The sequence below is a fragment of the Prevotella falsenii DSM 22864 = JCM 15124 genome (assembly GCF_000613945.1).
Lineage (GTDB): Bacteria > Bacteroidota > Bacteroidia > Bacteroidales > Bacteroidaceae > Prevotella > Prevotella falsenii.
Genome location: NZ_BAJY01000003.1, coordinates 1 through 115,343 on the forward strand (window position 1 = coordinate 1; position 115,343 = coordinate 115,343).

General features: G+C 45.0%; 80 protein-coding genes, 1 tRNA gene and 8 pseudogenes (1 of these 89 running past the window's edge). 32 read left to right on the top strand and 57 right to left on the bottom strand.

Going from position 1 to position 115,343, the window contains the following annotated elements:
- Nucleotides 1-73 precede the first annotated feature (73 nt).
- Complete coding sequence (locus JCM15124_RS01815) at nt 74-2,395, top strand: outer membrane beta-barrel family protein (RefSeq protein WP_024998045.1); 2,322 nt, start codon at nt 74-76, stop codon at nt 2,393-2,395.
- 326 nt (nt 2,396-2,721) lie between these two features.
- Here JCM15124_RS01815 and JCM15124_RS01820 read toward each other — a convergent pair whose 3' ends face one another.
- Both JCM15124_RS01820 and hemW read right to left on the bottom strand, forming a co-directional pair.
- Complete coding sequence (locus tag JCM15124_RS01820; protein WP_024998046.1) at nt 2,722-3,045, bottom strand: positive regulator of sigma(E), RseC/MucC domain protein; 324 nt, start codon at nt 3,043-3,045, stop codon at nt 2,722-2,724.
- 61 nt (nt 3,046-3,106) lie between these two features.
- Complete coding sequence (gene hemW, locus JCM15124_RS01825) at nt 3,107-4,285, bottom strand: radical SAM family heme chaperone HemW (protein ID WP_024998047.1); 1,179 nt, start codon at nt 4,283-4,285, stop codon at nt 3,107-3,109.
- A gap of 277 nt (nt 4,286-4,562) precedes the next feature.
- Here hemW and fusA2 point away from each other — a divergent pair, with 277 nt between their 5' ends.
- The 3 genes from fusA2 (at nt 4,563) to JCM15124_RS01840 (ending at nt 9,350) form a co-directional block, all read left to right on the top strand.
- Nucleotides 4,563-6,725 carry an elongation factor G2 gene (gene fusA2, locus JCM15124_RS01830; protein ID WP_024998048.1) on the top strand — a complete coding sequence of 721 codons (2,163 nt, stop codon included), beginning with the start codon at nt 4,563-4,565 and terminating at the stop codon, nt 6,723-6,725.
- 475 nt (nt 6,726-7,200) lie between these two features.
- A complete protein-coding gene (locus tag JCM15124_RS01835) occupies nt 7,201-7,947 on the top strand; it encodes a polyprenol monophosphomannose synthase (protein ID WP_024998049.1) in 747 nt (248 codons plus the stop codon).
- A gap of 83 nt (nt 7,948-8,030) precedes the next feature.
- Nucleotides 8,031-9,350, top strand: a complete 1,320-nt coding sequence (locus tag JCM15124_RS01840) for a suppressor of fused domain protein (protein WP_024998050.1) — start codon at nt 8,031-8,033, stop codon at nt 9,348-9,350.
- A 446-nt stretch (nt 9,351-9,796) separates the two neighbouring features.
- On the opposite strand, the gene JCM15124_RS01845 is transcribed toward JCM15124_RS01840, so the two are convergent.
- From JCM15124_RS01845 to JCM15124_RS01855, 3 genes are all read right to left on the bottom strand, one after another.
- The gene (locus JCM15124_RS01845; protein ID WP_024998051.1) at nt 9,797-11,011 is read right to left on the bottom strand and encodes a uracil-xanthine permease family protein; all 1,215 of its coding nucleotides are present in this window, start codon (nt 11,009-11,011) and stop codon (nt 9,797-9,799) included.
- A gap of 111 nt (nt 11,012-11,122) precedes the next feature.
- The gene (locus tag JCM15124_RS01850; RefSeq protein ID WP_024998052.1) at nt 11,123-12,136 is read right to left on the bottom strand and encodes an iron chelate uptake ABC transporter family permease subunit; all 1,014 of its coding nucleotides are present in this window, start codon (nt 12,134-12,136) and stop codon (nt 11,123-11,125) included.
- A gap of 23 nt (nt 12,137-12,159) precedes the next feature.
- On the bottom strand, nt 12,160-13,206 hold the full coding sequence (locus JCM15124_RS01855; protein WP_036884889.1) for an ABC transporter substrate-binding protein: 1,047 nt from the start codon (nt 13,204-13,206) through the stop codon (nt 12,160-12,162).
- Between the two features lie 203 nt (nt 13,207-13,409).
- Between JCM15124_RS01855 and JCM15124_RS01860 the strand changes: the two genes are divergently transcribed.
- Nucleotides 13,410-14,876, top strand: a complete 1,467-nt coding sequence (locus JCM15124_RS01860) for an SLC13 family permease (protein ID WP_024998054.1) — start codon at nt 13,410-13,412, stop codon at nt 14,874-14,876.
- A gap of 309 nt (nt 14,877-15,185) precedes the next feature.
- On the opposite strand, the gene JCM15124_RS01865 is transcribed toward JCM15124_RS01860, so the two are convergent.
- From JCM15124_RS01865 to JCM15124_RS01885, 5 genes are read right to left on the bottom strand one after another with little or no spacing between them, the layout of a single operon-like run.
- Nucleotides 15,186-16,487: an NCS2 family permease gene (locus JCM15124_RS01865; RefSeq protein ID WP_024998055.1), complete on the bottom strand. Its 1,302-nt coding sequence runs from the start codon at nt 16,485-16,487 to the stop codon at nt 15,186-15,188.
- 26 nt (nt 16,488-16,513) lie between these two features.
- Nucleotides 16,514-17,296, bottom strand: coding sequence for an NAD(+) diphosphatase (gene nudC / locus JCM15124_RS01870; RefSeq protein ID WP_024998056.1), 783 nt, complete (start codon nt 17,294-17,296; stop codon nt 16,514-16,516).
- A gap of 36 nt (nt 17,297-17,332) precedes the next feature.
- Complete coding sequence (locus JCM15124_RS01875) at nt 17,333-19,090, bottom strand: bifunctional metallophosphatase/5'-nucleotidase (protein WP_024998057.1); 1,758 nt, start codon at nt 19,088-19,090, stop codon at nt 17,333-17,335.
- 54 nt (nt 19,091-19,144) lie between these two features.
- Nucleotides 19,145-20,401 carry a type IX secretion system plug protein gene (locus JCM15124_RS01880; RefSeq protein ID WP_024998058.1) on the bottom strand — a complete coding sequence of 419 codons (1,257 nt, stop codon included), beginning with the start codon at nt 20,399-20,401 and terminating at the stop codon, nt 19,145-19,147.
- 18 nt (nt 20,402-20,419) lie between these two features.
- On the bottom strand, nt 20,420-20,848 hold the full coding sequence (locus JCM15124_RS01885) for a hypothetical protein (protein WP_024998059.1): 429 nt from the start codon (nt 20,846-20,848) through the stop codon (nt 20,420-20,422).
- A gap of 224 nt (nt 20,849-21,072) precedes the next feature.
- Here JCM15124_RS01885 and galE point away from each other — a divergent pair, with 224 nt between their 5' ends.
- Nucleotides 21,073-22,110 (top strand): UDP-glucose 4-epimerase GalE, encoded by a 1,038-nt coding sequence (gene galE, locus JCM15124_RS01890; RefSeq protein WP_024998060.1) that lies wholly within the window; start codon nt 21,073-21,075, stop codon nt 22,108-22,110.
- A gap of 300 nt (nt 22,111-22,410) precedes the next feature.
- On the opposite strand, the gene JCM15124_RS01895 is transcribed toward galE, so the two are convergent.
- Entirely contained in the window at nt 22,411-23,223 is an 813-nt protein-coding gene (locus JCM15124_RS01895) for a class I SAM-dependent methyltransferase (protein ID WP_024998061.1), read from the bottom strand.
- A 162-nt stretch (nt 23,224-23,385) separates the two neighbouring features.
- Here JCM15124_RS01895 and JCM15124_RS01900 point away from each other — a divergent pair, with 162 nt between their 5' ends.
- From JCM15124_RS01900 to JCM15124_RS01930, 7 genes are all read left to right on the top strand, one after another.
- A complete protein-coding gene (locus JCM15124_RS01900; RefSeq protein WP_024998062.1) occupies nt 23,386-23,895 on the top strand; it encodes a hypothetical protein in 510 nt (169 codons plus the stop codon).
- A 127-nt stretch (nt 23,896-24,022) separates the two neighbouring features.
- The gene (gene rlmN / locus JCM15124_RS01905) at nt 24,023-25,063 is read left to right on the top strand and encodes a dual-specificity RNA methyltransferase RlmN (protein WP_024998063.1); all 1,041 of its coding nucleotides are present in this window, start codon (nt 24,023-24,025) and stop codon (nt 25,061-25,063) included.
- Nucleotides 25,050-25,970, top strand: coding sequence for a DUF4837 family protein (locus JCM15124_RS01910; protein WP_024998064.1), 921 nt, complete (start codon nt 25,050-25,052; stop codon nt 25,968-25,970). Before rlmN ends, JCM15124_RS01910 begins: the two co-directional genes overlap by 14 nt.
- 31 nt (nt 25,971-26,001) lie before the next feature.
- Nucleotides 26,002-27,093, top strand: coding sequence for a PdxA family dehydrogenase (locus tag JCM15124_RS01915; protein WP_024998065.1), 1,092 nt, complete (start codon nt 26,002-26,004; stop codon nt 27,091-27,093).
- Between the two features lie 101 nt (nt 27,094-27,194).
- Nucleotides 27,195-28,187, top strand: coding sequence for a lysylphosphatidylglycerol synthase transmembrane domain-containing protein (locus tag JCM15124_RS01920; RefSeq protein WP_024998066.1), 993 nt, complete (start codon nt 27,195-27,197; stop codon nt 28,185-28,187).
- Nucleotides 28,188-28,251: 64 nt separating this feature from the next.
- A complete protein-coding gene (locus JCM15124_RS01925; protein ID WP_024998067.1) occupies nt 28,252-29,934 on the top strand; it encodes a right-handed parallel beta-helix repeat-containing protein in 1,683 nt (560 codons plus the stop codon).
- Nucleotides 29,935-30,505: 571 nt separating this feature from the next.
- Nucleotides 30,506-31,132, top strand: a complete 627-nt coding sequence (locus tag JCM15124_RS01930; protein WP_232220051.1) for a DUF4890 domain-containing protein — start codon at nt 30,506-30,508, stop codon at nt 31,130-31,132.
- A 140-nt stretch (nt 31,133-31,272) separates the two neighbouring features.
- Here the strand turns inward: JCM15124_RS01930 and JCM15124_RS01940 are convergent, their stop codons facing one another.
- The 13 genes and pseudogenes from JCM15124_RS01940 to JCM15124_RS02000 all read right to left on the bottom strand — a co-directional run bounded on the left by JCM15124_RS01940 (nt 31,273) and on the right by JCM15124_RS02000 (nt 46,907).
- Nucleotides 31,273-31,665 (bottom strand): PqqD family protein, encoded by a 393-nt coding sequence (locus JCM15124_RS01940; RefSeq protein WP_024998069.1) that lies wholly within the window; start codon nt 31,663-31,665, stop codon nt 31,273-31,275.
- Nucleotides 31,666-31,694: 29 nt separating this feature from the next.
- On the bottom strand, nt 31,695-32,180 hold the full coding sequence (locus JCM15124_RS01945) for a peptidase S41 (RefSeq protein WP_024998070.1): 486 nt from the start codon (nt 32,178-32,180) through the stop codon (nt 31,695-31,697).
- Nucleotides 32,180-33,070 carry a hypothetical protein gene (locus tag JCM15124_RS01950; RefSeq protein ID WP_024998071.1) on the bottom strand — a complete coding sequence of 297 codons (891 nt, stop codon included), beginning with the start codon at nt 33,068-33,070 and terminating at the stop codon, nt 32,180-32,182. The genes JCM15124_RS01945 and JCM15124_RS01950 overlap by 1 nt, the downstream gene beginning before the upstream one ends.
- A 15-nt stretch (nt 33,071-33,085) precedes the next feature.
- A complete protein-coding gene (locus tag JCM15124_RS01955; protein ID WP_024998072.1) occupies nt 33,086-33,553 on the bottom strand; it encodes a hypothetical protein in 468 nt (155 codons plus the stop codon).
- A 56-nt stretch (nt 33,554-33,609) separates the two neighbouring features.
- Nucleotides 33,610-34,473 carry a sigma-70 family RNA polymerase sigma factor gene (locus JCM15124_RS01960; RefSeq protein WP_024998073.1) on the bottom strand — a complete coding sequence of 288 codons (864 nt, stop codon included), beginning with the start codon at nt 34,471-34,473 and terminating at the stop codon, nt 33,610-33,612.
- Between the two features lie 170 nt (nt 34,474-34,643).
- A pseudogene (locus JCM15124_RS12880) lies at nt 34,644-35,142 on the bottom strand (gliding motility lipoprotein GldH).
- A complete protein-coding gene (locus JCM15124_RS01970; RefSeq protein ID WP_024998074.1) occupies nt 35,135-36,409 on the bottom strand; it encodes a PSP1 domain-containing protein in 1,275 nt (424 codons plus the stop codon). The pseudogene JCM15124_RS12880 and the gene JCM15124_RS01970 overlap by 8 nt, the downstream one beginning before the upstream one ends.
- An 85-nt stretch (nt 36,410-36,494) precedes the next feature.
- Complete coding sequence (locus JCM15124_RS01975; RefSeq protein ID WP_024998075.1) at nt 36,495-37,616, bottom strand: DNA polymerase III subunit; 1,122 nt, start codon at nt 37,614-37,616, stop codon at nt 36,495-36,497.
- Nucleotides 37,617-38,153: 537 nt separating this feature from the next.
- Nucleotides 38,154-40,963 (bottom strand): annotated as a pseudogene (locus tag JCM15124_RS12885) (M16 family metallopeptidase).
- A 66-nt stretch (nt 40,964-41,029) separates the two neighbouring features.
- Complete coding sequence (locus tag JCM15124_RS01985) at nt 41,030-42,253, bottom strand: DUF4876 domain-containing protein (protein WP_024998076.1); 1,224 nt, start codon at nt 42,251-42,253, stop codon at nt 41,030-41,032.
- Between the two features lie 35 nt (nt 42,254-42,288).
- Nucleotides 42,289-43,797 (bottom strand): DUF6850 family outer membrane beta-barrel protein, encoded by a 1,509-nt coding sequence (locus JCM15124_RS01990; protein ID WP_024998077.1) that lies wholly within the window; start codon nt 43,795-43,797, stop codon nt 42,289-42,291.
- On the bottom strand, nt 43,798-44,181 hold the full coding sequence (locus JCM15124_RS01995; protein WP_024998078.1) for a hypothetical protein: 384 nt from the start codon (nt 44,179-44,181) through the stop codon (nt 43,798-43,800). It lies immediately after the preceding gene.
- Complete coding sequence (locus tag JCM15124_RS02000) at nt 44,178-46,907, bottom strand: TonB-dependent receptor (protein ID WP_024998079.1); 2,730 nt, start codon at nt 46,905-46,907, stop codon at nt 44,178-44,180. Before JCM15124_RS02000 ends, JCM15124_RS01995 begins: the two co-directional genes overlap by 4 nt.
- 540 nt (nt 46,908-47,447) lie before the next feature.
- Here JCM15124_RS02000 and JCM15124_RS14510 point away from each other — a divergent pair.
- Together JCM15124_RS14510 and JCM15124_RS12895 are read left to right on the top strand one after the other, a co-directional pair.
- Nucleotides 47,448-49,862, top strand: coding sequence for a ribosomal protein bL12 (locus JCM15124_RS14510; protein WP_232220052.1), 2,415 nt, complete (start codon nt 47,448-47,450; stop codon nt 49,860-49,862).
- A gap of 224 nt (nt 49,863-50,086) precedes the next feature.
- Nucleotides 50,087-54,630, top strand: a pseudogene (locus tag JCM15124_RS12895) (choice-of-anchor J domain-containing protein).
- Between the two features lie 418 nt (nt 54,631-55,048).
- Here the strand turns inward: JCM15124_RS12895 and JCM15124_RS02015 are convergent.
- Entirely contained in the window at nt 55,049-56,950 is a 1,902-nt protein-coding gene (locus JCM15124_RS02015) for a DEAD/DEAH box helicase (RefSeq protein WP_024998081.1), read from the bottom strand.
- Between the two features lie 311 nt (nt 56,951-57,261).
- On the opposite strand from JCM15124_RS02015, the gene JCM15124_RS02020 reads away from it, so the two are divergent.
- From JCM15124_RS02020 to JCM15124_RS02035, 4 genes are all read left to right on the top strand, one after another.
- Nucleotides 57,262-58,221 (top strand): type I phosphomannose isomerase catalytic subunit, encoded by a 960-nt coding sequence (locus tag JCM15124_RS02020; protein ID WP_024998082.1) that lies wholly within the window; start codon nt 57,262-57,264, stop codon nt 58,219-58,221.
- A gap of 60 nt (nt 58,222-58,281) precedes the next feature.
- The gene (locus tag JCM15124_RS02025; RefSeq protein ID WP_024998083.1) at nt 58,282-58,890 is read left to right on the top strand and encodes a thymidine kinase; all 609 of its coding nucleotides are present in this window, start codon (nt 58,282-58,284) and stop codon (nt 58,888-58,890) included.
- A gap of 37 nt (nt 58,891-58,927) precedes the next feature.
- Nucleotides 58,928-60,034: an AI-2E family transporter gene (locus JCM15124_RS02030; protein WP_024998084.1), complete on the top strand. Its 1,107-nt coding sequence runs from the start codon at nt 58,928-58,930 to the stop codon at nt 60,032-60,034.
- A 189-nt stretch (nt 60,035-60,223) separates the two neighbouring features.
- A tRNA-Lys gene (locus JCM15124_RS02035) sits at nt 60,224-60,296 on the top strand.
- Between the two features lie 253 nt (nt 60,297-60,549).
- On the opposite strand, the gene JCM15124_RS02040 is transcribed toward JCM15124_RS02035, so the two are convergent.
- The 24 genes and pseudogenes from JCM15124_RS02040 to JCM15124_RS02155 form a co-directional block, all read right to left on the bottom strand.
- Nucleotides 60,550-60,846 carry a hypothetical protein gene (locus tag JCM15124_RS02040; RefSeq protein WP_024998085.1) on the bottom strand — a complete coding sequence of 99 codons (297 nt, stop codon included), beginning with the start codon at nt 60,844-60,846 and terminating at the stop codon, nt 60,550-60,552.
- Nucleotides 60,847-60,934: 88 nt separating this feature from the next.
- Nucleotides 60,935-61,948: a hypothetical protein gene (locus JCM15124_RS02045; RefSeq protein ID WP_024998086.1), complete on the bottom strand. Its 1,014-nt coding sequence runs from the start codon at nt 61,946-61,948 to the stop codon at nt 60,935-60,937.
- Between the two features lie 14 nt (nt 61,949-61,962).
- A complete protein-coding gene (locus JCM15124_RS02050) occupies nt 61,963-63,078 on the bottom strand; it encodes a YncE family protein (RefSeq protein WP_024998087.1) in 1,116 nt (371 codons plus the stop codon).
- An 18-nt stretch (nt 63,079-63,096) separates the two neighbouring features.
- The gene (locus JCM15124_RS02055) at nt 63,097-65,130 is read right to left on the bottom strand and encodes a TonB-dependent receptor plug domain-containing protein (RefSeq protein ID WP_024998088.1); all 2,034 of its coding nucleotides are present in this window, start codon (nt 65,128-65,130) and stop codon (nt 63,097-63,099) included.
- Between the two features lie 123 nt (nt 65,131-65,253).
- Nucleotides 65,254-65,826, bottom strand: a complete 573-nt coding sequence (locus tag JCM15124_RS02060; RefSeq protein ID WP_024998089.1) for a GNAT family N-acetyltransferase — start codon at nt 65,824-65,826, stop codon at nt 65,254-65,256.
- 8 nt (nt 65,827-65,834) lie between these two features.
- Nucleotides 65,835-67,319, bottom strand: a complete 1,485-nt coding sequence (locus tag JCM15124_RS02065) for a phosphohexomutase domain-containing protein (RefSeq protein WP_024998090.1) — start codon at nt 67,317-67,319, stop codon at nt 65,835-65,837.
- Between the two features lie 386 nt (nt 67,320-67,705).
- A complete protein-coding gene (locus tag JCM15124_RS02070) occupies nt 67,706-68,296 on the bottom strand; it encodes an IMPACT family protein (RefSeq protein ID WP_024998091.1) in 591 nt (196 codons plus the stop codon).
- 20 nt (nt 68,297-68,316) lie between these two features.
- On the bottom strand, nt 68,317-69,564 hold the full coding sequence (locus JCM15124_RS02075) for a DUF1015 domain-containing protein (protein WP_024998092.1): 1,248 nt from the start codon (nt 69,562-69,564) through the stop codon (nt 68,317-68,319).
- Between the two features lie 93 nt (nt 69,565-69,657).
- Nucleotides 69,658-70,575, bottom strand: a complete 918-nt coding sequence (locus tag JCM15124_RS02080) for an NAD(P)-dependent oxidoreductase (RefSeq protein ID WP_024998093.1) — start codon at nt 70,573-70,575, stop codon at nt 69,658-69,660.
- Nucleotides 70,576-70,657: 82 nt separating this feature from the next.
- Complete coding sequence (serC, locus tag JCM15124_RS02085; RefSeq protein ID WP_024998094.1) at nt 70,658-71,728, bottom strand: 3-phosphoserine/phosphohydroxythreonine transaminase; 1,071 nt, start codon at nt 71,726-71,728, stop codon at nt 70,658-70,660.
- 207 nt (nt 71,729-71,935) lie between these two features.
- Nucleotides 71,936-73,250: pseudogene (locus JCM15124_RS12900) on the bottom strand (DEAD/DEAH box helicase).
- On the bottom strand, nt 73,237-74,406 hold the full coding sequence (locus JCM15124_RS02095) for a tetratricopeptide repeat protein (RefSeq protein WP_198019112.1): 1,170 nt from the start codon (nt 74,404-74,406) through the stop codon (nt 73,237-73,239). The pseudogene JCM15124_RS12900 and the gene JCM15124_RS02095 overlap by 14 nt, the downstream one beginning before the upstream one ends.
- A gap of 38 nt (nt 74,407-74,444) precedes the next feature.
- Nucleotides 74,445-75,557, bottom strand: coding sequence for a tetratricopeptide repeat protein (locus tag JCM15124_RS02100; protein WP_024998096.1), 1,113 nt, complete (start codon nt 75,555-75,557; stop codon nt 74,445-74,447).
- 154 nt (nt 75,558-75,711) lie between these two features.
- Nucleotides 75,712-76,965: a tetratricopeptide repeat protein gene (locus JCM15124_RS02105; RefSeq protein ID WP_024998097.1), complete on the bottom strand. Its 1,254-nt coding sequence runs from the start codon at nt 76,963-76,965 to the stop codon at nt 75,712-75,714.
- A gap of 83 nt (nt 76,966-77,048) precedes the next feature.
- Nucleotides 77,049-79,668 (bottom strand): annotated as a pseudogene (gene gyrA, locus JCM15124_RS12905) (DNA gyrase subunit A).
- 739 nt (nt 79,669-80,407) lie between these two features.
- Nucleotides 80,408-81,658: a nucleotide sugar dehydrogenase gene (locus tag JCM15124_RS02115; protein ID WP_024998098.1), complete on the bottom strand. Its 1,251-nt coding sequence runs from the start codon at nt 81,656-81,658 to the stop codon at nt 80,408-80,410.
- 107 nt (nt 81,659-81,765) lie between these two features.
- Nucleotides 81,766-83,043 (bottom strand): MFS transporter, encoded by a 1,278-nt coding sequence (locus tag JCM15124_RS02120; RefSeq protein ID WP_024998099.1) that lies wholly within the window; start codon nt 83,041-83,043, stop codon nt 81,766-81,768.
- Between the two features lie 41 nt (nt 83,044-83,084).
- Nucleotides 83,085-84,418, bottom strand: a pseudogene (locus tag JCM15124_RS17065) (SpoIID/LytB domain-containing protein).
- 13 nt (nt 84,419-84,431) lie between these two features.
- Complete coding sequence (locus JCM15124_RS17070) at nt 84,432-85,286, bottom strand: DUF4922 domain-containing protein (protein WP_306303124.1); 855 nt, start codon at nt 85,284-85,286, stop codon at nt 84,432-84,434.
- Between the two features lie 41 nt (nt 85,287-85,327).
- The gene (locus tag JCM15124_RS17075) at nt 85,328-86,860 is read right to left on the bottom strand and encodes a glycosyltransferase family 2 protein (protein ID WP_024998101.1); all 1,533 of its coding nucleotides are present in this window, start codon (nt 86,858-86,860) and stop codon (nt 85,328-85,330) included.
- Nucleotides 86,861-87,415: 555 nt separating this feature from the next.
- The gene (locus JCM15124_RS12915) at nt 87,416-87,961 is read right to left on the bottom strand and encodes a DNA-3-methyladenine glycosylase I (RefSeq protein ID WP_051527346.1); all 546 of its coding nucleotides are present in this window, start codon (nt 87,959-87,961) and stop codon (nt 87,416-87,418) included.
- 23 nt (nt 87,962-87,984) lie between these two features.
- Nucleotides 87,985-89,564: pseudogene (locus JCM15124_RS12920) on the bottom strand (NAD(P)/FAD-dependent oxidoreductase).
- A gap of 51 nt (nt 89,565-89,615) precedes the next feature.
- Complete coding sequence (locus JCM15124_RS02150) at nt 89,616-90,287, bottom strand: YggS family pyridoxal phosphate-dependent enzyme (protein ID WP_024998102.1); 672 nt, start codon at nt 90,285-90,287, stop codon at nt 89,616-89,618.
- A 35-nt stretch (nt 90,288-90,322) separates the two neighbouring features.
- Entirely contained in the window at nt 90,323-90,805 is a 483-nt protein-coding gene (locus JCM15124_RS02155; RefSeq protein WP_024998103.1) for a DUF4494 domain-containing protein, read from the bottom strand.
- A 690-nt stretch (nt 90,806-91,495) separates the two neighbouring features.
- Here JCM15124_RS02155 and JCM15124_RS02165 point away from each other — a divergent pair.
- The 5 genes from JCM15124_RS02165 to JCM15124_RS02185 all read left to right on the top strand — a co-directional run bounded on the left by JCM15124_RS02165 (nt 91,496) and on the right by JCM15124_RS02185 (nt 99,053).
- The gene (locus tag JCM15124_RS02165) at nt 91,496-94,816 is read left to right on the top strand and encodes a leucine-rich repeat domain-containing protein (RefSeq protein WP_024998105.1); all 3,321 of its coding nucleotides are present in this window, start codon (nt 91,496-91,498) and stop codon (nt 94,814-94,816) included.
- A 13-nt stretch (nt 94,817-94,829) separates the two neighbouring features.
- Complete coding sequence (locus JCM15124_RS02170; protein ID WP_024998106.1) at nt 94,830-95,021, top strand: hypothetical protein; 192 nt, start codon at nt 94,830-94,832, stop codon at nt 95,019-95,021.
- Between the two features lie 249 nt (nt 95,022-95,270).
- Nucleotides 95,271-95,735 carry an HU family DNA-binding protein gene (locus JCM15124_RS02175; protein WP_024998107.1) on the top strand — a complete coding sequence of 155 codons (465 nt, stop codon included), beginning with the start codon at nt 95,271-95,273 and terminating at the stop codon, nt 95,733-95,735.
- Between the two features lie 284 nt (nt 95,736-96,019).
- Nucleotides 96,020-97,267: an ABC transporter permease gene (locus JCM15124_RS02180; protein ID WP_024998108.1), complete on the top strand. Its 1,248-nt coding sequence runs from the start codon at nt 96,020-96,022 to the stop codon at nt 97,265-97,267.
- A gap of 124 nt (nt 97,268-97,391) precedes the next feature.
- Nucleotides 97,392-99,053 carry an AMP-binding protein gene (locus tag JCM15124_RS02185; RefSeq protein ID WP_024998109.1) on the top strand — a complete coding sequence of 554 codons (1,662 nt, stop codon included), beginning with the start codon at nt 97,392-97,394 and terminating at the stop codon, nt 99,051-99,053.
- A gap of 111 nt (nt 99,054-99,164) precedes the next feature.
- On the opposite strand, the pseudogene JCM15124_RS16380 reads toward JCM15124_RS02185, so the two are convergent.
- Nucleotides 99,165-99,360, bottom strand: a pseudogene (locus JCM15124_RS16380) (hypothetical protein).
- A 191-nt stretch (nt 99,361-99,551) separates the two neighbouring features.
- Between JCM15124_RS16380 and JCM15124_RS02190 the strand changes: the two are divergent.
- The 8 genes from JCM15124_RS02190 (at nt 99,552) to JCM15124_RS02225 (ending at nt 107,255) form a co-directional block, all read left to right on the top strand.
- The gene (locus JCM15124_RS02190) at nt 99,552-101,105 is read left to right on the top strand and encodes a ComEC/Rec2 family competence protein (protein ID WP_024998110.1); all 1,554 of its coding nucleotides are present in this window, start codon (nt 99,552-99,554) and stop codon (nt 101,103-101,105) included.
- A 24-nt stretch (nt 101,106-101,129) separates the two neighbouring features.
- Nucleotides 101,130-101,903, top strand: a complete 774-nt coding sequence (gene truA, locus JCM15124_RS02195; protein ID WP_024998111.1) for a tRNA pseudouridine(38-40) synthase TruA — start codon at nt 101,130-101,132, stop codon at nt 101,901-101,903.
- A 356-nt stretch (nt 101,904-102,259) separates the two neighbouring features.
- Nucleotides 102,260-103,147 (top strand): ACP S-malonyltransferase, encoded by an 888-nt coding sequence (gene fabD / locus JCM15124_RS02200; protein WP_024998112.1) that lies wholly within the window; start codon nt 102,260-102,262, stop codon nt 103,145-103,147.
- A gap of 184 nt (nt 103,148-103,331) precedes the next feature.
- Nucleotides 103,332-105,026 carry an alpha-amylase family protein gene (locus JCM15124_RS02205; RefSeq protein WP_024998113.1) on the top strand — a complete coding sequence of 565 codons (1,695 nt, stop codon included), beginning with the start codon at nt 103,332-103,334 and terminating at the stop codon, nt 105,024-105,026.
- A 3-nt stretch (nt 105,027-105,029) separates the two neighbouring features.
- Nucleotides 105,030-105,503 (top strand): alanyl-tRNA editing protein, encoded by a 474-nt coding sequence (locus JCM15124_RS02210; protein ID WP_024998114.1) that lies wholly within the window; start codon nt 105,030-105,032, stop codon nt 105,501-105,503.
- Between the two features lie 22 nt (nt 105,504-105,525).
- Complete coding sequence (locus JCM15124_RS02215) at nt 105,526-105,771, top strand: hypothetical protein (RefSeq protein ID WP_024998115.1); 246 nt, start codon at nt 105,526-105,528, stop codon at nt 105,769-105,771.
- A 2-nt stretch (nt 105,772-105,773) separates the two neighbouring features.
- Nucleotides 105,774-105,911, top strand: a complete 138-nt coding sequence (locus JCM15124_RS16135) for a hypothetical protein (protein ID WP_198019109.1) — start codon at nt 105,774-105,776, stop codon at nt 105,909-105,911.
- A 6-nt stretch (nt 105,912-105,917) separates the two neighbouring features.
- Nucleotides 105,918-107,255, top strand: a complete 1,338-nt coding sequence (locus tag JCM15124_RS02225; protein WP_024998116.1) for an MATE family efflux transporter — start codon at nt 105,918-105,920, stop codon at nt 107,253-107,255.
- Between the two features lie 628 nt (nt 107,256-107,883).
- On the opposite strand, the gene JCM15124_RS02230 is transcribed toward JCM15124_RS02225, so the two are convergent.
- The 7 genes from JCM15124_RS02230 to JCM15124_RS02260 all read right to left on the bottom strand — a co-directional run.
- Nucleotides 107,884-108,066 carry a hypothetical protein gene (locus JCM15124_RS02230; RefSeq protein WP_156930604.1) on the bottom strand — a complete coding sequence of 61 codons (183 nt, stop codon included), beginning with the start codon at nt 108,064-108,066 and terminating at the stop codon, nt 107,884-107,886.
- A gap of 33 nt (nt 108,067-108,099) precedes the next feature.
- A complete protein-coding gene (locus JCM15124_RS02235; RefSeq protein ID WP_156930606.1) occupies nt 108,100-109,722 on the bottom strand; it encodes a leucine-rich repeat domain-containing protein in 1,623 nt (540 codons plus the stop codon).
- A gap of 341 nt (nt 109,723-110,063) precedes the next feature.
- Nucleotides 110,064-111,632: a helix-turn-helix domain-containing protein gene (locus tag JCM15124_RS02240; protein WP_198019110.1), complete on the bottom strand. Its 1,569-nt coding sequence runs from the start codon at nt 111,630-111,632 to the stop codon at nt 110,064-110,066.
- 520 nt (nt 111,633-112,152) lie between these two features.
- Entirely contained in the window at nt 112,153-112,932 is a 780-nt protein-coding gene (locus tag JCM15124_RS02245; protein ID WP_024998120.1) for a ZIP family metal transporter, read from the bottom strand.
- Between the two features lie 14 nt (nt 112,933-112,946).
- Nucleotides 112,947-113,930 carry a patatin-like phospholipase family protein gene (locus tag JCM15124_RS02250; protein WP_306303125.1) on the bottom strand — a complete coding sequence of 328 codons (984 nt, stop codon included), beginning with the start codon at nt 113,928-113,930 and terminating at the stop codon, nt 112,947-112,949.
- Nucleotides 113,897-114,535 carry a cation diffusion facilitator family transporter gene (locus tag JCM15124_RS02255; RefSeq protein WP_024998122.1) on the bottom strand — a complete coding sequence of 213 codons (639 nt, stop codon included), beginning with the start codon at nt 114,533-114,535 and terminating at the stop codon, nt 113,897-113,899. Before JCM15124_RS02255 ends, JCM15124_RS02250 begins: the two co-directional genes overlap by 34 nt.
- Nucleotides 114,536-114,624: 89 nt before the next feature.
- Nucleotides 114,625-115,343: the 3' portion of a Cof-type HAD-IIB family hydrolase gene (locus JCM15124_RS02260; protein ID WP_024998123.1), read on the bottom strand. 76 nt of this gene lie beyond the right edge of the window; 719 of the gene's 795 nt are visible here — the last part of the coding sequence; its start codon lies off the right edge, out of view; the stop codon is at nt 114,625-114,627.

Sequence of the window (115,343 nt, forward strand, 5' to 3'; positions counted from 1 at the left end):
GTAAATAATTGTTCTTTTCTTACCTTTGCAAGCAATAACAACGAAATATCTAAACAACAACATTATGTTATCAATGAAGAAAGTGTATGCCATTGTTACAGCCTTGGCACTGTTTTCTACCGCTGCAAAGGCGCAGCAAGCCATTCGCGGTTGGGTAGCCGACGAGCAACGTTCGCCCATCGAGTATGCGAACATTATAGCCCTTTCCGTGCGCGATTCATCGCTCGTTACAGGGGCAGTAACCGATAATGGGGGCAAGTTCCTGCTTACTTTGCCTGCCAACAGCACCCAAGTCTTCTTGCGTGTTTCGGGCGTTGGTTACGAACAGCGTAATGTTTCGCTGCCCCTTGTCGGCGATACCCTGTTGTTAAAGTCGGAAGCCAAGACGATGGAAGGCGTAACCGTAACGGCTCAACGCCCCAAGATGGCAATACGAAACGATGCCCTTGTTACCACAATTGTCGGTTCGTCGCTGGCAAAAGCTGGCTCGGGCAATGATGTTCTCAAGCATATTCCGTTGCTGACGGGCAAAGAAGGCAGCTATTCGGTAATCGGACGCGGTGCAGCAGTTATATACATAAACAATAGAAAGATAACCGACGCCACCGAAATAGAGCGTCTTAACTCGTCGGACATTAAGGACGTCGAGGTCGTAACCAATCCCGGTGCCCGCTACGATGCGACGGTGAGTGCCGTTATCCGCATTCACACGGTGCGCAGGGTGGGCGACGGCTTTGGTTTCGATGCACGCACGTCGGCTTATTATTGGGAAAACTGGGACACTTACAATCAGCTCAATATGTATTATCGCCGCAACGGCTTGGAGCTGACGGCCGGTTCGGCTTACAATTTTAGCAATAACTTAAACAATCAGACCACTACCAACGAGGTACAGGCAGCTGATTTGTGGACAAACAAATGGACAGGCGAGAGCCGTTTTCGCAATACGAACAACAACTACACACTTTCGGCAGCCTACGAGTTCAATGCCAACCATGCCGTTGGCGCACGTTTCTTCACCAATTTGCTTGTCGGTGCAAACTACGGACACTCCGATTTCTCTACCGATGTACTGAAAAACAATGCGTTCTACGACCATATAGAGTCGCAAATACCGAACAGAAGCACTGCCATTCCCAACAAAAGCCTCTCGGCTTACTACGTTGGAAAGGTGGGAAAGCTGAACATCGACTTCAATACTGATTATTATTACGGCGAAGAAACCGAACTTCACACAACGAAAGAGCAAAGTGCCAACTACGATAATCGCACGGTAACATCTGCGGGAACGCACCTGAACAAGTTCTTTGCAACCAAGCTGGTGCTTTCTCACCCGCTGTTTGGCGGCAGCTTATCGGTCGGAAACGAGAACGCTTTCACCAATCACGAGCAGAGTTACACTAACCAAGAAGGCATTGTAGCCAATGCAGTATCGACCATTAAGGAGCGCAACAACGCTTTCTTCTTCGAGTACAGCCGCCCCACACCTATCGGTCAGCTTATGGCAGGACTGCGTTACGAGCACGTAAATTCCGACTATTACGACCAAGGAGTGTACAGCCCGGAGCATAGCCGCACTTACAATCAGTGGTTCCCGTCGCTCACTTTCGCAACACAAATAAAGAAAGTAGGCTTGCAACTCTCTTATTCGGCAAAGACATCGCGCCCTTCTTACAACCAGTTAGGTACGAATGTAGTTTATATGAACCGCTTTACGCGCCAGAGCGGCAACCCTACGCTGAAGCCGGCAACGCTGCACAACATCTCGTTTGTGAGTAATTGGAAACTGCTCACCTTTGTTGCCAACTACACACAGACGCATAACAAGATTATGTATTGGAACGAAAAGGAAGGCACTGATGAGAATATCACAACGCTACGCTACCGCAATTTCGACAACTTCCCGGCCCTGACACTGAGCCTTACCGCAGCACCGACAATCGGCGTATGGGCTCCGCAGCTCACATTGTTCTGCCAAAAGCAGTGGTTCGACATAGAACGCTTGGGCAGCAAGTTCGATTTAAGCAAACCGATATGGGGCTTACAGTGGGACAATTCGTTTGAATTCAACCACAATTGGACGGCAGAAGCATTCTTGCAAGTTACTTCTAAGGGTATGACAGAGAACACTGAGCTTACCAGAACCACCTGCGCATTCAACTTTTCGGTAAGAAAAACATTCCTGAACGACCGCCTTTCCGTTACCGTAGGCGTAGACGACCTTTTCAAACGCACCGCTAATCAAGTCATACTCTACACGAATAACCTTAAAACAAATGTATTTCAAGACTTCGATAGCCGTGAAGTCTACGTTACGTTGCGCTACAAATTCAACACAGCACGCAGCAAATACAAAGGTACGGGCGCAGGAGCAAACGAGCGCAGCCGTTTCTAAGCCACGACGAGGGTGCGGAAAATGCGTTTTCCATGCACCGTTTTCCGCGTTTTTCGGGGCTGAAAATGCGCTTTTGTAATTATCTGATAATCAACTCTTTGCAAACCGTCGAAATTGTCTTATAAGAGAATTAAAATTGTCTTATAAGAGAATTTAAAATGTCTTATAAGACAATTTTGAGTGTTTGCGCAGAGAGATAAAGCGTTGATAGATTATCTATTGGTTTATACACATGTATGAAAACGAAATTAAGGCAGTTTCTAAAAACCGGCTTTATTGGATTTTTAGAAACTGCCTTAAACCTGTTTTAATATGTTATGGGGATATTAATGCAAGGTAGATTTGTATTGTTCTTTTATTCGTTGTTCCACTTCTTCAAGTGTTTTGCTGCTGCTTAGTCTGCTTTTTATGAGACGGAAGCCGTACCAGACGATGACCATTCCGAGTGCTGCAAGGAGGAATGTCCATACGTTGCCAAGGTTAAAGCCCTGTATAAACTTTTCGCAGATAACGAACCCGCCAATAGACACAAGGTAATCGAGCCAACTCGACGATGTGTAGCTTTTGCTTATGCGTTGGTATTCTTCGTCGTTTGCGAGCAGTTGTTGGCGGTTGGCTTGCCAAAGCTGTTCAAATTGCTGTTCTGTCATAAATGTAAGTTTCTGTTAATTCTGCGTGCAAAGATAATGAAAAAAACGGTTTGATGCGGTTTTAAACGTACATTAATTCGCTCATAACGAAATCGCTGACGTAAATTCCATTGCGCGTAAGGTGCAGATGGTTGCGGGTTATGGCAAGCAAACCCTGCGAAATGAGTGGGGCAGAGGCTTTCGTAATGTGCTCTTTGTAAGGCGAAGGCAATGCGGCGAGGTCGATGCCGCTTTGCGTGCGCAGGGCTGTTGTTACCATATCGTTGTAGTGCGTGTCGGCATCGATGGTTTCCACTTCGCAGACAGGGCGGTTGTTCGCAATTCCATCGATATATTCTTGCAGGTTGTCTACGTTCCAACGGCGTGTGAAAAGGTTGTAGCTGTGTGCCGATGCGCCTATGCCGAGATAGGGTTTGTCCGCCCAATAGGCACTGTTGTGGCGCGAACGGAAAGGCGAAACGGCAGTATGGGCGAGTTTGGCAAAGTTGCTGATTTCGTATTGCTCGTAGTTGGCAAGGGCAAGGCGGTCGATAAGCGTGTCGTACATGGTGCGATAAAGTTCTTCGTCCATATCTTTCACTTTGCCTTTTTGCAGAAGTTGGAAAAGCGGCGTGCCCTCTTCGTACATCAGGCTGTAAGCCGAAATATGCTCAATGTCCAAGGCAATGGCTTTGTCGATGTCGGTTTGCCATTCTTGCAATGTTTCGTCGGGGAAACCGAACATAAGGTCGATGGAAATGTTTTCTATGCCTGCACGGCGCAGACGGTCGATGGCAGTCTGCACATCGGCGGTTTTGTGGCGGCGGCGCAGAAACTTCAGACGCTCGTCCGAGAAAGTCTGTGCACCCATCGATATGCGATTGATGGGCAGATGCTTTAGGTTTTCGGCAAATTCGGGCGTTATATCGTCGGGGTTACACTCAAGGGTTATTTCCATGTCGTCGCGGTTGGGCATTCTGTCGGAATGGTTTTCGGCAATGCAGCGGAATATTTTCTCGATGTGGCAGGCACGCAGTTGCGACGGTGTACCTCCTCCGAAGTAGATGGTTTCGAGGCGTTCGGCAGGGTCGGACTTCTCTCCGAAGATGTAATGCCTTTGTGTTGCCATTTCTTTGCATAGTGCGTCCACATATAAATCGACTAATGCCGACTTTTCTGCATGGGGCGTTACGGTGGAATAAAAGCCACAGTAAACGCACCGGCTCGCACAAAAAGGAATATGGATATAGAGTCCTGCCATCTTATTATATAATATAATGTATTATGCCTAAACAATAATTACTTGTTTGCAAAAGTAGCAATATCTTTTAATACTTTGCTAAAATGTTGTAAATAGTTTTGGCGGTATGAAAGAAAATGCCTAACTTAGACGGCGGTAGCGGTAAGTATTGCTTATCGCTCGACACAGAACATAATACTAACAACCTAAAGGTGGGCTTCTAAAACCAAATCTATCATAGATTGCTGCCTGCGTGTAGACCTTTTAGAAACAACCTTTTTTTTAATCTATCGTGGTTATGAGAGTATATCAGACAAACGAAATCAAGAACATTGCATTGCTTGGCAGTGCGGGTAGCGGCAAGACTACTCTTGCCGAAAGTATGTTATTTGGTGCCGGTATTATCAAACGCCGTGGCACAGTGGAAGCCAAAAACACAGTTTGCGACTATTTCCCAGTAGAACAGGAATACGGCTACTCGGTATTCTCTACTGTTTTTCATGTTGAGTGGAACAATAAGAAATTAAACATAATTGATTGTCCGGGAAGCGACGACTTCGTAGGAGGAGCGATAACAGCACTGAACGTTACCGACCAAGCCGTGATACTTATAAACGGACAATACGGACCCGAAGTAGGAACACAAAACAACTTCCGCTACACAGAGAAGCTGAAGAAACCTGTAATCTTCTTAGTCAATCAATTAGATTCCGATAAGTGCGACTTCGACAACGTGATGAACAGCATGAAGGAAATCTATGGTTCAAAGTGTGTGCAGATACAATACCCAACCCAAACGGGTGCCGGCTTCAACAGCATCATTGATGTTTTGCTGATGAAGAAATACAGTTGGAAACCCGAAGGCGGTGCTCCTATCATCGAAGACATACCTGCCGAAGAGATGGATAAGGCGATGGAGCTGCACAAAGCGTTGGTCGAGGCTGCTGCAGAGAACGACGAAACACTGATGGAGAAGTTCTTTGAGACCGAAACACTTACCGAAGACGAAATGCGCGAGGGCATTCGCAAGGGTCTTGTGGCACGTAACATCTTCCCGGTGTTCTGCGTTTGTGCCGGAAAAGATATGGGTGTGCGCCGCTTAATGGAATTTCTGGGCAACGTAGTGCCTTTCGTCAGCGAAATGGACAAGGTACACAATACACGCGGCGAGGAGGTTACACCCGACTCAAACGGCGCGGAATCAATCTATTTCTTTAAAACTGCCGTTGAACCGCATATCGGCGAGGTGAGCTACTTTAAGGTTATGAGCGGCTCTATTAAGGTTGGAGACGATTTAACCAACGCAGACAGAGGGTCAAAAGAGCGCATTGCACAGATATTTGCTTGTGCGGGGGCAAACAGAATCCCTGTCGAGCAACTTAATGCAGGCGACATTGGTTGCACCGTGAAGCTGAAAGACGTTAAAACGGGTAACACGTTGAACGGTAAGGGTGTGGAACAGCACTTCGATTTCATTAAGTATCCTAATCCCAAATATACCCGTGCCATCGAGGCGGTAAACTCTCAAGACACCGAAAAGCTTATGGCTGCCTTGCTGAAGATGCGCCAAGAAGACCCAACATGGATTATCGAGCAAAGCAAAGAGCTGCGCCAGACCATCGTGAAGGGACAAGGCGAGTTCCACTTGCGCACTTTGAAGTGGCGTTTGGAGAACAACGAGAAGCTCCAGACCGTATTCAAGGAAGCACGCATACCTTATCGTGAAACCATTACCAAGCAGGCGAAGGCGGAATATCGCCACAAAAAGCAGAGCGGTGGCGCAGGACAATTCGGCGAAGTGCACCTCATTGTAGAACCATACGCAGAAGGAATGCCCGACCCGACAATGTATAAGTTCAACGGACAAGAGTTTAAGATGAACATCAAAGGCAAGGAAGAGAAAGCCTTACCTTGGGGCGGCAAGCTCGTATTCATCAATTCTGTTGTCGGCGGAGCCATCGACACACGCTTTATGCCGGCCATCTTGAAAGGTATTATGGACTGTATGGAGCGCGGACCATTAACCGGAAGTTATGCCCGCGACGTACGTGTCGTTGTTTACGATGGTAAGATGCACCCCGTAGACTCTAACGAGCTTTCGTTTACGCTTGCTGCACGCCACGCATTCTCTGATGCCTTCAAGATTGCGGGACCGAAAATTCTCGAGCCAATCTACGATTTGGAAGTGTATGTGCCGAGCGATTACATGGGCGATGTAATGAGCGACCTGCAAGGACGCCGTGCCATGATAATGGGAATGGACAGCGAAGCCGGATACCAGAAGCTGCAAGCCAAAATTCCTTTGAAAGAATTGTCAAGCTACAGCATCTCCTTGAGTTCGCTGACAGGCGGTCGTGCAAGTTTCACAACCAAGTTCTCAAGCTACGAACTCGTGCCTAACGAACTCCAGCAGACCCTCATTGCCGAGCACGAAGCAGAGGTTAAGGACGAAGAAGAATAAACCGAAAGAACATTTTGCATTTGCAAAATACATAAAAACAGCAAGAGCCGACATGCCGTACAGCGTGTCGGCTCTTACTTTTTAAGGACAATTGCACCCCAATTCCAACGCCGTCGCAGGGCGATATTTCGTGTAGAAAAAGCACGTCCGTAATCTACAGTGTTTCAATATGATATGATGGGGTGAAAAATATGACGTCATATTTCACCAAATATGACGTCATATTTGCTCGGAAATGACGTCATATTTGTCCGAATATGACGTCATATTTTCTGAAGATGACATCATATCCGTTTAAACATGACATCACACCTATCCGGACATCTGAAAAACAGAGCCGGAAAACCCCATCGCACCTTCCCCGTACAACAGGTTTCTGCATTCTCTTTTAACAACCTTTTAGGCGCAAACCGTTTGTAACATTTGGGATATTCGGATATTTGTTTTACTTTTGCAACAAAGAATATATTTGCGTATGACAAGCGACAGCATAGTAATAATACCTACATACAACGAAAAAGAGAATATGGAGAAGATTATCCGAGCCGTTTTCGGTTTGGAAAAATGCTTCCATATCTTGGTTATCGACGACGGAAGTCCCGACGGAACAGCACAGATAGTTCACCGATTAATCGAAGAAGAGTTTGCCGACCGTTTGTTTATCATCGAGCGTTCGGGCAAGTTAGGACTTGGCACAGCTTATATACGTGGTTTCCGTTGGGCGTTGGAGCACGGCTACGACTACATCTTCGAGATGGACGCCGACTTCAGCCACGACCCCAACGACCTGCCCCGATTGTATGCAGCTACGCACGACGAAGGCTTCGATGTGGCAGTCGGCTCACGCTATGTCAGCGGCGTAAACGTTGTAAACTGGCCCATCGGACGTGTCCTGATGAGCTATTTTGCCAGCAAATATGTACGTTTCGTAACCGGATTTCACGTCCACGACACCACGGCAGGCTTTGTTTGCTATCGCCGTAAGGTGCTGGAAACCATTCCGCTCGACGAAGTTCGCTTCAAAGGCTATGCCTTCCAGATAGAAATGAAGTACACGGCGCACAAGATAGGGTTTAAGATAAAGGAAGTGCCCGTTATCTTTGTAAACCGCCGCGAAGGCACAAGCAAGATGAGCGGAGGCATTTTCTCGGAAGCCTTTTTTGGCGTTATGCGTTTAAGAATAGACGGCTGGTTCAGGAAATATCCCCCCATTAGGAATTAAATAACAGCATAATAAAGAACGCTTTCATCTCGGAGGCGTTCTTTTTATACGTTTAATAACAACCCTATTTTGTTGTTTTCACGATGAAACACATAACAAGAAACGAAGCCTTGAGACTGTTGGTGCGCGATACTCCCGAGCCTGTTGCGAGCTATTGCGACAAGTCGGTGTGGTGGTTCGTGCCTCGTGCCGTTGGCGCACTATGGGTTCAGCACCCTTTGAAGATGTTTGTCTCGTGGCTTTTTCTGCTTATGTTGCCTTTGATTTATGTGCAGAAAAACATCGAATTTGCCACAATAGGCATACCCATTGTCTTGTTTTGTATTCTTGCCTACTATGTTTATATATACGGAAAGCTCCACAAAGCATTAAAACTCAATACTTATCGCATCGACGAAGAAGGCATATCGGTGTCGATAACCACAGACGATGGCATTCAGGCACGCTATCTCACCACGCCGTTCTCGCTGATTAAGGATATATGGCTGGCGCGGAAATACATTTATATTGAGACAGCAGACAAAACAGATATAGGCGTTGTCTACCTTTTTTCCGACGAACCCGAGCGCATTTTGGGCAATATCGTATCGTATATGCAGTTGGAAAAGAAAAACAACGAGGACAAGCCCTTACCTTATTATAGTGCAGAGGAACGTAAAGACCTACGGAAATTCGTGGAAGAACGCTTCGGAAAGATTGACGCAGTGTTGCACGATACCGACGGCGAAGGCTTTCCCATCGACATTGTCAGCATTCCGCCCACCAAGCAACACAACTACCGGACGCTCTGCACTATCGGCGCAGGTGCCATTCGTGTGCCCAACGAGGAGTATTACGAGCGGTCAGACAATGGCGAAATCATTTTCGACGGAACCAAATATACTGATGGCTTTGTGGTGGAACACTTTGAATACGTTATGTATCTGCCGCCCGATTGGAACGTAACCGATGCCGATTTAAGCAAAGGCAGCAACTATTGGTATCTCCGCTTGCTGCGCGATGTCGTGCAATATACCTATTACAACTTCCAATTTCAGTTGGGCGACACGCTAAGCTACAATGACAGCGACAGCGAAAAACTGTCGTTCGATGCTTCCACCGACTTCTTTGCCATGCTGATGCTGTGTCCGCTGCCCGATGTACCCAACGAAGTGTTTGCCAATATAGGCGGGCGCACCATTCAGTTCCACCAAGTTGTGCCCATCACCGTCGAAGAATGCAACTATATAAGTCAGCATTCTGCTGCCGACTTTATGAAGAAATATATGAGCATAGACGCTGTTCGGTTGGACGGCGAACCTATGGACGTGAAGCACAAACAATATTCAGAAGCACTTATCTCGCACTTCGAACGCCATATAAAGGGGGCAAATGTCGTAACGATGTACCCACAACAAAAGTAAGTAATTACCGTTTGCCAAAACCGAAAACACAACAATATTTCCTTTTTGGTAAGCAGAAAGAAGACGAAAAAAGTGTAAATGTTTTTCACAAGCGTATCTGTCGTGTAACTTGTTTGTTGTCAATGCGTTGCAAAACCTATTGTTTTGCGTTCCAAAAGCGGCTGTTTTGCACGGTAAAACCGTAGGTTTTGCATCGCAAAACAGCCGCTTTCGCAACGTCAAATCAAAATTATCGTTTTTCTTCAGAATTATATTTACAAAACAAGAGCGATTTCCTATCTGTTTGTCCAAAATTTCTATGGCTTCTAAAAATACTATAATTTCTAAACGAGCTTGCGGTTTACACTCGTCAATATGCCCAACAAAAAGCGGGGACAAAAGCATAAAAGCATTGTTGTTCCCGCGGTTTTATGTTGAGTTATAGTAAGTTTCGCGTTACAAAAGCATTATTCCGTCGTGTCTTCTTCTTTTGGGTGTGGCAGCACAAGATTAAGTAAGACACCTACAATAGCCGACAACCCGATGCCGCTCATGGCGAAATTGCCATAAGTAAGGATAGCTCCGCCAATACCAATGGTAAGCGTTACCGAAATGATGATGGTGTTTCGGGTGTGGTTTAAGTTCACTTTGTGCTGTATAAGGTTCTGTATGCCCACCGAAGCGATAGTACCGAAGAGCAGCAACATAATACCACCAAGCACGGCAGCAGGTATGCTTTGCAACAGCGCACTGAGCTTTCCGATTACCGAAAAGACAATGGCTGTGGCTGCCGAAATGCGAATAACCTGTGGTTGAGTGATTTTTGTGATGCTCATAGCACCTGTAACTTCGCTGTAAGTAGTAACAGGAGGACCGCCAAAGAAACTTGCTGCAAGGCAAGCCAACCCGTCGCCGAGCATTGTCCGGTGCAGTCCCGGGTCTTTCACGAAGTCTTTCTGTGCCACGGCTCCTACCACATAAACGTCGCCAATATGCTCGATAACGGGTGCAATGGCAACCGGAATCATGAAAAGGAAGGGTTCCCAAGCAAATTGCGGTAAGTGGAAGTCGGCTAATGCGGGCGGTAATGCAAACCAAGGTGCAGCTGCTACGTTCGAGAAGTCTACTTCGCCCATGCAAATGGCTGCAATATAACCTGCCACAATGCCGCAAACCACGGGCACGAGCTTTATTAGTCCTTTGCCCAAAGTAAGCACCAAGATAGCCACCGTGAGCGAAATGCCGGCCAGAAGCCAGTTGTTTTTAGCCATATCCACTGCTGAACTCGAGAGCGAAAGTCCAATCAAGATGATGACAGGACCTATCACGACAGGTGGAAAAAGTCTGTTTAGCAGTTTCCTGCCTTGCCATTTAATGAGTGCCGACATAAGGAAATAAACCAGCGAAACGCCGATAATGCCTGCCAATGTGCCGGGCATTCCCCATTGTTTCGATGCCGAAATAATGGGCGCAATGAAAGCAAACGACGACCCGAGAAATATGGGCACCTTGCCTTTTGTGGTTAAATGGAAAATGAAAGTTCCGATACCTGCCGTAAAAAGGGCAGTGGCGGGGTCGAGCCCGACGAGCAACGGAACGAGAACAGTTGCGCCAAAAGCCACGAAAAGGAATTGTACGCCTACTACCGTTCGTCTGAATGGTGATAAATTAGTTGTGTTCATTCTTATTAAATTAGATTAACCGCGTAGCTCGCACTACGGATTTTGTTTGCAAAACTACAAAAAATAATCCAACTGCTAAAAGCTAATTGGATATTTTTCTGTCGGTTTTTGCTAACCTTTCGATTTCATAAGTACATAAATTACTACGGGTGCACCGATTAAAGGCGTTACGGCATTGAGCGGAATAATGCCGCCTTCGCCCGGTAAATAGCAAATAAGGTTGCAGAAAAGAGCTGTCAGCGCACCGCTAAGAATGGTAGACGGCAACAGCAAACGGTGATTTTCGGTGGTCAGCAAGAGCCGGGCGATGTGGGGAACAGCCAAGCCTATGAAACCTATCGGACCGCAGAAAGCAGTGGTTATGGCTGATAACAGACCTGTAACAACCAGCAAATAGTTGCGTGTCCGGCGTGTGTTGATGCCCAGACTCTCGGCATATTGCGTTCCGAGCAGTAAGGCGTTGAGCGGTTTCATAAGCAGTAGGGAGCAGAAAATGCCTATGCTGACAATTGCCATAAATACGGGAATGTGTTCCATGGATACGCCTCCGAAGTTGCCCATGCCCCATATCATATAGCTTTTTACGCCTTCTTCGGTGGCAAAGAAATTAAGCAACGACACTACGGACGACGACATATAGCCTACCATAATGCCGATAATGAGCAGCAAGACGCTGTTTCTGACGATGAGCGAGAAGAAGAATATCAATGCCGTTACAGCCATCGCGCCTGCAAAAGCTGCCACCAACACAGCCATGAAACCCGATACCGAGAACAGAACAGTAGACACATTGCCACCTAAAAGCAACATTACGAGTGCCACACCCAAGCCTGCTCCCGCATTGATACCGAACACGTCGGGCCCTGCCAATGGGTTTCGGAAGGCGGTTTGCAGCATCAAACCGCTTACTGCAAGTGCACCACCGCAGAACATTGCCGTAATTGCTTGCGGCAAACGGTTCTCTAAAACGATAAAACGCCAACTCTCCTTGCCTTCAAATCGACCTAAGAAAATATCCGCAATGTCGTTGAATGGAATGCGTACCGACCCGATATAAAGGTTCAGTAAGAACAGAATAACGATGCCAAGTGGCAGCAGAACAAATGCCCAAGTATTCTTTTTCATTGTCTGAAAGGTTTCTGCCGACTTTATAAACGGTGGTAATAACGCATCGAACCGGACCGCAAATCGGGGTGGAAGAGTTGGATAAGGTCAGCCAAAAGCCGGTCCGGACGCCAGCTAACCTCCTCGAAATAGGGCGTTTTGTCTACTTGACAACCGTAAATTTCGCCTGTTTGGAAGGGTTTTAATGCTGTGTAGCCTTGGTATTCGGCTAAGAGTTGCTGCTTGTTGAAGTTGCCGTAGTAGCTGAAAATCCAAAAATCAGCCTGCCCGGCTTTGTCCAATACCGTTTCAAAAGGCAGTGCAAGACTCCCGCTCTTGTTGTTGTCGGCAAACGCATACTTACCGTTGGCATCTTTATAGAGCAAGCCCACGCTGCTCTCGCCGCCCGGCATATACCACACACTGCCTGTTTTGCGGTCGGGTAGTACCGAAAGCGTTTGCTTGGAAGTCTTTGCTTTGGCTTTCAAAGTAAGGTAGTTGCTTTCCACTACCTTGAATAATGAGTCGGCAGCGTGCTGACAACCGAACAGAATACCATAGAACTTAATCCATTCGGCGCGTCCTAATGCAGAGGTTTCCATGTATTCCGCACATTCGATAATAGGGATTTTAATCTCGTCTAACTTGCCGTAGCCACCGCTGTTCTCGAACGGAGAGAGCAACAAACCGTCGGGCTTAATGTCGATAATCTTCTCTATGTCGGGCTTCATACCGTCGCCACAATCGGCAATGGATTTTGTTTGAAGCCGTTTTTGTACGTCGGGTATCAGCATATACTTCGCATCGGCAACACCCACAATGGCATCTTGTGCGCCCAACATTTCCATTAGGTTGGCGTGTGCTGTTGTAAAGAACACCCCGCGCTTCATCGGCACTTGCACAAGCGTGCCGTCTGCAGGCTTTTCTGCCTTGTCTGCATCTTCCACCAAATAGTAGGTGTGCAGTGTCTTGCCCTTTTTCCAAGGGTTGGAAAGGGTAACCTTGATGCCGTCGGAAGTACGTTCCATTTTTATATTCTCGGCATATTTAAATACCAATGTGCTGTCTGTCGGAGCATCGGTATTCGCCATTTTGGCTTTGTTGTTGCTACAACCGAAACACAGGCTTAATAATAAGAGGTGTAGAAGCAATGATTTTCGCATAATGAAAGAATATTTTCGACAAAAGTACAAAAAATGTTTCGATTTTTGTAAGAATGCAAACTTTTTCGTAATTTAGTACCCAATTTAAGTAACTATATAAACAATCATTTTTAATTAATTACATTTTTACCATGTCAGAGAATAATTTAAACACGCTGTCTACGCACATTGAAATGAAGAAAGTATGGCAGCTTTTAGGAATTGTGCTGATAACAGCCATTGTTTGGAACCTTCCCATCTCAGTGTTCGATATTGATGGACTAACCGTTGTGCAGCAACGCATCATTGCCATCTTTGTTTTTGCAACGCTTTCTTGGCTGACCGAGTGTATTCCGGCTTGGGCAACGTCGTTGGCAATTATGACTATAATGTGTGTAACCGTGTCGGAAAACTCGTTTCAATTCTTCAAAGGCGATGGAATAGGAGAGCTATTGAAGTCTAAAGAAATTATGGCGTCGTTTGCCGACCCTATTATTATGTTGTTCTTGGCTGGTTTTATTCTTGCCATTGCTGCGTCAAAGTCGGGTCTCGACACGCTGTTGGCTAAGAATATGATACGTCCTTTCGGAAACAAGAGCGAGAATGTGCTGCTCGGTTTCCTATTCATAACAGGTATTTTCTCGATGTTTATTTCGAATACAGCTACTGCTGCCCTTATGCTAACGTTCTTGACACCCGTCTTTGCATCGTTGCCGGCAAACGGAAAAGGGCGTATCGCACTCACGATGTCTATTCCGTTGGCTGCCAACTTGGGTGGTATAGGCACGCCTATCGGTACTCCTCCGAATATGATTGCGATGAAATTCCTGAACGACCCTGACGGTTTGAACTTGGGAATCAGTTTCGGTCAGTGGATGCTCATCATGACTCCGCTTGTCATTATCCTGCTACTTATTTGCTGGCGCGTAATTCTTCACTTCTTCCCGTTCAGCAAGAAAACCATCGAATTGGAGATTAAGGGCGAAGTACACCGCGGTTGGCGTATGTACGTAGTAATTGCTACCTTCATTATAACGATTTTGCTTTGGATTATTCCGAAAGAAATTACAGGCATCAACACAAACACTGTGTCGATGATACCGATGGGAATTTTCGCCATAACAGGCGTTATTACGGCAAAAGACTTGCAGCAAATCGACTGGAGTGTTATCTGGATGGTAGCCGGAGGTTTTGCGCTCGGTCTTGGTATGAACGGTTCCGGGTTGGCTGATGTTGCCATCGAAAGCATTCCGTTCGGCAGTTGGAGTCCTATCGTTATTCTCATCGTTTCCGGTCTTATCTGTTACTTCTTGTCGAACTTCATTTCCAACACTGCTACGGCAGCCCTTCTGATGCCTATTTTGGCTGTAGTTTGCCGTGCAATGGGCGACAAGCTCGATTTTATCGGTGGCACCAGCACTGTTCTTCTCGGTGTGGCGATAGCCGCTTCTACTGCGATGTGCCTGCCTATCTCTACTCCTCCGAATGCCATTGCTTACTCAACGGGTTTAATAGAGCAGAAAGACATGTTGAAAACAGGTCTTACCTGTGGTATCATTTCCCTTGTATTGGGTTACGGTCTCTTGTTCATTGTGGGCGAGTTGCACCTCTTAGGCTAATCAGAACATATACAGAAAATAAAAGGGTCGCAACCTTTCGGGGCTGCGACCCTTTTGTTTTGTTTTTTGAATAATACGACTTGGTATTGTAAAGATTATTCTGACGGAAAACGATAGTTTCGATTTTGCGTTGCGAAAGCGGCTCTTTTGCGATGCAAAACCTACGCTTTTACCGTGCAAAACAGCCGCTTTGAGAATGCAAAACAATAGGTTTTGCAACGTTTTGATAGCGAATGAGTTAGGTGAAACGCATTCTTATGAAAAATGTTTGCGCTTTTATCGCTCGCTTTCTGCTTATAAATATCGCTTTTATCCTAACACAAAGTTGAGGACGAAGAGGACGGACAGAATGCAGAGCGTCCAGTTCAGGTCTTGCCAACGGCGTGTGCAGAGCTTCATAATAACGAACGAGAGTATTCCCAGACAAATGCCATCGGCGATAGAATAGCAAAGTACCATCGTTATCATCGTTATGAAGGCAGGGAAGGCTTCGGTCATGTCTTGAAGGTTTATCTTCTTTACAGAGTCGAGCATAAGCACGCCTACCATAATGAGAGCTCCGCTTGTGGCTGCACTCGGAATAAGCAGGAACACCGGAGAAAGGAATAGGGCAACGATGAACATGCAGCCTACAATGAACGACGTTACGCCCGAACGACCGCCTTCGGCTATTCCGCTGGCACTTTCTATATAGGTAGAGATGGTTGAACTGCCGAGCATGGCACCGCAAGTAGTACCAATGGCATCGCTCATCATCGCTTCGCTGACGCGCGGAATGGTTCCGTCTTTGCGCACGATGCCCGTTTTCTCAGCCAAGCCCATAAGGGTTCCGATGGTATCGAAGATGTTGATAATGAGCAAAGAGAAAACTACAAGACCGGTTTTGAGGCTCAATAAGCCTGAAAAATCGAATTGGCAGAAGATGGGCGAAATATCTTGTGGAGCGGAAACCGGCAACCAATGTTCCGGAATATTGGTTACACCCATCGGTATTCCGATTAAGGTTGCAGCAATGATGCTCCAAAACAATGCACCTTTAATGTTGCGTGCCATCAGTACACCGCTAAGCAGGGTGGCAAAAATACCCAGCAGACAGGGAGCGGTAAAAGCACCCAAGCCCACGAAAGTGCCTTCTTTCGATACGATAATCTCTGCATTTTTAAGACCGATGAAGGCAATGAACATACCGATACCTGCGGAAATGGCATAGCGTAGATTGTTCGGAATGGCGTTGAATATCATTTCACGCACGTTGAAGAATGTTATCAAGATGAACACAATGCCCTCGATGAGCAGAATGGCAAGCGAGTTTTGCCACGAATAGCCCATTGCTTGGCAAAGCGTATAGGCAAAGAATGCGTTGAGACCCATTGATGGTGCTTGCGCAAAAGGCAACTTTGCCATAAACGCCAATAAGAATGTGGCAATCGCCGAAGCCAATGCCGTGGCAGTAAAGAGTGCGCCTTGGTCCATGCCGGTAGACATAAGGATAGACGGGTTCACTGCCAGAATGTAACTCATAGTGAGGAATGTTGTTACACCTGCTATCAGTTCGGTGCGCAACTTCATTGTTTTAGGGTCGAAGCCCAATGTTTTTTCTAAAAAGTTCATACGATTTTTAGTTTGTATTTGGATTATTATTTGTTGTTTTTCGTGTTTTCAAGCCAGTCGTCTATCAACATTCGGGCGATTGATAACTTTTCCGGCAGGTTGGGCAGGTTGTCTTTTCCGAACCAACTTCCCTTGCAAAGCTCGTTCCATTGCAAATGTATTTCGCCCCCAACGTAGTCGGCATTGTAGCCCACCATTATGCCGCAAGGGTACGGCCACGGCTGCGAACCGAAGTAGCGGAGGTTGTTTATCTGTATTCCGGTTTCTTCCAAAACCTCTCTGTGTACGGCTTCTTCGAAGGTTTCGCCCGTTTCCACGAAGCCTGCCACTAAGCCGTAGTGGTTGTCTTTAAAGTTTTTCGCTCGCACCAAAAGCACTTCTTCGCCGCGATGCACCAATACAATGACGGCTGTTGAAACCTGTGGCCACACCTCTTTGCCGCAGTTTGTGCAGCGTTTGGATATTTCGCTGTTCAGTTTCATCGGTGCTCCGCAAACGCCACAGAACCGTGTGTTTTGGTTCCAATATAGCAGTTCGTAGCATTTTCCGGCTTTCAGATAAAACGTTTGTGCGAGTTTGTAATAGCTGTTGCGCAGTCCGCACATTTCGAACGCCGGGTTGTCGGTCAGCGGCATATCTATGCTTACGGCTTTAACATGTGTTCCGTCGGGCATCGGGTCTATATCCAATACCTGCGACCACGCTTTCAGTGGGGTAGGACAGCTTTCCGATAAGGGGATTGTATAGCCGTCGGCGGTCTTTTCCAACACGATGTCGGTTTTGCAAAATACAAACCAATAGCACTTCATTTCTCTATCCTTTCCTCTTTTCTGAATACTTTTGGGCTATTCGCCGAACAGTATTTTGCGGTCGCGGGCGGCAGCCTTGTCGGTCCATTCCGTAGGTACGAACTTCCAGTTGTTGTTGGGTTGCGGGTTCAACGTACCTGCTTTCTTAATCTCTTCCATAAGATAATGGCGTTGGTCGCGCTCGCTTCGCCATACAATACGACTTTTCAGCCGGTCTTGCGGAATGCCTGCGCCCTTGGTAAGAAGCTCTCCTCCGCCGTTGCCACGATAGCTGTTTATTGCCACTGTATAGTATTTTGTTTCGTCGAAAGGCTGTCCGTTGCTCATTCTTAGTATGTTTACTTTCTGTCCGTAAGGCTTTGTTACATCCACTTCATAGTCAATTCCTGCGGCAGAGTCGAAGTTGAACGAGAGGTTTTTAAAGCCTAAGCGTTGCGAATCGTCCCTTGTATCTTCCGAAAGCAACAGCAAATGGTCGTCGGGAGACTTCATTGTGTTCACCCAAAGGTTGTAGCTCATCTCCAGATAGTCCTTTATTTCCTTGCCCGTCAGGCGCATGGTGTAGAGCTGGTTCTCGTATTTGTAAAGACTGAACATATCGCCTACGGTTATCGCACCTGCTTTAATGGTCGATTTAAAGCCCAAAGGCGCATTGAAAGCAATATCTGCTTTCGTGATTTGAAGCTCTAAATTAAGGATTAAATCGTTGAAGGCAGAGTTGCCAAAGAAGCAGTCTTTCGTGCTGATGGTGTTTTCAAAACGTCCGATTTCGGTGTTTGCCCAATTCTTTACCTCGTTTATTTCGTTCTCGAAATGTGCCATGAACGACTTGTCTACGGCAAGATTAGCCACATTTACCAACTCTCCCGACTTCTTAATGATGTTGAAACGTTTGCCATTCTTCGCTTTTTCTTTTGCCGGCGATAAGGTTATGGTTGCCACGGCAACCTTTTGCGCATTGTTGGCAGGGTCGAGACACAACACTTCTTTGCCGTTTTTGTTGGTTACGGTTATATTGCGTGGCTTGTGGTCGTGCCCGAAAAACACCACATCGAAGCCGTCTACTTCTTCCGCAACCTGCTTTGAAGCGTCCTCAATATAGTCGGGTGTCGTTATACCACCGTCCCAACCGGAGTGGAAAAGTCCTACGATAACATCGGGTTGCTCGTTTTCCTGCAATGCCGCAACAGTCTTTTTTGCCGACGAAACCATTTCGTCGAAGCGCAAACCCTTCCACAAACCCTCTTCCAACCAATTGGGAATGGCAGGTGTAAGCATACCTACGACAGCCACTTTCACGCCGTTTTCCTTCTTGATAATGGTGTAAGGCAACACGTATGGCTTTTGTTTCTGCGTGTCGATGATGTTTGCTCCCACCACAGGACAGTTCAGTTCGCGTATCCATTTATCGTAAACGGCGTGCCCGGTTTCTATATCGTGGTTGCCAATACTCGACGCATCGTACTTCATAAAGTTTATGACGCCGGCAGCAATGTTTTCCTTTTGTGTCTGAATGTAGTTGTAGTAATAACTTATCGGTTGCCCTTGCAGAATGTCGCCATTATCTAAAAGGTACACATTCTCTGCGCCTTGCTTCTGCCTTAAATCCTTAACAAAGGTTGCAACCCTTGCCATCGACCCTGCTATCGGCTTGCGCGTGATGAAGTCGTATGGGAAGAACGAACCGTGAACGTCCGATGTTTCTACCAATGTTATTGTTATATCTTTGTTCTGAGCCATTACTCCGGAACTGCTTAATGCTAATGCCATAAATGCAAGTAAAACTCTTTTCATATATATTTGTTGTTAAAATGTGCTGCGAAAAAGTGCCGATAGCGATGTTACTGCCTATTTTGCTTTAAACTTAAACGACGTGTAGCCCACCAATTTATCGGTTCTTCCGCCTTGCTCACGGTAGTAAACCAATGCCTGATAAGTGTTTTCGGTTTGATAGAAGCTGCCTTCCGTAGGCATAATTTCGGTTCTGCCGTTTTCGTTCAGTACAATGTATTGATAGCTGTAATAGCCCAATTTCAGTGGGATTACAGCCTGATAGCTTTTCGATTCATCATCGTATGCCAATTTATATTGCGGTAGAAACCTGTCGTAAGTCCAATCGCCATTTACGTAAACATCGCCTTTGACAGGCTGCGAGCAGTTTAGCCGGAAGTGAACCAGCATATAGTCGCTTTCCGTATTTATGTGATAGTTGTCCGAATTGCGTATCAAGAACGCTCCGTTCGCATCTTCGTCGTACAGATAGTTTTGCCTTGGCAATGCAATAAAGGGGTAAGCGTGGAAGTTTGCACCGTCCCAGCGTATGCGTTCGATACCCGTTGAGGCTACATCGGTAGATAAAATCTCGAACTTTCTGTATTCGTTGCCTGCCCAAAATATATAGTTGGCATTGTGGCTCCAACGCAAACCGTCGCTCATAACGTATTGCGGCTTTGCGTTCCACCGCGCATTGTCCCACCGTTTGTTTTGCAGTAACACCGTTTTTATTTGTGTTTGTGGGTTCGTTACGTTGTAACTGTTGTACTTCAGCTCCATTTCCACCTGCTGGTGTGCCGTGTTTATGGTGGCATCGGTATTGGTTACGACGTTCAAACCTATGCCCATCGACTGCGTAAAAGGTTCTTTCACCATGAAACAAACCTTTATGGCATCGTTGCCTTCGTCATCGTAAATCGTAAGCAAGTAATTTCCTGAAATCTTCGGACGGCATACTTCGTTCGGAATGCTGAGATGATAGTGCGTGTAAATGGTATTTGTAAGCAGCGATTGCTCTACGTTGTCTATCGTGTTTCCGCTTGCAAAGCCTTCCACATAGTCGCTGTCGAAAAGCGAAGTCGTTGGTTTCCAATCGGCTTCGCAATGTTCCAGTTTGTAGGAATAGCGATGATATTCGTGTGTAAGGTCGTCGAAATCGATGTCTAACACGCCGTTTCCCAATTCCATGATGGGCATGGCGAGCCAGTCTTTGTTCGCTACAACCTGCAACGAACGTATGTTTTCGTTCAGAATTTCGTGGCGTTGCGCTACGGCAGCTGTCGAAAACAGCAACGACAACAGAAGCAAGACAGTGTTTCTGCCCTTTCTCATACGTATATATCCTTTCTTTTAAGGTAACAGTTTCTTCAAAAACTCATCGAGGTCTTCCTCTAAACCCGGCAGCAACTCGTCGCCTGCGATAATCGTATCGTCGTCGGCAACATAGAGTTCGGCTATGTCTTCTCCCTCTTCGTCTTCCAAAACCAAGCTGTAAGGCTTCATGATGCCAAAGCCGTCTATGATGTCTTTCAGGTTCAATGCTTCTGCGCGGAGCAGCGCAGTAACGTTTTCGTTGAAGTTGTTGTCGTTGTTTTCTATCCATTCTTCAACAACACAGCGTGTTATTTCTTCTCCTTCGTCGTTGAAAGCCATAAGGTCGCCACTGAATTGCGACACCCTTAAATGAATGTCGGTTATGGTTGTAGGTGCTTCCGTTGTAGGAAATTTCTGCGCAATCTTCTTCAGAAAACGCTCAATCTGTTGCTTGGTCTGTTCCATAATAAAAACATTTAAGAACTTTTGAATGCTGTTTAAACTATGGCAAAGTTAGTAAAACTTTTTATTTATAGGGGTACAATCGCACCTTTTTTAATAAATTATGCCACTTTTGTGGTCTTAACTGCCGATTTCTAAGTACCTTTGCAAGTATAAAAACAGAAGACTCTCTCGTTCTTGCTGTAAGAAACGAGAACAAGTTACTTGCAAAATATTTATAAAAAGGTATGAAACAAACAATTTTAGTTACAGGTGGTACAGGCTTTATAGGTTCGCATACAACCGTAGAACTGCAAGAAGCAGGCTACGATGTAGTAATAGTAGACAATCTTTCGAACTCTAAAATAGAAGTGCTCGACGGCATTGAGCAGATTACAGGCATACGTCCTGCCTTCGAAGAGGTGAACCTTGAAGACAAGGAAGCTACCGAACGTGTATTCCAAAAATATCCCAATATAGAGGGCATCATTCATTTTGCTGCATCGAAAGCAGTGGGCGAAAGTGTTGAAAAGCCATTGATGTACTATCGTAACAATGTTGTTTCGCTCATCAACTTGTTGGAAATGATGCCTAAATACAACGTCAAGGGCATTATCTTCTCAAGTTCCTGCACGGTCTACGGGCAGCCAAACCAAGAAAATCTGCCCGTTACCGAAGACGCTCCGCACCAGAAAGCCACATCGCCATACGGCAATACGAAGGAGATAAACGAGCAAATCATTTACGATTACATACACAGCGGGGCTGCCATAAAGAGTATTGTGCTTCGCTATTTCAACCCGATTGGTGCACACCCGACAGCCTATATCGGCGAATTGCCTAACGGTGTGCCAAACAATCTTATCCCTTACGTTACGCAAACGGCGATGGGAATACGCGAGCAACTTACCATTTTCGGCAACGATTACGACACCGAAGACGGCACATGCATACGCGACTACATCTACGTGGTAGACCTTGCAAAAGCCCATGTAGCTGCCATGACACGTGTATTGGACAAGGAAACCGACAAGATAGAATATTTCAACATTGGCACAGGTAGCGGAAATTCCACCCTTGAGATAGTAACCACCTTTGAAAAGGCTACGGGTGTAAAGGTGAATTGGAAGTTCGGACCTCGTCGAGAAGGCGATATTGAAAAGATTTGGGGCGATTGCACCAAAGCCAACACGGTGTTGGGCTGGAAAGCCGATACGCCGCTGGAGGACGTGCTCGCCTCGGCATGGAAGTGGCAACAGAAACTTCGCGAAGACGGCGTAATGTAAATGCCGCTCTAAACCCTTTCTGAAGACTTGCTGCCGATGCAGCAACATAATACAAGAGCGTATGTTTTGTTGTCCAAAACATACGCTCTTTCATTGTAATACCTGCGCTTTGGGTGTGCAAAAATTCTTGTCGCTCAAATTATTTACATGTAAATAATAATTTCTCTACGTGTAAATAAATATTTCTCTACACGTAAGTAAATGTTTCTTTACGTGTAAATAATTTGCCTGATAGCGGAGATGAATGCCCTAACGAATATATTAAACACATTCTTTGCAGTCGTGTCGGATTGACAGATATTATTTTATGTCTATCCGTACAATGCGCTGATTGAAACGTTTGTAGAAGTAAGGCAACTTGTAAAGCAAGCGCAAGATGAGCGGGAAGCGTCCTTGCTCGTAGTCGCTCATATAGTATTCGTGGGCAATGTGCAGTTTGTTGTGCCACGTTTCCATTGTTTTTGTGTTCAGCTCCGACCATAAAAACTGTGCATTGCCGTTTATTTTGCTCACCGTGTCGTGCTGCTTGCTGTGTTTAAGTGCAAAAAAGGCAAGCATATCGAATAAGACGGTTGCCTCGCCAAGCTGTTCGCAAATTGTTTGGAAGAAGCTTTTAACCTGTTCCGGCTTAAAATACATCAGCACACCTTCTATTATTATCAATACCGGTCTGTGGTAAGCCTTCACCTTCTCTATCCATTCAGTGTCGAACATCGACATTTTCAAGTATCTGTTCTTCTCGGTTTCAGGCATAAAATGCTCTCTTATGTTGATGGCTTCTTCAAGGTCGAGGTCGAACCACTGCGTAACTTGCGGGCAACCCATACGCTGGTAGCGTGCGTCGAGACCTGCACCAAGCTGTATCACCACTGCGTCGGGGTGTTTGTCGAGGAAGTTTTTCGCTTCTTCGTCTATAAGATTGGCACGAATGCAGCAACCTATTTGCGAGAGTTTGCCATGTTTGAATTTCGTGAAATCGTAGTCGATATTGCCGATTATCTTCTTTGCCATCTCGTCGTGGAGAAGAGCGTCGTGTTTATCTGTTTCGGTTGCCTTTGCCCAAAGCGTTATCAGCATCGTTTCAGGTATGCTCGAAAGTTGTTTTGTTTCCATTGTTTTGTATCTTTTTGGTTTATTATAAGCATGGCAAAAGTAGACAGAATGCAGCATTTGGACAATACCTAAAAGTATGTATTTTTATTGTTCGGACTTCGCAATAAAGCGTTAATGCTTTCGTTTATATGCTATATAAGAACGACAAAAACAATCTTAACAATGAAAAAAATACTGTTTGTATTTACAGCCTGTTGTGCTATGGCAATGTTACTGACATCGTGCCACAAGGACGCAGAGCTGACCCCTGAGCAAGAAAAGACCATTGCCGTGCGCAAACTCTACTATGAAAGAGTGTTAGGACAATGGTATTACGAAGAGCAAGACGAACTTAGCTATCGTTATGTATCCTATAATTTCAAAGAAAAAGGTAAGTTGGAAACCCACGAAAAAACGGCTTCTCGCAAGCGTATAAAAGATGGTGAGAAGGTAAATTATAGCGATTGGGAAGTAAAAACGGACACCATAACCAAAGGAAGCTGGAGTTTGGGTTGGAAAGAAGAATATGGAGAGATGTATCTTAGCACATCAAAAGAAGATGGCTATGGGCATAGTGTAGTGGAATATCACGGTTTGGGATATGTAAGCAAGAACGAATTGGTGTTGAAATATTTCGGTACAGGCACTTATACGATGCTTTTCAAGCGTGTTGCTCCTATACCTTCAATTTAGGAAAACATTGCTTTCGCTAAGGAATAACCACGTTTTCTTGTCGGTAATTCGTCTATTATTCGACAGAAAAACGTGGTTATTCCTTATTTTTCGTTATCTTTGCACCATTATATATAGAGAACAAGATATGGAAGTCGCAAAGAAACCACTTATGGGAATGACCCTTTTGGAACTGAAAACAGTTGCAAAAGAACTCGGTATGCCTGCCTTTACGGGCGGACAGATGGCAAAGTGGCTTTATACGCAGCATATAACGTCGATTGACGAAATGACAAACCTGTCGAAAGCCAATCGCGAAAAGCTGAAAGCGGCTTACACCATAGGTTGCAAAAAACACATCGACGCACAGTATTCGAAGGACGGAACCATCAAGTATCTGTTTCCAACGGACGACGGAAAGTTTGTAGAGTCGGTGTATATTCCCGACGACGACCGTGCCACACTCTGCGTTTCGTCGCAAGTGGGCTGCAAAATGAACTGTCTTTTCTGCCAAACGGGCAAGCAAGGCTTCGAGGGTAACCTCTCTGCCACCGACATATTGAACCAGATATACTCGCTGCCCGAGCGCGAAAAGCTAACCAACATCGTGTTCATGGGGCAAGGCGAACCGATGGACAACTACGACAATGTGTTGCGAACAACCCGGATAATGACTGCCGACTATGCCTATGCGTGGTCGCCAAAGCGCATAACGGTGAGTTCCATAGGCGTGAAAAACAAGCTGAAACGGTTTCTTGAAGAAAGCGATTGCCACGTTGCAATAAGCATGCACTCGCCCATTCCTGCCGAGCGGGCGGAGATTATGCCTGCCGAGCGTGGCATGTCGATTGCCGACATCGTAGAGTTGCTGCGTAATTACGACTTCTCGCACCAACGCCGCCTGTCGTTCGAGTACATTGTTTTCAAAGGTGTGAACGACTCGGAACACCACGCAAAGGAAATAATAAAGTTGCTGAAAGGCTTGGATTGCAGAATTAATCTGATTCGTTTCCACACCATTCCCAACGTGCCGCTGCACGGTGTAGACGACAAGAAGATGGAGGAGTTTCGCAATTACCTCACTCAACACGGCGTGTTTACAACCATACGTGCCAGTCGCGGACAAGATATTTTTGCGGCTTGCGGCTTGCTTTCCACGGCAAAGAAGATAGCTGATGAACGTGCATAGGCAACTTTCGCTCGTTGCACTCGTGGCAATGATGTTGCTGACGGGCTGCAAGAACACCCTGTTTCGTCCGGCAAGCTACGGCAAAGCCTACGAGGTGGTGGTGGTGAACGATGAAGACAGTCTGCTGTACAATGTGTTTTCAGCACCAATAGTGGGACTACCGCAGGCAGAACCGTCGTTCGACGTGGTAGAAATTGCGGCTGAAAACTTGCAGGGCGATAGCAAAATGGTGCGCAACATAGTTGTGCTGACCATCAATCAGCGCGAAAAAGGCGTGAGTATAAGCAGTAAACAGAATGTGTATGCACAACCGCAGGTTATCGTAACCGTTGCTGCTCCATCGTTGCCGAAGCTGAAAGCGTTTTTGAAAACGCAGGGACACACGTTGCGTAACTATCTGACGAAAGTAGAATTGCACCGCACGCAGGCGGACATGGCGAAGCAACCGAATGCAAAGGCAGAAGAAACGATACGCAAAATGTTCGGCATCACGATGCAAGTACCTGCCGATTTAACGGCAAGCAGAGTGAGGAAGGACTTCCTTTGGCTGTCGAACAATGCACCGTCAGGTATGGTTAATATCTGTCTGTACACCATTCGCAAGGGCGATTTCCGCCAACAGCGCGACAGTGTGATGCGAAGAAACATTCCCGGAGAGCAAAAAGGAATGTATATGCGAACCGCTTCCATCGCTTCGATAACACGTGGACGGGGCAATTCCGTAACGGTACGGGGACTTTGGGATATGAAGAACGACGCCATGGGCGGTGCCTTCGTAGCTTATTGGCAGCCGAAAGGTAATCGCATAGTTGTGTCGGAAGCCTTTGTCTATGCGCCCGAAACCAAGAAACGCAACCTTATGCGCCGATTGGAAGCAGTCCTTTACACAAGAAACAAGCAAGAATAGAAACAGAAAAATATAATAGACAGAATAAGATATGAACAACAATAGAAAAGTCCGAGTAGCCATTACGCACGGCGATACAAACGGAATAGGATACGAACTGATATTCAAAGCCTTCGAAGAACCAACGATGTTGGAACTTTGCACGCCCGTTATATACGGTTCTCCGAAGGTTGCTGCTTATCATAGAAATGCGTTGGAGATGGAAGCAACCTTTACTATCATCAACGATATAAGCGAAGTTCAAGACAATAGAATAAACTTTATACCTGTTTTCGACGAAGAAATAAAGGTTGAATTCGGTGTGCCTACCGAAGAATCGGGCAATGCCGGCTTGCTTGCAATCGACCGTGCATTGGACGATTACCGTGCGGGAGGCTTCGATGTCATGGTTACAGCTCCCATAGAAAACAGCGAGCAGTTCCACTTCAGTGGGCAAAGCCGATACATTGAAGACCATTTACCGGCTGAAGAGCCAACGCTCTCGATGCTTGTAAGTGAGAAGTTGCGCATTGCTTTGGCTACTCGCAACTTGCCGTTGAAGCAAGTTGCAGAGTCTATATCGATAGAAGGACTTACCGAAAACGGGCGTTTGCTGCACCATAGCATACACCGCGACTTCCGCATTTCTAATCCGCGCATCGCTGTTTTGGCACTTAATCCGAAGGCAGGCGACAATGGTTTGCTCGGTTCGGAGGAGCAAGAGGTGATAGAACCTGCCATCGCTGCACTCGAAAAAGAAGGCATTCAGGCTTTCGGTCCGTATGCTGCAGATAAGTTTTTCGGCGGTAGCGATTGGGAACAGTTCGACGGTGTGCTTGCCATGTACTACGAACAGGGACTTACTCCTTTCCGTTCGCTCACGGTAGAAGGGGGCGTAAGCTACCTTGCAGGGCTTCCGTTGGTGCGTACTGCACCCGAGATTACAGCCAATTTGAGTATTGCAGGCAAGGGTGTTGCCGATGCTATGCCTATGCGCCATGCTATTTTCCTTGCCATAGACATATTCCGTCATCGCAAGGAATACGACGAACCAATGGGCAATCCGTTGTCAAAACTCTACAAAGAACGTCGTGATGATAGCGAGAAGGTGCGTTTTGCCGTATCGAAACGAAAGGAAGAATAATTGAAATGATAGACAGTTGAATGAGTAACTCGGAGTATTAATGGTTTCTTTGTACGAGCGGAGTTGCCTCGTTCCCTATTTCCAATAAAAGAAAAAAGCCTATGAAAAAGAAATATCAAAACGGTTTTTTCCTCTTCGGTATTGTGGTCTTGGTGATAATGGTTACACAATTGGACTTTGCCGAAGTATGGCACGGATTGCAGCACGCAGGCTATTGGTTCTTTGCAGTAGTGGTATTGTGGGCTTTTCTTTATATTTTCAATACTTCTTCTTGGTATATTATCATCAAAAGTCAAACCAAAGGCGACGACAAACGCATGGTTCCGTTTTGGTATCTCTATAAACTCAGTGTGTCGGGGTTTGCCTTGAACTATGCCACTCCGGGGGGATTGATGGGTGGTGAGCCTTATCGGATTATGGAATTGTCGCCCCGTATCGGCGTAGAACGTGCGACCTCTTCGGTGCTCTTGTTTGTTATGACGCACATTTTCAGTCATTTTTGGTTCTGGTTGCTCTCCATTCCGCTCTTCATTCTTACGCAACAAGTTAGTTTTTTTATGGCGATTATGCTTTCTGTGTGCTGTGTTTTCTGCCTTACGGCTATCTGGTTCTTCTTCTCGGGCTATAAGAAAGGACTTGCTGTTCGCGTTATGAAGTTCCTGCGGTATATTCCTTTCGTCAAGAAATGGGCGTGTAGGTACGTGGAAGAGAACCGGGAACGATTGGAAAACATCGACCATCAGATAGCAGCGTTGCACAATCAAGACCCAAAAACATTCTTCTCGGTGGTGTTTATCGAATTTTTGTGTCGTGTTTGCAGTGCCCTTGAAGTGTTTTTCATATTGCTTGTGTTGTTTCCAAGTGTGAATTATCTGAACTGTATTCTCATTATTTCCTTTACAACGCTGTTTGCCAATATGTTGTTTTTTATGCCGTTGCAACTTGGCGGACGCGAAGGCGGCTTCTTAATGTCGGTTTCCGGTTTAGGACTTACTGCCAATGCAGGCATCTTTGTAGCCCTTATCGTGCGCCTTCGAGAACTTATCTGGACAGCCATAGGGCTGCTGCTTATTAAAGTTTCTAAAGGTAAATAAGAGCATTTGCACTGAAATGAAATAATATTTGTTCCGATTTACATTAACCAAAACATATTGAGATATGAAGCATTCTTATTTTTTTGCGGTTGGAATCGGCTTGTTTCTTGCCGCTACACAGTTACAAGCGAAAGTATATCACGTTACTACGAAGGGTACGGGCGACGGCTCTTCGTGGGAAAAAGCCATGGGAAGTTTAGACGATGCTTTGGCAAAAGCAACTTCGGGCGACGAAATTTGGATTGCAGCTGGCACCTATAAGCCTACGCAACTTATTAAATCGTCGAAGAAAAACTCACGCCACTTTCCGTTAAAAGATGGTGTTTCGCTCTATGGCGGCTTTGCCGGTACAGAGAAAAGCAAGGACAAACGTACCAAAGTAGATGACGATAGTCCTTACAAATATGCCAATGAGACAATACTGAGTGCCGACGATGATGTACCCGACAAATGGGTAAGAGATTCCGACCCCGCTAATCCGTTTGTGTATGGGTGGAAAGTTGAAGACAACATTATACCGGGAACAGAAAACAATGCCAACCACATATTATATAAAAAGGAAGAGCTGACCGCCCCAATTACGATTGACGGACTTACCCTGAAAGGCGCAAACGCCATGGTGTATAACGTGCAATGTTCGGGTGGTGCAATCTATGCAGTGGGCGATGTTACCATTACCACCTGCCAATTCATAGAAAACTCTTGCTATTTCACGGCTGAAGGCAACAGAAATGCCAATGGTGCAGCCGTCTATTTAGTAGGTAAAGGCAATGCAAAGATTGCCGACTGCTACTTTGAACGCACCTATGGGCACTCTCCCAATACTCAAGCACAAGGTGGTGCAGTATATGCCGAGAACACTGAAATAAGCGATTGTATTTTCGTAGATTGTGTTGCATTAGACGCGGGAGGTGCTGTTTATAATGCGAAAGGGACAGTTACCGATTGCAAATTCAAAGGTTGCTACGCTCGCGAAGGCGGTGCGGTCTACTCAACAGGTATGTTGAGCGACAACGAAGTGATTAGCAGCCGTGCACTTCTTGGCGGTGGAATATACAATTCAGGCACTGCCATCAACAATATTGTTGCCAATTGCTTTGCCGATTACACTTTGTTGGGCGATGAAAAAGGCGGTGCCGGCGGTGGTGTGTATAACAAAGGCATGTTCGTTGGGGGCATTGTCTACAACTGTACATCGTTTCACGGTGGCGGTATCTTTGCCGATGGCGGCAAGATTATAAACTGTACGGTGCAAAACAATAAGTCGAGAAAGGCTACTACCGGTGCCAATATCGACTATTCTTCTTACTCTGAGGAGGAAAAAGATGTAGTAAACACCATTAATGGCACTGCTGTGGACAGAGCAAACTTCGTAAATCCGACAACTTTTGAGGGCAGTACAACCGACGATAAGGCATTGCAAGACATTCTTTTAGCTAACTGGGGACTGACAATAGGCAGCGAGTTTATAGATAAAGGTGTAACCATAGAAGTTGAAGACTACACAGAAGACATTTATGGCAACGACCGTGTAATGGGCAAGAGCATCGATATAGGTGCTTGTGAGTTCGACCCTGCAACCGCCATAGCCCCTGTTCTGCCCAACAATGGAACACTCCAATATAGCTATTACACCATCGGTGGGCAATATATTGGCACTGTTTGCCCAACCCTTTCAGGCATTTACATTGTGAAAGCAACTGATGGAAACAAGACCGTAAGCACAAAGAAAGTGCTCGTAAAGTAAACTTATCGCACAGTTTTAAAGTTCTTACACATTATTAATATATATAAGTTGTGTATCAATAAAAGTATGAACTACGCCCTAAAAGTTAGACACAAAACTTTTGGGGTGTAGTTCAGATGACTTATAAAGCCTCTTGTTTACTTGTTCAATTCGTATTTTTACGCTAAATATTTTATACAGTTTTTAAGATGAAAAGGCGTAGATTGATAGACTGTATTTGTGTGCAAGTACAAGCAGACTTGCATCAAATTCACGTTCAAGAGGGTTTTTAATAGCTCTCGTTCAGTAATCATGCACATCTAACACAACGGAACAGCCAGCTGAAGAATAGTTTTTAATGGCTGTCGTTCACTAATCAAACGCACCTTAACGCCTTGTTATGCCTTGCTTTGATCTCTGTTCTGCCTTAAATTGTGAATAAAAAATAAATGTTGAACTTATTACAAACAATATTGAAATAGAAAGTGTATCTTTGCAATCGGATAAAATATCGGTGCAAAAAAGTGCTGATAGGAAACAGGAAAGAATTTAGATTGTATTAATAAATTAAAATAATAAACATTCAACAAATATGAAAAAGTTAATTTTAGGCTTATTTGCAATGGGTATGTTCGCCATTGCACCTGCAACTTCGGTAGCATCTAACAGCAACATGGTAGCAGCAAACTGTCCTGAAGGAGTTAAGAAGGCAGACCCAAAGGCATTTACCGATAAACTTGTAAAGGACTTGAAGCTCGATAAGAAACAAGCTAAGGCACTCTTGAAACTTAATACGGAGTATGCGGAAGTTCTTGTATGCCCACATGCTAAAGGTAAGGCAAAGTCTGATTGCAAAGAGGGTATGAGCCATAAAATGGGTGATAGCCGGAAGGCTGCCGGCTGTTGTAAGGAATCTAACGGTAATTGCAAGAAGGGCACTGATAGTTGTAAAAAGCTGCCGGCGATTGCAAGAAGGGCGAAGGCAACCATTGCGACAAGCAAGGTAAATCTGAATGCAAAGGCGAAGGTGGTCAATGCGATAAGCAGAAGAAGTCAGAATGCAAAGGCGAAGGTAACCATTGCGATAAGCAGAAGAAGTCCGAATGCAAGGGCGAAGGCAACCATTGCGATAAGCAAAATAAGTCTGAATGCAAGGGAGAAGGTGGCCAATGCGATAAGCAGAAGAAGTCTGAGTGCATGCAACGTGCAAATGATATGAAAGCAAAGCGCACCGCTTATCTTGCTGAGTTGAAGAAGATTTTAAACGATAAGCAATATCAGCAGTATCTTAAAATGTAAGTTTTCACCCTCCTGATAAAATAAAAAACTCCTAACTACCATCAGTTAGGAGTTTTTTATTTATCCAAATAGTTTTTTAAAGAACCCTTTCTTTTCTTTTTTTTCTGCTTCTTCGGCAGGCGTAGAGGGCGTAGCAGAAAGTTTCTCGGTAGCTTCTTGTGTTGGAAGAACGGGTATATCGTCTCCTTCCAGAATGCCCGATGCTCCCCATTGAGCCGTCAGTTTCGTAACGTCTTCGGTAGCAGTGGCTTCGTCCACCTCGTATTCGTCAGTGAGAATGCGCACCAAGTCGGCTATGGTAAAGCTTTCCAATTGCTGCGCTTCTTTCCAAAGAAAAGCCGAACTCTCGTTCATCGAGATGATATTACTGAAATCTATGTTCTCTTCGCCTTCGGCTACTATAATGTTTTCGCCACATACTTGGCGCAGATTGAAACCTATTTTTGTTTTCATTTATTGTCGTTTTTATTGAATTATTCTATTTAAATGACTCCGAAAAGTGGAATCCATATCTTGCGATAAATACCCAACAGATAGCGTCGTATGGGGCGCAAGCGTGTCCATACATAGCTGTAACAACGCCATTTCCGGCCATCGGTGCGGTCTAAAGTGGTTCGTCCTTTTCTGTAAAAGCCGATTACAGCCCCCACAATGTCTTTCTTTTGGCAATGTTCCGTTAATAGATTGCCGTCGCCCAACAACGTAACGGATTCGCCATTGATGGCTACAATGCGATGCAACACAAAGTGTTTTGGGGTTATTTCTGCTAAAACCGGGTCGCCAATGGCTATTGTAGAGGGTTTTACCAATAGAGCTTTGTCGCGGCAATTCTCTAAAAACGGCCTCATGGAGTAGCCTCGCAACGTGAGCGTAACGGTATGCCCTTCGTTCAGTATCTTCACTATTTCGGGTAGGAAGACAGCATTCTCAAACTGAATTTTAGTTGGTTTTATGCTATTTGTTGGCATTATGGTGTCTTGCTTATTGCGTTGTAACACACTTCAGCCGCCTCTTTGTCGGGCAAGCAGTGCAGCGTGTAGATGCCGGTTGTTTCCACTATCTTTGTTATTGTATCGCAAATGGCATTGTAAATATCAGTATCCCACTTCATACTTGAGCACGATGGAAGCAACGAAGCAAATGCCTGAATAGGCGAAAGTTTGTCTATGGAGTTGGCTGTAGCGCGGTCGATGCGCGTAATGGCACCGAGTCGGGCTTTTACATTCCTATAACACGGTGTCTTTCCGCTCCACGGACTGCCGAAAATCCAAAACTCGTTGTCGATGCATCGAATAATGGGATTGTCGTCGTTCATAAGGTCCGACCCTGCTATATGCCTTAGCCACATACTTACTTGTGTGGATTTGCCCGTGCCACTCTTTGCAATGAACGCATAGCCGAAATTGTTGTTGCGCACCAACGATGCGTGTATCAGCAGCGTTTGCTTATGTGCACCGGCGAAAGCAAATATCAACATAAGGGCATTATTCAGTCCGAAGCTGCGCATATTGTAGTTTCCATTGAGTGCGCAACGGCAGTCGGAGAAGTCCTTGTTGGTTATCAGAAGGCAGCAATCAATGCCTTTTATATCTTTTATAATGTATTGATAGCCTCCGTCTTCTAATTTATCGACTATTGTATCGCCGTTTCCTGTGTCGAAATTGCGTATGTGTTTTCGTCTTTCCTTGGGTACCGGACGTAGCCGGTCGTCTACGGTGAGTTGGAAAAACAGGTTTTCCTTGAATGTTTCCGTGCTGAATGGAGCAAACGACGGCAGAAGTTTTATGCTGTTTTTCTCGCTGTCGGCAAAGGCAATGCGAACATTTAGCTCTGCTATTTTAAAGTTGTGTGCTTGCATTGTTAGTGGTTTCCTTTACTCTTCTTTGCGATTTGCAGCATTCTCTTGAATCATTTGCTGTTGCAATTCGTCCGGCAACACCGTTTTAAAGCTGAACTTCGATGTAGGAATGGCATTGACAATATACTTTACTTTTGCTTTCTTGGTGTACTTCTCTTGCATTTTCAAGTACTTCTTCATAGCGTCCTTTTCGGTCAGGGCATACACAACAAGGGTGGTAGGATAGCTGTCCGGCTGTATGCTTTCCATGTAATAACGCAGCTGATATGAATATTCGTCGCGGTTTACCAAGAAGTGTGTGTGGTTGTTTTCAACGTAAGCGTCTACTGCCTGTATATCGGTGAAGTTCACAGTAGAGTCGTTGAACGATGCCGAAAAGCCGAACATGTAAACCTTTACGGCTTTGTAAGCGTCTTTTGCAGTTGTGGTGGTCGTCAGACCGAATAGCATTACTGCTATTAAAACAAATTTGTAGTATCTCATATTTTTATTCTTATTTCCTAAATATTCTTTTTAAGAGTCGTTTTTTGTCTTTATTCTTATTCTCCCAAGTATCCTTTTAACGAATCGTTTTTTACGTTGTGGCGCAGGCGTTTTATGGCTTTTTCCTTGAGTTGTCTGACGCGTTCGCGTGTCAGTCCTGTCTGTTCGCCTATTTCTTCGAGCGACATTTCTCGCTGATTGATGCCAAAATATCCTCTTAAGATGATTTGTTCGCGTTCTGAAAGTGTTACCAATGCTCGCTCAATCTCTTTCTTCAGTCCCTCTTCCAGCAGCTGTTCGTCGGCAGAAGGGGAGTTCTTGTTGGGCAAAACGTCGAGTAAACTGCCGTCATCACTACTTGAAATAGGTGCGTCCATCGATACTTTCTTTGTAATCATAGACATTACTTCCGCTATTTTGTCTTTCGGTAAGTCTACTTCTTCCATTATCTCGTCGATGCCGGGCAGGCGTTGGTGTTCTTGTTCGAACTGATGGATAACCTTGCGCACCTTGTTTATCGAGCCCATTTGGTTCATTGGCACACGCACGAGCCTGCTTTGTTCCGAAATGGCTTGCATTATGCTTTGTCTAATCCACCATACAGCATACGAAATAAACTTAAATCCCCGTGTTTCGTCGTATTTCTTAGCTGCTTTTATCAGTCCCAAATTGCCTTCGTTGATAAGGTCCGGGAGCGATAAACCTTGATTTTGATATTGTTTTGCCACAGAGACGACAAATCGCAGATTGGCTTTGGTAAGCCTTTCGAGGGCTTTTGCATCGCCTTGCTTTATCTTTTGCGCTAACTCAATCTCTTCATCTAAGCTTACGAGGTCTTCGCGGCTTATGTCTTGAAGGTATTTTTCGAGTGCTGTGCTTTCTCGATTTGTAATCGACTGGGTGATTTTCAGTTGTCTCATCTGTATCGTGGATTGATATTAAGTTGGACAAATGTACACAAAAACAGTGAGTTGAGCAAGGAAATACAGAATAATGTTTGTTTTTTTACGCCTTTTTAGAAGAGTTTTGCCGGCTGTTCCGCTATTTGCGAAGAAAGTATCGGGCGTTCAGATGTCCTGTTCCTTTTTGTTTATCTACGTTTTACAATTCGTATTCCCACATCGCTAATACCCTGAAGCAGTTCCTTGCTCATGATGTGGCGCACGGAAATGCGAAGCGAATCGTTGCGTTGTAACGGAAATATGGCAATGCGTTGTTGTATCTCGCTTGTTGTTATTCCGCGCTTTCCTGCCAATCTTCCGTCATCGTTTATAATGTTGCAAGTTACGGGTGTCTTGGTAGTTGCGGCTTGTTTGCTTCTTTCCCTTGCGGTGTATTACGCTACGTTCCACGATGAACGTGATTTTCTTGTACGGATAACTTTGCGATGCCCTTACGCCTAAGTCCATGCTGTACATTCCTTCCCATTGTCGCGGAATGTAGAAGACAGCCGTATCGTTGCGCTCCCACCCATCGATTGGCAAGGCTTTATAGCTGTCGTAGGTGCGGGCATCTTTGCATGCAATCGCTGTTATGGCAACGATTGCAAGTGCTATGATGTGCGAAAAGGAATGTCCTTTCCTATTCATTATCGTTGTTGTTTGGTGTTCTCGGCTGCCGGTTGCCTTGCTGCGTCGGTCGCCTGTTGGGCTTTCCGTTTCGGCGTTGGTGCGGTTGTCCGTTCTGTTCCTGCGGGTTTGCCCTTTGCTGACCGTGCTCTTGGCTTCGTGGCTGACCGTTCTTTTTGTTGTTTCGTCGATTGTTCTTTCTGCCTGTCTTGTCTTTGTCGAATCGGCTGAGGTCGGCTTCTGCCAACAAGTCGATAGGCTTTTTCGCCGGTTTGGCTTGTCCGTTGTTCAGCAGCGAAAGCGGTTTTTCGCCCTGACGGTTCATTTCTATGATTTCTTTTGCGCGTTCAGCAGAAATCGTTTCAAGATTTACGGCTAAGTTCTTATCGGTAGAATACGTGCAGAGACCGTTCAAAATGTCTGTTTTAAACAAGAAGTACTCGGCGTCCATCGTATGCAAATGAATTTCTTTTCCGGGCAGTTTCCGGCTTGCTTCCATATATTCGTCTACCTCGTAGTTTAGGCAGCACTTCAGTTTGGCGCACATACCTGCCAGTTTCGTTGGGTTCAACGAAATGTCCTGACAGCGTGCTGCATTTGTCGAAACACTCGAAAAGTTTTTCATCCACGTAGCACAGCAAAGCTCTCTGCCGCACGGACCTGTTCCGCCAATGCGTCCCGCCTCTTGCCGGGCACCTATCTGCTTCATCTCGATGCGCACGTGGAAGGCTGCAGCAAGGTCTTTTATGAGCTGTCGGAAGTCTACACGCTCATCGGCAATATAGTAGAATATGGCTTTGTTGCCGTCGCCCTGATATTCCACATCGCCAATCTTCATTTGCAGGTTCAACGCTTTTGCTATCTGCCTGCTCTCTATCATCGTGTTGTGTTCCCTTGCTTTGGCTTCCCTGTACTTCTCCATGTCCACCTCTCTTGCAATTCTGTACACGCGCTTAATATCATCAGGCGACTTCATACAGTTGGCTTTTTTTAGTTGTAGCTTCACCAATCTGCCCGTAAGTGTAACTACGCCAATGTCGTGCCCGGGGTTTGCCTCCACTGCAACAATGTCTCCCTTGTGCAAATCAAGGTTGTTCACGTTGTGATAATATCCCTTGCGTGTGTTTTTGAATTGCACTTCCACGAGGTCGGTTGTATCTGTATTGCCCGGAACATCTTCCAACCAGTCGTAAGTATTCAGCTGTTTGTCGGAGCGTCCGCACGCTTGATGGCACAGACCGCGGTCGCAGCCTGTCCACATCTTGAATTTCATATCTTTATAATCCATTGTTTAACTTTGAGACCTTGCTTTTCGGAACGCTTTTTTCTATTGTTTCCGCAAGGGTATATATATAGTTTGAAATGTGCAAATATTACTTTCTTAGAAGCAGAACTATCATCTTCAACGCCATATCGTAGAATACAATTTTGCCATTGGCATTTTGCCCGATGTCTCTGTGGCATTTTCCAAACAGTTCGTTTATTTCTATAATGTTCTTTTCGTTTATGAAGCGTGCGAAGTTCTTGGCAAACTCCTCCTCTTCCAACGACATATACACAAGTTCGGGATTGCGGAAGTTGAACATAAAGTTTTCTCTTACCTGCTGTTGGAAGTAAACCAGCATACGCCTTTCTTTCTCTCTGCCAAATGCTGCCGCTGCTTCGCTCCAGCGTTTCAATGCCTTTATATCCCGCATATAGCACGAACGCATAAGTTGCTGAAACAGTGCGAGAAATTCTTTCGACTCATTGTCGCTGCTCAGTTCTTCTATCGCATTCAGCCAGCTGCCCCTTGCCCTTCTTGCTATGCGGTGAGCTATGTCGGCGTCCAAACCGCGTTGTGCAATCAATGCTTTCTCTATATCGGTGTCGTCTATGCGCTTTACATCAATGCGCTGTGTGCGGCTGACAATCGTTTCCAGCAGTTTTTCCGGCTCTTCGCTCACCATTAGGAACACCGTTCCTTCGGTTGGCTCTTCCAAGAGTTTCAAAATCTTGTTTGCCGACGTCTGGTTCATTCGTTCGGGCAGCCATATTATGGAAACTTTATAGCCTCCCTGACTCGATTGCAGGGCAAGTTTTCTTGAAATGTTATCGCTTTCCGCACCTGTAATAATGGCTTGTTGGGTTGTTGCCCCCATTTCGTTCATCCATTCGCGAATGTTGAAATAGGCTCCTTCCATTATCATTTTATGCCATTCTTTCGCAAAATCGCTGCTTGTAGGCTGGTATTCCGAACTCGTGTTCGGTAGCTTTATGGTAGGGTAGGTGAAGTGTAAGTCGGGGTGTTCCCATTTCTTCAGCATAGCCTTTGTGTTTTCGGGCGATGCCGATGAAGTTTCGAGCAGGTAGCTTGCAAATGCCATTGCCAGAGCCATCTTGCCCGAACCGTAAGGACCGCAAAAGAGCAAGGCATGCGGAACGTGCTTGTCCGCTGCCATTTTCAGCAGTCGTTGCTTTGTCTCTTCTTGTCCTATAACCTCCGAAAAGTCCATTTCTTCCTCTTGTTGCTTAAATCTTTGAAAGTCTTCTGATATTTCTCGTTCTTCCTACGAAAGCCTTTAGACCGCAAAGTTAATAAATAAAAACGAATAATATGCCGAAAAACAGAACTATTCGGCGAATGTTTCTGTTCCGGCATAGTTGCTGTACGAAAAAGCGAGTATGCCAAAACAGACTTTCGGCATACTCGCTTTTTGTTTTCAATATGTTGGTTCAATATACGCTTTCCTGCTATTTTCTTCTTGCCGATGCTAAGAATTTGTATTGTTTTTGCCGTGTAGGAACGCGATGAATTGCGCACTTACAGCTTGCCTAAACTAAGAGTTTCTCCTGTTTTTGCATCACCTCGGCAAATTACTTACACGTAAATAATTCTTTTTCTACGTGTAAGTAAATATTTATTTACACGTAAATAAATATTTCTTTACGTGTAAATAAATTGAAAGAGTAACGTTTTTGCAGCGTAAATCGCTGTAAACGAAAATAATAGGGCTGCTTTTCAAGAAATTGAAAAATAGCCCCATTCGGTCTTATTCCGGCATCATTGTTATTTCGATGCGGCGGTTCGATTTCAGCATATCTTTTGCAATCTGCCGTATATCTTGTGCAGTAAGTCCGTTCAGAAGGTCTTCGTACCCTGTGTGGAAGTCTACGCCGTGTCGCAGATAGTTGTAAATAACATAGTCCCAATAATTGTTTGTGATGGCATTCTGTTGGTATGCTTTCAGCAAATACGTCTTTACTTTCGCCATACTCTCTGCCAACGGCCCGTTGTTGGCAATGTTCTCTATCTGTCTGTAAACGATGGGCATCAGCATTTCGTACTTTGCAGGGTCGGTGCGGAAGCCTATCTTTATTAAAGTAGTAGCTTTGAGCTCCTGTCGAGCCGGCTTTGTACGCTTACGCCATACGTTCCGCCTTTCTCTTCGCGTATGGAATCGGTGTAGGCAATTGTCAGTACACGTTTGAAAACATCGAGTGCGAGGTCTGCTTTTGCCGTATAAGGTTCGTCGAAAGTATAGAAAACGCTCACTAAGGTAGAAGGTGTGTTCATCTTCTTCCTGAAAGTATGCGTTTCGTTTACGTTGCGCACTGCGGGGTAAGTGTCCTTCACAGTGTCGCGTTTCCCCTTTGCCGGCAGCGTTGCAACATACCGGCAGAGCAGCGGTCGCAGCTTTTCCATGTCGATATTGCCTACCAAAACCATTTTAAAACCTGACGCATCGCTGAAGCGTTCGTTGTATATTTGCCAAATGCGGTTGTACGACACACGGTCTATATTGCTTGTTGTAATGTTTTGCAGGCGTGGGTGGTTGCCGTAAAGGATAGCCGAAACCGAATCGTTGTAAGCCACTTGCGGGTTGGCTTCGCGGTTTTTAAGAAACGAACGCATGGTGGCAATGCTGCCTTTGAACTTTTCTGCATCTTTGCGCGGTGCGGTAAAGTAAAGGTAAGTCAGCTCCAACAGTGTCTGCAAGTCCTTTACCGATGAACTGCCGTTGATGGCTTGCGTTTCGTAGCCGATACTCGGACTCACGCGAACCGATTTTCCGCTGAGTATTCGGCTGAGTTGAATGTTGTCGAACTTGCCCACTCCTGCATCGGTTATGGCACTTGTAAGCATGTGGAAGTTCAGTGCATCGGCATCAGGATAGAGCGATGTGCCGCCTTCGCCGAAGAAACGCATACTGATTTGGTCTTTTGCATACTCCGTAGGTTTCACATAGACCTCCACGCCGTTGCTTAATACAAGTTTTTTCACGCCGAATTTGCCCCAATTCTGCTCGCTCTTTATCTTGCCTTTCTTCGGCAGTTTGTCTATGAGTTCTTTTCCCGCAGACGCCTCTTTGTAAGGTTCGTACTTCTTGGCTTGCGCGTCGAGCACATATTTCTCGAAGGTTTGCGCATCGGCAATGGGGAAGTCGGGTTTGTCGGGAGCATATACCGTAAGCACTTGGTTCTTGTTTGAAACAAGTTCGGCAACTTCCTTGTTCACGTCGGTCAGTGCAACTTCTTTATCGAACTGCTGCATCAGCTTGTAATCGTATTCGGCTGTGGTAATCGGTTCGCTTGCCAAGAAGTTTTGCAGTGCTGCTCTTACAAAGTAGCGGTTGCGACGGTCGTTGCGCTCGGTGTATCTGCGTTCGGCAGCTTTCAGTAGTCCTGCTTTTGCACGCTGCAATTCGCTTACCGTGAAACCGTGTTGTCGGGCACGTTCTATTTCGGCAATGGCAGCTTGGAACGAACCCTTCACGTTCTCTTGCAAGCAACCGAACGAAAGCGAAAAGGCATCTTTTGTCTTTGAAATAAGGAATTGTCCTGCACCCACCGATGCACTGTGGAAAGGTGGCGTAGCTTGCCTCTTGATGTCGGCAAGGCGACTGTTTATCATAAAGGTAACAAGTTCTGTTACATAACTCTTACGAGCAGTTGCCACAAGGTTCTTTTCGCTGTCGGGAGTGGCATCTTGTTTCATGTAGAGATTTACGAGCATGATGGGCTGCTCTGTATCTTTGTCGATGGCAACTATCATTTTATCGTTGTCGGCAACGGGATAATAAACTCTTTCGGCAGGGGTTGTAGGCTTGGGAACATCAGCAAATGTACGGCGAATTTTCCGTTCCATCTTGTCCACATCGATGTCGCCCACCACAATAATGGCTTGCAAGTCGGGGCGATACCATTTCTGATAGTAGTCGCGCAAGTCTTTATAAGGGAAGTTGTCTACAATATCCATCGAGCCGATAGGCAGGCAATCTTCGTATTTTGTGCCTTTATAAACCACAGGAAGCACACGTTCCATCATGCGTTGTACAGCCATTCCGGCACGGCGCGTGCGCCATTCCTCGTGGATAACCCCGCGTTCTTTGTCTATTTCATCGTCGTTGAGCAACAGGAAGTGGCTCCAATCGTGCAGAATAAGCAAAGTAGAATCTACAATTCCTTCGCGTTTTACAGGCACGGCAGATACGTTGTAGACCGTTTGTTCTACGCTGGTGTAGGCATTCAGGTTTGTTCCGAACTTTACACCGATGCTTTCGCACCACGGCACAACGCCCAATGAGCTGCCTTTTCCTTGAAAGTTCTTTGTACCGTTGAACGCCATGTGCTCCAAGAAATGTGCCAAACCACGTTGGCGAGGCTCTTCAAGAATAGACCCAACACGCTGTGCAATGTAGAAATCAGCTAAGCCCGGCTCTTTTGAATTGTGTCGAATGTAATAGGTAAGTCCGTTTTCCAACTTACCTGTTCTGTACGATTTGTCCGTCTCTAACGTCTGTGCCGATAGCGAAAGCGGCAGGAAGAGTGCAACAAGTAGATGCGAAAAAAGTCTGTTCATAATGTTTTTATAATAAAAAAAAGCTGTTAGAGTGCGCTTTTTGCGTCTCTAACAGCTTTAAATACCTTACTTAACGGTTGGTGTAGCCTTTGGTGTGAAGTCTTCAGTTGAGTTGTTGGTATCTGCATATTTACCATTCACCATCTTGCGTACTACAGCTGTCCCAATACCGCTCTTGTCGTTTTTATTGTCTGAACAATAAGTATAGCCCTTGTCAAGTATAATAGACATTACGCGCCATTGGTGGTCGTTGTCCTTATAAGAAAGGTTTACGGCATCAATAATCCACGCATTTGGTACGAAATAAGCGTTGGTTGTCATCAATTTACCATTAACTGCGTAGTATTGGGCATCGTATGCGTTGTTCTTCAGGAAGTCGTCTTTCGTGCCACGAATCTTAGCAATCGCATAGGCATTGTTGCCGTGCATATTGAGAATAAAGAAAGATTGAGTATAGCAATACCACTTGTCGAGGTTCTTGACAGATGGGTTGTCCTCGTCCTTTATAGTTACCTTAGACTCATCGTAAAACTCAAAGTCAGCCTTGCTGAGGTCGTAAGACGAGCCGCTTACTGTTTTATGGTCTTTTGCATTCAGTGCAATTAAAAGACTTTCGCCCGGCTTTACAGGAACGTCTTTTCCACTTCCGGGTATCATATAAATGGCTTCTGCAGCAAAACCTTCGTCGCGTAAGTCCTTCAGATACTTCTGTGGGTTGTCGTTTCTGAAAGCTGACTCCATGATAACAATACTGTCGGCATATAAAAGCTCGTTGCTGTTATTGGTAATTTTAAAGTATTGGTCTCTGTTGTAGGGACTACCGCCGTCTCTTGGTGAACCACGGAAGAATATTTCAGATATAACAAAACCCTCTTTACCTGTGAAAACATCAAACAAGAGCTTAACGGTGTTGCCTGTTTGGCTTTCGGCAATCTCCACATTCTCGTTGGTAGCCTTTACGTTAGCTACGGTTTGTTTGCCGTCGGCTGTAAAGTGGGCTGTTCCAACCGCAAATACAGAGTATGAACCGACGGGTATATTCTCTATTTTTGCGGTGTACCCGTTGGCTGTTTTTTCAATCTGCTGTGTTGTATAGGGCTGTGCAGACTTCTTATTGATAAATACAATCTGTGCATCGGTGAGTGTTCCGTCTTGAATTGTCATTGGCATTTCAAGATTGATAACCACCGAAGAGGTTGCTGTTGGTTGGTCCTTGTCGTCCGAACAAGAAACAAAACTAAAACACATTACTAAGAGCAGCAGTGTGCTCATTAAAATTTTCTTTGTCATTTTCTTTCTATTTAATGGATTATTGAATAATTTATTTAGAACGTAAGCCCCATTGTAAGGCTCATCGTTATTTGTTTTTTATGTTCCGTCGTGAAGGTTGTTGCGCCTTGTAGTTCGGCAAACATACCATAACGTGGGTTGTTGATTTTGTAGTCGGTGCGAAAACGGGCGTTGATATGCCCATGACCGGCACGCTGCTGTATATAGTTGTAATTTACCATCTGCGTAAAGAAGGGTTCCATATCGGCGTATGGCATGTCAATGGTTGCATTTGCTTTTGCAAAATAAGCTGCCGTCAGTTGGCAATCAATAAGCCATCGTTTACCAATGGGCGACAACAGTTGCGTAGTAGCTTCGGTGAAGATGTGCGAAAAGTTTATTTTCCTGCTTGGATAAACATACTTTGAGCGGTTGGAAACGTAGCCCAACTTTGCTCCGATGGTCCATTGGCTCTTTGAAAGAGCAGTAAACATACCCCCTGCGTATGCCGTAGTGCGGTAATGTTTGTACATTGTGAGGTCTGCCAATACAGGGTAAACACCTGCAACGGCATCGCCTGCAACGTGTTCGTCGCCGTGCCGGCAGTCGAAAGCGTAGTGTGCGAATGTTGCCCATTGGTTTCCGGCAGCCTTGTTTCTAAAGCCTGCAGTTACAGCAACATTGTTGTTGTATAATGTTGTGAGTGGTAACGAGTTGTATTCGTTGCTGATACGTTTGTATCGGCTGCTTTCTAATGTTATGTCGCCATAGAAACCACGTTGCGTAAGCGGTTGTGCCGAAAGCAGAAGCGTACTTCCGCTACCCGTATAGTTTACATCGGAAGCAAAGCCGGAAAAGCGTTTGTAGTGCGTTCCTAATCCCGTCATCACGTATTGGGCTGCTCCGCCCTGTTCGTTGTATAGGTCTACATCGTTCGACTGTTTGTATATATTGCCCGAAAGACTTGCTCCAAGTTGATAGTTGCCTGTTGTCTGATAGGCTGCACCTACTTTCACTGTAAGGTCGGAAACAATGCCACGCATACGCGGGTCGTAGTTTCTCCATTCTTGTTCGGCACGGAACAACATCTCGGCACCTACGTTCCATTTGCCAATGGCAGTGGCGTAGCCTCCCGAAAATGTGTATCGCTCGCCCTGTGTATCGCCTCCTACGGTATCGGCAAGTATGTAAGGGGCAAGCAAATCGTAGTCGGAGGTGGAGTTCCACCGTATGTTGGACGTCTTTTGGGTTGTATATGCCGCTTTCCCCCATACTGTTGTATGATTGGAAAGGCGAATATAGGCTGTGGTTTTGGCTTCTGCTGCCGAATGTCTGTCGCCTTTTTCAAGCAACAAAGGGGCTGAAGCGTGTGAATAGCGGGCTGTCAGCATAAGTTCGTTTTGTGTAAACCGAAAGGCAGTACCGTAGATGGCAGGGTTCTGCCACGCTGTTTGATAAGGCAAGTTGGTAATGCTTGCCCGCTCATAGCGTGCCGAATCTTGCGCAAAGGCGATATGAGCAGATGCTACACCTATTATAATATATAGCAGTCGGAGTCTTTTCATTTAATCTGTAAATATGGGTTTCATTTCAAGAATGTAGTCGTCGCTGTCGGCAAAGGCAATAAAGTCGGTCTGACTGCGAAACGAGCGTATGCGGGTTTGCTGCTTTGGGTTGGTGTATCGTATGCTGCCGTCTACGCTGATTTGATAAGCACCACGCAGCAGTTGCTGTTTAAGAATGTTTCCATTGAAATTCGTGGAAGTAATAACTTGCTTTGTGTTCAGATTTCTTATCGTGGCAGTTGCCTGAACACGGTCTATTTGCAAACTGTCGCCACCACTGACAACGATGGTTACCGACGCCATATAGTCGTCGGTGCTATTGTGGCAGGCTGTTAAAGCTGTGCCGATGAGTGCAAGAAATATTATCTGAAGTACTTGTTTCATAATTTTGCATTGACTTCCAAGCCAAAATAAGGGCGTACGCTGCGTCTTATCTTAATGCCGTTTTGTTCGTAATCAGGAGTATAATCTAAGATTTTGTTGCAGAACATCGCTACATTGAGGCGGTCGTTGAGCAACTTCTTCGTTACCTTTAAGTTCAAATTCATTGAGAACGGTACGGTATATTTTATGTATTCAACTGCCGAATGGTTGCGAACGAGGAAGCGCAGATACGTATCGTTTGCATATTCCTTTTGCCAATCGTGTATCGTGCCGTCGGGAGAAATATATTGGTCGGGTTCATTGCTTAGCGGAAGTCGCTGCGCAGAGCTGAACCAAAGGCATTGAGCCGATAGTGAAAAGCCCAAACGGAGCTTTGGAATGTCGGTGTCGAACGTGAAATTGGTATTTGCCATTTCGTTTTTCAGACCGTCGTTGTCGCGGTATAAGCCGACATACTGTATCTGTTTGTTGTTGATAACCGCTGAAGGGCGATAGGCAACAACCTGCGAATTGCGGTAAACGGTTCTGAACCATGCTCCGTTTACAGTGAGTCGGGTGTGCAACGACGGTATTCGGCGTGTGGCAAAGGTATATTCTATGCCTCGCTTTAACGTCTGACTGCCGTTGGTATATTCGTTTCGTCCAAACAATTCCTGCACCATTGTGAAGGGTAGGGTGGCAACATCGGGTGCAGCCGTTATACTGTTGGGATCGATACCCGATGTATCGTATTGCTTGAATGTGTAGGGTTGGTAAACAGTATTTCCGCGGAACCCCGACGTCATGTTCTCTTTGAAGTAGGTAACAGATAGGTTGTTGCCCGCTATATTAATGTCTGTGCCAAACTCCCACTTCAGATTGCGGGCAGGCTTCAATGCTTTGTTGGTGGCATCGGTAACGAATGTGCGCACGTTAATTACTCTGTAATTGTTGTTGGGGTGGTAGTAGCTGAGTTGCACAATGTCCAAATAGCGTGGGTCGGGGTAAAGATACTCCATTGTTGGGTTCTTCGTGTGCTGACCTACGCCACCTTGTATGCGGACATTTGTTGTCCATTTGCCTATTTTGAATTGCGGAAACGACCACCCAAGGTTCATTCGCGGGTCGAAATACCAATGTCCGTGCATCGTGTAGGAAGTGGGCAGATTAAGCATTTGACTCGCTCTGATACCTCCGTTCAGTTCAAACGTATGGCGTGCAATGGGTATGCGCAACTGTTCTTCGGCATAAACGGCAAGCGTATTCATAGCCGGGATAGTTGAAAGTTTACGCTGTCGGACGGAAATACCTGTATAAGGTGGGTGCAGAGGGTCGAATTTCTGTCCGTCTCCATAGTTCTTATCCAATGTCCAAGATGCACCAACAAGCAACGTGTTGGCAATGATGGTAGATGGAATTTGCAGTTTTCCATTCAGCCGGGCAAATATATTGAGGGGCTTTCCGTCCACATCTTGAGTACCATAATAGGTGTAGGGCAGAATGGGAACGTTGTATTCGCCTTCTTCCGTGGTGGTTACGGCAGGCGTCATTTGCGATAATTGCACCAAACGTGTGCGCGAAATAACATCGTGCTGATAGCTTGAGGAGAACGTTGCGCTTATCGACTTTAGCCAAAGTTTGTGTTTAAATGCTACGTTGAGTGCCGTATTGAAGGCGAAACGGTTGTATTTCGATTTGTAAGTATCTATTTTCCCTTTGTTTAAGTCGGGGTCTAACTTCTCACCATCGAACGAACCACCATAGTCGAAGTTGTTCGTCCACTTCAGCGTATAGTTCTTTTTAGTCCAAGTTGCGCCGCTACGTGCCGAGAATGTAACGCGTGAGTAACGCTCCAACGAATTGCGTGGGTCGCGATTGGCATCAAGATAGTCGGCACTAAGGTTGAGTGTCCAACGCTTTCCGAACTCGAAACCCTTTGCCAAGTAGAAAAGTTTGCTGCTCATGTCGGCTTTTAAGCGAGCACTCAGATTGTTGCCGCCACGACGGCGTTCTATTTTTACGAGTCCCGTGGTAAGATCGCCATATTCCACGGAAGGAATACCGCGCACTATTTCCACCTTTTCAATATCGTCGGTCGATATGGTTCTCATGTCAATGCCTTTATTGGTAAAGTCGCGATTGGTAACAGGCGTGTCCCAAGCCCCTTTCATATACTGCATATTGGCATTGTTTGAAACGGGTGCTCCATCAATGACGAAACTTGTTCCAAGCGACGAAGTGGCATAGTTTGCACCACTGTTTGATGATACTTCGCGCAACCGAATGCTGTTCGGGCTATTCAGCGACGGGTCGGCAGAACGTCCGCCGGGCAGCAATTCCAATAAGTCGGAGAAGGTAGAAGGCTGCAAATGCTCCATAGCCTTCTTGCCAATGGTAGAGGCAGAAGCCAATCCGCGCGACTCTTGTGCCGTAACTACCACTTCTGCCAATGCGTTTGTGTCTTCTACTAAATAGTAGGTAGCATCTTTAGTAGCTTTTGCAACCAATGGTTTAAATCCGATATAGCTTATACGGATAGTTTTTCCATTTATGTTTTTCGCCGTAAAACGCCCGTTCATATCGGTTATTGCCACAACATTCTTGGTTTCTGAAAGTGTAACGGAAGCCCCTATAACCGGTTGATGCGTAAGGTTTTCCAAGACAATCCCACCTGTTGTATCTTGTGCAAACCCCGTAATGGCGTGAAAAATAAATATAAAAAAAAGTATGTATCCTGTTCGAATCATTTAGCAAATGTTATTTGAAATCGCAAAAATAAGCAAATAGAATATTTTATGCAATACTCAAAAGTGGGTAAATTGCTGTAGTATGGAATAAGAGTTACAGCGGTATGTCTTATCGCTTGTATTAATGAAAGGATGAGGAAATTGTGTAAACATTTTTCGTAAGGGCAACTATTGCCTAACTATTTGTTTGTCAATGTATTATAAAACCTATTGTTTCGCATCGCAAAAGCGTAATTATCACTTTTTAACAGAATTGTCTTTACAGAACAGAAGAGAAGAGCTCTCTCTGTTTCATTAGGGGAGTTATACTTTTAAAAGACGATTTAGGCTTTTGACAGACAGCAAGTAAAGCATAAGAATAGTATTCGTTTTTTTGTCGTTTCTTATCAATAATAGTCTTATACTTTTGCACAAATTAAAAAAAAAGGATTATATTTGCAACCAAATAGCTAAACAATTAATTTATTAATCAAAATGCCCCGGTCTCGGTAAGGCGTTTCCCTGTACGTACAGGGATTATGGAGAGGCACGTTTAAAACAATGAAAAACAATTTACTTAGGAACATGTATGCGGCTGTGGTCGCACTGTTCGTTACGGCTTTCGTCCTGCCACAGCAGGTGCAGGCAGAAAACTACAATCTTCTGATTGGCGGAAAGCGTGTAACTTCTGAAAACTGTGGCGACTTGACAGCCATAGATGGCGTAAAGGGTAAAGCTAAGTACGACCCGACAACGAATACGCTTACTCTCGAAAATGCTACTATTACCACTACAGCGGAAAAGGCTGCCGGTGTTGGTTTTTGGAACTCTATCAAGGACTTGAAGGTAGTCCTCATCGGCGAGAATACCATTACTTCGGAGAAGAGCGGTGGTATGGTTAATTACGAAAAGCTTACTTTCACAGGCTCAGGCAAACTTACAATAAAGGGTGCAATGTCCGGTAATGAAGACTACTGCTATGGTGTCCTCAACCCCGGCACCGTTATTGTTCAGGAATGTTCTTTGGAAATCAGCGGTGGTGTGAACGGTATCACCAGCGGCCGTTGGAAGTTCAACAAGTGCAACGTTCGTATCAAAGGCAACGGAACAACCAAAGACGAATACAAGGGAAGTATGGGCAGATTAAACTATGTTCCTGAATTTACCGACTGTAAAATCGCTACTCCGGCGGGTACGGAATGGAAGAAGCTGGAAAAGAGCGGCTATACCTTCCACTCTCTCTTTGGTTCAGATGGCAAGGTTGTAACCGATTGGGTAACAATCAAACCTAATACCGCACCTGAAAACTACGGTATTCTGATTGGCGGAAAGCGTGTAACTTCTGAAAACTGTGGCGATTTGACTGCCATAGACGGCGTAAAGGGTAAGGCTAACTACGACCCTGCAACGAATACCCTCACTCTTGACAATGCTACAATTAACATTACGGCGGAGAAAGCTGCGGGCGTTGGTCTTTGGAACTCTATCAAGGACTTGAAGGTAGTCCTCATCGGCGAGAATACCATTACTTCGGAGAAGAGCGGTGGTATGGTTAATTACGAAAAACTTACTTTCACAGGCGCAGGTAAACTTACAATAAAGGGTGCAATGTCAGGTAATGAAGACTACTGCTATGGTGTTCTCAACCCCGGCACCGTTATTGTTCAGGAGTGTTCTTTGGAAATCAGCGGTGGTGTGAACGGTATCACCAGCGGTCGTTGGAAGTTCAATAAGTGTAACGTTCGTATCAAGGGCAACGGAACGACCAAGGACGAATACAAGGGAAGTATGGGCAGATTAAACTATGTTCCTGAATTTACCGACTGTAAAATCACTACTCCGGCAGGTACGGAATGGAAGAAGCTGGAAAAGAGCGGCTATACCTTCCACTCTCTCTTTGGTTCAGATGGCAAGGTTGTAACCGATTGGGTAACAATCAAACCTAATACCGCACCTGAAAACTACGGTATTCTGATTGGCGGAAAGCGCGTAACTTCTGAGAACTGTGGCGACTTGACAGCCATAGAAGGTGTAAAGGGTAAGGCTAACTACGACCCGGCAACGAATACCCTCACTCTTGACAATGCTACAATTAACATTACAGCGGAGAAAGCTGCGGGTGTTGGTCTTTGGAACTCTATCAAGGACTTGAAAGTAGTCCTCATCGGCGAGAATACCATTACTTCGGAGAAGAGCGGTGGTATGGTTAATTACGAAAAGCTTACTTTCACAGGCGCAGGCAAACTTACAATAAAAGGTGCAGTGTCAGGTAATGAAGACTACTGCTATGGTGTCCTCAACCCCGGTACCGTTATTGTTCAGGAGTGTTCTTTGGAAATCAGCGGTGGCGTGAACGGTATCACCAGCGGCCGTTGGAAGTTCAACAAGTGCAACGTTCGTATCAAGGGTAATGGAACAACCAAGGACGAATACAAGGGAAGTATGGGCAGATTAAACTATGTTCCTGAATTTACCGACTGTAAAATCGCTACTCCGGCAGGAACGGAATGGAAGAAGCTCGAAAAGAGCGGCTATACCTTCCACTCTCTCTTTGGTTCAGATGGCAAGGTTGTAACCGATTGGGTAACAATTCAACCGAATAGCACACCAACAACCTACGACCTTGTGTTGGAAGCTGTTGGCGAAAGAGAAATTGCAGTAATTGGTATTGTGAAGGATATTACGGGTCTTGGAATGATGGCAGCTAAGAAACTTGTTGAGTCTGCGCCTTGCATTATCAAGGAGAATATGACGGAAGATGATGCCAAAGCAGCAAGAGACCGACTACTCGAAGTGGGTGCTACTGCCAGCATCTATCCTCACGGAACATGGAAACCAACCGGTATAAACGTTCAGACAGTAGACACCGCTGCTAAAGTTATTTACACTTTGCAGGGTGTTCGTCTCAACAACAAGTTCGAGAACTTGCCTTCTGGCGTTTACATCGTAAACGGAAAGAAAGTATTGAAGAAGTAAAGCTTTTCGCTATCAACGAATAGGCACGGCTCTATTCCACGAGTGGTATCAAAGATAAGCCACGAGTGGTAATATATATTAAGGCATATTCTAAAAACAATCTTTGAATGGTTCTCCCATAACAGAGGTTTTTAGAGTATGCCTTAAGATTTTTTTTAGAGGACTTAATGAAAGAACCTTTATCTCTTACATTAATACAAATCTATCATTTTAACATTATATATATGAAAAAAGCACTTACTACTATCATCTTATCAGCAATGGGTCTGTGCATTCCAACAATCGGTGTGGCACAGAAAGCCCATAGATTGATGAAGCCAAACCCAACACAATCTGCAAGGCAGCCGATGCTTCTTGCTCCATTGGAGAATTCAATGATGCGCAAGGCGTCTGATGGAACACCGAGAACTATCGACCCTTCTGTTACGCTTTGGGGTAACGCTACGATTAACGGGGAATGGGGTTATTACTCTTTCCGTCCTCAAAGCACAGCGGGCAAGATAAGCTTTACCCAACTGGGAAAACAAGCTCAGCGTATTGCAAAAAACGGTGTACAGATAGCCGATGGCAAGCTGTATACGGTAGATTTCCAACGTTATGGGGTTGGGAACGGCGAATTAACACTTTATACCTACGACCTTTCCACTTGGGAAGGTGGCGGAAAGAGCTACGATGATTTCTCGCTTGCAGCATTGGAAACAGCACAGGCAAAGGACGGTACGGTGTATGGAGAGTTCTATAACAGTGCTGCCGGCAATCAGCAATACGAGTTGGGTACTGTAGATTACCGCACACGCAAACGTACTACGTTTGGAACGACCACGCGTAAGTATGTAGCTATGGGCATAACATCTGATAATCACCTTTACGGTATAGCTTCAGACGGTATCCTTTATAAAATCTCTACAACTGACGGCTTAGAGACAAAAGTAGGTTCGACCGGTATTGAACTTACGGACGAATGGGGAGGACCTTACTTCCAAACGGGAGAAGTTGATCCAAAGGATAATACTTTCTACTGGTATGCACAAGACAAAGATTATAACACTGCTCTTTATACGGTCGATTTGGCAACCGGTGCAGTTACAAAGATAGCCGACTCCAATATCACGCTATACGGTATGGCGATAGCTCCAGCCCCGGCCGATAGCAACGCACCTGCTACCGTCTCGCAATTGGCAGCTACATTCAGCGGAACAAGCCTCAACGGAACGGTGAGGTTTACTTTACCCTCTAAGACCGTAGGGGGAGATAATTTGCACGGGAGCGTTGATTATGTTATTACAGCCAATGGAACGCAATTGGCGGCAGGCTCGGCTCAACCCGGTGCAGCTATCAGCAAGCCTGTTCAACTATCTCACAGTGGCGAATACAGCTTTGCCGTTACTGCATCAAACTCTGCAGGAACATCACCGGCAACTACTATCAGGCAATGGATTGGTTTTGATGAACCGGAAACAGTAGGCAATCCTACGGCAACATTGGCAAATGGTGTGGTAACAATAACATGGACTGCACCTACGGCAGGCATTCATCAAGGTACACTTGGCATTTTGACTTATGATGTAATCCGTGTACAAGGGCGCGATACTACAAATGTGGCAACAGGCATTAGCAGCACATCATGCACCGATGATGTATCGGCAGCGCAACAAGCAAGCTATACGTATGCTGTCAGGGCTATCAGTGGCGATGTAAAGGGCAGCCGCTGGGCTAATACGGCTCCCTTGGTAGCAGGTTCTGCTATAGAGCCGGACTGGAACTATAGATTTGAAGGCGCATCTGCTTTGTCAATGTTCAAAGTAATCGACGCAAACAACGATAAATTCACATGGTGGTGTAACGGAGTGTTGGGTTACGGTGCCATGAGTAATCAAATGCGTGTTACTACAGCAAGCGACGACTGGCTTGTAACGCCTCCGATACATTTATCTTCCGACCGTGTTTACACTGTAGCGTTTAAGGTGCGCAATATAATGGACGCACATAAAAACACCATCGAGGTGAAGTGGGGAAAGGGAAACAACCCCGAGCAACTGTCAAACACCTTAATAGATACTTTCACTCCTGACTTTTCAGAAACTAACGGACAATGGCAGGTATGTACTGCTGATATTATTCCCGACGCCAATGGCAGTTTCTATATTGGTTTCCACGATAATACCACTGCCAAAGAGAAGTATCAGATTGCCGTAGACAGCATTACTATTACTAAAACGGCATACGCTGCAGCTCCCGACTCAGTAAAATCGCTGACAATTACTCCTGCGCAGAAAGGAGCACTACAAGCAACTGTCAGCTTTACTACTCCGAATGTCAGTCTCAACGGGGCGATGCTGAACCGCATAGATAGTTTCGTTGTAAGCAGAGATGGAATGCAGGTTGCCCGCATAGGTGCATCAGCGACAGGCACACGAGTGGAATGGACAGACAAAGACGTTCCGACAAACGGCTTTCACACCTATACCATTACCCCATTCCTTGATGGGCACATCGGACGCAAGTCTACAGGCAAAGCATTTATAGGAATAGACAGTCCTCATAATCCTACGGGCATCGTGTTTACCGACGAAGGAACAAAGCTGAAAGCTGTGTGGGATAGCTTCCAATCAGTGGGAGCCAACGGTGGATACTTCGACCCTGAGAATGTCAGCGTAACGTTCTTTGCACTCGAAAAGGGCGAATTCGGATATGAAGTGAGCGACTCGCTGACGACAAGTAATCCCGGCGAAACAAGCGCAACCATACCTTTTGACCCTAACAAAACCACAATGGAAGACGGAAAAACCCAGACTTTGGCTTGGTTTGCAGTCAGAGCCAACGGCGACGGTGGGCAGAGCGACTATGTTACTGCTCGCGGAGTGGTTGTAGGACCGTCTATTCCGCTACCTTTCAAGGAAAGTATGAAAGGCGGACAGTTAGATAACGGCTTTGCATCGTTGTTAGGTAACGAGCAATACAACAATCGTAAAACGGCAGCTGCATGGCGTGTAGTTCCCGATGCAGCTTCGGATAACGACGGTGGTAGTCTCCTTTGGACAAACTATACCGAAGAATATGCCGGAAATGAAGTAGCGTTCACGATACAACAAGGTGATGAGACTTCGGTCAATATGCCGAAGGTAGCTCTTGCAGGGGCTACAAATCCTAAATTATTCTTCGACCTTTATTCTTTGACAGGCAACGAAGCCACACTGAAAGTATTGGTGCAAACACCTGATGGCAAAGACCACGTGGTAGCACAGTACAATCTTAACCAAACAGCAAAGGACGGTTGGGAACGAAAGACAGTTGATTTGGCTCCTTATGCAAAAGAAAGATATGTCATCGTCAAGTTCGATGGAGTTGCAGAAGGCTCTAAAGTGTTTATAGGAATAGACAATATAAACATTATCAATCAGCTTGAACGTAACCTCGCAGCGATAAGCATCAAGGCTCCGGAAAGCGTTGTAGCAGGCAAGAAAGGGAAAGTTGAAGTGGTTGTGAAAAATCTTGGAGCTGCAGCAGTAGGCAGATACTTTGCTCTTCTTTACACAGATGGCAACCAGTGCGATGCGGTTAGCAGACTTAAAGAGCTTTCTCCGATGGCAAATGATACTATAACTTTGAAGCTGCCTGTTGCCATCAACGAGCAGGCAACATCGTTCCAAGTGAAAGCCATGATTATATACGATGGCGATATGCTGCTTACCGACAACGAAACAGAAACTAAAACAGTTAAAATCGTACCTTCGCCATACGGCAGAGTGAACGACCTTAAGGCAGAGGCAATTGCTGATAACAAGGTCGTGCTCACTTGGGGACGCCCCGTATTGCCCGAACCCGAGCGAATTAACGACGGTTTTGAAAGCTATGCTCCGTTTGCAAAGGATATGACACCTTGGACGCCGGTCGATGGAGATAAGGGAATGACAGGTGCGTTACAGCCATCTTCAACGTACCCCGGACAGGGAGAGCCTTTCGCCTTTACCGCCTTTAATCCTAATTGGTGGATTGCAGATATGACAGATGTGAATCCGGGACTGGCTCCTCACGGTGGAAACCAATATGCTGCGGCTGTCTACGGATACGATTCCAATCGTAAACTCGTAGCACAAAACAACTGGCTCATCTCTCCGCGACTGTCCGGTAGAAAGCAGGAAGTAACATTCTATGTTATGAACATCGCCACTCGCACAGGCGACACAAGCTATACTGAGGACTTCGATATTCTTTATTCGACAGAGGGAACCGACACTGCTACCTTCGTTAAGATAAAGAGCGAGAAGGCAGACGGAACTAACGCCTACAACGAAGATGCCAACTGGAAACGCATAACCGTTGAAGTGCCGGAAGGAGCAAAGTATTTTGCCATTCATCATAACACGCCTAAGGGCAAAGCTATATCTTCGGTGTCGATGATGTAAGCTATGAACAGGTGGCAACAGGTGCGGACGATGATATAACAGAGTACGTTATCTATCGAGACGGAAAGAAGATTGACAGCGTAAAAGGCGATAAACAGACTTATACCAACACTCGCGTAACGGGCGACCATGTATATAATGTTACCGTCGTGTACACCTCTAAGGACGGCGAAATTAACGAGTCGGGCTTCTCCAACGATGCCTCTACCGGTGTAACTTCCATTAATTCAGTCGATGACGCTTCTTCATCATTCGACATAACAACCATAAACGGCATCAGAGTACGTACCGGTGCTAAGGACAAGAATGGTCTGAAGCGTGGCGTGTATATCATTAATGGCAAGAAATATGTGGTAAAATAAACGTTGGACAAGCCAACTTATCATTTCTAAGCAAATCCGTCCTAATGAACCGATTGGGGTTTAAGTACAAAAAAGAGTGCTGCTTTCACATTGTGGAAGTGGCACTCTTTGTTAGTGAATACACCACTTTTATAGACGAAATTAATGTAAATATTTTTCGCAAGCGTAGCTATTGTGTAACTCATTATACATCAACGCATTACAAAACCTATTGTTTGGCGTTCCAAAACCGTAGGTTTTGCACGGTAAAAGCGTAGGTTTTGCATCGCAAAACCTACGCTTTCGCAATGTCAAAACGCATTTATCACTTTTTAAGAGAATTATCCTTACAAATTTAAACAGAAAAACTCTTACGGTTTAGATAAAAAAAAGACACCTCAAAGCGAATGGGGTGTCTTTTTTGTTATAGCGGAATAAGTTATTTCTTCTTTGGTTTTCTTCTTGCCCAACCTTCTTCGGAGAAATCGGGTATTTCGCCTTTCAGCTTGGTATCGTTCCGGAAGAACTGTCGCCAATCGCCTGTTGCAGCCGTTTCTTGCTGTGGACGAGCGTTGCGTTTCGGCTTGCTGTTATGTTCCTGACGGTTGCTGTTAGAATGGCGGTTGTTTGTTTCACCAACGTTTCGTTTGCTTCGACGTTCACCATTGTTGCGACCACCATGGGCGTGTCCGCCTTCTTCGGCATCGTTGCAACGCACTTCACGCTTTTTGTAAGTTGCACCATTAAGAGCTTTCATCACCTTGTTGGCATCTTTTTCGGGCACTTCGATGTAAGAGAATTTGCCCAGCAAATCGATGTGTCCCACTGCTTGGCGGCCGTGTACGTTCTTGTTTATAAACTGCATAACCTCGCCGGGATAGAACCCATCGTCTTTTCCAAGGTTGATGAACAGACGCTTGTAGCCTGCTTCGGGGGTGCGTGGGGCTTTTCGGTTGCGCTCTCCACGACTGTTGTGACTGCCACGTTCGCCTTCTCGGTTGCTGCGTTTGCCCGATGGCTTTTCTATTTCGGGCGCATTGGCGTAGTATTCCAAGAAGCGATTGAAGGTCATACTGATGATTTTCTTTATAATATCTTCCTTGTCGATATACTCGAAATGTCGGTTGATTTCCTTCAGGAATGGTTCAATCTCTTCTTCGTTTACGTCTACTTTCAGTATTTCGTCCATTACTTTGTAGAGTTGTTTGCTGCAAATATCCTTTGCAGCAGGCAGCGTACCGTCTACAAATTCCTTCTGAATGATTTTCTCTATCGCCTTTACCTTGTAGCGTTCGCGTGTGTGGATAATCGAAATAGACGTACCTTTCTTGCCTGCACGACCCGTACGACCGCTCCGGTGGGTGTAGCTTTCTATGTCGTCGGGCAGTCCGTAGTTGATAACGTGGGTCAAATCGTCTACGTCCAATCCGCGAGCAGCAACGTCGGTAGCCACGAGGAATTGCACATTGTGCTGGCGGAACTTCTGCATTGTCAGGTCGCGCTGCTGCTGACTGAGGTCGCCGTGTAAGGCTTCTGCATTGTATCCGTCGCGAATAAGTTTGTCGGCAATCTCTTGTGTCTCCACTTTCGTGCGACAGAAGATAATGGCAAATATGCTTGGATAGTAGTCTACAATGCGTTTCAGTGCCAAATACTTGTCCTTCGCGTGTACCATATAATATATATGGTTCACCTTTTCAGCTCCTTCATTGCGGCTGCCCACTACAATTTCTTTGTAATCGTGCAGATAGCTCTTGGCAATCTTCTCTATTTCCCGGCTCATTGTAGCAGAGAACAGCAAGGTGTTGCGGTCTGACGGAACGCCCTCGAATATGGCATTGATGCTTTCAGAGAAGCCCATGTTCAGCATTTCATCAGCTTCGTCGAGCACAACGTTGTTCACTGTGTCAAGTTTAGCCACACCGCGTTTCATCAAGTCGATAAGACGACCGGGGGTAGCCACAATGATTTGTGCTCCCTTGCGAAGCTGGCGACTTTGCATTTCGATAGATGCACCACCGTAAACTGCTGCAACGTGAAGTCCGTCAATGTATTTCGAGAAATCCGAAAGGTCGTCGGCAATCTGCAAACAGAGTTCGCGTGTCGGACTGAGAATAAGTGCTTGGGTTTCTTTTCGTGTTGGGTCTATCTTCTGTAAAACAGGAATTCCGTATGCTGCGGTCTTACCTGTACCCGTCTGTGCGAGTGCTATAACGTCGTTACCATTGCCCAACAAATAAGGGATAACTGCTTCCTGTACCGGCATCGGTTGTTCAAAACCGAGCTCTTCTATTGCGCGGCGAATCTCTTCGCTAACGCCTAATTCTTCAAATGTTTTCAAACTGTTTCTTGTTTATGAAAGTCTGAACCGACCATACATTAAAAGTCAATACCATTCAAACACACCATAGCGATGCGTTTCAACCTAAATGCCAAAATCTTTAAATGCTATAACCCGCTCAAACTTTTGTCTATTATTACTTGTTCACCCAATCGGTTGTCAGCCAGCCATAATAGACAACACTTTGTTTGAACGGTGCAAAGGTAGTGAAATTATTTGATATACAATGTTTCTACTCGTTTATTATGATTTTTTTGTGCAAAAGTTGTATCTTTGCACCTTACTCATAAACGAAGAAGAACCTAAAAAGAATGGAGATAATAAAGTTTCGCCCTATATTGAAACAAGTTTTGTGGGGCGGCAATAAGATAATACCTTTCAAGCAACTCGACGTCGAAATGGAACAAGTAGGCGAGAGTTGGGAAGTGTCCGGCGTGAAAAACAGCGAGAGTATCGTTGCCAACGGGCAATACGAAGGTATGAAACTCAACGACTTGGTGGCTTTACTGAAAGGCGACCTTGTAGGAAAGGACAACTATCAACGCTTTGGTAACGAGTTTCCGTTGCTTATAAAGTTTATAGATGCCGATAAGCAACTGTCCATACAAGTACACCCTGACGATGAACAAGCGCAGGCAAACGGACAGAAGCGAGGTAAAACGGAGATGTGGTATATTATGGAAAGTGCGCCCGATGCTACATTGTTGAGCGGATTAAAGCATGTCATTACGCCCGAAGAATACAAGGCAATGGTGGAAAACGACACCATTACCGATGCACTGTGTGAATATAGAGTGGGCGAGGGCGATGTCTTTTATCTGCCGGCAGGGCGCATTCACTCCATTGGAGCGGGCACATTCTTGGCTGAAATACAAGAGACGAGCGACGTAACTTATCGTATTTACGACTTTAAACGCAAGGATAAAGACGGAAATTATCGGCAACTGCATACCCAAGCAGCAGCAGAATGTATTGATTATAGCATTGAGAACGATTATCGGACGAAGTATGAAGCTCGCAAAAACGAAGGTGTGGAATTGGTGCAGTGCCCATATTTCACGACATCGGTTTACGATCTCGACGAGCCTATGCTGCTCGACTACAGCGAACTCGACTCGTTTGTCGTGCTGATGGCACTGTCAGGTAAATGCACGCTTAGCACCGGCAATGAGGAAACGGAGCTGCGAGCAGGAGAGACCGTACTTTTGCCTGCTACAACACAAACGTTGAGAGTCTCGGGAACAGTAAAATTCTTGGAAACCTTCGTTTAACAACCTTTCAGAAACACGAATATTGATTTATCGGATAATTTATCTATATTTGCAACAATTATGGTAGCAATAGACAATTTAAATGGCGAAAGACGCCGTCAGGGACGCATTGAAGTTATTTGCGGTAGTATGTTTTCCGGCAAAACCGAAGAGTTAATCCGCAGAATGAAGCGTGCGAAATTTGCAAAACAGAAAGTTGAGATATTCAAACCAGCCATCGACGTGCGCTATTCGGAAGAAGATGTAGTGAGCCACGACCAAAATGCCATTCGTTCTACGCCTATTAATTCGTCGGGAAACATATTGTTGCTGGCTTCCGATATAGAAGTTGTCGGCATCGATGAGGCGCAATTCTTGGACGAAGGACTTGTTGATATTTGCAACCAATTGGCAAACAATGGAGTAAGAGTAATCGTGGCAGGACTTGACATGGACTTTAAAGGTGTGCCGTTTGGTCCTATTCCCGCCCTTTGTGCCGTTGCCGACCAAGTTACAAAGGTGCATGCCATCTGTGTGAAATGCGGCGCACTCGCCTATGCGAGCCATCGTTTGGTAGACAACGACCACCGCGTGATGCTCGGCGAACAAATGGAATACGAGCCTTTGTGCAGGGAATGCTACCAAAAAGCATTGGCAGAGGAGACGCAACGTAAACACTCCAATCCCTGATAAGACTCGTTTTGAATAACTCAATAAGGAAGAAAATATGTTTGATGAAAAGATTACTTTCGACAAATTCATACGCTGGTTCTTGGTTGCAGCTTTGATATTTGCCGTGCTTTATGTCGTAAATTATCTCAGCCATGTATTGTTGCCATTCTTCGTAGCATGGTTTCTTGCCTATCTGCTCGACCCCGTTGTAAAGTTCGTGCAGTACAAACTGAAAGTCAAAATACGAGCAATAGCCGTCATTATCACAATGTTGCTGGTGGTTGCCGTTATCTCCGGCGTTGTCTACACCATTGTTCCGCCAATGATAGACCAAGCAGAGAAACTCAGTGTTGTGGCAAACAAATATGTGCAACGCACTGCAAGCGGCAACAGCATTACGAATATGGTACGGGAATGGATACAAGAGTATCAGCCACAGATACGCCATTACCTTAACAGTACCGAGTTTACAGAAACTTTAAAGAATTCCATACCCAAGCTCTTCTCTTTCTTAGGGCAGACGGCAAGCGTGGTTATAAGCGTCATAGCATCGTTCATCACCTTATTATATTTATTCTTTATATTGCTCGACTATGAGTTTTTGGTTAAGAACTTCATTCGGATTTTCCCACAGAAGCATCGTCCTTTCTGGACAGACTTGATGCAAGATGTAGCCGCAGAGCTGAATAATTATATCCGTGGACAAGGCTTGGTGGCACTCACGATGGGCATTTTGTTCTGTATCGGGTTTACCATAATCGATTTTCCAATTGCTATTGGTATGGGCATATTGATAGGTGTGCTCACTTTAATTCCCTATATGCACGCATTGGCATTTATTCCGATGGCATTCCTGTCGCTGCTCAAAGCTGCCGATACAGGGCAAAACTTCTGGGTGGTGTTTGGAACTGCAACGCTTGTATTTGCTGTTATACAAATGCTTTGCGACTTGGTGGTAACACCAAAGATAATGGGAAAAGCCATGAACCTTAATCCTGCCATCTTGTTGCTTTCGCTTTCTGTGTGGGGAGCACTGTTAGGTTTCATTGGCTTGATAATTGCTTTGCCATTAACAACGCTCATCATTGCTTACTGGAAACGCTATGTAACAAAAGAGGAAGAGGTGAAAATAGAAACGAGTGCCGAGAGTCTGCAAGAATAAAGCCTATCGTAGTGTCTTACATTGCCCTGATATTTGCTTGTTTGCAAGTAGCAGCTGTTCTGCGAAAAAGCAAATTTCACTCAAATGTGTGGATATTTCACTCAAATGAGTAAATATTTTAAGAATAATTTGGCTGTATAGAAAAAAAACAATACCTTTGCACTCGCTTTTGAAAAGAGAGTTTGGTAAGATCCGCTAGCTCAGCTGGTAGAGCACAACACTTTTAATGTTGGGGTCATGGGTTCGAGCCCCATGCGGATCACAAGGAGGATTTCGGTAACGAAATCCTCCTTTTTGTTTATACCCGATTTGTGTTTTGTTGCATACGAAATATAGCTGAGTTTCGTTAAAATAACTGTAAATATTTTTCACAAACGCATCTATTGCCTAATAATCTTATTATCAACGTATTACAAAACCTATTGTTTTGCGTTCCAAAACCGTAGGTTTTGCGATGCAAAACAGCCGCTTTTACCGTGCAAAACCTACGCTTTTGCAAAGCCAAATCGCAATTATCACTTTTTAAGAGAATTATCTTTACAAAATAAGGGCGATTTTTTCGGTTTCTTCCGCAAGCAGAAAGGGAAAACAATACCCTTTAACCCCAATCGTTCATTAGCGTCCTTTACCGGTTTTGTTCGCTTGTTGAGCAGCTGTGCCGGCATTTCATCGAAGACGTATCGGGCTACGGCGAGATGTAACGGCTGCGCAGGTGTCGGCAAGCGGACCAAAGCAATAAGGAAGCATAACGGTAATAACAAATCTAAGCGAATGCGTCCTAATGAATGATAGGGGTTTAAGGTATCGGCCATTCTTGCATTTGCACGAAAGCAGAAACGAAAAAAGAGGAAAGGCAAATTGCCGTTTCCTCTTCATTATCTAAATCGTTTTATGCTCGTTTTACTTCACTAAGACCTTTCTGACTTTGCCGTTTGCCAACTTCACGATGTTCAATCCGCGTTGCAATTCCTTTATTTGCTTGCCTTCAATGGTGTAAATAGCCATTACGGTTGTTTCCTCGTTAGAATTGAGTGGTGCATCTATCTTGGCAGCAGTAGGGTGCAAATCTTCTGCGCCTTTTACTTCAGTAGAAAGTTCTCCCACCCAGTCTGCTTTAGGGCATTGGTCGTTTACGGCACAATAGACACGCACGAAGTCTATCTGGTCTAACTTTACAGGCTTTCTGTTGGCATCTACTGCGTTCTCTATGTTAAAGCCTTCGGTCTTTTCGTTGGGCAGATTGTCCACGTAGCCATAGCGCAAAGCATTCTGTACCCACCAGCCTTGGCTGTTGAAATAGCTGTTTTTAGGTAGCAATGTGCCTTTAAAGGTGAGGGGGTTGTTTATCCAAAGCGGGTAATATTCTTGGAAATGCCCATAGTCGCCGCCTACTCTCTGAACGGCTCCGCTACGCCCTTGGTTGTCGGTCCAAGGTATTGGCTGCATCGGATTTGGCGTATAGGTAATTTCATAATTGTATATTACCTTGCCTACACTGTCTACATCGGCACTTCCCGACAGTTCGTACCACGTGTCGTCAGGCTTTCCGTTGCCGTTTTCGTCTTTCATTACCATTACTATTCCCGGCTCTGAACTATTCTCGAAAGCATTGCCATAGACAACGAAATCGGGCGCACCTTCAACGTTTATGACAGGGTGGTCGAAGTGAAAGGTGATGTAACCACCGTAAGAACCTAACGTAACAAGACCTTTTTGTTTATCGCCTGCAAGGTCGTTGGTGCAGGCTTTCGCTGCCGTTTCGGGCGTGTCGTTCGCAGTTAGTTCCGGTAACACGTTCACAAATTGTCCCGGTGCGGGCACATACTCGTCTACTGCCTTGATGTAAGGTGAATTTTGAGCACTTACAAGTGCCGATAATGACACGAATGCCATTGATAAATAAAATCTTTTCATTGTGTATATACTTTTTAGTTTCTTAATAAAAAGCACCCGTGCCCCGGTATATCGCCCGTGAGCGTGTGCCATTTGTAATTTCCATATTTATCGAAACAGAATAGCTTTCCGCTTGAAACATAGTTGGTTGCGTCCATTACATAGATGTCGCAGGTAATGGGGTGGATTATTAAACCATAGGCAATCTTTATCGGATACTTCTCCGGCACCTTCAGAAAGTTGCTGTTCACCACCTTGTGGGTGCGTATATCTACCACCTCGAATATAGGTTTGCCTTGCCGGTTAGTATAAGAAACAAGCGAATCGCCTATCATATCGAAGCCGTCTGTCTTGATATTCAGCACGTCTTCCACCTTGTCGTTGTCGATAACATAGAGGTTTGAGGGTGTTTGGTCGTAGTCGCCACGCGACGAAACCCACAGTTTCCCATATTTATCGCTGCGAAGGCGGAACAGATTGATGCCTACATCAATGGTTTTCGTTACCTTGAAGGTGCTTAAATCAATTACGCTCACGGTGCGGTCGTAGCCCAACGACGACATACCGTTGTAACCTCCGCTGTTGGCAACATATATTTTGCCGTCTTGTACTACAAGTTCTTCGGGTTGATAGCCCACCGTGCATTTGTCCACAACCTTCAATGTGGCAGTGTCTACTTTATAAACGGCACCCAAAACGCTCTTTTCGTTTATCTTTCCGACATACGAGCTGACGTAGGCGTACTGTCCTTGGAATGCCAAATAGCGACAGTTGGGAATGTCTACGTGTCCCCTGCTTACCGCAGTGTGGGCGTTGGCAACTTCAACCTTGTTCGATTGGTTGATAACAATCCACAAACTGTTTCCGTAAATCTGAACATCGTTGCCCACATCGCCCAGTTCCTTGATTTGGTTGGGGTTGCGCGACGGATAAATATTGCGATAATACTTTCCCGAATCTAAGTTCAAGAAGTCTAATGTAGCCTTGTTAGACCCCATATTGCCTTCGTTCAAGATGTAAAGACCTGCATATTTCGTATGCGTTACTTCGCCGATGCTGTGCTCGGAAGGGTAGATAATGGTATCGTCTTCGCGGCAAGAGGCTGCTAAAAGAACAACCAATAAACCGTAAAAAATATGTTTTAGCTTCATCGTAGTCTGTTTGTTTTGTTATAATTCTACTTGTAATCCAACCACACCGTTAATGCCCGGCATCGGATAATTGAGGATAACGTCGTACTTTTGGTCCAGAATATTGTTTATTTCCAACATAGTTCTGCACCTTGTACCAAAGATTGTGAAGTCGTATTGCAGACTTACGTCGCTCGTGTACCACGGTTGCATATAGTTGTTCTGTATGTTTTCTTGCTGATTGTAGCGTTTACCCGAATAGATAAAGCTGTAGTTGAGCGTCCAATTGCGGTAAGCAAGGTTTACGATAGCAGAGCCACTGTTGTAGGGAATATACGGAATTTGGTGCTTGAAGAACGTATCGGAATCGTCGGTAACGTCGCGTGCGTCTTGGTAAGTGTATTGCAGGCGTGCCGTAATCAAGAAATCGCTAAGCGGTTGTAACGCTATCGAACCCATAACATCTACTCCCGTAATGTGAACACGCCCAAGATTGAGCATCGTCCAGCGGAATTGCTGTCCTTTGGGGTACGCTATGATTTTGTCGTGTATGGTGTTATAGTAGCCATCGGCTTGAAAATACAAGTTCCGCACAAAGCTTTGGTTGTACTGTTTGTGGAAAACCATTCCTAAATTGTACTGTGTTGCACTCTCGGGCTTTAGGTTTGAGTTGCCCAAATCGGTGTAGTAAAGGTCGTTGAACGTAGGCATACGGAAGCTGCGCTTAGCAAATGTGCGCACAGAGAACTTTGTTGATGTGCCGTTGGCATACTTATCGACCAACGGAAAGTCGATAAACAGCGCGGGAGTGAACTTTGTTATGTTGTCCCTTGCTTTCATTCCGTCCATTAAACGGGTCTTGGGGTGGAGCTTATCGTGTATGAACGATGCCAACACCGAACCTTGTATGCGTAGGAAACGAGCCTCAAAGGCAGTGGCAAAACTAATCAAATTTGAATAGCGTGTGGGGAAAACGAAGCGATAAGTATCGGCATTGAGCTTGTTCCAACGGAAGTCGTAGCTTACGGAAGCACTCCAATTGGGCAAGATTTCGTAAGCATTGGCAGTGGAAAGGTAGAACTCTTGCTGCCAAAAACGGTTGTCGGCAGGCAGCTGTGTGGTATCTTTGTTTACGTAATGCGTGCGATAAAAGGCGTATTTAGCCAACCATTGCGTTGAAAAACGGTCGGTTATGTCTTTTTGAAAACGGTTTTGAACAAAGAAGTTGAGGTCGCCTTGCCGCTCGCCTCTGCGCCAAACGTTGTTCACAATAGCACCGGGAATACCGCGTTGGCTATTGTAGAAGTAAACCTTTGTGTTCCAATAGCCACGTTCTAAAATACCGTTTACATTGAAATCGATACGGTCGGCGCGTATGTCGCCATTCTCTCGTGTTGCCGTTGTGTCGTAAGCAACCTCTCCATTAGGCGTTACACGGCGGTAATTGAACTTGTATTTGCCACTCGAAGTAAGGTGTTCTGCATTCAGCGAAGTAGAAACAGTGGGCAAAATGTGTTGCTCCCATAACCCCGAAAGGCGCACAAGGTCGCTCGAACCATACTTGGCTTTCAGCTTCAGGTTATAGTTTTTACCGGCGGAAAATCGGGGCTTGCGTGTGCGGATATACACACTGCCGGCATTGCCGAAGTCGGAAGCAGGCTGAAAGATGGCACTTTTCTGTCCATTGTAAAGCGATATTTCGTCAATGTTGTCGAGCGAAAACTGCCCAAGGTCTATCTGTCCGTTCTGTGCATTGCCAAGTTCTATGCCATCGTAGAATATTCCCAAGTGGTGCGTACCCATACTACGAATGTCCACAGTCTTTATTCCACCCACTCCGCCATAGTCTTTCAGCTGAATGCCGGAGAAGTAACGCAGGGCATCGGCTACGGAATGACTGTTCAATCGTTGCAGTTCTGCATCCTTCAAACTTTGCGAGGGCACTATTTCCCGCTGCGTGAGTCGTGCTGTAATCACTACTTCCCTAATCGTATGGATAGAGTCTTGCTGTGAAGTTTGCGCTTTTGCGTTCACTGTAAGGGCAAGCAATAGAGTTAATGGCAATAGTTTCATTATGCTGTTGTTAATATTTCGCTGTTTGTAATGTTACCCTATGTGCAAAGATAGTACAAAGAAAAGAGACAAACGAAGAAAGTTTAGCTTATTTCTTATAATTCTTCTGTTTCCCAATATTCGTTATAAAGAATACACCAAGTGGCGCATAGTGTGTCCGCCCCATTGGTTATCGCCCTTATGAACAAAACCTACTGTTGTGTAAAGCCTTTCTGCCTGTGGGTTGTTTGTGTCTACCAACAGTCCCGAAGGTAGGTTCATGCGTTTGCCCTTTGCGATGGTTGCACGCAGAAGTTGCTTGGCAATGCCGTTGCCACGATGTTCTTTTGCCACGCAAAGCGAGTCTATGTAAAATTCGCCTGCCGATGTTTCGTCGGGAATATCGGAGAAATCGCGACCGAAAGCCTCCTTTGCACTGTCTACGAACGCCTTGCGGAGTGTGCGCAGCAAGCCTCCGTCGTAGCTGACAGATACGCCTACAACTTCGTTTTCGGGCGTCAGGGCAACGAGGGAGTTAAGGTAAGAATATTGCGAATCGGTACGTTCGACGAGCTTTTTCATAAGATTGAAAAAATCGTCTAACGTATGTTGCGGTCCTGCAAACCATTGGCAGCACTCGTGGTTCATAGCTTCCATTATCATTTTTGCTATGACAGGCGACTGTTCGGGGCGTGCCGAAACTATTTTTACCTCCATTTCGTATGTTACTGCTTCAATGCTTTAAAGTCGGCAAGTAAAGTAAGAACACGCTCGGTGATACGGCTGACACCGCCTTCGACGTTCGACTCGATGTTCAAAGGCAGTACCGGGTCGTGCAACGATTGGCGAAGCAAGAACCAACCTTGTTCCTTTTCGTCCGTGCAAGCGATGCGCACACCTTCGTAGTTGGGCGATACCAACTGCCAGTCGTGCTCTTTTTCGGCTGCTGCCTTGATGTGTTCCAACACCTGTTCGCCATAGCTTTTAAAGTCGTCGGTATCGATTTTGAAACGTATTTCCTTGCTTTCGACAGGTTGTTGAAGGTCGGCTATAAGGTCTTGGAGCTCTTTTCCTTCCTTGCGCAGGCATGCAGCTTCTACTATCAGCTTTGCCACAAGGTATGCTCCATCGTCCAAGAAGTAGTTTTCGCGCAGTGCAGCATGCCCCGATGTTTCGATTGCAAGCCACGATTCTTCGCCGTTTTCATTCAGACGGAGCGACTCGTTGATGACATTCTTGTAGCCACGACGGAAACGATGATGCTTTCCGTTGCGGTCGGCAATAAACTTTGCCAAGCCATCGGACGTTACTGAGTCGGTAACGATGGTGCTTTCGGGGTGCTCGCGCAATATCACGGCTGCTATCAGTGCAATAAGTGCGTTGCGATTGATGGATTTTCCTGTTCTATCGACAATGGCAGAACGGTCTACATCGGTATCGAAGATAATGCCCAAATCGGCTTTATTGTCTACAACAGCTTTGCAAATAGAAGCCATTGCCTCTTTGTTTTCGGGGTTAGGAATATGGTTGGGGAAGTGTCCGTCAGGCTCAAGGAACTGACTTCCCGTCGTATCTGCCCCCAATGGCTTTAACACTTTGTTGGCAAAAAAGCCACCTGCGCCGTTGCCTGCATCTACTATAATGCGCATACCCTTCAACGGTTGGTCGCCGGCATTCACACCACGGCGAATATAGTTGGTAAGTATGTCGCAGTAGGTAGCCATAAAATCAACGTCTTTCACTTCGCCGTTACCTTTCTTTTCAGCACCTATGAACTGCGGTGCAAGCTCCAAGATGCGTGCAATGTCTGCCTTTTCCAATCCGCCTTTTGCTGTAAAGAACTTCAATCCGTTTCTGTTCCAAGGCAAATGGCTTGCCGTTATCATAACAGCACCGTCGGTATGAAGTTGTTCGTCTACCGTTGCCATAAACATTGCCGGTGTAGACGCCATGCCAAAGTTGAGCACGGTTGCACCAACAGCAGCTGCACCATCGGCAAAGGCTTGTCGGAGTGCAGGACTGGAAATGCGCGAATCGCTACCCACGGCAATGGTTTGCACCGCCTTTCCGTTCTTTTCGCCCAGCCAAGCTGTAAATGCTTGTGCCAAAGCACTTGTTATCTCGTTGGTAAGGTTTACGCTTTCGCCTTCAATTCCTTCGAGCGCGACGCCTCTAATATCCGAGCCGTTCTGCAGTTTTTTCCAGTCCATTTGTCTTACTTTAAATAGTTCTTATATATAATAAGGTGTAGAAAAGTGCACAAGGCATACTTGCCTTTGCGCATTCCGATGGCAAAGGTACTGAATTTTTCGGTATTACGCAGGTCTTATCGGTTTATCTTTTGAAACAATAGAAATTTATCGGAGAGAACTTGCTGTATAGGCGAAAAACAGCAATAAAACCGTAAACATTTTTCATAAGATTATCTATTGCTTAACAAGCTCGTTATCAACGTATTACAAAACCTATTGTTTTGCGTTCCAAAACCGTAGGTTTTGCACGGTAAAAGCGTAGGTTTTGCATCGCAAAACCTACGCTTTCGCAACGCCAAAGCGATTATATCACTTTTTAACAGAATTATTTTTACAAAGTCTTGTTAGATGAACGATAGTTTTTTCAGTCGTGTTTCGAGTTGTTCGGCAAGCGATTGGCGAATGGAAAGAACAATTTCGCAAGTGTTATCGAAGTTTTGTTCAACGATGTCGGCATTCATTTCCTTCACAATCTTCATTACATCGTTCATCATCGGGTAAGAAAAAGTGTAGCGGACAATGTGCTCTACGAACTTTTCTTCTATTTCCGAGTGTGCTATACCGTCGGCAGCGGCTTCGCGATAAGCAACAATGAGTCCGCTCGTGCCCAGTTTGACGCCTCCGAAATATCGGATTACACAAATCAAAGTATTGGTAATATCGTTGCTGACAAGTTGTCCGAGAATGGGTTTGCCGGCTGTTGATGACGGTTCGCCATCGTCGTTGGCACGAAATTCTGCACCGTCTGCTCCCAAACGGTAGGCATAGCAGCAGTGGCGCGCATCGTAATATTTCTTTTTGTAGTGCTTTACAATGTCTAAAGCCTCTTCTGTAGAATCTATATGATGCACAAAGGCGAGGAATTTACTCCTCTTTTCGGAATAAAACCCCTCGCCAATTGTGTTTTTATGTACTGTTCTGTACTTATCTGTCATTAATTAATGATGCCGTAAACTTATGAAAGTTTGTGTATGATAAGACCTGAACGGAGTTTCGGCTCGAACCATGTAGCCTTAGGAGGCATAATCTTGCCACTGTCAGCGATGTCCATAATCTGTTGCATAGAAACCGGATAGAGAGCCAAAGCCATCTTCATTTCGCCACTGTCTACGCGCTTCTTGAGTTCTTCGAGACCACGAAGACCACCTACGAAGTCGATGCGGTCGCTTGAACGCAAGTCTTTGATGTCGAGAAGTTCGTCGAGAATCAAACGGCTTGAAATATCAACGTCGAGTACGCCGATAGGGTCGTTGTTGTCGTATGTGCCTTCTTTAGCTGTGAGAGAGTACCATTCGCCTTCCAAGTAGAGTGAGAACTCGTGCAAAGCAGCCGGCTTATAGATAGTAGCACCCTTCTTTTCAACGATGAAGTTCTTGTTCAATGCTTCGAGGAACTGGGCAGGTGTCATACCATTCAAATCCTTAACAACACGGTTATAGTCGAGAATGGTAAGTTCAGATGCTTGGAAACAAACTGCCATGAAGTAGTTGTACTCTTCCTTACCCGTGTGGTTTGGATTAGCTTTTGCCTTTTCGCCACCTACAAGACCGGCAGCAGCTGAACGGTGGTGTCCGTCTGCAATATAGAGACTTGGCATCTTTGCAAACTCTTCAGTGATGGTCTTGATGTCCTTATCGTCAGAAACCACCCAAAGCTGATGACGGAAACCGTCGATAGGAGCAATGAAGTCGTATTCAGGAGTAGTAGCAGCGTAACGAGAAGTGATTTCCTTCAGCACTGCATTATCAGGATAAGCGAAGAATACAGGCTCGATGTTGGCATCGTTTACACGAACATGCTTCATGCGGTCTTCTTCCTTGTCGCGGCGTGTAAGTTCGTGTTTCTTGATAACACCGTCTACATAGTCTTGACAAGCAGCACCGACAACGATACCGTATTGTGTCTTGCCATTCATTGTTTGAGCATAGATGTAGTACTGTTCCTTGTCGTCTTGTACCAACCAACCCTTATCTTGGAACATCTTGAAGTTCTCGGCAGCCTTTTCGTAAACGCGTGGGTCGTATTCGCTTGTGCCTTCCGGGAAATCGATTTCAGGCTTAATGATATGATAAAGGCTCTTTTCGTTGCCCTTAGCTTCTTCGCGTGCTTCCTCTGAATTCAATACGTCGTATGGACGACTTTCTACTTGTTCAACAAACTCCTTTGGAGGACGAACACCTTTAAATGGTTTTACTATTGCCATAATATGTTTATAGGATAAAATAAAAGCAGACTATCAGGGCTTTTGCTGTTGTATGAGCATAGTTCCTAATAATCTGCAATATGAGTTTAAATATTATTTGTTTACTTGGAATTTGGTATCGCCGTTAGCGAAGAAAGCATTGATTTGCTTTGCTGCTGCAATACCGGCGTTGATGTTAGCTTCAGCTGTTTGAGCACCCATCTTCTTAGGTGTGCTGAAGTAACGACCTTCAAACTTAGCAAATTCTGCATCAGCGTCCGGCTTGATGTCGGTAATGAACTTCAAGTCTTCGCGTTCGCCCATCAACTTAATGAGTTCCGGCTCGTTGATAACTTCCTTACGAGCAGTGTTAATAAGGGTACCGCCCTTGTGCATCTTATTTACGAGAGCGTAGTTGATGCTCTGCTTTGTTTCGGGAGTTGCAGGAATGTGGAGAGAAACGATGTCGCAAGTTTCGAACAAAGCATCTTGATTATCAACAGCCTTAACACCGGCAGCTTCGATAACGTCCTTTGGACAGAATGCATCGTAAGCATAAACGTCCATGCCGAAGCCCTTGGCAATGCGAGCTACGTTGCGACCAACGTTACCAAATGCAAGGATACCGAGCTTCTTGCCCATCAATTCAGAACCGCTCTTGCCGTTGTAGAAGTTGCGAGCACCATAAACAAGCATACCCAAAACAAGTTCGGCAACTGCATTTGAGTTCTGACCCGGAGTGTTTTCAGCAACAACATTGTGTGCAGTAGCGGCAGCAAGGTCGATATTGTCGTAACCGGCACCTGCGCGAACCACAATTTTCAAGTTCTTAGCTGCGTCGAAAACTTCAGCAGTAGCCTTATCTGAACGAATGATAAGAGCATCAGCGTCCTTGACAGCGTCTAACAACTGTGCTGTTTCTGTATATTTTTCTAAAAGTGCGAGTTCGTGTCCAGCACCTTCAATTTCTTTTCTGATACCTTCAACAGCTGCTGCTGCGAATGGCTTTTCTGTTGCAATTAAAACCTTCATAGTAATAAATTTTTATAATGCAAGTACACGGATATAACCTTTTATGGGTTTATCCGTGCATTTGCTATATTAATAATGTTAATTAGTGCTTAGCCTCAAATTCCTTCATTGTTTCAGCAAGAGCCTTGCAACCTTCAATTGTCATTGCGTTGTAGCAGCTTGCACGGAAACCACCAACATCGCGGTGTCCCTTGATACCAACCATACCTCTTTCGGTAGCAAACTTGAAGAACTCGTCTTGGAGGTCGGTATACTCGTCGTTCATAACGAAGCAGATGTTCATGTAAGAACGGTCTTCCTCAGACTTAACTGTACCACGGAACAACTTGTTGCGGTCGATTTCACCGTAAATGATTTCAGCACGCTCCTTAGCAAGTTTCTCCATTGCTTCAACACCACCATTAGCCTTAATCCAACGGAGGTTCTCCATTGCTGTATAAATTGGCACCACAGGAGGAGTATTGAACATAGAACCCTTCTTGATGTGTGTGCGATAATCCAACATTGTTGGGATTTCACGCTCTACACGACCGAGAACGTCGTCCTTAATGATAAGGAATGTTACACCGGCCATTGAGAGATTTTTCTGTGCACCGCCATAAATGCAGTCGTACTTAGAAACATCTACCGGACGGCTGAAGATGTCTGAAGACATATCACCAATTAAACGAACCGGCACGTCCAAATCTTTGTGGTACTCTGTACCATAGATTGTGTTATTGGTAGTTACGTGTAAGTAGTCCAAATCAGCAGGAACTTCAAAGTTCTTTGGAAGGTATGTATAGTTATCATCAGCTGATGATGCAACTTCAACAACTTCTCCAAACAACTTAGCTTCCTTCAATGCCTTCTTTGCCCAAACACCGGTATTCAAGTAACCGGCTTTCTTTACCAAGAAGTTGAAAGGAATCATGCAGAACTCAAGTGATGCACCACCACCCAAGAAGAGCACTGAATAGCCTTCAGGAACGTTTAACACTTCCTTTACCAAAGCCATTGCTTCGTCCATAACCGGTTGGAAATCCTTTGAACGGTGGCTGATTTCAGCGATTGAAAGGCCAATACCGTTAAAATCTAAGATAGCACTTGCTGTTTTTTCAATTACTTCGCGTGGAAGAATACATGGACCAGCACCAAAATTGTACTTCTTCATGATGATATTAATTTTTTAGTTGAACTTATTTATTATTACATTATTATTTTTTCAAAAGGGGTGTATAGACTTAGTTATACGTCTGCGAAATTAAAGAAATTATTTGATATAGGCAAATATTTAAGCATATTTTCACATTATATTTTATTGTGCAATCATTCTTTTTTGCTCACAAATTGAAAATTACACAACATTATAACACTGCTGCTACCGAACCTCTTCCACAACGGTACTAATCCCCTTTATTTTCTCTCCTTTCGTCATTTTGAGAATTTGAGATATTTTTGTGCGGGGAACGGCGACATAGGTAAAGCGTGGCATTACATCTATTCTGCCTATATCGGTTTGCTTTAGATCTGCCTTCTTACACAGAAAGCCGACTATATCGCCTTTCGATATTTTGTCTTTCTTGCCCTTACCTATATATAATGTAGTCATACGAGCAGGCTTTACAGCGGGCAACGTTGCAGGAAGTTCCATTGTTTCTACTTCCTGTTCTACGTATTCAGGAAGTTGTTCCTCCGGTCCAAGCACAAAGAAAGCATTGCCTTGCTTGTCCCAACGGGCAGTTCTGCCCACTCTGTGTACATATTCTTCTTCGTTTTCGGGCAGGTGGTAATGAATAATATTGTCTACGTCAGGAATGTCCAAGCCCCTCGCACCCAAATTCGTGCTTACAAAAATGTTAGTTGAACTGTTTGAAAAGCGATACAACATAGCTTCGCGCTCTTTCTGTTCCAAGCCTCCATGGAACATAGAAACAGCGAAACCTTCTTCTTTCAAATAAGTAGCAGTGCGAATAATGGCATCTCGATAATTCAAGAAAACAATGCTGCTTTTATCGCCTAAGTACTTTAACAGGTTGGAAAGCGTTTCCAACTTGTCCTTCTCTGTGCTGCGAACGATGTGCAGTTGAATACGATTGGGGACTTTTTCTTCTTCGTCTCGGTAGTCTATGCGAATGTTTCGCCCCATATTCACGAATTTTGGAATAGATTCTGCCTCTGTTGCAGAAAGCAATATGCGGCGTTCTACTGCCGGCAACTTACCAACGATTTCCTGCATTTCATCTTGGAAACCCATTTCCAAACACTTATCGAACTCGTCGATAATGAGCCACTTAATGTTTTCCGACGTTAAGTTGCCTTTATCAAGGTGGTCGTTCAATCTACGGTGTGGCAAAAAGGATTTGTGGTTTTACGTTGCGCATCTCCCTATGTTCGTCCATTGTCGGTCTACCGCCATAGAGTGGCATTGCTTTTAAACCTGCCTTCATATCTTGAATCACATTTGCCGACTGTTTGGCTAACTCTCTTCCCGGCACCAAAACGACAGCTTGTACCTCGTCTTTCGTTGAATCCAACAACTGTATCAAAGGCAACAGATAGGCATACGTCTTTCCCGACCCCGTTGGCGATAATACTATAACATCTTTATTAGAACGCAAGATTGCTTCTGAAGTCGCTTCTTGCATCAGGTTCAGTTCTATTCCTAACTTCTCTATTACTTTATTTATTTTCATTCCGTAGTCTATCTATTTCGTCAAACTCTTTTCCCATATTCAAATTCAGATAAATTGTGTATAGCGGTGCTAACCATTTGTCTCGTGCTTTCGGTGCTAATTTTCTGTACTGCTCAAGATAAGGCATTGCCGTTTCATAGAGTTTGTTTATCTTTGCTCGTTTAGAACGGCTTTCTTGCGTTTTAGCTAACTCAATGGCTTGGTCGAAATAAGCTAATCCTATGTTGCAATAGGCATCGGCAAATTTATCGTTTTCTTTTATAAGTTGTAAGCATATATCTATACATTCTTTATAATGACCCAAGTTCAGCAATGCTGTACTCTTTGTAAAACGGAATAACACACTGGTAGAATCTGCCTCTAAAGCCTTGTTCGTTATACGGAGTGCCATTTCGTTATCACCCTTTTTGACATAGTATTCCACCAAACGGGGAAAGAAAAATGCAAAGTTAGGATATTCCTTAAAGCCTTCTTGTAAGGCTTTAACATACTTTGCAGTGTCTTTCTGTACCAAATAGGCATCGGCTTCATACTGTCTTACAAAGTTCAACATTGATGTATCACGTTCAGCCAAGCGCAGATGGCGCATTGTTTTCTCCGTATCTTTCAGCTTATAGCCACAGTACATCGCCCAATAGCCTGCATGCGGCATCAATGCATCTTTGTGTTCGTAGTCGTAACCAACAAAAAGCGACTGCTTATCGCTCTTTATATAATTGTCGAAATAGTCGTAAGCTGTGTTGTAATCCTTTGTATGAATAAAGTATGTGCCGCCATTAAACAAGTTCGGGCGAATGGAATTAAGCAGTTGTGCGTGTCGTGCTCTATATTTGGGGCGTACCGGAGTTGGTGTATACAAGCGAGCATCAATAGTATCAAAGCTCGCCATTGTTTCATACATTCGCTTTGTAACAGAAAAGAAAGCTGCCGTATCGTACTTCTGTTTTAAATACAATTTCTCGTTTCCTTGTTCGTATTGCTTTATCAGAACATCGCAAAGCACTATCCAAATCTTTGTATTCGTACGATTGGCAGAGTCTTCCAGCAATGTTCGCATCGATTTCTCGGCTTTATTTAATTCTTTTCCGGCTTTCAATAAATCACGTGCTGTTGCTATTTGCTTCTTCTGTGCAAATACCAACAACGGACAAAACATAAGTATATATAACAGTGTTTTCTTCAAATTCTTCCGTTTCACTTCTTAAATTTATTCGTCAATGCTTCTAATTCTTGTGCTTTTATCTTATCGCCAAGTAGGGTATAGGCCATATACAAGGGGTTTACCCAGTCTACTTTGTTGCGTCGTGGGTCTTTGGCTCTCACACGTTCAAGGTAGTTTCGTGCGTCAGCGAAATATATCATATAGTCGTTTTCCGATATAAGCTCCCCTTGTTGCTGCTTCTCCAACACCTCGTTCCTTATTTCCATCCCTCTCATGTTCAAGCATACACCTATATTAAAAGCTATCGGGATAAGGTTGGGTGAAAGTTCATCAGCCACTTTATATGCCTCAATGGCTTCGTCCCATCTGCCTGCTTGCATAGCAATTTCGCCTTTCAATATCCAAGGTACAGCCGATTTAGAGTCATTTACAAGCTGGTGGTCGATAAACCTCTCTATATTAAAGCGTGCTGTAGAGTGTTGGTAGAACTTCATTAGCCACGAGAAATATTTGGAATTAGTGGGCTCTGTTTCGTATAACTTTGCCAATACGGCAAGATATTGCAACGAGTCTTCAGCATTTTTCATTTGCTCGCCCATGCATTCGGTTTTAACTTCTACCGATGCTTGCGCCGTTTCTTCATATTGCATGGCTATGTCTGCATATTTTTCTGCCATTCTGAAGTTTCTCGATTTCAAGTAGTCGTAAGCCAAATAGTATGCTGCTATACCGCTTTCGTCGGGTATATCAATCACCATTGGATTACTTCTTGCGGTTAAATAAAGTTCTAAAGCTTTCTGTCCTTCTACCTTTGTGTAGCTGTTCTTGAGCAGAAACTGTCCTGCGTCTATCAGCATCGGGTACAATGTTGTTACACGCAGCATGTTTTCTTCGCCAAACTCAGTCTTCACCTTTCCTTTACGATTAGGCATTCGGTCGTATTCTTCGCATTTCAGCGAGTATGTTATGCCATCTACCACAGCTCGATAGACGGTGAGCGAATCCCTATTCGTATTTGTTTGTACTCGATGATAAGCGGTTTCAGCCAGTTTATTCAGTTTTGCTGCATTTGCTTTATTGTCTTGCGCTTGTACCGACAGAAAACAAAAAGATAGAAATGAGATAAATGCTATTAACTTCTTCATAAGCCTACATGATAGTTGTATGTCCTATTCTATTCCATAAGGGCTTATAGACAAAGTATTTTAAACGAAAAACGAAACAATGTCGGAATAGGACTTATAAAAGAGTTTCCCCTTTTGGTATGCGGACACACCCAAAAAGGGGAACGATATAATATTATTCTTCATAACCTGCATCAGCAGCGAGTGCTTTTGTTTCAGGTGCTTGAGGACCCTTAACGAAATAGTAGCTTCCGTAAAGAGGATATGCCCACAAGTTCTTGTTCTGCTTTGCAGTGTCAAGTGCTTTGGCTTTTTCCAAGTAAGAAATAGCTTCGTTGTAAACAACGTTGAACTGTTCGCGTGCTTCCTTGGTCAAGTTCTTCACTGCCATAACACGCTCCTGAGCCTTGTAGAAGAGGCATTGACCGATTGATGCGTTGATAGCAATTTGTGCGCTTTCGTCGCTTGCTAATGGCAAAGCCTTCTTCAATGCTGCAACAGCACCGTCGTAGTTCTTCTTAACGCTTTCAAACTGACCCTTCAATACGAGTGCGCTGTAGTTGTTTGGGTCTTTAGCAAGGTGGTTGTCGATTACCTGCATAGCTTTGTCGCCCATGCCCAGTGCGTTGTAAGTAGAAGCCAATGTTGAAAGAAGAGCTTCGTTGGTCTCGTCTTGCGCATAGATAGATGCCAGTTTTTCAGCGTATGCAAGAGAATCCTGACGTGTTTTCAACTGCGAGCCCATAATGGCAAGCTTCAGGTTTTGTGCTTCTTTTGCGCGTTCTTGGTTCTTTAATGCGTACTCTACATACTTCTCTGCCTTTGCAAAGTCGTTGTTTTGGTAAGCATAGATAGTTGCGAAGTAAGCTATTTCTGACAAGTTCTGGTCTTGTTCCTTGAACTTAATAAATTCCGGATAGTCTGCTGACTCTACATATTCTGCCAAATACTTGTATGCCATCTTGTCGTCCTTACCTTGAAAGTATATACCACCATTGATAAGTGTTGGACGGAGCTTGTACACCTGCTCTACCAAAGCAGAGAATTTAGGCTTTACTTTGCCCTTTTGGTTGGGCAGATTGTCGTACTTAATGGCTTCAACACCAGAGTCGAAAGCAGCACCTACAGCCATATAGAGACCTTTTTCGTCTACCGGTTTGTTGCCTTCCTTACCCATTTGCTGTTGGGTTTCGTTCTCAAGCTGAATGCCTTGCTCGTAGTTTACTTTCTTCATAGCCAATTCGTAGAGACGGTTGTAAGCCTTAGCCTTTTCGTCGTTACCTGCGAGTTGGTTCAGAGTAGATTGCAAAAGATTAGCAGCTTCAGCATAGTTCTGCGCCTTCATAATTGCTTTCAATGGTTCGCTGTCGCCAGCAAATGCAGCCGATGTTCCTATTAACATCATCACTGCCATGATTAATTTTTTCATATTAGTTTATAATTTAAAGATTAATACTCGTTATTAAGTTTTCTCTATTCAATATATACGATTTTCCAATAACGTTTAATATTCTATTCAAAATCTACCGATGGTGCTGCCGTTTCCGTGCTTTCATCGTCTGGGTTGCCGTCGTTGGCTTTGTCTTCGTTACCTCCTGCAAGTCCGTTTTGGAAATCTTCGTTTGCTTTGTTCCACTGCGAACGACTTTCTTCTTCAACTTGTTCTTCCATTTCGGCACTCATAACTTTGCACACCGATGCTATAACATCGTTTTTCTTTGCAAGATTGATAAGACGAACGCCCTGTGTAGCGCGTCCCATAACACGGCATTCTGCCACTGAAAGACGGATAACGATGCCACTTTGATTGATAATCATAAGGTCGTTCTCGTCTGTTACATTCTTTATTGCAACTAATTTTCCCGTCTTTTCGGTTATGTTCAGCGTCTTTACACCCTTACCGCCACGGTTTGTGAGTCGGTAGTCTTCCACGCCTGAACGTTTTCCGTAGCCTTCTTCCGATACCACCATAACCGTTTCGGTTTCAGCATCGTTTACAACAATCATACCTATCACGCGTCATCGCCGTCTTCGTCGAGGCGCATACCACGCACACCGGTAGATACACGTCCCATTGTACGTACTGCCTCTTCGTTGAAACGACACGCACGACCGTTGCGGTTGGCTATGATAAGCTCGTTATGACCGTTTGTCAAGCGTACGTTTACCACCTCGTCGCCTTCATTTATATTGATGGCTATCACACCATTGGTGCGTGGACGAGAATAGTGGCGCAGCGATGTCTTCTTCACCAAGCCGCATTTTGTAGCGAACACTACATAATGTGAGTCGAGGAATTCCTCATCGTCTAAGCCTTTTATACGCAAGAATGCGTTTACACTGTCGTCAGGGTCGAGTGCCAGCATGTTTTGAATGGCACGCCCTTTCGATGTTTTATCACCTTCAGGAATGTCGTAACACTTCATCCAGAAACAACGGCCTTTCTTCGTAAAGAACAACATTGTCTGGTGCATCGTTGCCGGATAGATGAACTCCGTAAAGTCCTTGTCTCTCGTGCGTGCGCCTTTCGAACCGACACCGCCCCGTGCCTGCTCCTTAAAGTCGGCAAGCGGTGTGCGCTTAATGTAGCCGAGGTGGCTGATGGTAATAACTACCGGGTCGTTAGGATAGAAGTCTTCGGCGTTGAACTCGTGTTCGTCCGGAATGATTTCGGTACGGCGAACGTCTCCATACTTTTCTTTCACCTCTTGCAGTTCTTCCTTCATTACTTCTTTGCAACGCTCCGGATTATCAAGAATTTCCTGCAAGTTCTTTATGGTCTGCATCAACTCGTCGTATTCAGCGTGCAACTGGTCCATACGCAAACCTGTGAGTTGCGACAAGCGCATATCTACAATCGCCTTCGATTGCAGTTCGTCTAACTCGAAACGTTTTTCCAAGTTGGTTTGTGCTTCTGCCGGTGTCTGACTTGCACGAATGATATGTACCACCTCGTCGATGTTGTCGCAAGCTATGATTAAGCCTTCCAATATGTGGGCACGCTCCTTAGCCTTGTTCAACTCGAACTTTGTGCGACGAATGGTTACATCGTGGCGGTGCTCTACAAAGTATTTCACACATTCTTGCAGGCTCAACAAGCGTGGACGACCGTTTACAAGCGCAATGCAGTTTACAGAGAACGAACTCTGAAGAGCTGTCATCTTGAACAGTTTGTTCAAGATAATGTTGGCATTGGCATCGCGTTTCACGTCTACAACAATGCGCATACCTTGGCGACCTGTCTCGTCGTTCACGTTTGAAATGCCTTCCAACTTGCCTTCTTTCACCAAGTCGGCAATGTATTCAATGAGTTGCTGCTTGTTTACACCGTATGGAATTTCGGTTACAACAATCTTGTCGTGCTGGTCGTCGCTTTCTATTTCTGCTTTTGCGCGCATCACCACACGTCCCTTACCGGTTTCGTAAGCGTCTTTTACGCCTTGTAATCCGTAGATGTAAGCACCTGTGGGGAAGTCAGGAGCAGGTATATACTGCATCAGTTCTTCGACCGTTATGTCGGGATTGTCTATGTAAGCGCAACAACCGTCTATCACTTCGTTCAGGTTGTGTGTAGGAATGTTTGTCGCCATACCCACGGCAATACCATTACCTCCGTTTACGAGCAGGTTTGGAATTTTGGTTGGCATCACAGAGGCTCCTTCAACGTGTCGTCGAAGTTGTTCACCATGTCTACCGTATCTTTTTCAATGTCGTCCATTACGTGCTCGCCCATCTTTGCCAAGCGGCACTCTGTGTAACGCATAGCTGCCGGTGAGTCGCCATCAACAGAACCAAAGTTGCCTTGTCCGTCCACCAGTTTGTAGCGCATATTCCACTCTTGTCCCATGCGCACCAATGCGCCGTACACAGAAGAATCGCCGTGCGGGTGGTACTTACCGAGCACTTCGCCAACAACACGTGCACATTTCTTATAAGGTTGATTACTAAAGTTACCAATGCCACGCATACCGTAAAGGATACGACGGTGCACAGGTTTAAAACCATCGCGTACATCAGGAAGCGCACGAGCCACAATCACCGACATGGAATAGTCGATGTAAGAGCTTTTCATCTCTTCCTCAATGTTTATTTTCAAAATACGATCTTGGTCTATTGTCTGATTTTCGTCCATTATATATATGTATTTTTATTTTCTGCTGTTGTAGCTTTCCGCAAACCTTTACATTTCAAACAAAAATCGCCGTAAATGGTATTTATTTTCGTTTTAAGGGCTTTCAGTAGCTATTTCAAGCTGTAAAAGTACGAAATAAAAACGACATACAAACCCTTAAAAGCGAAAAAAACAGTATTTTAAGGATTGTTATAGGTGATGCGGACGTTTATAGTGGCGCAACGAAGCAAGCAGACAGCACAAAAATATATGGGCAAAAGGTAGCAATGTAAGGGCATAGAGGTTTTGTTCCTAATAACGTGAGCCGACATAAGAAAGCAGGCTTATCAGGCAATCTTTCGATTGTTTTTAAGCAAGTCTGCTAATGAAAAAGTGAGCGTTTTTCGGTTTAATATTGTAAAGATAATTCTGTTAAAAAGTGATATAATCGCTTTGACGTTGCGAAACCGTAGGTTTTGCGTTGTAAAACCTACGCTTTTACCGTGCAAAACCTACGGTTTTAGAATGCAAAACAATAGGTTTTGTAATGCGTTGATAAATAATAAGTTACACGATAGCTATGTTTGTGAAAAATGTTTACACCGTTATTGCGTTTTTTTTTGTTAAAAAAAATACCCCACGTTCCTAATCTCAACATTCAGAAAAGGGCAGTATTTTTTGTAACTGCCCTTAATGAATTAGCGAAAGAGGGCTACTCTTTTGCCCAATTTCCATCGAATAGTTTCGTTCCTTCGTTGTATTAATCGCATTGGAAAATGTCGCGGGTGTAGACCTTCTCTCTTACATCGTCCAATGTGCTATCGTATCGGTTGGCAATAATTTCGTCGCATTCCGTCTTGAATTTCTGCAAGTCGTTCACCACCAAACTGCCAAAGAAGGTTGTCCCGTCTTCCAGTGTCGGTTCGTATATAAGCACCTTTGCACCTTTCGCCTTTATGCGCTTCATGACTCCTTGAATGGAACTCTGGCGGAAATTATCGCTGTTCGACTTCATCGTCAATCGGTAAACGCCTATCACGCATTCCTTTTCTACTGTCGGATTGTAGTTCCCCTGTTCGTTATAATCGTAATATCCGGCTTTGTTCAACACTTGGTCGGCAATGAAATCCTTGCGTGTACGGTTGCTTTCCACAATGGCTTGAATCAGGTTTTCAGGCACATCAGAGTAGTTTGCCAACAGTTGTTTCGTATCTTTCGGCAAGCAGTAGCCACCATAACCGAACGATGGGTTGTTGTAGAACGAACCAATGCGTGGGTCGAGGCACACACCTTGTATTATATTAGCCGTGTTTAAGCCTTTCACTTCTGCGTATGTGTCGAGTTCGTTGAAATAGCTTACGCGCAAAGCCAAATAGGTGTTGGCAAACAATTTCACCGCTTCGGCTTCGGTCAATCCCATGAAAAGCGTTGGAATATCCTCTTTTATAGCACCCTCTTTCAAGAGTTCGGCAAACTCGTGGGCAGCTTTGTCCAATCGTTCGTCGTTTTCCGGGCGTGCAACAATAATGCGACTGGGATATAAATTATCGTATAGTGCCTTGCTTTCGCGCAAAAATTCGGGTGCAAAAATAATGTTTTCGCAGTTGTATTTCTGTCTTACGTGCTCGGTAAAACCTACCGGAATGGTCGATTTTATCACCATAATGGCATTCGAGTTCACACGCATCACTTGTTCTATCACCTCTTCAACGTGTGTTGTATCGAAATAGTTGCGCACCGGGTCGTAGTTCGTTGGCGTGGCAATCACTACGAAATCGGCATCGCGATAAGCCGTTTCGCCGTCTAAGGTAGCCGTTAGGTGCAACTCTTTTTCTGCTAAATATTGTTCAATGTAGTCGTCTTGAATAGGCGATAGCTTATTATTAATAAGGTCTACCTTTTCTTTTATAACGTCTACTGCCACCACATCATGGTTTTGGCTCAACAGTGTTGCAATGCTTAAACCTACATATCCGGTTCCGGCAACTGCTATTTTATATTTCTTTTCCATACGAAGCGTTTTTTCAAATTCCTTGCAAAGATAACCATTTTCTCAGAAATGCGTGCCCTTAATATTAAAAGGTAGACTATTGAAAGGTTGGTTGTAGGCAGTCATACTTATTCCGTTTTCTTATCCAAGTCGGTCGTTCGCTTTAAGAAACCTGCCACGATGAAAGGTAAAACATTCACGACAGCAACGATAACGAAGAAGCGTTGGTAGCCCAAATATTCTTGTAGAATGCCTGTAAACCAGCCTGACGCCATCAGCGAAAAGGCTGCCGCCGCACTTGCCAAGGAGTAACGGAAGATGGAATACCTGCCTTTTGAGCAATAAAGAAGCACAAGTATGTAGGGCGTAATGCCGAAACCAAAGCCAAACTGCTCTATTGCTACGCAAATATTGATAATGGAAAGCGTGGAAACAAAGTTGTAACTAAGGTAGATATACAGCATTTTGGGCAATGTAATGGCGCATACCATAAGCCAAAGATTGCTCCACAGTCCTCGCTTTTGTATGGCATAGCGACCTAAAAGGCTGCCTCCAATAGCGGCAAAAGCACCCACCGACCCTTGCACAAGTCCTAATTCTTGTGGCGAAAGACTCAATCCGCCGTTGCTTCCGGGGTCGATTAAGAACAATGGAGCTATGCGGAAGAACATTCCTTCGGGTATTAAGAAAAGCAAAAGAAACGAAAGCAACGCCACATAGTTGGGCAATTGCATAAAAGTAGTTTTGGTTTCCAACCACCATCGCCTTGTCAGTCCGCTGCGAATGGGTATCGACGGCTTGTCTTGGGGGCGTGGCAACACGATTGTATGATAAATAAAGAGCAGCAAGAATGTTATCGCCAAGAAGTAGAAAGTAGTTACCCACGACTTTTCAACGACTCTGTTCAGCACCTCTAAGTTACCTGCCAGCATCAGCGGAATACCCATTCCTACCACAACTGCCATCAGTAAGAATACAGAATGTACACTGCTGAGGCTTGGTAGCTTGCGCGACATACTGAGTTTATAATATCTTGCCACTGCTACATCGTGTATTACGGCTGCACACGCTGTTGTAAAGATGAACAGCATAGACGCTATTTCCCAATAAGGGGTGGTAATCGACTGCGAAATACCGAACATTGAAACTGTCATCAGAAGTTCCATTGCCAACACCCAAAACCGTTTTGTGGCATAGCCTGTAACAAATCTGCCTAACAGGGGACGCATTATGAAAGGAACGAAAGCCCACGACGTGTTCAGTGTAATGGTGCTATTCGACTGCCCCATGCGATTGAAGAATACCAACGACACAAGAAACACAATGACATAGGGCAACCCTCGTGTAAAGTACACGGAGGGTAACCATAGCCAAGCCTTTGTATTTGTATGTTCGTTTGTGTTCATTTCGCTTCTTCCGGCTTTTATCTTATATTATCGGTAAAGCACTATTTATAGGCTTTTGTTATTTCCGCACCTTTATAATAGTGCAATAATATTTCTTCGTACCGATAGCCTTGCTCTCCCATCATGCAGCACCGATTTGACAAAGTCCTACGCCGTGCCCCCAGCCTGCCCCTTTTATGATGAATTTCTGTGGTACACCCTCTTCTATATCTGCCTTTTCAATGATGAAAGCCGAGCTGTATAGGTGGCTTTTGCTAAGTGCACGCCTTATTTCAAGCTCTTTTCCAATGATGAGCGTGCGCTCTTTGCCAACTATTTTCAGTCGATAAATGCGCCCGCTCTTGCCTCTTGCCAACGGAATAAGGTCGATAATATCGCCAAATTGTACTTCTAATTTCTCCTTTAAGAGTTGCTTTATTTCGGCTTGCGAGTAGGTTTGAGTCCACCGATAGAAGTCTGTTGTCTCTTGGTCGAAGTCGTTCAGCACCTGAGACAGCACCTTTTGGTCGGTCGTATTGCAGAAAGCGTCGGGCGACGATAGTATCCACAGACGCGCAACAGCCTCATTGGTGAGGTCGGGTAGGGGTGTCGTGTCGGGCAAAGTGTCGGGGAGAGCTTGCAGATAAGGCTTTTTAATGTTCTCCCAACAATATTGAAACTCTTCAACCGCACCGCCACAACATTTGCTATACCGCGCATCGCAAATCTCTCCGTGGCTTGTCAGTATCTCTCCGGCTGTCTGCTGAATGGCTTCCACAACGTGTTTGTTGGCAGCTTTCGTTATGCCTTGGTAACGCTGACAGTGGTCGTCGGCACACACATCGAATAGTTTGTGGTCTTCACGGTCGTACCAACGTACTATTTCCTCATCGGTTTTCAGGAACGATGGGTGTACTTCGGCATTGCTACGCTCTGCTTTTCGTTGTTCCATTTGTGCCAAAAGCCAACTGCGCGATATAACAGCGTGGGCTTTCAGTAGCTCTAACGACGAGGTTGCACGCATTTCCGACGAGATAACACTGGTGAGATAGGTTTCAACAGGCAGTTCGTTGATGGCGCAGATGTTGTTGTCCTGCACTATGAAACGCAACTTTCCCAAGAATGTTTGTGCCTCTTTTCGCTCCCAATGGAAGTTTACTCCGATGGTAACATCTTCGAGCGTGAACGACGATTGGGTATCGGTTGGCTCGAAAAGCAGTTCATCGTACAATGCGTTTTCCCACAAAATACGACCTTCCGACAGTTCTACAACCTGCTTTCCGCACTGCTGCGAACCGCAAACGGTATAGGGCGCGTTGAGCGAAAAACACAGTTTACTTGCGCTCACGATGCCTACCGAAACGATTGGTTCTTCTTTTCTGTTGCTCGTTTCCATTCTTTTTCTGTTGTTATATCTTTCTGTTTCTTATCTTTTCGGTTACTTCCTGCATCGCTTTAGCGTCAAGAACAACTTCTTTCATCACCTCCATTAGCAGTCTTTCATTTATTCTTTCAAAGTCGGTTTGGCGGGGAAGAATGAGCAAACCACCCATATCCAACGCCCCGGGACTAATCAGATACTGCTCGTCGCCCTCCTTTGAGTAGCAATCGGGACGGTGTTTGCGACGTGGAAACACAACAGACACCGTGTCTAAGCCCTCTTTCCACACCACAATGTTCATCATTGGTTCCACCTCGTCAGCCTGTTGAGGCAGCGAATTGTACACAATGCCGAACAAGTGCACATCGTTTTCAACGCTTCGGCTTTTGATAGCAATGGCAGGATAGGCGAAATCGACAATTTCAAATATACCTTCCGCCCCGTTGATGCTTAATAACGGTTGGGCAGTGGCATCGAGCTTGCTCCACATTTCCTGCACGGGTAGCATGCCGTTTGTACCTCCTTGGAAGTGAAGATGGTCGGGTGCGCTTGCGCCACATTTAGGACCGTTATAGAAGAACATAAGTTTTGGATACTTGTCGCTAAGTTTATGCAAGTTGGCGTAATGTTCTTGTATGCGTTGCAAACGGTGTTGGCGTGCCGCAATGGTGAAATGGACAGGCAAAATGGGGAAGGGATTAACCAAAATATCGAAGTCTTCGCCAAACGAAACGCCGGTCTGAACCTTCGGACGGTTATCCTTGCAAAGGAAACAAGGGCGTTTTGCAATGCTTGCCTTGTCTGTTTTTGCCCCTGCACTCACTATTCTTGCAGGATTGAACTGCACTTTTAAACCACCGTCGAACCGCTTTGTCTTCACCAAACCTAAATCGCTGAACCGCTGTTTGGCTTCTTTCCACCGGTTCAGTTGGCTGTAAAAAAAGGCTCTAAACTCTTTGCGCCCTCCTCGTCGCCTTGTTTGTTGAGTTGCTGACGTGCCGTCAGTTCTATCGTTCGTAAGCGGTCTTTATACAAGTTGTTGGCATTGATGCGGTCGATACTTAACGCTGCATCGCTGTTTCCGCCCCAACGACGGCACAGATAGAGTTCTTCGTAAATGCGTCCGATGCGGAACCGGCGACTGAAAGCCAATCCCATGGCGTAGTCTTCGCCGTAACCGGTGTTCGGGAACTGCACTTCGCGCGCCAAAGGTGTGTAGAACGCACGCGGTGCACCTAAGCCGTTGATGCGGAGCGCATTGTTGCAGCCGTTGTCTTCCGTCCATTCTGCATGGTCAATCAGTCCCGGAGGAAGTGTATTAAGGTCGAAATCGCACATACGGTACGAGCCTATTATCATTGCCGCCTGCTGTTCGTGAAAGGCGTTTATAATCTTTTGCAATGTCTGTTCCGACGAATAGAGGTCGTCGCTGTCCAATTGTACGGCAAACCTGCCGCAATGCTCGCTGTTCACGGCATAGTTCCAACAACCGCCAATGCCAAGGTCGGTGCGATTGGGAACAAGGTGTACCAATTTGTTATCGGTCTTTGCAATGTCCGAAAGTATGGATGTCGTCTCGTCGGTAGAATGATTATCCACAACGATAACGTTGTATTTGAAATCTGTTTTCTGCGCCAATGCCGATGTAACAGCGTCGCGAATGGTCTTTTCACGATTGAAAACGGGGATTATAACAGAAGCCTCAACGGCGAAATTGCCGTTTGTAAAGTCGGGCTGTCTGTATTTCTTGGTGTCCACCAACCCATCTATGGCGCGCAAATGTGCTGTTGCGGCACGTTCCATTTCTATCTGTACCTCACGATTACGCGGGTTTACGTAGTCGAATTGCTTCTCTCCGCTTCGGCGCAAGTCGTCTTCTTCCTCTGTATAAAGATATTCGTCCAAGTGGAAAATCTTACCTTTTCTACTTAGATATAAACGCAAATCGTACCAACCGGCAAACTTATAGTCAGCCTTTTCAGCTTCTCCGGCATATTCACGGAGCAACTTTGCATCGATGAGCACCAACGAACCGAAGTCGAAATCGTCGCGAAGGCTGCCCTCTTGATAGTCGATGACAGGGTGGCGTACCACCTTTCCGGCTTCAACCGAATAGTGGTCGGCATACACCAAGGCGGCTTTCGTGTCGGCAGCTACACGCACAAGTCGTTTTAAAGCGTGGTAACCCAAAGTTATGGGCGATGTTTTCATATAGAAAAGCACATAGTCGGCAGTAGCATTTCGTGCCATTTTCAGCATCGTTTCCGTCGAAAGAATGTTTTCAACTTGTATCGTGCCAATGCCTTCAGCTGTTTTTTCGCTAACGTCAGTATCGTCAGAAGTGAGCATAAAAACCTTTGCCACTTCGTCTTCGTTTACGAATTGCGTTGCATATTGTTGTGCTTGCTGTGCGTTTTCGCAAGGAACAAAGCAATCTATTTTATTCTTTATATCCATTAGGTTGGTTGTTTTCGGGTAAGATAATCTTATGCAAAGATAGTGCAAGCGAGTGCAAAGAGAGTTTACTCTTGTTTTGCCGAGTGCCGCCTATCTTATGCAAAGATAGTGCAAGCGAGCGCAAAGAGAGTTTACTCTTAGTTTGCCGAGTGCCGCCTATCTTATGCAAAGATAGCATAAACGAACGAGATAGACGAAAGAAACGCTTAAAATTCTGCCGAATATCGGTACAAGCAAAATGCAATAGGGGAGTTATGACTGTTCGCTAAAATCCTTTTTGCCTTGCATAAACTCAGGTTTGAACTTCCTGATGTGGAGGTTTGCACCTATATAATATAAGGAGAAGAAAGGGCGTAAAAACGTAAATATTTTTCAGAAGAATATCTGTTGTGTAAACAATTGTGTGTCAATGCGTTGCAAAACCTATTGTTTTGCGTTCCAAAACCGTAGGTTTTGCACGGTAAAAGCGTAGGTTTTACATTGCAAAACCTACGCTTTCGCAACGTCAAATCGTAATTATCACTTTTTAAGAGAATTATCTTTACAAAACTAGAGCTATTTCCGATTGTAACAATCGCAATCGGCTTGGTGGTCGTTTATAATACCTATGCTTTGCAAATAACTATAAATGATGACGGAACCAACGTATTTAAAGCCACGTTTTTTCAAGTCTTTAGCCACCTTGTCGCTCAATGCGTTGCGTGTGCAGAGACGTTTTTGGTGCGACGGATAGACCATTGTCTTGCCTTTAGAGAATTGCCAGATGTACTTGTCGAACGAGCCAAACTCTTCAATAACGCAGAGAAAAGCCTGTGCATTGGCAATCATGGCTTCTATTTTGCGTCGGCTTTTCAGCATATTCTCGGTGTTAAGCATGCGCTGAACATCGTCGGCGGTGAAGCGAGCCACCTGCTTGAACTCGAAGTTAGCAAAGCAAAGGCGGAATGTTTCCTGCTTTTTCAGCATCAGCAACCACGACAATCCGCACGACATACATTCCATTACAAGATACATAAAGAGCATTTTGTCGTCGTGAACGGGTATGCCCCAACGTTCGTCGTGGTATTTCTGAAGTAGTGGGTGGGTATCAGCCAAGCGCATCGTGCCATATCTTTTGGGGTGTTTTATTGTTGAAGACTCGATAAATAGGCACTTGCCATTTCGGCACAACGCTCTCCGTCGATGCCTGCACTAACGATTCCGCCTGCATATCCGGCACCTTCGCCGCAAGGGAACAAACCTTGAAGGCGCACGTGCATGAAAGTTTCGCGGTCGCGGAGAATGCGTACGGGCGAACTGGTGCGTGTTTCCGTGGCTATCATTACAGCCTCGTTGGTGAGGAAGCCGTGCGCTTGCTTGCCGAAATTCTTGAATGCTTGTTGCAGGCGAGTGGTGATAGTGTCGGGCAACCAAAAGTGTAACGGACTGGAAATAAGCCCCGGCGCATAGCTCGAAGCAGGCAAATCGTACGACAAACGCTTGTTTACAAAGTCTGCCATACGCTGTGCAGGCGCGGTTTGGCGCATATTTCCTTGTTGCCAAGTGTCTTTTTCCAATTGTTCCTGAAAGTGCATCATGCGCAATAAGTCGTTGCCCTCGATGTCTTCGGGGTTGATTTGAACCACCATTCCTGCGTTCGACCATTTTGTTCCGCGGTTGGCCGGGCTCATTCCGTTGGTAACAATCTGTTGCGGTGCTGTAGCTGCCGGAATGACAAAGCCACCCGGACACATGCAGAAAGAATAGACGCCACGCCCTTCTACCTGCGTTACAAAAGCGTATTCGGCTGCCGGAAGGTATTTGCCACGACCGTTTTTGTTGTGGTATTGTATTCGGTCGATGAGTTCCGACGGGTGTTCCAAGCGCACACCGACGGCAATTCCCTTTGCTTCCATTTCGATATTCGCATCTTGCAGTGCCGATAAACATCGCGTGCCGAGTGCCCCGTGGCAAGAATAACGGCTCCTTTGAATGTCTTTTCCTGTTGTCCGCCTCCGTAAGTAGATACCGCTTTCACGCCGACAACCTTGTTTCCGTCGGTTTCCAATGCCACCATTTTGGTTTGGAAGTGCACTTCTCCGCCACAAGAAAGAATGGTGTTGCGCATGTTTTCAATCACTTTGGGCAGTTTGTCGGTACCGATATGCGGGTGAGCATCGGCAAGAATGCTTGTAGATGCGCCGTGCTGGCAGAACACGTTGAGTATTTTCTCCACCGAACCGCGCTTCTTGCTGCGTGTGTAAAGTTTGCCATCGGAGTATGCACCCGCACCTCCTTCGCCGAAACAGTAGTTCGATTCGGGGTCTACGGTATGGGTACGGGATATTTGCGCAAGGTCTTTCTTGCGTTCGCGCACGTCTTTTCCACGTTCAAGAACAATGGGGCGCAAACCTAATTCCACCAATTTCAATGCAGCAAACAGTCCGCCGGGTCCGGCTCCGACAACGATAACGCGAGGCGCATGGCTTACATCGGGGTACTCTGTCTTCACAAACGCATCGTCGTGCGGCATTTCGTTGATGTAGACCCTTACTTTCAGGTTCACAAAAATATCACGGTGGCGAGCATCGATAGAGCGTTTCAGTGTGCGCACGTGGTTGATGGTTCGTGCGTCGATACCTTTCTCTTTCGCAAGAAACGTTTTTATATTCTCCTCGTTATATGCCACTTGCGGCATCACACGTATTTGATATTCCTGTATCATAATTCGGTTGGGGTGGTTTTGTTGGGGTGTTGTTGCTTGGTTCGTTGGCAATTAGTACACGCGAGGACCGAAAATGGCAGTTCCCACTCTAATCATGGTGCTGCGACAGTCTATTGCTATCTCGTAGTCGCTGCTCATTCCCCACGACCGTTCCTTAAATTCGGGGTCGTCGGCAAAGTAGTTTGCTTTTACTTCATCGAAGAAATCGGCAGCTTGGGTCATTTCTTTTCTGATTTGTTCGGTATCGTCTGTGTTCGACGCCATCATCATTAAACCCGATATATGCACATGCTTTAGCTCACGCCATTCGCCTTGTTTCAAAAGATTACGGCAGTCGTCAAGGCTGAAACCATATTTGGAAACCTCTTCGGCGATGTGCAATTCCAATAATACATTGATAATACGGTCGTGCTTTGCCGCCTGTTTGTTTATTTCTTTTAGCAGTTTCATCGTGTCCACCGCCTCAATCATAGAGATGTAAGGTGCAATGTACTTCACCTTGTTGGTCTGCAAATGCCCTATGAAATGCCATTCAATGTCGGTTGGCAGTGTCTTTGCTTTGGCGGAAAGCTCCTGTTCGTGGCTCTCGCCAAACACACGTTGCCCCTCGTTGTAGGCAGCTTCGATGTATTCGTTGGGGTGAAACTTGCTGATGGCAATCAAGCGAACGCCATCGGGTAAGCCGTCCTTCACTTTGTGTAAGTTTGTTGCTACATCATACATATTTCGGTTGTTTTATGGTATTCTACGCTCTCTTGTTATTCGTATTCGGGCTTTGTATCGGTTGTTTTCGATGCAGCTTTGTGCTCAAACACGTCCATAATCTTTGTGTCGGCAATGGAAACGATGTCATAATCAATCATGGTCTTGCCCATAATCTCGTCTACATGCTTCACTGCACCATTGACAGAGTGAGCCTGAACAAGGTAGGTAATGGTGGAACGCTTTTCCTTTTCGGTCTTTTCATCAATGGTAATGAATGCCAAACGAGCCTTGAACCATTTGTCATCGCTGTCGGCATCGCTGAAGAAAATCTCTCCGTAAGCAGCCGGCGTAATCGCTTTCACGTCAAATTCGCCGCTGATATAGTGCGACATCTCTTCTGTTATGGTGCTCTCTGCTTCGGAAAAGCTCAACGCCTCTACGGTGTAAGCCTCTGTAACCTTTTTGTTCTGACCATCTTCCATGGTCTTATCGTAACGCACCTTGGTCTCAAACCAAGAAGTAGTTTTGCTTCTCATTGTCTTTTTTGTTATTTATCGGGCATTCTAAAGCGTAACCGCAAAGAATGAACCGTATCGTTTATACTTAGATGCAAAAGTACTAAAAAAGTCCGGCTTAACCCAACTTGCCTCCTCAAAAAATATCATAATTAATTTTGAAGCGTTTAACTTGTCATTAAATTCTATCGTGTAATTTTGCATTTGCTTGTTGATTCTGTGTAATATATATAGTTTCATGTTTTTTATGACTTTTCTTGTTCATATCAAAAACATTTATTATCTTTGCACCAATTTATAAAAAGATTTGTGCTGCAAAGGATAAATAACTTAAAAATGTGTTATTCCTCTTTATATAATAATGGTATGGATAAGTTGCAAAAAAACAGAGATGTTTATGCAACTTTTAACTCATTATATTTGGTTAGCTCGAATATTTTGCTAACACACACACACACACACACACACACACACACACACACACACACACACAGGCGCACCGTCGCTAAATTCTTATACAAATATTTAAACGTACGCGCGCGAGGCATTGCGTACAACCTCGATAGGAAAAGGAATTTCGTTGATTTTCTTTTCCTAAATCATCGTATCCGTTGGCCAAGTAGAATAGCCTGAATTAAGGATATGCTAACTATTGCTTAATTCAACTATTGAGAATTATAAATTAAGAAATATCAATATTTTATTTTTATTATGAAACAAACAAAACATTTATTATTGCTGTTACTGGCTTTCATATTGTCGGTAACAGAAACCTTTGCACAAGCTGTGGGTACTGATTTTACAGTAGGTAATATCAAGTACATTGTAACGGCAATGGATTTAACCACACATAACAATACGGCAGCTGTGAGCTATATTGGTGGTACGGGTGCCGTAACTGTGCCTCCATCGGTGGTGCACCCGAAAAACAAGGAAACTGTTTATATTACAGAATCAAAGGAATACACTAATTGTGCTGACGGTGTTACCAGCATAACTTTCTCTGAGGGTTATACTACGATGGGGAAAGGTTGCTATGCAAAGTCGAAAAACCTAACAAAGGTTACTTTCCCCAAGTCTTTCACCACGATGAACCCTGGCTGTTTCGAGGCAAATAACAAATTAACCTCTTTTGAAGTAGTCAGTGGTAACACTAAATTCTCAACCAATTCCGACGGTTGGTTACTTGCCGATGGTGGAACGACCTTACAGGCTTATCCAACCGGACTTAGTGGCGATGTAACTATTCCGAATACGATTACGAAAATTGCACCAACAGCTTTCAATGTATGTGCCAGTCTTGGAAAAGTAACAATTCCTGCATCAGTAACCAGTATAGCATCAGGAATCACTGCCAGTTTCTTGGCTGTAGGTACGTATTTCGAAGTAGATGATAGTAATCCTAATTACAAGAGTGTGGACGGCGTGCTTTTCAACAAAGACGTGTCAGAGCTAATAACTTTCCCAAAAGACTATTCAGGTTCACTTCCAAATGGCAAGTACACTGTTCCTTCAACAGTGAAGACCATCGCCGGTGAGGCTTTCAGCCATACGTCTACAGTGTTGAAGGCTATTGACCTTAGTAACACCGAAACCATCAGTGCACAGGCATTTGACTATACCAGTGGACTGGAAAAAGTAACTATTGGTCCAAAGGTGAACAGTATAGAAGACGGTGCTTTCCTCAATTGCGAAAAGATAACGGAGTATATAGTTGATGCAAACAATGTGAGTTATTCCAGCGATGAGGGTATCATTTATTCTAAGGACAAGAAAACGCTCTATCTTTGTCCGATAGCCAAGACTGGTTCTTATGAAATTCCTGAAGGTACGGTAACCGTTAAGGCTAAGGCATTCTATTCTTCTAAACTTTCAAGTATAAAGTTCCCCTCTACTCTTACCGCTGTGGAGGATCAAGCATTCCGTTTCAGTTCTATTTCTAATCTTGATTTTGGTACTAACTCTAATCTTTCGTCTATCGGAAGTTCTGCTTTCGGCAATACTCAATTGACTGGTAGCCTTACGCTCCCCGCTTCTGTTGCCAATTTGGGTTCAGGTGCTTTCAATTACACCAAGTTAAAAGATGTTCATATTGCTGACGGTTCAAAACTTGAGGCTATCACTTTTCAGGCATTTGGCAATATGCCCGAACTTGAAACTTTTACATTCGATGGCTCGGCTAACCATTTGAAACGTCTTGACGAACAAGCATTTGCCAATGATCCGAAACTTAAGCGTTTCGATGTTCCTGCGTCTGTAACGACAATTGGTAAAGGTGCTTTCTTGAATACTACAGCATTAGAAACCGTAACTTTCCAATCTCCTTCAAAGATTAAAGAGATCAAAGAAGGTGCTTTCGGTTCCAGTGGTATCAAGTACATCAATTTACCCAACAGTGTAGAAACTATTCAACAGCAAGCATTCGACAACTGTACCAATCTTACGACTATTACAATTCCTGCTTCTGTAACGAATGTTGGTATAGGAGTTTTCAATTTCTGTGAAAACTTAACAACCATCAATGTAGATGCTGCCAACACTAAGTACTCGTCTCTTAGCGGTATGCTGACCAACAAGGATAAGACCGAGCTTGTGGTATTCCCTGCAGGTAAGGCAAACAGTAAGTATGCACTTATTCCTAACATTGCAACAGTTAAACCATACGCCTTTTACGGTAGCGAGAAGATAACCAATATAACTTTCCCTAAAACCGTAACTTCTATCGGCGACCGTGCTATCGCCCTATGCGATAAATTAAAGTCGCTCAGTTTTATGGGTGAGGATAATGTACCGGTATTGAATGCTGACATTATGTATCAATCAAGTAATCTCCGCGACGTAACCATTTATGTACGCAAGAAGTGGTATGAGAATAGTGCCAACGATGCTGCGGTGAATACTTACAACAGTAGATTTAAGGAAGTTCACCCCTCGTTTGTGTCAGAGACTGGGTACGACCGTGGCACGGAATTTTTCCCTACTTCTGCAACAAATGTAGGTGTTATCAGCTTCTATACTCCTCGTACCTCTGTTATTATTGACAATACAGCCAAGGAATCAGATTACACAGACGTGCGTGGCAAGCATTGGACGGCTACGACCTACGATGTGAGCAGTATTCTCGACTACGCATATCAGAACGAAACAACTGTCAAAGACATAGTGGTACTTTCCAACATCGGTATTGTCGGACTTAATGCTTTCAAAGCTGGAAATCAGTTACAAGGAATATATTTTGTGAGCAACACACCAGCACAGCTTAACTCTACCGACTACGGAATGAATGCTACCGATTATCCGTTTAATGCCAACCAGAATATTTATGTGAAGCGCAGTAAGGTGAATGATTACAAAACAGTTTGGGAAGTAGATGGGCACACGCTGAACATCACGCACGAAATTCCACAGACAACCCACAGTTATGGTGCAACTCGTTGCTATCCGTTCGATGTGCAGTACGACAACGACGGCGATGTCCGCCCTTATCTGCCCGTTGATTTCAGCCGCATGACACCTGCATATCCGTATGCTAAGGCACGTCGTATCGACAACGGCTATGTGCCTGCATTCCTCGGAGTGTTGCTACACAGTCGTAACGCTGCCAATGCCACCTCATATTGCGAGATGACCGATGCACAAGACCATCACGCCGTAACCGACCCATCGGGCAAGTATTCTGCAGCTACCTACAAGATGGTGGGTGTTGTTGAGGATACGCAGGTAATGAGCGATGCCAACAACAATTTATATGCTTTCAGCAAGAGCAAGGGACAATTCCTGAAGATTAAGCAGGCTCCGGGTAACATGATGCCTCGCTTCAGTGCTTATTTGAAGCTGGATAGCAACAATCAGGCTAAAGGCTTCTCGTTCCGCTTCGACGATGACGACCCTTCTACAACGGGCATTGAAAACATCGAGATTGCAGAAGACGCCAATGACAGTGCGCCTTACTACAATCTGAACGGTATGAGAGTGAACAATCCTGCCAAGGGAGTATACATACATAATGGAAAGAAAGTAATCATCAAATAAAGGAGATTTCGAAATGAATAAAAAAGAATATATACAGCCCAAAGCAGAAGTGGTTATCGTGAATGGTGATACCCTTATGGACGGCGAATGGTGGAGTGTACAGGTTAATCCGGGAGAGGAAATCGAAGATGACGACATCGGTGCCAAGGAGGGTTCTTTTGACGATGACTGGGGATTTTCGGGGTTTAATTCTTGGGATAACTAATAACTATTTCAGCCATGTTCAACCAGTGTATGCGGTTGGGCATGGCACTTTCAGTATGGGTATGTTCTTTTCGGAACTACTAATAATGAGACATTCGTTAATTAATATTAACCTGCCGTGGGTGGTGTAGATATAGATAACGACAAGTCCTACTTCAGTGGGGCACTAAAGTATAAGTAGTGCCCCACTACTTATACTTTAGTTGTTATTAACATTTACATCGTTTTGCGGCATAAAACAATTAAAATTATGGCTTTTTACAAGAAAACAAAAATGAAGGTGAACGGCAAGTGGTATCCCAAATCCGTTTTGGTAGGTTCACCAATTAGCACCGAACAAGTGGCAAAACGTTTAGCAGCCGAATCGACGGTGAGTCCTGCCGACGTGCGTGCGGTGCTGACTGCCCTTGGTGGCGTAATGGGCGACTATATGGCACAGGGTCGCTCGGTGAAGTTAGATGGTGTCGGCTCGTTCTATTTCACGGCATCAACCAACAAGAATGGTGTTGATACCGAAAAAGAAGTAACAGCCAAGCTCATCAACGGCGTGCGTGTGCGTTTCATTCCCGAAACCCGCTTCCGTGGTGCCGGAAAAGGGCGTGTATCAACCCGCAGCCTGACGGACGTGGACATCGAATGGGAGGAATGGAAGGGCAAGGTTGCTTCTGACAACTCCGGCTCGACGCCTACCCCGGGCGGAAGTGAGCACCCGTAAAACGTATAAAATCTTAAGTATTTATTTTTATAGTCGCAAGGATTGTTGAGAGACAGGACTTGCGACTATGTTTTATTCTGTTTAATAACTTTTAGGAGTAAGATACGGCTTAATGGATTTTTCATGCCATTAAAACGAAAAAAAGTTCTATCTTTGCATTCGTTTAGCAAACAAAAGAATGTTTTCGTTCAGCCAAATGAGCAATGCCAAATTTATTTGAGCATTGCCATGGCGAGAAAATGCACTTTTCGAGGAACGAGAAAAGAACAATAAAATACAAGCAAATGAACTTTCCTTTATTTATAGCACGAAAGATAAACGGCAACGAAGACAAAGGCAGAAAGGTGTCTAAACCCGCCATTCGCATTGCTACGCTTGGTGTTGCCATCGGTCTTGCCGTCATGATAGTGTCTGTTTGCGTTGTTCTTGGTTTCAAACATACTATCCGCGATAAGGTTGTTGGCTTTGGCAGCCACATCACGGTGGCTAATTTCAATTCCTTTCAGCGTTCCGAGAACTATCCCATTGTGGTGAACGACAGTTTGAAACGTGCCTTGCTGCAAACGCAAGGTGTGCGCCACGTGCAGCGTTATGCCTACACGCAGGGCATTTTAAAGACCGACGACGACTTCCTTGGCGTAATGCTGAAAGGTGTGGGGAGCGATTTCGACTCTACCTTTATACATCAGAATATGGTTGCAGGCAGCATTCCAACGTTCTCAGATGTAAAGAGCCGGCAGAAAATACTGCTTTCTAAAACCATTGCCGATAAACTTGGTTTGAAGGTGGGAGATAGGATTTATGCCTACTTTGTGAACGAACAAGGAGTGCGCACCCGCCGTTTTACCGTTTCGGGCATCTACGAAACCAACTTGAAACAGTTCGATTCGCAGATTTGTTTCACCGACCTGTACACCACAAACAAGCTGAACGGCTGGCAGCCCGAACAGTGTAGCGGGGCTGAAGTGCAGGTAAACGATTTTGAACAGCTTGATGCCGTTGCCTTAAACATATTAAATAAGGTAAAAGGAAAGACCGACAAGTATGGCGACAGCTATTCCACAGCCACGATAACGGAGCAAAATCCGCAGATATTCTCGTGGCTCGACCTTATGGATTTGAACGTTTGGATAATCCTTGCGCTTATGGTTTCGGTGGCAGGCGTAACGATGATTTCGGGTTTGCTCATCATTATCTTGGAGCGCACGCAGATGATTGGCATCATGAAAGCGATGGGTACGAAGAACGCCCAAGTGCGCCACATCTTCCTGTGGTTCGCTACTTTCATCATTGGCAAAGGTCTGCTGTGGGGCAACCTCGTGGGGCTGGGGTTGGTCTTCTTGCAGAAATACACCGGTCTTGTTACGCTCGACCCCAAGACATACTATGTCAGCACCGTCCCCGTCGAACTCAATGTACTGCTTATAGCGGCTTTGAACATTGCCACATTATTAATATGTGTCTTTGTGCTGATTGCGCCAAGCTATCTGATCAGCCACATTCACCCTGCCAAAACAATGCATTACGAATAACGGAAAGCTGCTTTGTCGGGTTAAAATACTTGCACAAATGAAACGAAAAAGTGCAGTTGTTGCACAAATATTTTTGAAATGTGCAAAAAAATAAATACCTTTGCAACGTTTTAAGATATTCACAATGCAACAGATTCCAAGTTTTAACGAATTAATAGAGAAGAGCGTCATCGACCATTGGGACTATGATGCTCTGACAGACTATAAGGGAAAGACGCTTCAATATCATGACGTGGCTCGTAAAATAGAGAAGATACACATCATGTTTGAGGCAAGTGGTGTGCAAAAAGGCGATAGAATCGCTCTTTGCGGACGTAACTCTTCCATGTGGGCTGCTGCTTTCTTGGCAACACTTACGTACGGTGCGGTGGCAGTACCCATTCTGCACGAGTTTACGCCGGACCAGATACACAACATCGTAAACCACTCCGAATCGAAGATACTCTTTGTGGGCGATGTCGTTGCTACGGAAATCGACGCTACAAAAATGCCCGCACTCGAAGGCATTATCTATCTTCCCGACCTCTCGCTCACGTTGAGCCGTACCGAAAAACTTACATACGCACGCGAACATCTCAACGAAATGTTTGGAAAGAAATATCCGAAGTACTTCCGTGCCGAGCATGTCCGCTACTATCGTGAGCAAAGTCCCGACGAGTTGGCACTTATCAATTACACCAGCGGAACTACCGGAAACTCGAAGGGTGTAATGATTCCTTACCGTGCAATGTGGAGCAATGCCGACTTTGCACGTAGCGTATTGGGCGCAGTCATCAAGCCCGGCAGCCACATCATCAGCATTTTGCCAATGGCACACATGTACGGTATGGCTTTCGAACTTATCTTCGAGTTTATAGCAGGTGCCCATATCTTCTACCTCACACGTATGCCTTCGCCTGCTATCATTGCGCAAGCACTTGCCGAAGTGAAGCCTGCGCTTATGATAGCCGTACCGCTCGTTATCGAGAAGATAATCCGCAAGCGTGTGTTCCCAAAAATTCAAACCAGCCGAATGAAGCTGTTGCTGAACACACCTGTCATTCAGAAGAAGGTAAAAGAGAAGATTTGCGAACAGGTGGTGCAAGCTTTTGGCGGCAACATCTATGAAGTTATCATTGGCGGGGCAGCCCTGAACCGTGAAATAGAGTCGTTCTTGAAAGACATAAACTTCCCGTTCACGGTGGGTTACGGTGCTACCGAGTGTGCACCCATCATCGGTTACAGCGATTGGAAAGAGTTTGTACCAACATCGTGCGGTAAGCCTGCCTTGCACCAAGAGGTGCGCATCGACAGCATCGACCCGGAAAACGTGCCGGGAGAAATCCTGACGAAAGGTCCTAACGTTCTGCTTGGCTACTACAAAAACGAAGAAGCCACCCGACAAGTGCTCGATGCCGACGGCTGGTTCCATACCGGCGACCTTGGAACGATGGACGCCGACCAAAACATTTATATAAAGGGACGTTCCAAGAATATGCTTTTGGGCAGCAACGGACAAAACATTTACCCTGAGGAAATAGAAGATAAACTCAACTCGTTGCCACTCGTAAGCGAATGTCTTGTGGTGCAGCGCGGCGAAAAGCTCGTGGGCTTGGTTTATCCGGACTTTGAAGAAGCAAAGGAACTTGGGCTTAACGATGCCGACATAAAGAACTTAATGGAAGAAAACAAGAAGCAGTTGAACGAAGTAAACCCTGCCTATTGCAAACTTTCCGACATCGAAATATTGGAAGAAGAGTTCGTAAAAACGCCAAAACGTTCTATCAAGCGTTACTTGTACAAGTAGTTTTAGCAATGCAATAAATACAGAAAATCCCTTTCAGCATTTAGCCGAAAGGGATTTTTTTAACCCCCAATTGTTCATTAGAGTCCTTGACTGATTTTGTTCGATTGTTGATTACTGAAAGCCGTTACAGGAAAATCCTTTCGCTTTTGTAAAGATAAATCTCTTAAAAAGTGATGATAGCGTTTTTACGTTGCGAAAGCGGCTGTTTTGCGTTGCAAAATTCTACGCTTTTACCGTGCAAAACAGCCGCTTTCGCAATGCAAAACAATAGGATTTGTAAAGCGTTGGTAATTAACTTGCTATGCAATAGATATTCTTGTGAAAAATGTTTATGCTTTTACAGTCTTTTTTCACCTATTGTAATATGGTGTAAAGGCGAAGTGGAGTAGGGGCATAACCCCTGAAATGAGAATTTAAAGGAAAGTTGCAGGCTGGTAAATCATTGGAAATAGAAAAATATTTCTTACTTTTGCAAGCGATATAAAAACAATCTGTGCCATGAAGCAAAATATTGCTTTTAGTAAGAATCCGTTGGTGAAAGTGGCTGTAGCCTTAATTGTGGGTATGGCACTTGGGCGGTATGCCTCGAGTGTAGTGCCGTTATGGGGCTGGCTTGCCGTTGCCGTTTTGTGCTTGGCGGTCGTGCTTTTAAGTGGAAAAAGGCGAATGCTTGGCAGCCGGGCACTGCTTTTCTCGGTGGCTTCGGTCGGTGGCTTGCTTATGGCAGATGCTGAAATGGAAATGCAGAAACCGCTTCCCGCAGAACCGTTGTGCTATGATGCCGTATTGCTGACAGAGCCTGTGCGGCACGGAAAGGTTATACAAGCAGATTTGGCGATACCTACGACCGACGGAGCAATGAAGGTGAAGGCATCGATACTGTGCGATACGGTTTCCGAAAACTATAAAAGACTGCACGTTGGCGACGGTATCACTGCCTTTTCGCAGTTGGAAGAACCTGTAAACTTCCGTGATTCGGAATTTGATTATGCCCGTTGGCTGCGCTTGCACGGCTTTGATGCAGAAACATTTATTTACTATCGGAATTGGAAAAAGGCTTCCGTAGACCTGTCGTTTCTTGGCAGCGTAGACCGCACACTTATAGAACTGAAGCGAGCAAAGCAACAATGGCTGCAGACTTATGCACGTGTGGGACTCGACGGACAGTCGGCTGCCGTTGCGGTTGCTATGACTTTGGGCGACAAGCACCTGCTTTCTAAAGACATAAAAGACGATTATTCCATTTCCGGCGCGAGCCATGTGCTGGCTCTTTCGGGCTTGCATCTTGGCATTATCTATGCTATTTTTCTTTTCGGATTCAATCTTTGCAAGGGCATTCCTTACCTGAATATTTTTGTCCGATACCATTTAAGCGAACCGTTCGTGCTGTTGCTTATATGGCTGTATGCGTTGTTGGTAGACTTTTCGCCCTCGGTGGTGCGCTCGGCTACGATGATTACCGTTTACAGCGTTGTCGGATTGCTTGGCAGAGATAAGTTTTCGCTCAACACATTGGCATTGACAGCCATTATTTTGCTGCTTGTTCGCCCGCAGAACTTATGGGACGTAGGCTTTCAGATGTCGTTCGCGGCAGTGCTTTCCATTCTTCTCTTCACGCCTTTGCTTTATGGACTGTTCTCTCCAAAGTTGCTTCAACGCCATTGGTTGCTTCGCTGGGTGTGGGGATTGGTTGCGGTTTCCGTTGCTGCGCAGTTGGGTACAGCCCCTTTGGTAGCCTTCTATTTCGGGCGGTTCAGCTGCTATTTCCTGCTTTCCAACTTTGTTGTTATTTCGTGTGCTACTGCCATTCTCTATGCTGCGATGCTGCTTCTTGTGTTCTTTTTTGCGCCGCAAGTGCAGCTTTTAGTGGGAAAGGCATTGCTGTTTGTGGTCGGTTCGATGAACGCAGCCTTGCATTGGGTAGCCCATTTGCAGGGAGCAAGCATCGAAGGGCTGCACCCCAATGTCTTGCAGGTGTTCCTTTGGTATGTATTTCTGCTTTGTATGTGGTATTTATCTACTTTTTTCAGCAATCGAACCAACTTGAAATAATTTTCCGTATCTTTGCAGCTACTTATGCAAAGGTACTTTATAAAATTCTCATACGACGGTACGAACTATCACGGTTGGCAAATTCAGCCCAACGGAATATCGGTTCAGGAGGTCTTGGAAAAGGCTTTATCAACGTTGTTGCGCACAAAGATAAGCGTAACAGGTGCAGGACGAACCGACGCAGGGGTGCACGCACGCACCATGATAGCCCATTTTGACGGACAAGAAGGTATCGACTGCAAGCAACTATCGTACAAACTGAACCGTTTGTTGCCCCGCGATGTTGCCGTAACGGCTGTTTTTGCTGTCGATAGCGAATTGCACGCACGCTTTTCAGCCACCTCCCGCACCTATCATTATTATATACACCATGGGCGAAACCCGTTTTTGAAAGCCTATTCTTGCGAAATGCCTTACGCGTTAGACTACGAACGCATGAACGAAGCAGCAAGTTATCTTGTCGGTGAACGCGATTTCAAGTGCTTTTGCAAGGCAGGAGGCGACAACAAAACCACCATTTGCAACTTGACAGAAGCACGTTGGGAACGTTGCAGAACCGAACTGTCCATTTACGATAATGCAGCCGAAGCAGAAGAATGGTGCTTCGTAATTACTGCCAACCGTTTCCTTCGCAATATGGTTCGCGCTGTTGTCGGCACGCTGATAGAGGTTGGAAGGGGGCGAATTTCGCTCGATGAGTTCCGCAAGATAGTAGATAGCGGCACCCGCAGCGATGCCGGCGAGAGCATGCCGGGCAATGCCTTGTTTCTCTGGAATGTGGAGTATCCTTCTGTTTAGCGGTGTAATCGCATTGTAAAACGAGTCGTCTGACAATTTATTTACGTGTAAATAAATATTTTTCTACACGTAAATAATAATTTCTTTACACGTAAATAAATATTTCTCAACGTTCTGATAATTCGGAAATCAGCCTCTCGAGCACCTCAAAAACTATTTTTAAGCCCACTCGTTCATTAGCGTCCTTGACTGATTTATTTTTATTTTTTATGTATGAGTAGTCGATTTAGGGAACGGCAACTTTATAATCAACATCTTTTCACCTATTATATATAAGGTGAAAGTGCGGAAATTTGTGAGTTTCATATTATTATTGTACTTTTGTAGCCTAAAAGATTAAATAAAAAGAAATAAAGATGAAAGCATTTGTATTCCCCGGACAGGGCTCGCAGTTTGTAGGTATGGGCAAGGACCTTTACGACAACAACCCTTTAGCAAAAGAACTTTTCGATAAAGCTGACGAAATTCTTGGCTTTAAAATAACCGATATAATGTTTGCCGGAACGGACGAACAGTTGAAGCAAACCAACGTAACACAGCCTGCAGTGTTCCTCCACAGTGTTATTTCAGCACTTTGCTTGGGCGACGATTTTAAGCCGGAGATGGTGGCAGGGCATTCTCTTGGCGAGTTCTCGGCATTGGTAGCAGCAGGCGCATTGTCGTTTGAAGACGGCTTGAAGCTCGTTGCTTTGCGTGCAAACTGCATGCAGAAGGCTTGCGAATTGAACCCCGGCACGATGGCTGCCATTATCGGTTTGGCTGACGAAAAGGTGGTAGAGGTTTGCGAACAAGTTACAAACGGCGGCAAGATGGTTGTTGCAGCCAATTTCAACTGCCCCGGACAGTTGGTAATTTCGGGTTCGGTAGAAGGCGTTGGAGAGGCTTGCGAACTGCTGAAGGAAGCCGGTGCCAAGCGTGCGTTGCCTTTGAAGGTGGGCGGAGCGTTCCACTCGCCGTTCATGCAGTCGGCAAAAGACGAGTTGCAGGCAGGTATCGAGGCTACCGATATAGCATCGCCTAAGTGCCCTGTATATCAGAATGTAGACGCTAAGCCACACACCGATGCAGCAGAAATAAAGGAAAACCTTATCGCACAGCTTACATCGAGCGTTCGTTGGACCGAAAGCGTGCAGCACATGATAGCCGATGGTGCAACCGAATTTATTGAATGTGGCCCCGGAAAGGCACTTCAAGGTATGATAAGCAAAATAGATAAGGAAGTGAATGCCCACGGAGTGGAATAATGCAGCACGGCAACTGCAATAGATAGCAGTGCTGTTTCCACCTCAATAATTTTCATGTAGGGACACAAGCCCCTGTATTTCCTGTTGCTCGACTCGTAGAAAGTCAGCTTGAAAAGCTCAAGGGGGCGTAAGGAAATGTGGGGAGTTGTGTCCTTTTTATTCTGTCAGATATAAGCCAAATCTTATGAAATTAGTAATTTACCAAGTGTTTACGCGCACCTTTGGCAACAAGAACAGTAACAGAAAGCCAAACGGTACGCTTGCAGAAAACGGTGTCGGGAAGATGAACGACTTTGATGTTGCAACGTTGCAACAAATAAAATCGCTCGGTGTAAATACCATTTGGTACACCGGTGTTATTCGCCATGCTACTTGCACCGACTATTCTGCTTTCGGTATTCCGCGCCAGACACCGCGCGTTGTAAAGGGGAAGGCCGGCTCGCCCTACGCCATTACCGACTATTACGACATCGACCCCGACATTGCCGATAATGTTGCGGAACGCATGAGCGAGTTTGAGGACTTGGTAAAGCGCACCCATAAGGAAGGCTTAAAGGTGATTATCGACTTTGTGCCCAACCATGTGGCACGCGAATACAAGAGCATTTGCAAGCCGAAAGGTGTAAAGGATTTGGGCGAAACCGACGATACGAGCAAGCACTTCGATGCTAACAATAACTTTTATTATTGTCCGAACGAACCTTTAGACATATCTGCGATACCGCTTCCGAAAGGCGTTGAGGCTACGGAACAGAACGGAATGGCGGCTGAATATACCGAAACGGTGGCGCGCTGCACAGGCAACGACAGGTTCGATGCACACCCGCAAGCCAACGATTGGTATGAAACGGTCAAGCTGAACTATGGTGTCGATTATTGCGACTGGGGCGGACGCAGCACCCATTTTGAGCCGATACCCGATACTTGGCGCAAGATGACCGACATATTGCTGTTCTGGGCAGCCAAAGGAATTGATGGATTCCGTTGCGATATGGCAGAAATGGTGCCCCATGAGTTTTGGAAGTATGCCACCGAAAAGGTAAAAGCGCAATATCCCCACATTGTTTTCATTGGCGAAGTGTACGACCCTAATCAGTATAGAACGTATGTTACGGCAGGCTTCGACTATCTATACGACAAGGTAGGCATGTACGATTGCTTGCGCGATGTAATGTGTGGGCATCGTTCGGCAAACGACATTTCGCAGCAATGGCAGGCTACCGACGACATTCGAGAACACATTTTGTACTTCCTTGAGAACCACGACGAACAGCGAATAGCGTCCGATTTCTTTTGCGGAAATATGCAAAAAGGAATTCCGGCACTTATTGTTTCAGCCTTGTTTCAGCGTAATCCCGTGATGATTTATGCCGGACAGGAGTTTGGCGAACGGGGAATGGACTGCGAAGGCTTCTCCGGCGTAGACGGCCGCTCTACTATTTTCGATTATTGGAGCGTCGATGGCATTCGGAAAGGTTTCTTTGAGCGTGGTGAGTTGTCGGCTGAACAACTGCAATTGGAAAAGGATTACCGCACAATATTGAATATTTGCAATGGCGAGAAAGCCGTCAGCGAAGGCAAAACATTCGACCTTATGTATGCCAACGAAGCGAACGAAGGTTTCGATAGTAATAGATTGTTCGCTTTTCTGCGCAGTTTTGACAATGCAACCTTGCTTGTTGTAGCTAACTTTGGCGAAGCAGAGAGCCGCATTCGTGTGAATATTCCTGCCCATGCGTTCGACTATATGGAGCTGACAGCGGGCAAGAAAGATATGGTTGATTTGCTTTCGGGCGACCGGCAAACGGCTGTTTTGCAGCCGGACGGTTCTGTCGAAATGGTGGTTGCAGGACTTAGTGGAAGGATTTATAAATTTTAAACTATGGAATTAGACGACTATACATTCAATACGCATAACAAAGAGGAGTTCCCTCCTGCACATACAGCTGAACATTTGCTGAACCAACTTATGGTTAGAATGTTCGGAACGGAGCGTAGCAAAAATGCGCACATAGAACGAAAGAAAAGCAAAATGACTTTCGTGCTTCCGAAAAAGCCATCGAGAAAAGACGAGAAAGCCATAGAAGACGAAATGAACAGGCTCATCGAAGCCGACCTTCCGGTAACGTATGAGCTGGTAGAGCGCACCGAGCTGCCCGAAGGCGTAACGCTCGAGCGGCTGCCCGAAGATGCTTCGGAGAAGATACGACTCGTCAGGATAGGCGATTACGATGTGTGTCCGTGCATCGGCAAGCACGTTCGTTCTACGTTGCAGATAGGCAAATTCGAGCTTTTGGGCACGAATTGGGACGAGCACAGTCGTTCGTTCCGTGTGCGATTTAAAGTGAAACCATAGTGTATTTCAAATCAATCGTCCTATGATAAACAAGGATAGTATAGAGTCTGCCTACTGCTTTCTGCATCAGAAATATCGTGTTTACGAGTTTTCAAACAGCGAAACGCAACGCGATGACATCGAATTTGCCATTGCATCGTATGTAGACGATATGAATAAGGAACTGTATGAACACCTTGCCAAAGGCAGGAAAGAGTTTCTTTGCAACCACACAACATTTGCAGCAGATATGCAAGAGGCTATCAACGAATTGGAAACAAAGTTATAAATATGGATTTCGATAAAGTACAGGACGACGCAAGAAGGGCAGAACTCATCAGAATTATAGAGCATTCGGTGGAGCATTTGTCGTTAGCCGAACTCGAAGCACTTTACTACGACTTGGTGTCGAAGGACTATATTCGATAAAACAGCGTGGATAAAACAAACAGAGAGATACTCAACCTTGCCCTTCCGTCGATTGTCAGCAACATCACCGTGCCGCTTTTGGGCTTGGTCGATTTAACGATTGTGGGGCATATAGGCAACGAAAACCACATCGGAGCCATTGCCATAGGTTCAATGATATTCAATGTTATGTATTGGATATTGGGCTTTCTGCGCATGGGCACAAGCGGAATGACATCTCAGGCATACGGCAGAGAGGCTTGGGAGGACGCTCTCCGTGTGTTGCTTCGTGCCTTAACCATTGGTGTGGGTATGGGTATGACGTTCATTGTTTGCCGGTCTGCGATAGAGTGGGGAATGGTTCGTGCCATGAATACCCCCGAAAGTTCTTTGCCATTGGTGCGTGCTTATTTTCGTATTGCTATTTGGGGCGCACCCGCTATGCTCGGTTTGTACGGACTGACGGGGTGGTTCATCGGTATGCAAAATACGAAAATACCGATGCTGATAGCCATTGTGCAGAACATTGTCAATATTTTCGCCTCGCTGTTGTTCGTCTTTGCCTTCGGCCGGAAGATAGAAGGAGTGGCTTCGGGCACACTCATAGCGCAGTGGAGTGGCTTTTTTATGGCGTTGTTCTTTGTGCATCGTGGACTTCGGAACAAAACTTTTTATGCGTCGGCAACTACTGCACAGCTATCCTTATCGCTTTTCAAGTCTACCCTTACCCATGTTGAGGCTTGGCAACGCTTCTTCGTTGTGAACCGTGATATATTCCTACGCACGCTTTGTTTGGTAGCCGTTAATCTCTTTTTCACAAGTGCGGGCGGTAAGCAAGGTGCACTGATGTTATCGGTTAATACTTTGTTGATGACGATGTTTACCCTCTTTTCCTATTTTATGGACGGCTTTGCCTATGCCGGCGAGGCATTGAGCGGTAAGTTGTATGGGGCAAATGATAAAGCCGGATTTCAGCAAATGGTGCGCCGTCTGTTCTTTTTCGGCAGCGTTGTGGTTGTTTTGTTCACGTTGGTTTATGTTCTTGGCGGTCTCGACTTTCTTCGTTTACTCACCGATGAAGAGCGTGTTGTGCAAGCATCGACACCTTTTCTTCTTTGGGTTTATCTTATTCCGCTTGCCGGTGTGGCAGCTTTTATCTACGATGGCATCTTCATTGGCATGACCGAAACAAAGGGAATGCTCGTTTCTTCTGCCCTTGCAATGGCTTGCTTCTTTATTTTTTATTATGTTGCCGAACCTTCTTTAGGCAACAATGCTTTATGGATAGCCTTTCTTTTGTTCCTTTCTTTTCGTGGCATTCTTCAGTTTTTTTGGTCAAGAAAGTATGTTTTCAACCGCTTTTAGCCTACCAAAAGAATGGTTCAACAATATATATAAATAAGAAAGAACCCTAAAACAAGTCTTTGCTATTGCTAAGAATGTTTTAGGGTTCTTTCGTTTTAGTATCGTTATGTCGCTTGTCGCTATACCTTTAACTATTTGCGTTGTGAGGAATATAGCCCTTTAGCGACTTCTTGTTTTGTGCTTAATACTTATTTTCGAATGCAGCTACAAGTGTTGATACTACGAATGCTGTTATTGCTAATAATGCTATTATCATAATTAATCCTTTCTTTTTAAAAAACTGCCGGCGATGTATCTCTTCGCCGGCTTTGTTTATTGTTATCCTTAATCTTACGATGCAAAGTTACGAAAGTTTTTTGTTTTTAATGTGTTAAATACTATCTTTTGTAATTTTTGTACCCTATTATTGTTATTTTATGATATAAATCAATTGTTTTTATTTATACTTTGATAAGTTTAACCCCAATCGTTCATTAGCGTCCTAATGAACCGATTGGGATTTATTCCGTAGGTTGAGTGTTGTCTATATAAAAAACAGGCAAGCTGTTGTAGCCTGCCTATTCTCATGTAGTTAAATTAAATGCAAACAGTTTAAAACCGTTTTTCTATTTGAAAGACTTCGCAAAGACTACGAAGCCTCCATGCCTTCTCCGTCTTCGTCATCGCCTGTGCCGATTTCTTCGGTTATACTGCCATTGGGATTTATAATACTCCCCGAGGCATTGTTTCCGTTTCCACTCCCTGCCAACATTCTTTCTATACCTTGGCATGCAATTATTTGTGAAACAGGGCAGATATATTTCTTCTTCATATCTTTCGTTATCATATTATAAACATATTCTTTTTACTTCTTTACAACCTTTTTGCCGTTTACAATGTAGATACCGTTTGGCAACGATTGCAAACTTTGTGCATTTCCAACAACTTGTCCTTTCAAGTTGAAAACCTCTTCGCGGTTCTTGTAATGTACGTGTATTTCTGCTTCAACGGTTTGAATTGCCGTAACATCGTCTGCCATAGCGTACATCTTTGCATCGGTTGCAACAACGCCATCTTTCACTATCTGCCAATAGCATTTGTAGGTTCCCATGTGTCGTTGCTTATCAGTGTTTTTGCTTTGCTTGTAGAATTTCAACTTTCCGTTGTTATTAACGAAAATTATTTCGCCATGATTTAAGTTTCTACCACCCTTTGTGTATGTACCGAGCATTCTTATCATGGTCTTTGTAGCTGATGGGTCGTCAGCTTGGTTGTCGATATTTACTTCCTTTGTTAGCTGCATGTCGCTCGTAGTTTCCTCGTTTTCACTGTGCTTTACAATGTATGCCGAACCTACACTCTGTGGGTCTACCTTTAGCAAATAGGGAGTATTGGCTTTCATTATCTGTTCGCCTGTCATCACTTTGAAGTCTATTCTGTACAGATAGTTGCCCTTTCCGTCCTTGCCATTATAGTGTGCGTTCACCATTTCTGCCACTAACGCACCGTTACCGAATTCTTCTGTTGCGTTAATTTCAGTAGGGTAGCAGGCTGTAACCCACGATGCTTTGTAAGGAATAATGTCGTCCGGCTTCTTCCATGTGTAGTAATTGCCTCCATTTGTATATTTTCCATCAATGTTATCTCCAATCTCATCGTGGTTGTTTTCGTCAGCGTATTTCCAGTTGTCTGTAGTTTTATAGTTCTGTTCGTACACTTCTTGGCTTTCCACATAGAATACACAGTCGTGTACTTGCTGTTGTTTTTGCTGTATTTGTGATACGAAAGGATACTTTCCCAATGTGCGTTTTGCTGGTCCTACAAGATATACTTCGCGCATATTGTGGCATCCGTGCAGGAAGTATTCTCCTATTTTCACGAGCTTTTCAGGGATTACTACTTTCTTTAAGCCTTCGCAAGCACACAGAAAATGGTCGCCAACTTCTTGCAAAGTGTTTGGTAACGATATGTGCTCCATTTTCTTGCAATATTGAAAAGCGTAGCTTCCGATAGTTTCTACCGAGTTTCCTAAGTTTACATCGGTCATTCCGTCGCAAGTCCAAAATGCTTTTTCGCCAATCGTTTTAACGGTGTTGGGCAATGAAACAGTGCGTAACTTCCTATTAAGATAAAAAGCATGGTCGCCTATTGTAACGAGTGATTTGCCAAAATCAATAGTTTCTAAATTACCACAACCTTTAAATGCTTCTTTATCAATTTCGATACAATTAGCCGGTAGTTTTACAGTCTTAATTGTATTGTTGTCTTTAAAAGCACCGTATCCTATTTTAATGATATTGTACTCTTGTATTTTATCAGGAATAACAATGTTTTCTGCATTTGTTGCAAGACCTGTTACTTCTAAAGCAGAATTACCATTTGCATCTTGAATATATCTATAATAAAAGCCTTCTGTTACGAAAGAGCCTTGCGCCCAAGCACCGATAGATAATAAACTCAATAAAAATAATGTTTTTAATCTTTTCATATTTTTGTTTTTTGCCAATGTTTTTTCGGGTGCAAAGGTAGATGTATTTGTTGTTAGTAGCTATTAAATTTGTCGTATCTATGTTTTAAATAATCCGCATTCTTTTTGCATACGGTAAGTATTTGTATTCTTATTTTGTCTTAATAAATAGTCAAATGCTTGCTTTCCAATGCTTTGTAATTATTATTTAGTCGGTGTGGTGCGATGCTGTAAAAGTCGAAAAAGCGGAATAGTGAAACAAAATGCGGTTCAAAAACGGCTCTGCAGCAACCGTGTAGCGTAGTTGCACGATTGCTGCAGAGCCGTTATGATAAAACCATAAGTGTGCTTGGACTATCTTTTTATAAGTCTTTGGCGTCTTTGCTTGTATTTTCTCTGTATTCAGCAGGCGTCATTCCATACTTCTGCGAGAAGAGACGGTAGAACGAAGGGACAGATATGCCACTGCGGTTGGCAATATAGTCGATGCTGTATTCGGGGTGCCGGCGCAACATGCGCACTGCAAATTCGAGGCGGAGGGTGGCTACGAACTGTATATAAGTCATGCCTTCGTACTGTATGAAAAGCGATGAGAACGTGTTCTTGGGTATGTTGAAGCGTTTCAAAATCTCTTCCCTGTTCAGTTCGGAGCGTGTGAAAACACTTTCCTGACTTAGCCACGCCTTCATTTTCTTGTACAGTTCCTTGTTCTTATCTTCGTGAACGATGTTTTCTTCCACTTCCTTGTCAGTGGCTTCGAGCTGTTCCTTGTACTTCTTTTTGCAATGCAGAAGGTCGTCGATGGTAGCTGCCATGGCTGCATTCTTCTTTTTCATGATGCGGCGCATGCGGTATGTGTAGCAGAAATAGCAACCTACACACACCAATAATAGCACCACAACGCCTATAATACCATTTGTTCCATATACTTGAAGGCGTTTTGTGTGCAACTTTTGCAGCTGAAGGCTGTCGATAGCAACAAGTTCTTTCATCACAATCTTGCGCTCCATGTTGCTTTTGTTCCGATGAATTTCGTTCACCCTCTTTAGGTATTGTATGGCTTCTTTGTACTTACCTTTATGCAAACATGCCATTGCAAGCATGTCGTAGATGTCGGCGTAATTGGTGCTGACAGTATCGTTTATTGATATAAGGTAAGCTTTTCGCGCCTTGGCAAAGCGTTCAATGTCGGCGTAATGGGCTTTTTCCACCAAGTAAGGCTTTATGCACTCGTAGTTATAGGTAGAGTCGTTGCCCGTGTTGCAAAACTTTTGATACCACATTTCGCTTGCTTCTGCGTTGCCTTTCATGTAGTTCAACACTGTTCGATGGGCGTAAATATCTTTCAGTCGGCGGACTGTAAGAACGTTCATGCCTGTTCCGTTCGGGTAAACGGTGTTGCCAAACAATGCCATTATGGTGTCCAAAGTGTGCAAGCCCTGTACGGCCAGCTTGTCCTTTTGCTGATATTCTGCCATTGTTATGTAGAAATAGTAACCCAAGTCGTAGGATAGTGCAAGGCCTTTTTGTCTGAGCTTGTCGATTGCCTCTTGCATTAAGGCGTATGCTTTTTGCTTTTTTCCGTAGGCGTGTTGTATTTCTCCTTTGCTGAAAATAGCGGTTGCTTCCATTTTTACATCTTGTTTTTCCTTGCTGATGGCGAGCAAGCGGTCGGCATAATAGTTCATTAACATATAGCTACCCAACTCTTTGTAGCAAGGTATGAGACGGTAGTATGTGTCCATTTTTATTTCGTTATTGTGCTCTGCTTCAGGTGTATGCAATATATGTTTGTAGCAAAGCAATGCCCGAATGTAGTTGCCACGGTTGAAATAGTAGTCGCCTTCAAGTTGGAAAAGCTCGTATTCTTCCATTTTACCTTGCTTTTTCAACTCTTGAATAATAGCGTATGCCTTTTCAAGTTGGTGCACAGTGTAGCTATAAACATTTTCTTTGTTTATTTCTTCCGGCGATAACTTTATGTTTTTTGCGTGTAAAGAGGTACAAAGAAATATGCTTATAATAGTGAAAATGTAACGATAGTGTTTTATAAATTGTATAATCATTTTGGTTCTATTTTATCTCTTGTGTTTTAAGTTTAGCGGTTCAAAGTTACTCAAAAAATGGTTTATCTTTATTATTATTTATAGATTTAACAAAACTTTAGGGCATAAAAAAGCCTTGACTGATATCACATCAACCAAGGTTCCAATACTAAAACTAAATTAACCACTAAAAAAACTGATACAAAGGTAATGGGTTTTTTGCATACTTCCAAATATTTTTCCGGCTTTTTTTGTATTATTTTCTTCACGGAATTGAGAGTTTTAGGTGTATGTCGTTATATATTAGCATTTTAAACGCTAATAAAAAATAGAATAAAAGAAAAAGTTTTCTTTAGCGATAAGTGCTTTTCCTGTCAATAATGGCTATAAAAGCACTTATCGAGAATTATCCCAACACCACGTCTAAGGTCATCATTAAGGCAAAACCGATGGCAAAACCGATGGTCGAAAGGTTGGAATGTTCGCCTTCAGAGGCTTCGGGAATGAGTTCTTCTACCACCACATAGAACATGGCACCTGCTGCAAAACTCAGCAAATAGGGCAGGGCAGGCGTAATGATACTTGCCAAAAGTATTACGAGCACGCCACCAATGGGTTCTACGATGCCACTGAGCGAACCGATGATAAACGATTTCATACGCGAGTTGCCTGCTTCGCGCATCGGCATAGAGATGATGGCACCTTCGGGAATGTTCTGAATGGCAATACCAATCGCCATCGTCATGGCTGCGGCTGTCGATATGTAACTTCCTGTTTGCAAAGCTCCTGCCAGCACAACGCCTACCGCCATGCCTTCGGGAAGGTTGTGAATGGTAACGGCAAAGGTGAGCATCGCCGTGCGACTCAGCTTGGTGCGCGGTCCTTCGGGTTTGCTGCTACCAATGTGGAGGTGGGGTGTGATGTAGTCGATGAGCAGCAAAAAGGCTATACCCACCAAGAAACCAACCAAGGCGGGCACTATGCGCAGGCGTCCTTGGTCTGCCCACATGTCCATTGACGGTATGATGAGCGACCATATAGATGCTGCCACCATAACGCCGGAAGCAAAGCCCAGCAATGCTTTCTGTAGGCGGGCGGGCATTTCGTTGCGCATAAAAAACACAAATCCCGAACCTAAAACAGTTCCAAAAAGTGGTATTAATAAGCCGATTATCGTTTCTGTCATTTTTGTTTCCTTTCTTAATTCTTTGTCTTTTGTTCGTATTCGTCGAGCCTACGTTCCATTTCCGTACGTCCGCAAGCTATTATTTCTGCGGCTTTGTCGAAGTCGAAGAGCGAGAAAGCGTTCATCGGCAGTTCGGCGCATATATCGGGAGGCGTCAGCTTGAGTGCCAATTGCGTGTTGGCTTGTATGGTTAGGTTTGCCACACGTATTGCCATATTCAGGTAGTTTGCCGAAAACTGTACATTGTGGAAAGGCAACCGTTTCTTTATATTTGCCAAAAAGCCGTTTTCTTCTTCCTCCGTTTTCCGGTAAGCGTTGTACGGGCAGGTGTCGGCACCGTTTACGTTGATAGCCACCAACAGGTCGCCCGGCTGTCGTGCCACACGGTTTAGCGGAAGCGTGTTGTGTATGCTGCCGTCTATATCAATATGGTCGTTCTCGCTTACAGGCTTGAAAAGGCACGGAATGGAGATAGATGCGCGCACAGCAGTAAGCAGCGAACCCTTCAGGAACACACGTTCTGTGCCGCTCACAATGTCAGATGCGCAGCAGACGAAGGGTATAGGCAAGTCTTCTATCTTGGTTTTGTCCAACAATGGTTTCATTATTTCTATGAGGTTCTTGTCGTTTGCCACGTGGTCAAGCCCCATAGTGGGAGTGATGATGTTTGTTATTTGTTTCTTGTTCAGTCCCGTAACGAATGCTTTTAGTTCGTCTAATTTTCCGTTAGCGTGTGCCGCGCCTACCAATGCGCCCATCGACGTGCCTGCCACGGCTGCGATGTTGTAGCCCCGTTCCTGCAACACTTCGATAGCTCCGATATGGAAATATCCCCTTGCGCCACCGCCCGAGAGCACCAAGGCAACGTTTTTGCTCGTTGCTTGTCGCCCTGTTCTAAACAGTTTCTTTATGTATTCGGGAAGTATGCTCATGGATATGTGTTGTTGTTCGTTCTGTTTTCTGCTTACGCCCTTGTCAGTGTACGTCCGGTATCCCACAGCAAATTCTTTGCCCAATGGGCGGCAATGAGTGCCGAGACGATGGCGACAGCAGCATCAATCCACAGTATGTCCCACAGCATGGCGCACACAATGCCGATAACGATGCCTGCTTTTGCCAATATATCGGATAGCAAATGCAGGTAGACGGCGTGGCTGTTATAGTCGGCTTTGCCATTCTTGTCGTACATTACGCGCACGCAGATAATGTTTGCCACTAACCCCACGACTGCTGTAATAATGGCAAACTTGTGGTTTGTTATGTGTTCTTCGTGCCCGTTCAGGCGTTCAAATGCTTCTATAACAATGAAGATAGCCGTTGCGAGCAGGAATATTCCGCTGGTGAAAGCCGATAAACTAAGTATCTTGTTGGTGTCGTAGTTCTCCGACTGCTTGTTTTGCAGGCGGCGCACCAATAGGTATGCAGCCCAGTTCAGCCCTAATATAAGTTCGTGCGAACTAAGATGAATGGCGTCAGCCAATAGAGCCATAGAGTGCGAAGTGATGCCGACAACCACTTCCACCGCTATGATAAGCAAGGTGAAGAGCACCACAAAGCGCACACGCTTTTCTTGTTTGATGGTTTCTATATGTTTTGTTTTCAAATTGTCTGTTTTATTTTGTTGGGTTTTCGATATGTCTTTTCTGTTTTCCGATAAGTCGTTCTGTCGGAATATCGGGCATTGTCTTTTGCTTATTCCGTTCCCAATGCTCCGAAATGCTGCATCGCTTTCAGGATTCCGTCCTCGTCTACAGATGTCGTAACGTAGTCGGCAGCGGCTTTCACCTCGTCGTTGGCATTCCCCATAGCCACGCCGATGCCCGCTGCTTTCAGTATGGAAAGGTCGTTGCCGCCGTCGCCGAAGGCTATGGTTTCGGCAATGTCGATGCCTGATTGTGCAGCCACGGCGGTCAGTGCGTTGCCTTTATTGGCTCCTTTCACGGTGATGTCGGTAAATGCAGGGTGCCAGCGTGCCGAAACGCAGTGGGGCATTTCGGGCATGATAATGTCTTCTTCGGCTTGCGTAAAGAAGGGCGTAAGTTGCAAGATGGGTTGTCCCTGTAAGTCGGCAATCGTTCTGTTTTCGTCTACATTGTTCACTCCCAAGTCGTGCACGAAGATGTCGGTAAATACCTTTTTGTAGTTGTGTATCACCACTTCGTGCTTTCCGCATAGCAAAACGCAGTAGTCGCGGCGTTCGGCATCGGCTATCATGGTTTGCACGTCGGCATCGGGAATAGGCGAGAGCACAAAGTCTTGGGTGTCCATAAAGCAGTAAGCACCGTTGAAAGTAATGTATCCGTCCACCAGATGTTTTATGTCTGCAATGTTGTTAATGAGGGCAACGGGGCGTCCTGTGGCAATAAATATCTTTATGCCTTTGCGCTTTGCCCTTGTTATGGCATCGATTG

Excerpts from the sequence above, each read along its gene's own strand:
- JCM15124_RS01915 (WP_024998065.1), top strand. The coding sequence starts at position 26,002 with ATGAACAACAATAGAAAAGTCCGAGTAGCCATTACGCACGGCGATACA.
- JCM15124_RS01865 (WP_024998055.1), bottom strand. The coding sequence starts at position 16,487 with ATGAACTTTTTAGAAAAAACATTGGGCTTCGACCCTAAAACAATGAAG.
- JCM15124_RS01970 (WP_024998074.1), bottom strand. The coding sequence starts at position 36,409 with ATGGATTATAAAGATATGAAATTCAAGATGTGGACAGGCTGCGACCGC.
- JCM15124_RS01875 (WP_024998057.1), bottom strand. The coding sequence starts at position 19,090 with ATGAAAAGAGTTTTACTTGCATTTATGGCATTAGCATTAAGCAGTTCC.
- JCM15124_RS02020 (WP_024998082.1), top strand. The coding sequence starts at position 57,262 with ATGGAGATAATAAAGTTTCGCCCTATATTGAAACAAGTTTTGTGGGGC.
- fabD (WP_024998112.1), top strand. The coding sequence starts at position 102,260 with ATGAAAGCATTTGTATTCCCCGGACAGGGCTCGCAGTTTGTAGGTATG.
- JCM15124_RS16135 (WP_198019109.1), top strand. The coding sequence starts at position 105,774 with ATGGATTTCGATAAAGTACAGGACGACGCAAGAAGGGCAGAACTCATC.
- JCM15124_RS02150 (WP_024998102.1), bottom strand. The coding sequence starts at position 90,287 with ATGTATGATGTAGCAACAAACTTACACAAAGTGAAGGACGGCTTACCC.
- JCM15124_RS02175 (WP_024998107.1), top strand. The coding sequence starts at position 95,271 with ATGGCTTTTTACAAGAAAACAAAAATGAAGGTGAACGGCAAGTGGTAT.
- JCM15124_RS01860 (WP_024998054.1), top strand. The coding sequence starts at position 13,410 with ATGTCAGAGAATAATTTAAACACGCTGTCTACGCACATTGAAATGAAG.
- JCM15124_RS02215 (WP_024998115.1), top strand. The coding sequence starts at position 105,526 with ATGATAAACAAGGATAGTATAGAGTCTGCCTACTGCTTTCTGCATCAG.
- galE (WP_024998060.1), top strand. The coding sequence starts at position 21,073 with ATGAAACAAACAATTTTAGTTACAGGTGGTACAGGCTTTATAGGTTCG.
- fusA2 (WP_024998048.1), top strand. The coding sequence starts at position 4,563 with ATGAGAGTATATCAGACAAACGAAATCAAGAACATTGCATTGCTTGGC.
- JCM15124_RS02060 (WP_024998089.1), bottom strand. The coding sequence starts at position 65,826 with ATGGAGGTAAAAATAGTTTCGGCACGCCCCGAACAGTCGCCTGTCATA.
- JCM15124_RS02115 (WP_024998098.1), bottom strand. The coding sequence starts at position 81,658 with ATGGAAAAGAAATATAAAATAGCAGTTGCCGGAACCGGATATGTAGGT.
- JCM15124_RS01840 (WP_024998050.1), top strand. The coding sequence starts at position 8,031 with ATGAAACACATAACAAGAAACGAAGCCTTGAGACTGTTGGTGCGCGAT.
- JCM15124_RS02080 (WP_024998093.1), bottom strand. The coding sequence starts at position 70,575 with ATGAAGGTTTTAATTGCAACAGAAAAGCCATTCGCAGCAGCAGCTGTT.
- JCM15124_RS02075 (WP_024998092.1), bottom strand. The coding sequence starts at position 69,564 with ATGGCAATAGTAAAACCATTTAAAGGTGTTCGTCCTCCAAAGGAGTTT.
- JCM15124_RS01855 (WP_036884889.1), bottom strand. The coding sequence starts at position 13,206 with ATGGCGAATACCGATGCTCCGACAGACAGCACATTGGTATTTAAATAT.
- JCM15124_RS12915 (WP_051527346.1), bottom strand. The coding sequence starts at position 87,961 with ATGCGCTTGGCTGATACCCACCCACTACTTCAGAAATACCACGACGAA.
- JCM15124_RS01895 (WP_024998061.1), bottom strand. The coding sequence starts at position 23,223 with ATGGAAACAAAACAACTTTCGAGCATACCTGAAACGATGCTGATAACG.
- JCM15124_RS01850 (WP_024998052.1), bottom strand. The coding sequence starts at position 12,136 with ATGAAAAAGAATACTTGGGCATTTGTTCTGCTGCCACTTGGCATCGTT.
- JCM15124_RS02205 (WP_024998113.1), top strand. The coding sequence starts at position 103,332 with ATGAAATTAGTAATTTACCAAGTGTTTACGCGCACCTTTGGCAACAAG.
- serC (WP_024998094.1), bottom strand. The coding sequence starts at position 71,728 with ATGAAGAAGTACAATTTTGGTGCTGGTCCATGTATTCTTCCACGCGAA.
- JCM15124_RS01990 (WP_024998077.1), bottom strand. The coding sequence starts at position 43,797 with ATGAAAAGACTCCGACTGCTATATATTATAATAGGTGTAGCATCTGCT.
- JCM15124_RS02025 (WP_024998083.1), top strand. The coding sequence starts at position 58,282 with ATGGTAGCAATAGACAATTTAAATGGCGAAAGACGCCGTCAGGGACGC.
- JCM15124_RS01995 (WP_024998078.1), bottom strand. The coding sequence starts at position 44,181 with ATGAAACAAGTACTTCAGATAATATTTCTTGCACTCATCGGCACAGCT.
- JCM15124_RS01820 (WP_024998046.1), bottom strand. The coding sequence starts at position 3,045 with ATGACAGAACAGCAATTTGAACAGCTTTGGCAAGCCAACCGCCAACAA.
- JCM15124_RS02105 (WP_024998097.1), bottom strand. The coding sequence starts at position 76,965 with ATGAAAAAATTAATCATGGCAGTGATGATGTTAATAGGAACATCGGCT.
- JCM15124_RS01930 (WP_232220051.1), top strand. The coding sequence starts at position 30,506 with ATGAAAAAGTTAATTTTAGGCTTATTTGCAATGGGTATGTTCGCCATT.
- JCM15124_RS17075 (WP_024998101.1), bottom strand. The coding sequence starts at position 86,860 with ATGGATATAAAGAATAAAATAGATTGCTTTGTTCCTTGCGAAAACGCA.
- JCM15124_RS02245 (WP_024998120.1), bottom strand. The coding sequence starts at position 112,932 with ATGACAGAAACGATAATCGGCTTATTAATACCACTTTTTGGAACTGTT.
- JCM15124_RS02095 (WP_198019112.1), bottom strand. The coding sequence starts at position 74,406 with ATGTTTTGTCCGTTGTTGGTATTTGCACAGAAGAAGCAAATAGCAACA.
- JCM15124_RS01955 (WP_024998072.1), bottom strand. The coding sequence starts at position 33,553 with ATGAGATACTACAAATTTGTTTTAATAGCAGTAATGCTATTCGGTCTG.
- JCM15124_RS02170 (WP_024998106.1), top strand. The coding sequence starts at position 94,830 with ATGAATAAAAAAGAATATATACAGCCCAAAGCAGAAGTGGTTATCGTG.
- JCM15124_RS14510 (WP_232220052.1), top strand. The coding sequence starts at position 47,448 with ATGAAAAACAATTTACTTAGGAACATGTATGCGGCTGTGGTCGCACTG.
- JCM15124_RS01960 (WP_024998073.1), bottom strand. The coding sequence starts at position 34,473 with ATGAGACAACTGAAAATCACCCAGTCGATTACAAATCGAGAAAGCACA.
- JCM15124_RS01885 (WP_024998059.1), bottom strand. The coding sequence starts at position 20,848 with ATGGAACAGACCAAGCAACAGATTGAGCGTTTTCTGAAGAAGATTGCG.
- JCM15124_RS01900 (WP_024998062.1), top strand. The coding sequence starts at position 23,386 with ATGAAAAAAATACTGTTTGTATTTACAGCCTGTTGTGCTATGGCAATG.
- JCM15124_RS01945 (WP_024998070.1), bottom strand. The coding sequence starts at position 32,180 with ATGCCAACAAATAGCATAAAACCAACTAAAATTCAGTTTGAGAATGCT.
- JCM15124_RS01950 (WP_024998071.1), bottom strand. The coding sequence starts at position 33,070 with ATGCAAGCACACAACTTTAAAATAGCAGAGCTAAATGTTCGCATTGCC.
- JCM15124_RS02065 (WP_024998090.1), bottom strand. The coding sequence starts at position 67,319 with ATGGACTGGAAAAAACTGCAGAACGGCTCGGATATTAGAGGCGTCGCG.
- JCM15124_RS01925 (WP_024998067.1), top strand. The coding sequence starts at position 28,252 with ATGAAGCATTCTTATTTTTTTGCGGTTGGAATCGGCTTGTTTCTTGCC.
- JCM15124_RS02180 (WP_024998108.1), top strand. The coding sequence starts at position 96,020 with ATGAACTTTCCTTTATTTATAGCACGAAAGATAAACGGCAACGAAGAC.
- nudC (WP_024998056.1), bottom strand. The coding sequence starts at position 17,296 with ATGAAGTGCTATTGGTTTGTATTTTGCAAAACCGACATCGTGTTGGAA.
- JCM15124_RS02055 (WP_024998088.1), bottom strand. The coding sequence starts at position 65,130 with ATGAAACTATTGCCATTAACTCTATTGCTTGCCCTTACAGTGAACGCA.
- JCM15124_RS01880 (WP_024998058.1), bottom strand. The coding sequence starts at position 20,401 with ATGAGAAAGGGCAGAAACACTGTCTTGCTTCTGTTGTCGTTGCTGTTT.
- JCM15124_RS01845 (WP_024998051.1), bottom strand. The coding sequence starts at position 11,011 with ATGAACACAACTAATTTATCACCATTCAGACGAACGGTAGTAGGCGTA.
- JCM15124_RS01940 (WP_024998069.1), bottom strand. The coding sequence starts at position 31,665 with ATGAAAACAAAAATAGGTTTCAATCTGCGCCAAGTATGTGGCGAAAAC.
- JCM15124_RS01985 (WP_024998076.1), bottom strand. The coding sequence starts at position 42,253 with ATGACAAAGAAAATTTTAATGAGCACACTGCTGCTCTTAGTAATGTGT.
- JCM15124_RS01920 (WP_024998066.1), top strand. The coding sequence starts at position 27,195 with ATGAAAAAGAAATATCAAAACGGTTTTTTCCTCTTCGGTATTGTGGTC.
- JCM15124_RS02185 (WP_024998109.1), top strand. The coding sequence starts at position 97,392 with ATGCAACAGATTCCAAGTTTTAACGAATTAATAGAGAAGAGCGTCATC.
- JCM15124_RS02210 (WP_024998114.1), top strand. The coding sequence starts at position 105,030 with ATGGAATTAGACGACTATACATTCAATACGCATAACAAAGAGGAGTTC.
- JCM15124_RS02050 (WP_024998087.1), bottom strand. The coding sequence starts at position 63,078 with ATGAAGCTAAAACATATTTTTTACGGTTTATTGGTTGTTCTTTTAGCA.
- hemW (WP_024998047.1), bottom strand. The coding sequence starts at position 4,285 with ATGGCAGGACTCTATATCCATATTCCTTTTTGTGCGAGCCGGTGCGTT.
- JCM15124_RS02030 (WP_024998084.1), top strand. The coding sequence starts at position 58,928 with ATGTTTGATGAAAAGATTACTTTCGACAAATTCATACGCTGGTTCTTG.
- JCM15124_RS02190 (WP_024998110.1), top strand. The coding sequence starts at position 99,552 with ATGAAGCAAAATATTGCTTTTAGTAAGAATCCGTTGGTGAAAGTGGCT.
- JCM15124_RS02120 (WP_024998099.1), bottom strand. The coding sequence starts at position 83,043 with ATGAACACAAACGAACATACAAATACAAAGGCTTGGCTATGGTTACCC.
- JCM15124_RS02040 (WP_024998085.1), bottom strand. The coding sequence starts at position 60,846 with ATGGCCGATACCTTAAACCCCTATCATTCATTAGGACGCATTCGCTTA.
- JCM15124_RS02045 (WP_024998086.1), bottom strand. The coding sequence starts at position 61,948 with ATGAAAAGATTTTATTTATCAATGGCATTCGTGTCATTATCGGCACTT.
- JCM15124_RS02235 (WP_156930606.1), bottom strand. The coding sequence starts at position 109,722 with ATGAAAAGATTAAAAACATTATTTTTATTGAGTTTATTATCTATCGGT.
- JCM15124_RS01910 (WP_024998064.1), top strand. The coding sequence starts at position 25,050 with ATGAACGTGCATAGGCAACTTTCGCTCGTTGCACTCGTGGCAATGATG.
- JCM15124_RS01835 (WP_024998049.1), top strand. The coding sequence starts at position 7,201 with ATGACAAGCGACAGCATAGTAATAATACCTACATACAACGAAAAAGAG.
- JCM15124_RS02165 (WP_024998105.1), top strand. The coding sequence starts at position 91,496 with ATGAAACAAACAAAACATTTATTATTGCTGTTACTGGCTTTCATATTG.
- JCM15124_RS02000 (WP_024998079.1), bottom strand. The coding sequence starts at position 46,907 with ATGATTCGAACAGGATACATACTTTTTTTTATATTTATTTTTCACGCC.
- JCM15124_RS02070 (WP_024998091.1), bottom strand. The coding sequence starts at position 68,296 with ATGACAGATAAGTACAGAACAGTACATAAAAACACAATTGGCGAGGGG.
- JCM15124_RS02230 (WP_156930604.1), bottom strand. The coding sequence starts at position 108,066 with ATGAAGAAGAAATATATCTGCCCTGTTTCACAAATAATTGCATGCCAA.
- JCM15124_RS02155 (WP_024998103.1), bottom strand. The coding sequence starts at position 90,805 with ATGAGAAGCAAAACTACTTCTTGGTTTGAGACCAAGGTGCGTTACGAT.
- JCM15124_RS01815 (WP_024998045.1), top strand. The coding sequence starts at position 74 with ATGAAGAAAGTGTATGCCATTGTTACAGCCTTGGCACTGTTTTCTACC.
- truA (WP_024998111.1), top strand. The coding sequence starts at position 101,130 with ATGCAAAGGTACTTTATAAAATTCTCATACGACGGTACGAACTATCAC.
- JCM15124_RS02100 (WP_024998096.1), bottom strand. The coding sequence starts at position 75,557 with ATGAAGAAGTTAATAGCATTTATCTCATTTCTATCTTTTTGTTTTCTG.
- rlmN (WP_024998063.1), top strand. The coding sequence starts at position 24,023 with ATGGAAGTCGCAAAGAAACCACTTATGGGAATGACCCTTTTGGAACTG.
- JCM15124_RS01975 (WP_024998075.1), bottom strand. The coding sequence starts at position 37,616 with ATGGACTTTTCGGAGGTTATAGGACAAGAAGAGACAAAGCAACGACTG.